Genomic DNA, 114144 nt, shown 5'->3' with positions numbered 1-114144 from the left:
CGGCATGGATGCCGGGTTAGCCGCCCCCGGCCAGGGATGGCCGATGGCGGCGGGCCCACGGAGCAGGACCGGAGCGAGGGCATGGCGAGCATTAGCGAGCCACCGAACGAAAGGGGCAAGAGCCCTTTGGTTACTTTGGGGCTTTTCGAAAGTGACTCGCTGTAAAAGCGAAACCAATAGCCGCCGTTACCCCAAAAATGGATATGTACTCCAAACAAAAAAACAACAGCATCAACCCCAACCATCACGGTTTATCCGACAAATCCTGAAATAACCCCCTACCCTGCTTGCGCGGCCACCTCCTGCTCTCTAACGTAGCGCCTTTACTGACGCTACCCCCCCGCAGGAGCTTTGCCATGGCCTCGCCAGCCCTCACACATTTTCTTCCCCGGTTCGGCGTTGCCGCAGCAGTGGCCGGTGTTTTGAGCCTGTCCGGTTGTCAGACCTGGAACGCCCAAGACACGCTCCCGCCCACCACCGGCGTGCAGCCGCTCAAAGGTCTGGCGCAAAACGTTTCGGTGCGTCGCAACGCCATGGGCGTGCCGTTGATCGAAAGCAGCAGCTTCCACGACGCGCTGTTCACCCTCGGTTATGTACACGCGAGCGACCGCATCACGCAGATGGTCACCCTGCGCCTGCTGGCCGAAGGCCGGTTGTCGGAGATGTCCGGTTCGGACCTGCTGGACGCCGACCGCTACATGCGCGCCGTCAACCTGAAGAAAAGCGCCGGCGAGTTGTACAAGGCCTCTTCGCCGCGCCTCAAACGCTTCTTCGAAGTCTATGCGCGCGGGGTCAACGCCTACCTGTTCCGCTACCGCGACAAGTTGCCGGCCGATCTCACCGCCACCGGCTACAAGCCCGAATACTGGAAACCGGAAGATTCGGCGCTGATTTTCTGCCTGCTGAACTTCAGCCAATCGGCGAACCTGCCCGAGGAAATCTCCTCGCTGGTGCTGGCCCAATCGGTCACCACCGACAAGCTACCGTGGCTGACACCGTCCGCCCCCGACGAAAAACTGCCGGTGGCCGAAGCCGAAAAACTTCAGGGCCTCAAGCTCAACGGGACGATTCCCGGCCTCGCCGAAATCAGCAAAGCCACCGGCCAACTGTCCGACCTGAATCTGCTGGGCGCCACATCATCGAACAACTGGGCGATCGCCCCGCAACGCAGCCGTAGCGGCAAAAGCCTGCTGGCCAGCGACAGCCATGGGCCGCTGGGCGTGCCGTCGCTGTTCAGTTACGTGCAGATTCGTGCGCCGAAATACCAGGCGTCCGGCGTGACGATCGCCGGTTTGCCGATGGTGCTGGGCGGTTTCAACGGCAAAGTGGCGTGGAGCATGACCTCGGTCATGGGCGACAACCAGGACCTGTTCCTGGAAAAAATCCAACGCCAGGGCAACGGCCTTTCCTACGAACTCGGCGGCAAATGGCAGCCGGTTATCGTTCGCAACGAAACCTATTTCGTCAAAGGCCAGCGGCCGATTCGCGAAGCGGTGTACGAAACGCACCACGGGCCGCTGCTCAACAGCGCCAAAGGCACGGCGCTGGGCAACGGTTTGGGCCTGGCGTTGCAGACACCGAACTTCACCGATGACAAATCCCTGGACGCGTTTTTCGACCTGTCTCGCGCGCAAACCGTGGAGAAAGCCTCGGACGCCAGCCGTGAAATCCGTGCGATCACGCTGAACCTGGTCTTTGCCGACGCCAGCAATATTGGCTGGCAAGTCACCGGTCGTTACCCGAACCGCCGCGAAGGCGAAGGCCTGCTGCCATCGCCCGGCTGGGAAGGTCGTTATGACTGGGACGGTTACGCCGACGCGATGCTGCACCCGTACGATCAAGACCCGGCGCAAGGCTGGCTCGGCACCGCCAACCAGCGGGTCATTCCCCATGGTTACGGCATGCAGTTATCCAATTCGTGGTCGGCACCGGAGCGTGGCGAACGCATGGCTGAACTGGCCGGCGTGGGCAAACACGACACGCGCAGTGTGATCGCCATGCAATACGATCAGACCACCACGTTCGCCGCCAAACTGAAAAAGATGTTTGCAGCGCCGGGCATGGCCAAGCCGCTCAAGCAGGCCATTGAAGCCCTGCCGGTCGCCGATCGCGGCAAGGCGCACGAAGCGTTTACCCGCCTGATGGCGTTCGACGGCAAACTCGCCGCGACCTCCGCCGATGCAGCGATTTACGAGCTGTTCCTGCAGGAAAGCGCCAAGCAAACCTTCCTCGACGAACTGGGCCCGGAAAGCAGTCCGGCGTGGAAAGCCTTTATCGCCAACGGCAAGTTGTCCTACGCGGCGCAGGCCGATCATCTGTTGGGGCGTGAAGACAGCCCGTTCTGGGATGACGCACGCACGCCGCAGAAAGAAGACAAACCGGCGATTCTCGCCCGCAGCCTCGCGGCGGCCATCACCGCAGGCGACAGTCAGTTGGGCGGCGATCACAAAGCCTGGCAGTGGGGCAAACTGCACCGCTATGAATGGAAAAACGCCAGTGGCCAGACCGTGCGCGGTCCGCTCGCGGCCGGCGGCGATCAAACCACCTTGAACACGGCGGCGTTCGCCTGGGGCCAGGACTTCAACACCACGCTGGCACCGGCCATGCGCTTCATCGTCGATTTCGGCCAGGCCGAACCGTTGATGGGCCAGAACGGCACCGGCCAGTCGGGTAACCCGGCCAGCCCGAATTACCTCGACAGCGTTGATCCGTGGTTGAAGGGGCAATACGTGAGTCTGCCGATGCAGCCGCAGAACTTCGACAAGGTCTACGGGACCAAGCGGTTGACGCTGACACCCGGCAAATAACGCAACTCCCCCTGTAGGAGCTGGCTTGCCAGCGATGGTCGTTAACGATTACGCGCACTGCCTGGTTAAACGCGGTGCATGTGAGTCCATCGCTGGCAAGCCAGCTCCTACATGGATGTTATTTACTGTGAAGTTTCGATAGAACTTCTGACCTCGCCCAAACCTCATAGCTAACAAGTCCCTCCATTTTGGTAACAACATGGATCTTGTTATCGCGCGTCCCGAAGGTTTGTACTGCCCCGCCGGGGATTTCTATATCGACCCGTGGCGGCCAGTCGAACGTTCGGTCATCACCCACGCCCACGGCGATCATGCCCGAGGCGGCAACCAGCATTATCTGGCAGCCGCGCCCAGCGAAGGCATCCTGCGCGCGCGACTGGGCCAGGACATCAATCTGCAAACCCTGGCCTATGGCGAGCGGTTGCTGCATCACGGCGTCACCCTGAGTTTCCACCCCGCCGGCCACGTACTCGGTTCGGCGCAGGTGCGCCTGGAATATGGTGGCGAAGTCTGGGTCGCCTCCGGGGATTACAAAATCGAACCCGACGGCACCTGTGCGCCGTTCGAACCGGTGCGCTGCCACACCTTCATCACCGAATCGACCTTCGGCCTGCCGATCTATCGCTGGCCGCCTCAGGCGCAGGTGTTTGCCGAGATCAATCAGTGGTGGCAAGCCAATGCCGCCGAAGACAAGACCAGCGTGCTGTTCTGCTATGCCTTCGGCAAGGCGCAGCGGATTCTCCACGGTATCGACGCCCGCCTCGGCCCCATTCTGGTGCACGGCGCTGTCGAGCCGCTCAACCGGGTGTATCGAGAAAGCGGCGTTTACCTGCCACCAACGATCCACGCTGGCGAGGTGAAAAAGAGCGACCCGATGATGCGCAAGGCGCTGGTCCTGGCCCCGCCCTCGGCGGGCGGCAGCAGCTGGATGCGGCGCTTCGGCGATTACAGCGATGGCTTCGCCAGTGGCTGGATGCGCTTGCGTGGCACGCGTCGGCGACGGGGAGTGGACCGGGGTTTTGTGCTGTCGGACCACGCCGACTGGCCAGGCCTGCTCTGGGCAATCGAACAGACCGGTGCCGAACGCGTTATGGTCACCCACGGTTCGGTCGCGGTCCTGGTGCGCCATTTGCGCGAACAAGGTCTCGACGCCCAGGAATTCACCACCGAGTACGGCGACGACGAGGAAGACATCACCGACACCGAACCGCAAAGCGCCGAGGTGCTGCCGTGAAGGCCTTTGCCCGGTTGTACGCCGAGCTCGACGCGACAACGTCCAGCAATGCCAAACTGGCGGCGATGCAACATTACTTCGCTCAGGCCGCCCCGGAAGACGCCGCGTGGGCGGTGTACTTTTTGTCCGGCGGGCGACCTCGGCAACTGGTGCCGGTGCGCATCCTGCGTGAACTCGCCGAGGCGTATTCCGGCCTGTCGCCTTGGTTGTTCGAAGAGAGTTATCAGGCGGTGGGCGATCTGGCGGAAACCATCTCGCTGGTGCTGCCCGAAGCGCCCCACAGTTCCACCGACGGATTGGCGGTGTGGATCGAAGACAAACTGCTGCCCTTGCGCGGCGAATCTCCCGACGTGCTCGCCCAGCGATTGCCCGAACTCTGGTCGCAACTGGACCGCCCCGGCCTGATGCTCTGCATCAAACTGATCACCGGCAGTTTTCGCGTCGGCGTCTCCAAGTTGCTGGTAACCCGCGCCCTGGCAGCGATGGCGCGGCTCGATAGCAAACGCGTGGCCCAGCGGCTGGTGGGTTACACCGACCTCTCCAGCCGTCCCAGCGCAGCCAGTTACCTGAAACTGATCGCCGCCGAGTCGGCCGATGAACACTCACAACGGGGCGGCCAGCCGTATCCGTTTTTTCTCGCCCACGCGTTGTCGCAACCGGTGGAGCAATTCGAAACCCTGCTCGGCCCGGCCAGCAACTGGCAGGTGGAATGGAAGTGGGACGGCATCCGCGCCCAAGTGGTCAAGCGCGATGGACGACTGTGGATCTGGTCGCGCGGCGAAGAATTGGTCACCGAGCGTTTTCCCGAATTCGACAGCCTGGTTCACGGTTTGCCCGACGGCACGGTGATCGACGGCGAGATCGTTGCGTGGAAAACCGCGCCACCGAGCACCGAAGATGCCTTCGACCCACTGGCGCCGAACCCACCGGCGGTGCAACCGTTCGCCCTGCTGCAACAGCGGATCGGCCGCAAGACCCTGGGCAAGAAAATCCTCGATGAAGTGCCGGTGGTCGTGCTGGCCTTCGACTTGCTGGAATGGCAAGGCGCAGACTGGCGCAACCAGCCTCAAGCCCGGCGGCGCACCCAACTGGAACAGGTCATCACCCAGTGCAACAACCCGGTGTTACTGCCCTCCCCGGTGTTGACCGGCAAAGACTGGCCCGACCTCGCCCGCCAACGCGAAGCCTCCCGCAGCCTCGGCGTCGAAGGCATGATGCTCAAGGCCCGGGATGCGTTGTATGGCGTCGGCCGGACCAAGGACATGGGCGTCTGGTGGAAGTGGAAAGTCGACCCGTTCAGCATCGACGCCGTGCTGATTTACGCGCAACGCGGCCACGGTCGCCGAGCCAGTCTGTACAGCGATTACACGTTCGCGGTGTGGGACAGTCCGCCCGGCGCCAGCGAGCGCACGCTGGTGCCATTCGCCAAGGCGTATTCAGGCCTCACCGACGAGGAAATGCGCCAGGTCGACAGCATAGTGCGCAAGACCACGGTGGAGACATTCGGTTCGGTGAGCAGTGTAAAACCGAGCCTGGTGTTTGAATTGGGGTTTGAGGGGATCGCCTTGTCCAAGCGCCACAAGAGCGGGATTGCGGTGCGGTTTCCGCGGATGCTGCGGTGGCGCAAAGACAAGAGTGTTGACGAGGCTGACAATCTCGCCACCCTGCAGAATCTTTTGGGTTAACCAATCCCCTGTAGGAGCCGGCTTGCTGGCGATGAACGATAACTCGGTCATTCTGAATCACCGCGTCGATCCGATCGCCAGCAAGCCGGCTCCTACGAAAAGCTTGATCACGTGCTCAATGACGGTGCAGCTATTTCCCGGCGCCCGTTTTCGTGCATAAATCCCGTCCAGCCATTTCTTGAATCACCTTTTAAAACGCTTGTTCGGGACTCTGGTTCGGAAATTGCTACTTTCAATAGGTCTTACGCTTTCCAGTAACAATAATTCTGCGCCACAAGCGCTCATATTGGTTCTTAGGGATTGAATAATGAAAAAAGCATTGCTGACCCTTTCTGCACTGGCGTTGTGCATGGCTGCCGGCTCCGCGCTGGCCAAGGAATACAAAGAACTGCGTTTTGGCGTTGACCCTTCCTATGCTCCGTTCGAGTCGAAAGCGGCCGACGGTAGCCTGGTGGGCTTTGATATCGATCTGGGCAATGCCATCTGTGCCGAGCTGAAGGTCAAGTGCAAATGGGTCGAAAGCGATTTCGACGGCATGATTCCGGGCCTGAAGGCCAACAAATTCGACGGTGTGATCTCTTCGATGACCGTCACCCCGGCCCGCGAAAAAGTCATCGACTTCTCCAGCGAGCTGTTCTCCGGCCCAACCGCCTATGTGTTCAAGAAAGGTTCCGGCCTGACCGAAGACGTCGCGTCCCTGAAAGGCAAGACCGTAGGCTACGAGCAAGGCACCATCCAGGAAGCCTATGCCAAGGCCGTGCTGGACAAGGCTGGCGTGAAAACCCAGGCCTATCAGAACCAGGATCAGGTGTATTCGGACTTGATGTCCGGTCGCCTCGATGCCGCGATCCAGGACATGTTGCAAGCCGAACTGGGCTTTTTGAAGTCGCCAAAGGGCGAAGGCTACGAAGTCAGCAAGCCGGTTGACAGCGAATTGCTGCCAGCCAAAACAGCTATCGGTATCTCTAAAGGTAACAAAGACCTCAAGGCACTTTTGGATAAAGGTATCAAAGCGTTACACGATGATGGCACCTACGCCACCATTCAGAAGAAACACTTTGGCGATCTGAATCTGTACAGCGGCAAATAATGCCCGGCGCCCATCTCGCGATGGGCGCTTTTTTCATCCGATCAGGTTGCTGATTTATGTTCGAAAACCTATTACAAAATCTGGGGCTCTCAGCCTTCAGCCTCAAGGGCTTCGGTCCGTTGCTGATGGAAGGCACCTGGATGACCATCAAATTATCGGCGTTGTCGCTGCTGGTGGCCGTGTTGCTCGGCCTGCTCGGCGCCAGTGCCAAACTGTCAAAAGTCAAACTCGTGCGCGTCCCGGCGCAGGTCTACACCACGCTGATTCGCGGCGTGCCGGACCTGGTGCTGATGCTGCTGATTTTCTACAGCCTGCAAACCTGGTTGACGTCGTTCACCGATTTCATGGAATGGGAATACATCGAGATCAACCCGTTCAGCGCCGGGGTCATCACCCTGGGCTTCATTTATGGCGCGTACTTCACCGAAACCTTTCGTGGCGCGATTCTCGCGGTGCCACGGGGCCAGGTCGAAGCGGCCACCGCCTATGGCCTCAAGCGTGGCCAGCGGTTCTGGATCGTGGTGTTCCCGCAGATGATGCGTTTCGCCCTGCCGGGTATCGGTAACAACTGGATGGTGATGCTCAAGGCCACTGCGCTGGTGTCGATCATCGGCCTCGCCGACCTGGTCAAGGCTGCCCAGGACGCCGGCAAAAGCAGTTATCAACTGTTCTACTTCCTGGTGCTGGCTGCGCTGATTTACCTGCTGATCACCAGCGCCTCCAACGTCATCCTGCGCTGGCTTGAACGCCGCTACGCCGCTGGCTCCCGGGAGGCCGTACGATGATCGAACTCCTGCAGGAATACTGGAAACCCTTCCTTTACACCGACGGCTACAACATCACCGGCCTGGCCATGACCCTGTGGCTGCTCAGTGCGTCGATCTTCATCGGTTTCCTGGTGTCGATCCCGCTGTCCATCGCCCGGGTGTCGCCGCACTTCTACATTCGCTGGCCGGTGCAGTTCTACACCTACCTGTTTCGCGGGACGCCGCTGTATATCCAGCTGCTGATTTGCTACACCGGCATCTACAGCCTGGCCGCTGTGCGAGAGCAGCCGATACTCGATGCGTTCTTTCGCGACGCGATGAACTGCACCATCCTCGCCTTCGCCCTGAACACCTGCGCCTACACCACGGAGATTTTCGCCGGGGCGATTCGCAGCATGGCCCACGGTGAAGTCGAAGCGGCCAAAGCCTACGGCCTGACCGGCTGGAAGCTGTATGCCTACGTGATCATGCCGTCAGCCCTGCGTCGCTCGCTGCCTTATTACAGCAACGAAGTGATCCTGATGCTGCACTCGACCACCGTGGCGTTCACCGCGACCATCCCGGACATCCTGAAAGTCGCGCGGGACGCCAACTCGGCGACCTTCCTGACCTTCCAGTCGTTCGGCATCGCCGCGCTGATCTACCTGACCGTCACCTTTGCGCTGGTCGGCCTGTTCCGCCTCGCCGAACGCCGATGGCTGGCCTTCCTCGGGCCGACCCACTAGGACTTTTCGCACATGCGCCACCAGATACATGACTTGCTGGCCCCGCTGCCGGGGACCGCACGACAGATTCACAGCTTCCACTTCGGCCCGACGTCGGCCCAGGGCAAAATCTACATCCAGGCGTCCCTGCACGCCGATGAAATGCCCGGCATGCTGGTCGCCTGGCACCTCAAACAACGCCTGGCCGAGCTGGAAGCCGCCGGCCACCTGCGCAGCGAAATCGTGCTGGTGCCGATTGCCAACCCGGTCGGTCTCGAACAAGTGCTGATGGATGTACCGCTGGGCCGCTACGAGCTCGAAAGCGGGCAGAACTTCAACCGCTGGTTCGTCGATTTGAGCGAAGAGGTTGGCAATGAGATCGAAGGCCAGCTCGGCGACGATCCGCAGCGCAACCTCGAACTGATCCGCAACAGCCTGCGCCAGGCTCTGGCGCGACAGACTGCCAGCACTCAACTGCAATCCCAGCGCCTGGTCCTGCAACGACTGGCCTGTGACGCGGACATGGTGCTGGACCTGCATTGCGACTTCGAAGCGGTCGCGCACCTCTACACCACGCCCGAGGCCTGGCCACAGGTCGAGCCGCTGGCCCGCTACATCGGTGCCGAAGCGAGTCTGCTGGCCACCGATTCCGGCGGTCAGTCGTTCGACGAATGTTTCACCCTGCTCTGGTGGCAGTTGAAAGAGCGCTTCGGCGAACACTTCGACATTCCGCTCGGCAGCTTCTCGGTCACCGTCGAATTGCGCGGCCAGGGCGACGTCAATCACCCGTTGGCCAGCCTCGACTGCCAGGCGTTGATCGATTACCTGATTCACTTCGGCGCGATTGCCGGCGAACCGGCGCCACTGCCGGAACTGCCGTATCCCGCCACGCCGCTGGCGGCCGTCGAACCGGTGGCCACGCCCGTGGGCGGTTTGCTGGTGTTCACCGCGCTGCCGGGGGAATACCTGGAGGCCGGGCAACTGATCGCCGAAATCGTCGACCCGATCAACGATCTCGTCACCCCCGTTCACTGCACCGTTGCCGGGCTGATGTACGCCCGCTCGCTACGGCGCATGGCCACTGCCGGCATGGTGATCGCCCACGTCGCGGGCACCGAAGCCTATCGCAGCGGCTACCTACTTTCGCCTTGAGGATGCATGCCCCATGTACAAACTGACCATCGAAGGCCTGCATAAAAGCTATGGCGATCATCATGTGCTCAAAGGCGTTTCACTCAAGGCCAACACCGGCGACGTCATCAGCCTGATCGGCGCCAGCGGCTCGGGCAAAAGTACCTTCCTGCGTTGCATCAACTTTCTCGAACAGCCCAACGACGGCGCCATGAGCCTGGACGGCCAGAACATCCGCATGATCAAGGATCGCCACGGCATGCACGTGGCCGACGCCGATGAACTGCAACGGATCCGCACCCGCCTGGCCATGGTGTTCCAGCACTTCAACCTGTGGAGCCACATGACCGTGCTGGAAAACATCACCATGGCTCCGCGCCGGGTGCTGGGTTGCAGCAAGCAGGAAGCCGAGGACCGCGCACGTCGTTACCTCGACAAGGTTGGCCTGGCCGCACGCGTGGCGGACCAGTACCCGGCGTTTCTTTCCGGGGGCCAGCAACAACGGGTCGCCATTGCCCGCGCATTGGCCATGGAGCCGGAAGTCATGCTGTTCGACGAACCGACCTCTGCGCTCGACCCGGAGCTGGTGGGTGAAGTGCTCCGAGTGATCCAGGGCCTCGCCGAAGAAGGCCGGACCATGATCATGGTGACCCACGAAATGAGCTTCGCCCGCAAAGTGTCGAGTCAGGTGCTGTTTCTGCACCAGGGCCTGGTCGAGGAAGAAGGCGCGCCGGAAGACGTGCTGGGCAATCCGAAGAGTGAGCGGCTGAAGCAGTTCCTCAGCGGCAATCTGAAGTAACACGCAGCCCTTGTAGGAGCGAAGCTTGCTCGCGAAAGCGGTGGGTCAGGAAAGAAAGATGTCGGCTAACCCACCGTCTTCGCGAGCAAGCTTCGCTCCTACCAATACAAGCCATTCATTCGCGTGGTTGATCACACAACCGGCGCGGGAGGCGGCTCATCCGGCAGGGTCGGCTCACCGGGTTCGGTGGGTTGTTCGTTGGGGGTATCGGGATCAGGCTGGCCGGGGATGCCCCCCGCCATGCTGATGGGCGGATGTGCCAGCAACGACCAGGCCAAAACGCCAACCTGATTGGGCTCAAGCCTTGCCAGTTCGGCACTTATACGCGGGTCGATCTTCATATAGCACTCCTGAGCGATGGCCCGATCCGCCTTGCGCAGATCGGAGCAGTACACCCCATAGAGTGTACGCTCGCCCAGGAATTCCCACGGTTTGTCAGACGGTTGACTCAGGTGCGTGGCAGCGTCACGCCGCGTTGGCCCTGATACTTGCCACCACGGTCCTTGTAGGACACTTCGCACTCTTCGTCGGACTCAAGGAACAGCATCTGCGCCACGCCTTCGTTGGCGTAGATCTTCGCCGGCAGGTTGGTGGTGTTCGAGAATTCCAGGGTCACGTGACCCTCCCACTCAGGCTCAAGCGGGGTGACGTTGACGATGATGCCGCAGCGGGCGTAGGTGCTTTTGCCCAGGCAAATGGTCAATACGTTGCGCGGAATACGGAAGTATTCGACGGTGCTGGCCAGAGCGAAGGAGTTCGGCGGGATGATGCAGACGTCGCTGTGGATATCGACGAAGCTGCCGGCATCGAAGTTTTTCGGGTCGACGATGGCCGAATTGATGTTGGTGAACACTTTGAAGTGATTGGTGCAGCGAACGTCGTAGCCGTAACTCGACACGCCGTAGGAGATCACTCGGCTGTCGTCGCTGCCGCGCACCTGGCGCTCGACGAACGGTTCGATCATGCCCTGCTCTTGCGCCATGCGGCGAATCCACTTGTCCGATTTGATGCTCATGGCGGGTGTCCTGAATAGCGAGGTGGAAAAAATCTGTCCGGCATCTTACCGGGGCGCGCCGCCGGTTCAAAGTCCGGGGCACAATTCTTGGCGATCCCCCTTAAATTCCGGACCTCGACGGCAATACAATGCACCGTCAGTCACGAAAACAGAGAAACCTTCGCCGGAAGCATTGGCACGTTCCGGAAAAAGGGTTAAGGTGGCGCCACTGTGCTGCTTGTGTCACTGAGAATCTCTACACGATATGTTGAATTTCGATCCAACCATCTACAAGAATTTTTCCTGCTCTTTGCACTCAGTCTCGGCCAGGGTTCTTCCTGAGTCGCAGTTATCTTTGTTCAAGGAGTTACACCATGTCTAATCGCCAAACTGGTACCGTTAAGTGGTTCAACGATGAAAAAGGCTTCGGCTTCATCACTCCACAATCCGGTGACGACCTGTTCGTTCACTTCAAAGCTATCCAATCCGACGGCTTCAAAAGCCTGAAAGAAGGCCAACAGGTTTCTTTCATCGCTACCCGCGGTCAGAAAGGCATGCAAGCTGAAGAAGTTCAAGTTATCTAACTTGTACTTGCTTTAGTAAAAAGCCCCGCCCTTAAAAGCGGGGCTTTTTTGTGGGCGGGTGTTTTGTAGTGATCCAAACGCTATGGATAGTACTGACGCCTTCGCGGGCAAGTCGGATCGCCGCACCGCTCGCTCCTACAGGTTTTGCGTCGGTATCGGAAATCGCGACCCGACGCAAAACCTGTAGGAGCGAGCGGTGCGGCGATCCGACTTGCCCGCGAATGGTTTTACCAGGCCACACCGAACCCTGCGGTGTAGCGGGTCTTGTCCAGATCGGCATCGTCTGTACCGCTGATGATGTCTCGCTCGGCCTTCAGGTTAAGCGACGCCCACTCGGTCACTTTGTAGCGCAAGCCCATTTCGGCATCGAGCGCATAATCCGCCACACCCGACAACGGCTTGCCCACTTCGCCATTGGTGAAGAACTCCACCTTCTTGCCGATCAGGTAGCGGTTGTAATCCCACTTCATCGCCAGGGAATAGAAGTTGTCCTTGCTGCCGTCGGAGAACTGGTAGTCCGTGTGGTTGAACAGCGAGCCGAGCGAGAATGCGCCTAGCTCGTCATCCCAGAACTGGTAACCCGGACCGGTACCGACGGTGCGCTGACGGGAGAGCTCTTCAACCTTGTCGCGCTTATAAACCGCACGGCCCTGCCAGAACCACTTCTCGGTCAGGAAGCGGTCGAGCGAGTACTCGCCCCGCCAGTTGTCGGTGGTGACCACGTCATCCTGGAATTCACGGTTGTACTCGCCTTCGGCGATATGCCGCCATCTGCCATGGCGCGCAGTGGTCTTGAAGTCGACATCGTAGTCGTCGGTGTCCTTTTCCGCCCGCTGGTAATCCAGCGCCGCATCGATATTGCCTTTCCAGACCAGATCTTCGACCACCGGCTTGGGCTTGAGAATCTGCTGGATGCTCGCCAGCTCGACGGTCTTCGGTGCCTCGCCGTTCTCCAGCGTCACCTTGCCGTCGTCTGCCGCGTGCAGCGACTTGGCCTTCTCACCGCTGTAGGCATCCTGCTTGACCAGCAACTCCTGATCGCTCTCCAGGGTTTTGACTTGCTTCCAGTCGATCGGAACCGAACCGGCGTATTCGGTCTGGATCACCAGCTTGCCGCCGTCGAACAGAGTGATCTTGCCACTCAGCTTGTCACCGTTCTTTAACCACACGGTGTCGGCGAGCAAGGGCGTGGAAGCACTCAGGACAGCGAGGCACAACAGGGTTCTGGACACCATAAGCAAAGACAGGCTCAAGTTTGCGAAAAAAGTCGGCATTATCCATAGGAATAAGGCCCTAACAAGGACTGACCCGCCCATCTCTATTGAGTTCATTTCTCAATTACTGATCGAGGATTTACCCTACAGACGGTCAGCCACTGTAGGTGCGAGCCTGCTCGCGATAAACTCAAGATCGACGCGTTTTCCCAGACAGCTCGCATTATCGTTAACGACCATCGCGAGCTGGCTGGCTCCTACAGGGACCCCGGATGTGACCGACGCCGATGCAGAAACCGAAAGCCCTGCGCAAATCCGACGCACGGCGCTGTACCTCACTCTGGCGCAGGTGCCTGAGGGCAAAGTCGTGAGTTATGGTCAACTTGCCGAACTCGCAGGACTGGGTCGCGCCGCGCGCTGGGTCGGTCGCACGCTCAGCCAGTTGCCCGGCGACACCAAACTGCCCTGGCACCGGGTGCTCGGTGCCGGCGGTCGGATCAGCCTGCCCGTGGGCAGTCCTTCAGGGGACGAGCAACGCGCACGATTGCGCTCCGAAGGCGTCAGTGTCCTGAACAATCGTGTTGATATTCAGCGCCATGGCTGGCGCCCGGTAGAGCACAGCGGTTAGAGTGCGCGCTTTGTTTCCGTAATCTTGAGGCAGACTTCAGCCCATGCCCCGTAAAACCTGGCGCGCCGCGCTCGCCGCCTATGCCAGCCCATCGACACTTGTGCTGTTGTTGCTTGGTTTCGCCGCCGGCCTGCCCTACATGCTGGTGTTTTCGACACTGTCAGTCTGGTTGCGTGAAGCCGGTGTGGCTCGCGAAACCATTGGCTATGCAAGCCTGATCGGTCTGGCCTACGCCTTTAAATGGGTCTGGTCACCGTTGCTGGACCAATGGCGCCTGCCATTACTCGGCAAGCTCGGTCGCCGTCGATCGTGGCTGGTACTTTCCCAGGCACTGGTAATCCTCGGCTTGATCGGGATGGGTTTCTGCGACCCGCAAAAACACCTGTCCTGGCTGATCGCCATTGCTGTAGTCGTGGCCTTCGCCTCGGCGACGCAAGACATCGCGGTCGATGCCTATCGCCTGGAAATCGCCGAAGACAGCCGCCAGGCTGCCCTGGCCGCCAGCTACATGTCCGGCTATCGGATCGCGGCACTGCTGGCCACCGCCGGCGCCCTGTTCTTCGCCGAAGGTTTTGGCTCCACCGGTTTCAACTACAAGCATTCGGCATGGGCCGGCACTTACCTGCTGTTCGGCGCCCTGATGGTTCCGGCGTTGCTGACCTCTTTCTTCATGCGCGAACCGCCGGTGCCGTTGCGCACGCAACTGCAGGCCGGGCGCTACAGCTTCGTGCATCAACTGGCCTCGGTGTTCGTACTGATCGTGCTGCTGGTTTCCGTGCCGGCCATGTTCACCCAGCTCTACAACACCGACTTCGCCAGCGTGCTGTTTGACGGCGTCAGCCTGCTCGACCTGCTGCTCCAGGACCGCGCATTCCTGCGGGCGATCCTCTACACCTCGCTCACCGCGATGTGCCTGTCGGCCATAGGCCGTCGTGGCCTGGCACCGGTGCTGACACCGGTCAACGACTTCATTCTGCGTTACCGCTGGCAAGCGCTGCTGCTGCTCGGACTGATCGCCACGTATCGGATGTCGGATACGGTGATGGGCGTGATGGCCAACGTGTTCTATATCGACCAGGGCTTCACCAAGGATCAGATTGCCAGCGTCAGCAAAATCTTCGGCCTGATCATGACGCTGGTCGGCGCCGGCATGGGCGGCCTGCTGATCGTGCGTTTCGGCATCCTGCCGATCCTGTTCATCGGCGGCGTGGCTTCAGCGGGCACCAATTTGCTGTTCCTGATGCTCGCCGACATGGGCGCCAACCTGAACATGCTGATCCTGACCATTTCCCTGGACAACTTCAGCTCGGGTCTGGCGACCTCCGCGTTCGTCGCCTACCTGTCGAGCCTGACCAACCTCAAGTTCTCCGCCACCCAATACGCCCTGCTCAGCTCGATCATGCTCCTGCTGCCGCGCCTGATCGGTGGCTATTCCGGGGTCATGGTGGAAAAATTCGGCTACCATGATTTCTTCCTGATCACCGCGCTGCTGGGCGTTCCGACGCTGCTGTTGATCGCCTTGCACTGGTTCCAGGAGAGCCGCCGCGAAGGCCCGACCCCAAAGCCTGAGCCGGTTCCAGCCCAGGTCGCGGAAGAATCGTAGTAAGCATCGCAAAGGGCGTGGAGATTCCCGCCCTCCTGCCACACCACCGACCGCGCGCCTGTACGCCAGCAGATCTCGCCCGTACAATGCTCCGTCATTTCTCGTCATCAGCAACCGACAACGGCCAACCATGCGCACCAGTCAATTTTTGCTCGCCACACAGAAAGAAACGCCTTCCGACGCGGTCGTCATCAGCCATCAGCTGATGCTGCGCGCCGGCATGATCCGCAAACTCGCCTCGGGCCTGTACACCTGGCTGCCGATGGGCTTGCGAGTAATGCGCAAGGTCGAAGCCATCGTTCGTGAAGAAATGAACGCCGCAGGCTCTCTTGAAGTGTTGATGCCGAGTACTCAACCGTCTGAGTTGTGGCAGGAATCCGGTCGTTGGGAAGAATACGGCCCTGAATTGCTGCGCTTCAAGGATCGCCACGGTCGCGACTTCTGCGCCGGCCCGACCCACGAAGAAGTGATCACCGATCTGATGCGCAACGAGTTGAGCAGCTACAAGCAGCTGCCGATCAACCTGTATCAGATCCAGACCAAATTCCGTGACGAAATCCGCCCACGCTTCGGTTTGATGCGCGGCCGCGAATTCATCATGAAGGACGCCTACTCGTTCCACGCTGACCAGCCTTCGCTGCAGGTCACCTACGACCGCATGCACCAGGCGTACTGCAACGTGTTCACCCGCCTGGGCCTGAAGTTCCGCCCTGTCGAAGCCGATAACGGCTCCATCGGCGGCGCCGGCTCCCACGAATTCCACGTACTGGCCGAATCCGGCGAAGACGATATCGTCTTCAGCAACGGTTCCGACTACGCCGCGAACATCGAAAAAGCCGAAGCGGTACCGCGTGAAACCTCTCGCGCCGCAGCGACTGAAGAGATGCGCCTGGTCGACACGCCAGATACCAAGACCATCGCCGCGCTGGTGGAAAAATTCAATCTGCCGATTGAAAAGACCATCAAGACCCTCGTGGTTCACGCTGAAGAGAAAGGCAAGCTGATAGCCCTGATCATCCGTGGCGACCACGAGCTGAACGAAATCAAGGCCGCCAACCAGCCTGGCGTTGCCAGCCCGCTGGTCATGGCGTCCGAAAGCGAACTGCGCGACGCCATTGGCGCCGGCGCCGGTTCCCTCGGCCCGTTGAACCTGCCGCTGCCGATCATCATCGACCGTTCCGTCGAGCTGATGAGCGACTTCGGTATCGGTGCGAACATCGACGACAAGCACTACTTCGGCGTGAACTGGGAGCGTGACCTGCCGGTTCCGACCGTTGCCGACCTGCGCAACGTCGTGGCCGGTGATCCGAGCCCGGACGGCAAAGGCACCCTGGAAATCAAGCGCGGCATCGAAGTCGGGCACATCTTCCAGCTGGGCAACAAGTACAGCAAAGCGATGAAGTGCGAAGTGCTGGGCGAGAACGGCAAGCCGGTCACCCTGGAAATGGGTTGCTACGGCATCGGCGTTTCCCGCGTGGTAGCTGCGGCCATCGAGCAGAACAACGACGCCAACGGGATCATCTGGAGCGACACACTGGCGCCATTCCAGATCGCGCTGGTGCCGCTGCGCTACGAAACCGAACAGGTTCGCGAAGCGACCGACAAGCTCTACGCAGAGTTGACTGCGGCCGGCTTCGAAGTGCTGCTGGACGATCGCGACAAGAAAACCAGCCCGGGCATCAAGTTCGCGGACATGGAGCTGATCGGCATTCCTCACCGGATCGTGGTCAGTGACCGCGGCCTCGCCGAAGGCAATCTGGAATACAAGAGCCGCACCGAGCCCGAGGCGCAAGCGCTGCCGGTCGCTGACGTGCTGTCCTTCCTCCAGGCCCGTATCCGCCGCTGACACCAGATAGAGAAGTCATGTTCAAGCGAAACACCTTAGGCCTCGGTGGTGCCGCCCTGTGCGGCACCCTGCTGGTCAGCGGCTGCGCCAATCACATGTCGCAACGCAGCGAGCACGAGGCTCGTGTCGAGCGCAAATTGCTCGATCACAGCCTGCAGATCGATGTCGGTGAGCCCAAGGTGCTTGAGCTGCCGCAACGTCGGGTGAAGATCCACGAACAGAAGACCTTCGAAGTCACCGAGTTCGAAGTCACCCGTCATTACGATCGCTACACGCCTTACCAACCCTGGCGGGAGGTCTACGAGATCCCGCTGGGCGCGGTGGCCGTGGTGGCCGGTGTCGGCGCGAACGTGGTCAACGTGTTCGCCCTCGGCAACCTGCCGGATAGCGTGACCAAGGACTGGTTCAGCTACGGTTTCGCCGGGCTCAACCCGTTCATGAACGCGCCGTCCCACGGTCGTGCGCAGCAGAACCTCGCCGGCATCGACGAAGTCCAGCTCGACAAGCGCACCGAATACTCGAGCCTGCCCTGGAGCGAGCGCCCGGTGGAGGTCAAGGCCGGCAAGGAAACCTTCGAGCTGACCACCGACAAAAACGGCGTCCTGCGCCTGAACCTGCTGGACAGCCCGTTCGCTGAACATGACATCAATCACCTGAGTCGCCTGCTGATCAAGGTCGAAGATAGTCAGGACGATGTACACACGGATTCGACCCTGGCGGTCAGCAGCTCGTTGCGCGGAAAATTGCTCGAAGCCCACGGGCTGATTTACGACGATCTTGAAGACGACGAAGTGAGCCAGTGGGTACACCGGGTCAAGCGCCTGTCGGAGCTGGGTCTGGAAGAAGAAGCCAGTGAGCTTGAACAGAGTTTGATTGAGCTGACGCGTAACGATCCTGAGTTGCAGACCGAATTCCTCAAGTCGCTGACCAAGGATGCAGGGCGGCTGGTCGCGGATCCGGGACCGAACTAAAAGCAAAAGCTTCGCGGGCAAGTCGGATCGCCGCACCGCTCGCTCCTACAGGTATTGCGTGCACCCCTGTAGGAGCGAGGCTTGCCCGCGAAGAGGCCCTGATAGTCACCGCAAAAACTACCGCTCAAACAACTCCATCTGCTCAAACCCTCCGCGCAAATCCTCCAGCCTCACCCCGATCCCCAACAACCGCACCGGTTTCCCGCCGCGATTGAACGCCTGGGTCAGCAGCAACTGATAACTCCCCAGATCCCGCCCTGCCCCGGCCTGCTCCAGCGTGGTCTGGGTAAAGTCATGGAATTTCACTTTGACGAACGGCTTGCCCGGCCGATAGCTGTTGTCGATTCGCGCCATGCGGCCCGCCAGGGTTTCTAGCAACTCGGGTAATTTATCCAGACAGCTCACCAGATCCGGCAGATCCACATCATAGGTGTTTTCGACACTGATCGATTGCCGCCGACTGTCGTTGTGCACCAACCGATCATCGATCCCACGGGCCAGACTCCAAAGCCGCTCGCCAAAACTGCCGAACTCGCGCACCAGCGCCAACTTGTCCCATTCGCGCAAATGCGAACAATCGACAATGCCGAGCCTGCCCAGTTTGTCGGCAGTCACTTTGCCTACGCCATGGAGCTTGCTGACGGGCAAACCGCTGACGAAATCCTCGACCTGATCCGGCGTAATGACAAACAAGCCATTGGGCTTCTTCCAGTCGCTGGCAATCTTGGCCAGGAACTTGTTCGGCGCCACGCCGGCGGAAACCGTGATGTGCAACTGATTGGACACCCGACGACGGATGTCCTGGGCAATTCGCGTGGCGCTGCCGCCGAAGTGCGCACTGTCCGACACATCGAGGTAAGCCTCATCGAGGGAAAGCGGCTCGATCAGGTCGGTGTAATCGCGAAAGATCGTGTGAATTTCCTTCGAGGCTTCTCGATAGGCGTCCATGCGCGGCTTGACGATGGTCAGGTCAGGGCACAACTTCAAGGCGTGTCCCGACGACATCGCCGAACGCACGCCATACGCCCGTGCTTCATAGTTACAGGTGGCGATCACCCCGCGTCGATCCGCCGAACCACCCACCGCCAGGGGTTTTCCGGCGAGGCGCGGGTCGTCGCGCATCTCGATGGCAGCGTAGAAGCAGTCACAATCGACGTGGATGATTTTTCGCTGGCTCATATAAAAGCGGTGTTCATGGCGTAGAATTGGAGTCAAGGCTTGCCGGATCTGCAGTATCTCACCGACACCTGTATATAGCACCAGTAGTCTGAATGTTCTTACCCAATGGTAGGAAAAGTTACAGATGAATTTATTTTCTCAATCGAAAGCGCCCCTGCGATAGAGCTGCAAGCCTTGCCAGGCCTGACTCACAGCCGATCACACCGCCCTCTTTCAGAGCTAAGCGATTGAACCAGAACAGGTTTTATCTGGATTGAAGGTTGACAGCCCGGCGTTCCTCTGTAGAATGCCGACACACAGACGCGGGATGGAGCAGTCTGGTAGCTCGTCGGGCTCATAACCCGAAGGTCGTCGGTTCAAATCCGGCTCCCGCAACCAAACATCAAAAAAGGCTACTCGAAAGAGTGGCCTTTTTTGTGCGCGCGTGTTTTGCCATGCGATTCGATTTCAATTCATGCACGCTTTCCTGTAGGAGCCGGCTTGTCTGCGGGCGGCGCTCCGACGATGGTCGTTAACGATAACGCGTGCTGCCTGAATCAACGCGGCGCACTCGAGTCCATCGTCGGAACGCCGCCCGCAGACAAGCCGGCTCCTACAGGTAACGCGCCATCGGTGTCTCCCAACATTCCGTGAGAAATTTGTTTTTTGACAGCACGGAGAAATCGTTCTGATTCCGAAACTTAACGCGCCCCTGCGACCGTTCGCCGCTTATTTACGCTTATTTGACCCGGCGCCGGATTAACGGTTGACACACCGGCGTATCTCTATAGAATGCCGCCACACAGACGCGGGATGGAGCAGTCTGGTAGCTCGTCGGGCTCATAACCCGAAGGTCGTCGGTTCAAATCCGGCTCCCGCAACCAAACATCAAAAAAGGCTACTCGAAAGAGTGGCCTTTTTTGTATCTGTTGAAAAAGTCCTTTCGCAACAATGACCTGTCACTGTGTAGGGAAGCGTTCGGGATCACCTGAGTTCTGAGTTCAGACTATGCTGAATCGCAGACAGAACCCCCTACGACGGATGCCATGCCATCGCCGCTGATCGGTGAGAGGCGTTAATATTTGTGATTATTTTTTTCTACAGGGATTGGTAACTTGGCTGGATACCCCCATCCTGTCGCGCACAATCCAAGAGGTGATTGATGCGCGCCAACTCGTCTGATTCACAAGACACCGTCACAGCGACACAACCGATCAAGGCCGAGCGTCTGCGCTTGCTTGATCTGGTCAGCAAGTACCGTCAGCCCATTGGCCTGGCGGTCACCCTGCTGTTGTTCGCTATCGCGCTGATTGCCTGTCGCCACCTGTTGAGCGAACTCGATCTGTACGCTCTGCACGACTCCATTCTCGACGTACCGAAACCGGCACTGCTCGGCGCATTGGCCGCAACCGTGGTCGGCTTCATCATCTTGCTTGGCTACGAATGGTCGGCCAGCCGCTATGCCGGCGTGACCCTGGCGCCGCGGCTTCTTGCCCTTGGCGGGTTCACGGCATTTGCCATCGGTAATGCCATTGGCCTGTCGATGCTCTCGGGAGGCTCGGTTCGCTACCGTTTATATGCGCGTCATGGCCTGGGGGCTTCCGATGTCGCGCACATGACGCTGTTCGCCAGCCTCTCGCTCGGCTGCGCCCTGCCCCCGCTGGCCGCCCTCGCCACGCTCAGCAACCTGCCTGCCGCCTCTGCCGCCCTGGGCCTCTCTCAGATGCTGCTGGGTGCGATTGCCGCCGCTGTATTGCTGCTGTTTACCGTATTGGCCGTCGGCATCTATCGCCGGCGCCTGCCAGATCAGCCTTATGCAGACAACCTGTTGGTCAAGGTCGGCCGTCGCACCTTGCGCCTTCCTGGCCGTCGCCTGACGTTCCTGCAACTGGTCATTACCGCCCTCGACGTAGCAGCCGCCGCGACCGTGCTGTATCTGTTGCTGCCGGAAGCTCCGCCCTTCGGTGCATTCCTGCTGGTGTACCTGCTGGCGTTGGCCGCTGGCGTGCTCAGCCATGTTCCCGGTGGCGTCGGCGTGTTCGAGGCGATTCTGCTGGCCGCCTTCGCCGACAAGCTCGGGGCCGCGCCGCTGGCCGCTGCGCTGCTGCTCTATCGCCTGATCTACGTGGTGCTGCCGCTGCTGGTCGCGTGCTTGCTGCTGTTGGTCAATGAAGGCCAGCGTTTGTTTCAGACGCGTCAGTCTTTGCGTGCAGCCTCCGGCCTGGCCGCGCCGATTCTGGCGGTGCTGGTGTTTCTGTCCGGCGTGGTGCTGCTGTTTTCCGGCGTGACCCCGGAAATCGATACGCGCCTGGAACACATCGGTTTCCTGATTCCTCATCGACTGGTCGATGCCTCGCACTTCGGCGCCAGCCTGGTCGGCGTGCTTTGCCTGCTGCTGGCCCAAGGCCTGCGTCGACGCCTGTCGGCCGCGTGGATGCTGACCACCATTCTGTTGCTGGTCGGCGCCGTGCTTTCGCTGCTCAAAGGTTTCGACTGGGAAGAAGCCTGCCTGATGACCCTGACCGCGAGCCTGCTGGGGGTTTTCCGGCGCTCGTTCTATCGCCCGAGCCGCCTGACCGAACTGCCGTTTTCGCCGCTGTATCTGGTGTCGAGCCTTTGTGTACTCGGTGCGTCGATCTGGCTGCTGCTGTTCGCTTATCAGGACGTTCCCTACAGCCATCAACTCTGGTGGCAGTTCACCCTCGACGCCGACGCCCCGCGTGGCTTGCGCTCGCTGCTCGGCGCCGCCGTGCTGCTGGTTGTGGTGTCCCTGACCTGGCTGCTGCGCACCGCACGCCCGGTGATCCACCTGCCCACGCCGGACGAACTGGACCGCGCGGTAAAAATCCTGATGGCTTCCGCCCAACCGGACGGTGGCCTCGCCCTGACCGGTGACAAGGCGCTGCTGTTTCACCCTAACGACGAAGCGTTCCTGATGTACGCCCGCCGTGGACGCAGCCTGGTGGCCTTGTATGACCCGATCGGCCCGACCCAGCAACGGGCGGAAATGATCTGGCAGTTCCGCGACCTCTGTGACATCCACCACGCCCGCCCCGTGTTCTATCAAGTACGCGCCGAGAACCTGCCGTACTACATGGACATCGGCCTGACTGCGATCAAGCTCGGCGAAGAAGCCCGGGTCGATCTGCAGCGCTTTGATCTCGAAGCCAAGGGCAAAGAGATGAAAGACCTGCGCTACACCTGGAACCGTGGCACCCGTGATGGCCTGTCGCTGGAGATCCATGAGCCAGGGCATGCGCCGATGGATGAGCTCAAGGTCATTTCCGATGCCTGGCTGACCGGCAAGAACGTGCGCGAGAAAGGCTTCTCGCTCGGTCGTTTCGGTGATGACTACCTCAAGCATTTCCGCATCGCTGTCATCCGTTTCGAAGGGCGCCCGGTGGCGTTCGCCAATTTGCTCGAGACTTTCGGCCATGACCTGGCCAGCCTCGACCTGATGCGCGCACACCCGGACGCCCCCAAACTGACCATGGAATTCATGATGGTCGGTCTGATTCAACATTATAAAAATCATGGATACGCGCGTTTCAGCCTGGGCATGGTGCCGCTGTCGGGGTTGCAACCCCGTCGTGGCGCACCACTGACCCAGCGTCTGGGCTCGATGGTTTTCCGCCGTGGTGAGCAGCTGTACAACTTCCAAGGCTTGCGCCGCTTCAAAGACAAGTTCCAGCCTGACTGGGAACCCCGTTATATGGCTGTGCCCGCCGGACTCGATCCGCTGGTTGCCCTGGCCGATACTGCTGCCCTGATTGCGGGCGGCTTGACTGGATTGGTGAAACGCTGATGATTCAACGCTCCTTGCGGTACGTACTGGGCACACTGGTAGTGCTGGCCCTGATTCTCGGTGGCGGTTACTGGTACCTCAAACGCCCGGCACCAGAACCGACGCTTGAACGGCTGACACCGGCCGACGGCGCCGCGATGACCCGCGTCATCCCCGGCAACACGCCGCGCGCCCAGGTGCTGGTGGCGGTCAATGACGACCAGAAGCTCAGCGACAAACAATTGATGACCCTGAGCCGCAGCGGCTCGGCGCAGATCGTTCAGGTGATCCTGCCCAAGGACTGCCTGTTGCAAAGCCGCGCCCTGCAATCCGGCCTGAGAGAACTCAAAGGCCCGGCGACGCTGGTCAGCGGCATCGGCCCTGGCGCCGTACTGGCATGGCGCTGGTTGTCCGAGCAAAAGGACGACAAGTCCCAGGCCGTTTCGGTGGACCTGGCCCTGGAAAAACCTGGCTGCACCCACCTGCTGCCGAAAAGCGCCGCTCACGGTCACTGGCTGGTGGCGTGGAACGACAACCCGGACGACACCAGCGCCGGCTTCGTGCGCGACCAACCCAACGCCGAAACCAGCATCAGCGACTACGACATCAACCTGCCGCAAGTGCTGAACAACGAACTGCGCAAGCTCCTCGTCGGTGGCGACAAAGCCGCTGGCGGCCTGCAGATTCCAGTGGTTGAAGTCCCGGCCGGCCAGGCCAAGGACACCGTCACCCTGTTCCTCTCCGGCGACGGCGGCTGGCGCGACCTCGACCGCGACGTAGCGGGCGAAATGGCCAAGATCGGCTACCCGGTCGTCGGCATCGACACCCTGCGCTACTACTGGCAGCACAAGAGCCCGGAGCAAAGCGCCCTGGACCTCGCCGAACTGATGCAGCACTACCGGCAGAAATGGGGCACCAAGCGCTTCATCCTGACGGGCTACTCGTTCGGCGCTGACGTCCTGCCGGCGATCTACAACCGCCTGGAAGCCTCGGAACAGCAACGCGTCGACGCAATCATCCTGCTGGCCTTCGCCCGCACCGGCAGCTTCGAAATCGAAGTCGAAGGCTGGCTCGGCAACGCCGGCAAAGAAGCCGCCACCGGCCCGGAAATGGCCAAGCTGCCGCCGGAGAAAGTGGTGTGCATCTTCGGTGAAGAAGAAATCGACGAAAGCGGCTGCACCGACAAAACCGCCGTAGGCGAAGCCATCAAACTGCCCGGCGGCCACCACTTCGACGAGAACTACCCGAAACTGGCCCAACGCTTGGTGGATGTGATCGAGAAGCGCCAGGCGAAGGAGACGGCGGCTCAGGAATGACCTGAACCCGCCCACAAAAAAGCCCCCGCTGCCTTACGGTAGCGGGGGCTTTTTCATTCCAGCGGCACACCACACTCCCCCTGTGGGAGCGAGCCTGCTCGCGATAGCGGTGTGTCAGTCGACATAAATGTTGAATGCAAGACCGCTTTCGCGAGCAAGCCCGCTCCCACATAGGGTCTTCACCGCCTTCATGCTGTGCACTCCCTCGCTGCCTGAATGGCAGCGAGGGCAATTGTTCAGATCCGACGCTCTGCCGCGTCGTAGACCTCTTCATCACGTCGGGCACCGACCGCGACGATCAGTACCTGAATCGCTCTCCCGTTGACTCGGTAAACAATCCGCGTGTCACCGGTTCGAATTCTTCTACAACCTGCAAGGCTGGCTCTAAGGGGTTTACCGCTTTTATCCGGCTCGCCGTTGATAATTCGCTCTTCGATCACATCAAGAATGCGATTCGCCGCAACAGCTCCCAGTAGATCCAGATCCTTCTGAACCTCCGGGTGATAGATAACGCCCCAAACCATCCCCAGCTCCTTTAGTCTTTCCTGGCGTACCTTGCCCGCATAGCGTCATGGCTGACTGCTTGGGCCTCATCGAAACCGGTCAGGCGTTCCCGAGCGGCTACTTCAATCCGAAGGTCATCCAGTTCGTCGAGCATTTCCTGATACGCATCGATATTGATAATCACCGCCGCCGGTTGATTGTCTTTGAAAATAACCAGGCGCTCGGTGGCGCGGCTGGAAATTTCCTTGAGCCTCGCGCTGAAGCCCCTGACCATCGCAGTCACCGATATCGCCTGGTCAGCACGTTCTAGTAATGCCGTCATATTTACCTCTCTACTATCACGCAACATTTCGCGCACAATTACACGCAGAGTATTGCGTTGAATATCACATTGCGCAAGCACGCCCATTTCTTCGGCTTTGTAGAATCACTCGCGGCGTTTAGTTTTTGTTTGTTTCAGACGGCGCAATATCGGATGACGCCCGCAGACCTTGTAGGCAAACTCCGAATCGTGTTTTTTGGGCACTTTGATGCCTTGTTGCGCTTTTCTTTGACGGGATAGTCTCCGGACGTCGCTGACCATTCAGCGATCGGGCTTGGAAACCCGTCGAGCGTAGGCAACAACGTGCCCAACATGACCGCAGACATTTACGGCTGCAATTCTGTGTCATGGCGGTTGTGCGTGGGACGTCTTCGGACGTGCCGGTTTCCTAGGCTCCCGGTTTTCCAACCTGCGCACAGCTGCCACCCATTCGCTTGGAAACGAACGTGGCGGCTCCTCAGTTTAGGAGATGCACCATGAGCAAAACAGATTCACCTGCCCCCTCAGAACTAAAAACCATCGGCCTCACCCCCGTCCTCTACTGCTCAAACCAACCCCTATTCCATGTCACGCGAGACGTTCCCCTCAGCGATGCGTTAGCCATGGCCTCCGATTTCCTGTACCTGGCCAAGGAGCTGACCAAAGATGCTGCCTACGCCCGCGACACCGACCGACACGCCTGGGCCGCGCATTATTTGACGGCGATGAGCAAGGCAGTGGTTGATGATGCAGTGAAGGTGCTGGAGCGGCCGGTTTGGACAAAGACCGAATCAAAAAAATAATTACCTGAGCGCAACTAAAAACGACGGGCCACACTCACAAAAAAGCCAGCAACACGGTCCCTGTAGGAGCAAGCTTGCTCGCGATAGCGATCTGTCAGGCAACATTAATGGTGCATGTCAGTCCGCCATCGCGAGCAGGCTCGCTCCCACAGGGGATCGTTGTTAGCCAGCGTCAGGCGTCGGACAATAAAAAGCCCCCGCTGCCTTCACGGCAACGGGGGCTTTTTGATGTCGCGGGCTTACATCTCGACCTGCGTCCCCAACTCAATCACCCGGTTCAGCGGCAGATTAAAGAACCGCAAATTGCCATTCGCATTCTTCAACATGAACGCAAACAACGCCTCGCGCCAGCGCGCCATCCCCTCAAGTTTGGAGGCGATGACCGTCTCGCGACTGAGGAAGTAGGTCGTGCGCATCGGGCTGAAGTCGAGGTCATCGAGGTGACACAACTTCAGCGCTTGCGGCACGTCCGGCTCGTCGATAAAGCCAAAGTGCAGGATCACCCGGAAGAACCCTTCGCCGTGTGATTCCACCTCGAAACGCCGTGTCGTCGGTACTCGCGGGATGTCTTCGTACACCACCGTCAGCAGCACCACTTGCTCGTGCAGCACCTGGTTATGCAACAAATTGTGCAACAACGCGTGGGGTACGGCGTCTGGCCGCGCGGTGAGGAACACGGCGGTGCCCTGGACGCGATGCGGCGGTTGCACGGCAATACTGCTGATGAAAATCGGCAGCGGCAGCCCGCCTTCGTCCATGCGCTCCACCAACAGTTGTTTGCCGCGCTTCCAGGTCGTCATCAGCACGAACAGCGCAATACCGGCGATCACCGGGAAGGCCCCGCCCTGTACGATTTTCGGCACGTTGGCGGCGAAGTACACGCCATCGACCAGCAAAAATCCCAACAGGACCGGCACCGCAAGGACCGGTGGCCATTTCCATAGCAGCAGTATCACTGCCGACACCAGAATGCTGGTCATCAGCATGGTCCCGGTCACCGCAACGCCGTAAGCCGAGGCCAGGGCGCCGGAAGATTCGAAACCCAGCACCAGCAGCACCACGCCGACCATCAGCGCCCAGTTCACCGCACCGATGTAGATCTGGCCTTGCTCGGCGCTGGAGGTGTGCTGGATGTGCATGCGCGGAATGTAGCCGAGCTGGATAGCCTGGCGGGTCAGGGAGAACGCGCCGGAAATCACCGCTTGCGAAGCAATCACCGTGGCCAGGGTCGACAGGCCGACCAGGGGAATCAACGCCCAGCTTGGCGCCAACAGATAGAACGGGTTGCGCGCCGCTTCCGGGTCACCGAGCAGCAAGGCGCCCTGGCCGAAGTAGTTCAGCACCAACGCCGGCAGCACGAGGATGAACCAGGCGCGGGCAATCGGCTTGCGTCCGAAGTGGCCCATGTCGGCGTACAGCGCTTCGGCGCCGGTCAACGCCAGCACCACTGCGCCAAGGATCGCCACGCCCATGCCCGGGTGAACGATGAAGAAGCGCACGCCCCAGACCGGGTTCATCGCTTGCAACACTTCCGGATGCTGCATGATGCCGTAGACGCCCAGCGCGCCCAGCACCAGGAACCAGGTGACCATGATCGGCCCGAACAGGATGCCGATTCGCGCGGTGCCGTGGCTCTGGATCAAAAACAGCGCCACCAGCACGATCAACGACAGCGGCACCACCCAATGGTCGATGCCTTCGAAGGCCAGCCCGAGACCTTCAATCGCCGAAAGCACGGAGATCGCCGGAGTGATCATGCTGTCGCCATAGAACAGCGCCGCGCCGATCAGCCCGCAGACCACCAGCAACGTGCGCAACTTCTTGTGCCCCGCCGCTGCCCGCCGCGCCAGCGCGGTCAACGCCATGATCCCGCCTTCGCCCTGGTTGTCGGCGCGCAGGACAAACATCATGTACTTGATCGAGACGACCCAGATCAGCGACCAGAAGATCAGCGCCAGGATGCCCAACACGCCGTCATGGTTGACCGGTACGCCGTAACCACCGGAAAACACTTCTTTGAGGGTATACAGCGGGCTCGTGCCGATATCGCCGTAAACCACCCCGACCGCCGCGACCAGCATACCGATCGGCTTCGCCGCCGAATGCTCGGCACCCGCCGCCTGACTACTTGCCTGACCCATCCAACACTCCTACTACCCAGACCGGACTTCTTGGAAGAAGCACTATGCTTTGTCACGCAGCATGCGCTGTTTTACATGACGTTACAGACGTTTTGTTGACTGTAAAAAATCGGTAACGCGTAACGGCGCGAAGCATAGCGCAGCACTCGTCGTATTTCCCTTCATAAAGCTGGTCAAGTGAACGTCTCATCGCTAGAATTGCGCACTTTTTGATCAGAGGCGCAACAAGCGCCCGTCTGTCGCCTTGCCGTCTTCGGCTGGAGGCGTCACAAATACCGAGGTTAGACATGTCCACCACTCCTGCGCCGGCCAATCCAAAGGTTGGCTTCGTATCCCTGGGTTGCCCCAAAGCACTGGTCGACTCCGAGCGCATCCTTACCCAGCTGCGCATGGAAGGTTATGACGTTGTGTCCACTTATCAGGACGCCGATGTCGTGGTGGTCAACACCTGCGGTTTCATCGACTCGGCCAAGGCTGAATCTTTGGAAGTGATCGGCGAAGCCATCAAGGAAAACGGCAAGGTCATCGTGACCGGCTGCATGGGCGTCGAAGAAGGCAACATCCGCAACGTGCACCCGAGCGTGCTGGCCGTGACCGGTCCGCAGCAGTACGAGCAAGTAGTCAACGCCGTGCACGATGTCGTGCCGCCGCGTCAGGATCACAACCCGCTGATCGACCTGGTGCCGCCGCAAGGCATCAAGCTGACCCCGCGCCACTATGCGTACCTGAAGATTTCCGAAGGCTGCAACCACAGCTGCAGCTTCTGCATCATCCCGTCGATGCGCGGCAAACTGGTCAGCCGTCCGGTCGGTGACGTGCTCGACGAGGCCCAGCGCCTGGTCAAGGCCGGCGTCAAAGAGCTGTTGGTGATCTCGCAAGACACCAGCGCCTACGGCGTCGACGTGAAGTACCGCACCGGTTTCTGGAACGGCGCGCCGGTGAAAACCCGCATGACCGAACTCTGCGAAGCCCTGAGCACCCTCGGCGTCTGGGTTCGCTTGCACTACGTTTACCCGTACCCGCACGTCGACGAGCTGATCCCGCTGATGGCCGCCGGCAAGATCCTGCCGTACCTGGACATCCCGTTCCAGCACGCCAGCCCGAAAGTCCTGAAGTCGATGAAACGCCCGGCGTTCGAAGACAAGACCCTGGCGCGCATCAAGAACTGGCGCGAGATCTGCCCGGACCTGATCATTCGTTCGACCTTCATCGTCGGCTTCCCCGGCGAAACCGAAGAAGACTTCCAGTACCTGCTGAACTGGCTGACCGAAGCCCAGCTCGACCGCGTCGGCTGCTTCCAGTACTCGCCGGTCGAAGGCGCACCGGCCAACGACCTGGACCTGGACATCGTCCCGGACGACGTCAAGCAAGACCGTTGGGACCGCTTCATGGCGCACCAGCAAGCCATCAGCTCGGCACGTCTGCAAATGCGCGTCGGCCGTGAAATCGAAGTGCTGGTCGATGAAGTCGACGAGCAAGGCGCGGTCGGCCGTTGCTTCTTCGATGCCCCGGAAATCGACGGCAACGTGTTCATCGACAACGGCAGCAACCTGAAACCGGGCGACAAAGTCTGGTGCAAGGTTACCGACGCCGACGAATACGACTTGTGGGCTGAACAGATCTAAACGCAAAAAATACGCAAAGCCCCGCTCTCTTGACGAGATGCGGGGCTTTTTTACGTCTATCGTTTTGTGGGAGAAAGGACTCGCGCCATCCACTGCAAAAGGGGCATTCGGCCATGCGCCAACATTCGGTCATCCACACGCCGAAACAGAGCGACTACCAGGAACTGACTCAGGTCTGGGAAGACTCGGTGCGCGCCACCCATGACTTTCTGCCGGACAGCTACATCGAACTGCTGAAGAATCTGGTGCTGACGCGCTACCTCGACGCGGTGATGCTGATCTGCACCAAAGACTCGCGCCAGCGCATCACCGGGTTCGCCGGCGTGGCAGCGGGCAAAGTTGAAATGCTCTTCATCGACCCGGCCCACCGTGGCCAGGGCCTGGGCAAGCAGTTGCTGCGTTATGCCATGGAACACCTGAACGCCGATGAGCTGGACGTCAATGAACAGAACCCGCAGGCGCTGGGGTTCTACTTCAAACAGGGCTTCGAGGTGATCGGCCGCACCGAGCATGACGGCATGGGGCAGCCTTATCCGTTGTTGCATATGCGGCTGCGCCAAACCCGGCAACAGTCGAGCAACGGCTGACCTGTGTAGGAGCCGGCTTGCTGCGGGCGGCGCTCCGACGATGGCATCACCACGGTACGAATGACACACCGCATCGCCTGCATCGCCAGCAAGCCGGCTCCTACAAAAAGCCCAACGGTGAAATGGAGCCGGGATTAACCGGCGCCCAGCAGGTACAATGCCCACCCCTTTTTTGTTACGGCCCTGTCATGACTGACCCGATACGTCTCTCCAAACGCCTCATCGAACTCGTCGGCTGTTCCCGTCGGGAGGCTGAGCTGTTCATCGAGGGCGGCTGGGTCACCGTGGACGGCGAAGTCATCGACGAGCCGCAGTTCAAGGTCGACACCCAGAAAGTCGAGCTCGACCCGCAGGCCCAGGCCACCGCACCAGAGCCGGTGACCATCCTGTTCAACGTGCCGGCAGGCATGGACGCGGATACGGCCATGGCCACCATCAGCGCCGAAACCCTGAGCGAAGAACATCGCTTCAGCAAACGTCCGCTCAAGGGCCATTTCCAGCGCCTGACCGCCAGCACCGACCTGCAGGCCAACGCCAGCGGTCTGCTGGTGTTCACCCAGGACTGGAAGATCCTGCGAAAACTCACCGCCGACTCCGCGAAAATCGAGCAAGAGTATGTGGTCGAGGTTGAAGGCGAGATGGTGGCTCACGGCCTCAACCGCCTGAACCATGGCCTCACCTACAAGGGCAAGGAACTGCCGCCGGTCAAGGCCAGCTGGCAGAACGAAAACCGCCTGCGTTTTGCGATGAAGAACCCACAACCGGGCGTGATTGCCCTGTTCTGCCAGGCCGTCGGCCTGAAGGTCGTCGCTATCCGCCGCATCCGCATCGGCGGCGTGTCCATCGGCAAAGTGCCGCTGGGCCAATGGCGCTACCTGTCCGGCAAAGAGAAGTTCTAAGACTTTTCACGCCGCCACACATTCTGGCGCCGCGGTTTATGCGGCGCCCACTGCCGACTATCAGGATTGCACACCATGATTCATAACGACGTACTGCGCAGCGTGCGCTACATGCTCGACATCAGCGACAAGAAAGTCATCGAGATCATCAAGCTCGGCGGCATGGACGTGTCCCTGGAAGCCCTGCTGACCTACCTCGACAAGAAAGAAGAGGACGAGGAAGGCTTCGTACGCTGCCCGGACGAAGTCATGGCGCATTTCCTCGACGGCCTGGTGATCTTCAAGCGCGGCAAGGACGAAAGCCGTCCGCCGCAGCCAATCGAAGTGCCGGTGACCAACAACATCATCCTGAAAAAACTGCGCGTGGCCTTCGAGCTGAAAGAAGACGACATGCACGCGATCCTCAAGGCCGCCGAGTTCCCGGTGTCCAAGCCTGAACTGAGCGCGCTGTTCCGCAAGTTCGGCCACACTAACTATCGTCCGTGCGGCGACCAGTTGCTGCGCAATTTCCTCAAGGGCCTGACCCTGCGCGTTCGCCCGCAGTAAGCGACGACGGCCTATGGGCCACCCCCCTCACCTGTAGGAGCCGGCTTGCTGGCGATAGCGATCTTAAGGACGCCATCGCCAGCAAGCCGGCTCCTACAGGTCGGGGTAGCAGGTCTGGCTGTATGAATCCCCATTCCGCGCAAAAATAGTGGCTCCGCTTCCGGCGGCTGACGACTAGGGTGTATGCACCCTCAGCTCTCAGGATTCGCCATGCACCCGTACTTTTCCCTGCAAGGCCGCACCGCTCTGGTGACCGGCGGCACCCGTGGTATCGGCAAAATGATCGCCAAGGCCTATGTCGAGGCCGGCGCCACCGTGTACGTCTGCGCGCGCGATGCCGAAGCGTGTCAGCAAACGGCTGACGAGTTGAGCGCCTTCGGTACGTGCCATGCGGTGGCCGCCAACCTGGCCACTGAAGAAGGTGTGCTGCAACTGGTCACGGGGTTGGCCGAGCAGATCACCCATCTGGATATCCTGGTGAACAACGCCGGCACAACTTGGGGCGCGCCGCTGGAAAGCTATCCGGTCAAGGGCTGGGAAAAGGTCATGCAGCTCAACGTGACGTCGGTGTTCAACTGCATCCAGCAGTTCTTGCCGCTGCTGCGCAAGGCCGGGTCAGAAGCCAATCCGGCGCGGATCATCAACATCGGCTCGGTGGCGGGGATTTCTTCCTTCGGCGAACAGGCTTATGCCTACGGACCGAGTAAGGCGGCCCTGCATCAATTGTCGCGGATTCTGGCGCGGGAACTGGTGAGCCAGCACATCAACGTCAATGTGATCGCGCCGGGGCGCTTTCCAAGCAAGATGACCCAGCACATCGAGAACGATGAGCAGGCGCTGGCGGAGGATACGGCGTTGATTCCGATGAAGCGCTGGGGCCGGGAGGAAGAGATGGCGGCGTTGGCGATCAGCCTGGCGAGTACGGCGGGGGCTTACATGACCGGGAATATCATTCCTCTTGATGGTGGGTTCAGTCTCTAGATCGGCGGTGCGGCCTTCGCGGGCAAGTCGGACTGCCGCACCACTCGCTCCTACAGGTTCTTTGGCGTACACAAACTCTGTGTTCGCTCGAGAACCCTGTAGGAGCGAGTGGTGCGGCAGTCCGACTTGCCCGCGAATAGGCCCGCTCAGCCACCACCAGTCTTGAGGCCCGTCGGGGTATCATGCCCGCCTCAATCCTGCTTCGACCCTAAACCAATGACCTACAGCGTTTCCCCCATCGGCTTCGTGCGCTCCTGTTTCAAGGAGAAGTTCGCCATCCCGCGCCAGCCGCAACTGGCACCCGCCGCTCGCGGCGTGCTGGAACTGGTGGCGCCGTTCGATCAGGGCGACGCCGTGCAGGGTCTGGAGCAGGTCAGCCACGTCTGGCTGCTGTTCCTGTTCCATCAGGCCCTGGAAGAAAAACCACGCCTGAAAGTCCGCCCGCCTCGCCTCGGCGGCAACAAATCCATGGGCGTGTTCGCCACCCGCGCGACGCACCGGCCCAACGGCATCGGCCAATCCGTGGTGAAGCTGGACAAGGTCGAAGCCAATCGCCTGTGGATATCCGGCATCGACTTGCTGGATGGCACACCGATTCTCGACATCAAACCCTACGTGCCTTATGCCGACATCATCGACACGGCGTCCAATAGCATCGCCAGCGCTGCACCGCAGCTGATTCCCGTGCAGTGGACGGACTCGGCGTTGCAACAGGCGCATGGGCACGCTCAGCGTCTTGAAGAGCCTTTGGTGGAGCTGGTTGAGCAGTGCCTGGCGCAGGATCCGCGGCCGGCTTATCAGACGCCCGCGCCGGAGCGGGAATATGGGGCGCAATTCTGGGATGTGGATGTGCGGTGGCATTATCCGACGCCGGATTCGATCTGCGTCCTTGAGGTCATTCCCGCACAGGTTTAAACGCCAGAAACGAAAAAGCCCGCATGACCTTCTCGGGTCATGCGGGCTTTTCCATGCGCTACGCGATTAATGTAGGAGCCGGCTTGCTGGCGATGGACTGGAACTCAGCGCGTTTATCCTGGGAGAAACGCGTCATCGTTAACGACCATCGCCAGCAAGCCGGCTCCTACAGGTGACCTTCGGTCACTTCTCGACGAACGCACGCTCGATCAGGTAATCACCCGGCTCGCGCATCCGCGGCGAAACTTTCAGGCCGAAGCTGTTCAGCACTTCGCTGGTTTCGTCGAGCATGCTCGGGCTGCCGCACAGCATGGCGCGGTCGTCCTGCGGGTTGATCGGTGGCAGGCCGATGTCGCTGAACAGCTTGCCGCTGCGCATCAGGTCGGTCAGGCGACCTTCGTTCTCGAACGGCTCGCGGGTCACGGTCGGGTAGTAGATCAACTTGTCACGCAGGGCCTCGCCGAAGAACTCGTTCTGCGGCAGGTGCTCGGTGATGAACTCGCGGTAAGCGACTTCGTTGACGTAACGTACGCCGTGGCACAGGATCACTTTTTCGAAACGCTCGTAGGTTTCCGGGTCCTGGATGACGCTCATGAATGGCGCCAGACCGGTGCCGGTGCTGAGCAGGTACAAATGTTTGCCAGGCTTCAAGTCGTCCAGTACCAGCGTGCCGGTAGGCTTCTTGCTGATGATGATCTCGTCGCCTTCCTTCAGGTGCTGCAACTGGGAAGTCAGCGGGCCATCAGGCACCTTGATGCTGAAGAACTCGAGATGCTCTTCCCAGTTCGGGCTGGCAATCGAGTAAGCGCGCATGAGCGGCCGGCCGTTGGGCTGTTGCAGGCCGATCATCACGAACTGACCGTTCTCGAAGCGCAGGCCCGGATCGCGGGTGCACTTGAAGCTGAACAGAGTGTCGTTCCAGTGGTGAACACTGAGGACACGCTCGTGGTTCATGTTGCTCATGTACGTGGGACTCCTGGAGATTTTGCCTGCGCCTGTGGTCTGCGCAATTGCATCGCATTCTAATGGCAGCGACAATATCTGTTAAATGGATTATTAAGATAAGGGTTATCGGTTATATCGATATGCGATTTACTCTCCGTCAACTTCAAGTCTTCGTCGCCGTCGCCCAGCAGGAAAGCGTATCCCGTGCTGCGGGCCTGCTCAACCTGTCGCAATCGGCGGCAAGCACCTCGATCACCGAACTGGAGCGCCAGTCCAGCTGCCAGCTGTTCGACCGCGCCGGTAAACGGCTGAGCCTCAACGCCCTCGGCAAGCAACTGTTGCCGCAAGCGGTGGCGTTGCTCGACCAGGCCAAGGAAATCGAAGACCTGCTCAACGGCAAATCCGGTTTCGGCTCGCTGGCGGTCGGCGCGACCCTCACAATCGGCAACTACCTGGCCACGCTGCTGATCGGCAGCTTCATGCAGCGCCACCCGGAAAGCCAGGTGAAGCTGCACGTGCAAAACACAGCCAACATCGTGCAACAAGTTGCCCATTATGAAATTGATCTGGGTCTAATCGAAGGCGACTGCAGCCATCCGGACATCGAAGTGCAGAGTTGGGTCGAGGATGAGCTGGTGGTGTTCTGCGCGCCACAGCATCCGCTGGCACTGCGCGGCACGGCGACCATGGAAGAACTGAGCCACGAGGCGTGGATTCTGCGTGAGCAAGGCTCGGGCACGCGCCTGACCTTTGACCAGGCCATGCGTCATCATCGCAGCGCGCTAAATATCCGCCTGGAGCTGGAACACACCGAAGCGATCAAGCGCGCGGTGGAATCAGGATTGGGGATTGGCTGCATTTCACGGCTGGCACTGCGCGACGCGTTTCGCCGTGGCAGCCTGGTGCCGGTGGAGACGCCGGATCTCGATCTGGCGCGGCAGTTCTATTTCATCTGGCACAAACAGAAATTTCAGACACCGGCGATGCGCGAATTCCTCGACCTGTGCCGCGCTTTCACCGCCGGGGTTCAGCGCAGCGACGAGATCGTGCTGCCCACCATCGCTTAAAGCAGGATCACCGCCCACACCAGCGCGATCATGGTCAACGCCACCAGCTGCGCGGCGCTGCCCATGTCCTTGGCGTTCTTGGACAGTGGGTGCAGTTCCAGGGAAATGCGGTCGATGGCCGCTTCCACCGCTGAATTGAGCAACTCGACGATCAACGCCAACAAGCAGACGGCTATCAACAGCGCCTGCTCGACGCGGCTGACGTTCAAAAAGAACGAAATCGGAATCAGGATGACATTGAGCAACACCAGTTGCCGAAAAGCCGCTTCGCCGGTGAAGGCTGCGCGCAGGCCGTCCAGCGAGTAACCGGAAGCGTTAAGGATGCGTTTCAGGCCGGTCTGGCCTTTGAAAGGGGACATAAAAGTGGCAACTGACCAAAAAGGAGTGGGAAAGCTAGATCAACCAAAGTCAAAAAAGCGTGAAGACGCCAACCTTCAGTGGCTTGAAATTGACTCAAGTTGTTGCAGGAGCAACGCCGCCTGGGTTCGGGTCCGTACATTCAGCTTACGGAAAATCGCCGTGACGTGGGCTTTGATCGTCGCTTCGGACACGCTCAGTTCGTAGGCAATTTGCTTGTTCAGCAACCCTTCGCAGACCATGGTCAGCACCCGGAACTGCTGCGGTGTCAGGCTGGCGAGGCCTTCACTGGCGGCCTTGGCTTCATCGGAAACGCTGACCGCTTCGAACGCCTGAGGCGGCCAGAACACATCGCCATCCAGTACCGAACGTACGGCTTTCTGGATCACGCTCAGGTCACTCGATTTAGGAATGAAACCGCTGGCACCGAACTCACGGGACTTGACCATGATCGAGGCTTCTTCCTGGGCCGACACCATCACCACCGGAATTTGCGGGTACTGACCACGCAGCAGCACCAGCCCGGAAAAACCGTAGGCGCCCGGCATGTTCAGGTCCAGCAACACCAGGTCCCAGTCGGATTTTTCGTCGAGGCGGGTTTCCAGCTCGGCGATGCTCGCCACTTCCACCAGACGGACTTCCGGGCCAAGGCCCAGGGTCAACGCTTGATGCAAGGCGCTACGAAAAAGAGGGTGGTCATCGGCAATCAGGATTTCGTATGTGGCCATTTTTCAAATGATCCTGTTCTTCTAACAGCTCAAGGCGCAGCCACGGAGCTGCACCAACAGGGCACGTTCAACGCCAATGACGTGGCAATCACGTAAACAATACGGCGTATGAAACTACAGCCGCGCCCCAATCGGCGCCAAGCATGCCCAGCGAAACCGGGGTGGTCAAGGTGCCTGGCCGCTACAGTTCTTTGCAGTATGGGCGACAATCAGGCCGTGACGACGGCCGCTTTCGGTACGAAAGGCATCAGCTCGGCATGTGCCGGTGTTGCGACGTTCATTTCCAGCTGATGCTTGGCATCGAGGTAATGTTGGCTGAACACGTCGAAATAAGCGTCCAGTGCCGACGCGGCGTCGACATCGCCCGCCAGATCGAGGCACAGCGCCGCCACTTCCGCCGTGCACAAATGCTCGCTGCGGGTCGACCGGCGCAGACGATAGCGCGACAGTTTCTCGGGCAGCAGGCTCAGGATCGGCAATGATTCAAAGTACGGGCTTTTGCGGAAAATCTTCCGGGCTTCGGTCCAGGTCGCGTCCAGCAGAATGAACAGCGGTCGCTTGCTGCTATCCACCTCGACGGTGTTGGTCACGCGCTCAGGCTCGACGTACTCGCCCGGAAACACCAGATACGGCTGCCATTGCGGGTCGGCGAGCAACGCCAGCAGCTGCGGGTCGGTTTCCGTGCGCGACCAGATGAACGCATGGTTGTCGCGCACTACGTCAGCGATCAGCCACCCCGTGTTACTCGGCTTGAACACTTCCTTGTTGGTCATGATCAGGCACACGCCCGAGCGGGTCTCGACCTGCGGGCGCCAGGCACACAGGCAATGGCTCTCGATCACGCGGCAGGCACGGCAACGCGTCGCCCTCCAGCCTCGGGCCTGAATCGGCTTGATGCCCTCCTCTTCGCGCTGGTCGCGCAAGCGGGCTACGGCGTTGGGGGCGTGGTTCATCGTGGGCAACACCGGCAGACAGGAAAACTCGACACGAACGGCACTCAGGGCGATAAAGGCCGGCAGTTTACCAGAGCGGCCGGCACAAGCCTGTACCGTCCAGACGGGCTCCCCTATAATTCGCCGCCAATGAACGCACAGCCCTGTGGCTGGTCGAACCACCAGTCACTGAACCAGGAGAGTTTCATGCTGCGCCTTATCGTTCCCACCGCTGCCATCCTGCTGGCGTCGTCCTTCAGCGCTCAGGCTGCGTCCTTGAGTGAGCAGAATCTCAACAGAGAGCTGCGAAACGTCGCCGCACAAAGCAGCGTCGGCACGCCACGGGCGATCAACGAAGACATTCTCGATCAGGGCTACACCGCCGAAGGCAATGTTCTGATCAACCACTTGAGCGTGCAAAGCAGCCACGCCAACAAGATGCGGGCTGATCCGAAAGCGGTGTACTTCCAGCTTGGCGCCTCCGTCTGCAGAAACGAGGGGTTCCGCAAGCTGATGAAGAAGGGCGCGATCATGCGTTACGACTTTACCGAGGTGAAAACCAATCGCGCGGTCGGCTCCGCCAGCTTCGAGGAATCGGATTGCCCGAAAGCCACGCCGCCGGCAAAGAAAAAGTAATCAATGGGACTTGGCGCGCCGCTGTTCATCCTCGGCGCGCAGTTCGGCCAACAACGCCTGTAAATAGCGCGAGCGCCGCTCGGCTCCCTCCAAACGCCGGCAACACTCCTCTTCGAGACTCAAATGATTGGTCTCGGCCGATGACTTCAATAATCGATACAGTTGCGTATCGATCTCCAGAATGACTCTGGCCATAGCATCCCGCCTCCTTGCACTTCGCCCACGCTTTGAGCGAAAAAAATCCTTGAACCGCTTGTACCGTGCGCCCTGCCTTTGACGCAAAGCTGTCGTGTCACGTCTGTAATTTAGTAAATCAGAGTGCCGGACACTTGGCGCAGGTTCAGACGAGCGGTGAAATCACCTTGCAAATCGTCAATAAGCGGTTGCCAGGAAAGACTTTGCAGCGCAATGATCAAGTCAGCGAAAACCATCTAGAGGGTCTAGATTCATAGTGTTCCCGTTCACTTTTCAGGGCAGAAAAGGGGCTGCCTGGTTTGCGTTTCCGATGCGAATGTTTCTTTCATCCAAAGGAACAACAGAGCCTGTACGGAAGGAGAAGTTGATGCCTTACCAACCGAATGACCTCCTCAGCCGTCATTTCGAAGAAAGCGGCCACGACCTCATCAGCAAGGTCGAAGAGCAACTCAACCTGGTTTCACCCAACAGCCCGAACATCCCGATCTACCGCGACATGATCCTGACCGTGCTGCGCATGGCCCAGGACGATCACAACCGCTGGAATGCCAAGATAACCCTGCAAGCCCTGCGCGAACTCGAACACGCCTTCCGTGTGCTCGAACAATTCCGGGGCCGGCGCAAAGTCACGGTATTCGGCTCGGCCCGCACACCGATAGAACACCCGCTGTATGGCCTGGCCAGAGAACTCGGCGCCGCACTGGCGCGCTCCGACCTGATGGTGATCACCGGCGCAGGCGGCGGCATCATGGCGGCCGCCCACGAAGGAGCCGGCCTTGAACACAGCCTGGGATTCAACATCACCCTGCCCTTCGAGCAGCATGCGAATCCCACCGTGAACGGCACCACCAACTTGCTGCCGTTCCACTTTTTCTTTACCCGCAAGCTGTTCTTCGTCAAGGAAGCCGATGCGCTGGTTTTGTGCCCTGGCGGTTTCGGCACCCTTGATGAAGCGCTGGAAGTGCTGACACTGATTCAAACCGGTAAAAGCCCGCTGGTACCGGTGGTGCTGCTGGACGCGCCAGGTGGCACGTTCTGGCAAGGCGCACTGGATTTCATCCGCAATCAACTGGAGGAGAACCGCTACATCCTGCCGACCGACATGAAGCTGGTGAGCCTGGTCTACAACGCCGAGGAGGCGGTGGAACAGATCAATCAGTTCTACAGCAACTTCCACTCCAGCCGCTGGCTCAAGCATCAATTCGTGATCCGCATGAACCACAAGCTCAGCGACGCGGCGCTCGAACACATGCAACAAGCGTTCGCCGACCTGTGCCTGAGCGATCACTTCCATCAGCATGCCTACAGCGGCGAGGAGCACGACGAACCGCAGTTCAGCCACCTCGCTCGCCTGGCCTTCACCTTTAACGCCCGTGATCATGGACGACTGCGCGAACTGGTGGACTACATCAACCTGCCGGAAAACTGGGCGCAGTCCAAACCCCAGGCGCAACAACGCACGCGGGAACCGTCAAAGGTTACGTGAGGAAAAGCACGGCAGCGTACTCGCCCCACCCGTAGGAGCCGGCTTGCTGGCGATGGACTCAAGTGCGACGCGTTGATTCAGACAGCACACGTCATCGTTAACGACCATCGTCGGAACGCCGCCCGCAGACAAGCCGGCTCCTACAGGTTATTGAGTTGCCTGAGTTTCTCGGAACTTTATGAAGAGGCAAAAAAAAACGGCCCGCTATCGAAATAGCGGGCCGTTTTTGTTTAATCATCCATTCCTCGACCGCTGAACAAGCGGTTGATCATTTCCATGGAATACCCCCGATAAGCGAGGAACCGCCCTTGCTTGGCGCGTTCCCGGGCGTCTATCGGTAAATGCCCGGCAAACTTGCGCCGCCAGGTATCTTCCAGTTGCTCCTGCCAGTTGATACCGCTCTCACGCAGTGCGAGTTCGATGTCATTGCGTTGCAGGCCACGCTGGCTCAACTCTTCGCGAATACGCAAAGGGCCGTAGCCGGAACGGGAACGGTAGGAAACGAAGCTTTCGAGGTAACGGGATTCGGACAACAGGCCCTCTTCCGTCAAGCGGTCGAGTGCTGTGTCGATCATTTCAGGGAGAGCGCCGCGCTGACGCAGTTTACGCGTCAGCTCGACTCGACCGTGCTCGCGTCGCGCGAGCAGGTCCATTGCGGTTCGTCGCACCGCGACGAGTGTATCGAGTACGGCGGTCATCGGATCAATCAGATATCAGCGTCAGCCAGGTCATCTTCAGTCTCTTTGACCGCAGAGGCTTTGGATTCCGCTACCGATGACGGAGACAGCAACTTGTCACGCAATTGCTTCTCAAGTTTCGCCGCGATTTCCGGGTTGTCCGCCAGGAACTTGGCCGAGTTGGCCTTGCCCTGACCGATCTTGGTGCCTTCGTAGGCATACCAGGCACCGGACTTCTCGACGAAACCGTGCAGAACACCCAGGTCGATCATCTCACCGTTCAGGTAGATGCCCTTGCCGTAAAGAATCTGGAACTCGGCCTGACGGAACGGCGAAGCGACCTTGTTCTTCACAACCTTGACGCGGGTTTCGCTACCGACGACTTCATCACCTTCTTTCACCGCGCCAGTACGACGGATGTCCAGACGAACCGAAGCGTAGAACTTCAGCGCGTTACCACCGGTGGTGGTTTCCGGGCTGCCGAACATCACGCCGATTTTCATACGGATCTGGTTGATGAAGATCACCAGGCAGTTGGCGTTCTTGATGTTACCGGTGATTTTACGCAGCGCCTGGGACATCAGACGGGCTTGCAGGCCCACGTGCATGTCACCCATTTCGCCTTCGATTTCAGCCTTTGGAACCAGGGCGGCTACGGAGTCGACGATGATCACGTCAACCGCGTTGGAACGCACCAGCATGTCGGTGATTTCCAGGGCCTGCTCACCGGTGTCCGGCTGGGAAACCAGCAGGTCGTCGACGTTGACGCCGAGCTTGCCGGCGTATTCTGGATCAAGGGCGTGTTCGGCGTCGACGAATGCGCAGGTCGCGCCGGCTTTTTGAGCCTGGGCGATTACCGACAGTGTCAGCGTGGTTTTACCGGAGGATTCAGGACCGTAGATTTCAACGATACGGCCTTTTGGCAGACCGCCAATGCCGAGCGCGATGTCCAGACCCAGAGAGCCAGTGGAAATAGCCGGGATCGCCTGACGGTCCTGATCGCCCATACGCATTACGGCACCCTTGCCGAATTGACGTTCGATCTGACCCAGGGCCGCAGCCAAGGCTTTCTTCTTGTTGTCGTCCATTAAAGTCCTCACGTAATCAATAAGGCCTGACGGCCAACACCTGTATAAGTAGCCAGTATTATTCCACAGCGATTCAGGATCGCCTACCCCTGATTTGAGATTTCTCCCGAGGCATGGCGCAGCAGCCCCTCTAGCGCGGCCTTCACCGTTTGTCGGCGGACCTCATCGCGGTTGCCGGGGAAGTGCTGCACCTCGCTGAACACCCGCTCCCCCACCCCCCAGGCCAGCCAGACCGTACCGACCGGCTTGTTCGGCGAACCGCCATCCGGACCCGCCACACCGCTGACCGCCACGGCAAAATACGCCCGGCTTTTTTCCTGGGCGCCACGGACCATGGCCTCGACCACTTCGCGACTGACCGCCCCCACCGTCGCAAACAACCCGACAGGGACATTCAATTGCTCGGTCTTCTGCCGGTTGGAGTACGTCACATAACCGGCCTCGAACCACGCCGAACTCCCCGGAATCCGGGTGATCGCCTCGCAAATGCCGCCGCCGGTACAGGATTCGGCTGCGGTGACATGAGCATTGAGAACCTGCAGGCGTCTGCCCAGTTCGGCGGCCAGTTGGGTGATTTCTTTCACGGTCATCTCCTGAGCGGGCGGAATGGGACTACCGTACACGAGCGGATCACGCTTGCAAGTTACAGGATCGATCAAAATGTTAGCGACCGAGCGCCCTGATATAGGCCTGACAGGCCTGCAACGCAATCAGTGCACGGTCGCCGGCGTCGGTGATGGCGATAATTCGTTGAGCATGCGCCGGGTCAAGTCGGGCTCGAACGGCGCCATGATCCACGCTGCCGGTGCTGGCGGCGGTTGGCACTGCACAGGCTGAGGCAGCGTCATGGGCATCGAGGAGGACTGACAGCCGCACATCAGCAGTGGCAAGACGATCGCGCAAGCGACCTTGATCACGTTGGGCATCGCTAAGCGCTCGATAATGGGTGTGTTCGCTGACCGATAGCCGCTGTTCCAGCGCCAGCCGTTTATCCTGCTCGGCCTGCTGTCGAGTGGCGGCCACCACGGTCAGTTGATTCAACGTCTCGGCCTGCACCCTGGCCTGTTCCGCCAGTTGCCGCCCATAACGCCCATCCTGAAATCGCCAGGCCAGCGTCGCCGAGCCACCAGCCAACACAGCCAGCAACACAACAACGCCAACCACCCGCCACGACCCCGGGATCAAACCGAAGGCTGGCATAACACCGCCCTCGCCCGCGCCCAGAGTTGCAAACGATCCTGCAACCCGTTCAACCCCCCGTTGATCCGGCGGGTGATGCTGTTGAACTGGTCACGATCAGCCAGCTCGTTGAGGCCGTTTTGCCCCCAGAACCAGGCGGCGGATTCGGCGGCCCATTGCGGTTGCTCCAACAGTTCCGGCAACTGCAGCAGACGCTCGTCGCCGAACAATCCGAGGCTGCACTGTTGGTAGTTATGGTGGCCGGTAATCTGGATCAGGCCACGGCCTCGGTACCTTTGGCCATCACCGTCGGGCATGGGTGTATTACCCAAACGAACGGCCAGCGTGCCGGTGTCGTACTTGCTCAAATACTGATCACCGCCGAGTTCGCGCACGTAGTGCAACTGCCCGGATTCGTGACCGACTTGCGCAAGGAAAGCGGCGCTGCGTTTGGGCGTGTTGATGTCATGGCCATCCATGGCGCTATTGAGAGCAGAAATGAAAACGCCCGCTTGGCTGCGGGCGTTGGGAAGTATTTGCTGTAATTGCAGGACAGTAAGCGGCATGAGTGATGTTCCGTTCGCCATTGATCCGCCAGACCGGCGCCAGTGCATTTGATTGCGTTATTACGTGGCATCCGGACACTTCGCCTCGATCATGCAGCGATAGCTTTGATATTTGTCACCGCTGGCAATGACCTTTTCGATCGACCAGTACCCGCGCAGAAAATCCGGCCAGGACTGGTCGAGCAACAAGACACCCTCGGCGGACAGCGCCGGATTACCCGGGCAACTGATTTTCACCTTGAGCTTTTCACGCAGCAATTTGCGTACTTCTCCCTCACCGACGTCCCTGGCCTCCGTTTCATTCTGGCAGAGCCGACCGATGACCTTGAACGGCGGGCTACCGGTTTCAATCACCCGCACCACCCCCGCTGCCGCGTCCCACCAACTCGTCTTGCAGCCCTGGTTTTTCGCCCGGACGGTGTCATCGAGCGTGGCGGAAATGAAGGCGCGATCGCCGGGTCGATTGTTGGTCGTCACCGACAGTTTCACCTGGGGCAACACCTTGCCCGACAGTGACTTGGTCTGACTTGGGAGCGCCAGCACATACAGCTCATTCATCGGTTTGGCGATGGCCTTGTATATGCCGGCGAGGCGAGTCAAAAACGCCATGTCACTTTCGTTGGACTGATCGATGTGGTCGATTTTTTTCAGTGCCAGTTGGGGTGCCACCCGTGGCGAAAAACCATGCCGCTCAGCGATCTCGCGAAACAGCGCACCCAGGGTGGTCGGCCCATGACTGGCCGATCGACGCTGCAGGAAGCCGGTCTTGTCATCGGCACTGAACGGCGCTGCGGTTGCCACCAGCGTCAAGCGCAGCGGGAACAACGTCGGCGTCAGGCGAGACACCGTGAACTGGCCCTTATCCACCAGACTGGACTCCGCGTAACCGACCTTCAGGCCAATCTTGCCGCCCAGGATCGGCAGCCCCTCAAGCCCTTCCAGATCGAGCGTCAATGTCAATTGATCGGACTCGGTACCGGCGGCATCAATGTGCTCCCAACTGATCAGGCGCTTGTTGATCAAGTCCTTATTAGCCCCATAAATCTCTACCGCTGGCGTAAAACCCAATGCCATGGAACCTCCTTAATCCCACGCGGAAACCGGCGTGGTCACAACGGGTTGTGAGTCAATTTCCGGCAGGACTACCCAGATACCCGCAGGTAATACCGCCCCCTGTTCTGCCAGCGTGGGGTTGAGCCGCCACAGCGCCTCTTCGACGGCATCGTCACAGCGACTCAGTTCGCGGTACAGCAACAGGTTCACCGAATCACCGGCCACACTTCGAACTCTACGCATGGATGAACTCCGACAGGTCTATTGCCCAACCGACGACCATCGCCGTGCCGTCATCGATGATCACGCTTTGGGTTTCCGTCACCGTGTTGATTCGCCAAAGCCCCCAGTTGCGTCCGATGCCATCCACCAACGGCACCGGCCTGCGCTGCTCCTGCAACGTGCGCAGTTCATCGAGCCGCTCCATGGCCACCGCGTACATCGACGTCCCTGTAATCTTCATCGTTTGGGCTTTCTGCCCGGTCTGACTGGATTTCGGCTTGCCGGTCACAATGTCCAGTTCCACCCAGCCACCGTCCGATGTGTGCACGATGTTGTGGTAGGCGAAGTTGCGGGACAGGCCGAAAATGAAACTGCCCAGGATCATTTGCTGGCGCATTACCTGCCTCCATCGGTCAGGGCCGCACCACGTCGGGTGGCGAGGGCGTTGGTGGACATCAGTGGAACAAACTCGCCGTGGAACTGCGTTTGCAGCTGCTGCGCCACGATCGTCCGGATGTGCTCGGAGCTCTCCCCACCGGTGCAGGTGACCTGAATCGACGGTGAGTAATTGATCTGCTGGTTTTGTGCTGGTGCGCTGGTCAGTTCTTTGTTGACCTGTTCTGGCGAGGCCAGGCGATCGGTTGTCGGGGCGGCGAGTTTTTCGCCCAGTACGGCACCCGACTCACTGCCCAGCCAGCCTCCAATCAGGCCACCCAGAACGCCGCCAATGGCGGTGCCGATCACAGGAACAACACTGCCTAACGTGGCGCCCACCGCAGAACCGGCGGACGCACCCGCCCAACCGCCACCTGCTGCACCAAGACCGGCACCGAGCATGCGGCGATTGCCGGTCATTACGCCGCCGACGACGTCCATCGCCGCACCGACGGCTTTCAATGGTCCGGGTGCACGGCGGGTCAGCGAACGCATCGAGGCCCCCATCGCCATCAGACGTGAAGCGCCGCGCGAGCCTCGTGGGCTGACACGCACGGTCGGGCCCGTCCTGATGTCCGGCTTGTTCGCCTGTTCCTTATCTCTGAAATCTTCGGAAAACACCTGACCGAACTGTTTTGGAAGCCGGGCAGATGCCGCTCCCAAAAGCCGCTTGGCCATCTGATTTTTCATCTCGTCGAGTACGGGTGTGAACAGGGCTACCAAATACGGAAAGACTGCCGTGGCAGTGTCCTTCAGACCACTGAGCCGAGGGCTGAGGGAGGCAGGTGTGCTTTCTGCCGCCACGGGCGGTGTATTGCCGGTGGCCACGGGTAAATGATTGTCGCGAACGCTGTCGATGTTCGACTGTTGCTCGCCGGGTATTTTCCCAGGGCGATTGATGATCTGCGGCTGATCAATTACCTCGTGACTGTCGAGCCTCAAAGGTATCCGCCAGTCAGCCTGCTTCTCTGCCTCCATCATGGCCGGCGTTCTGTACGCCGACGCAGAGATTGCGGCAGCCATCAGCGGGACACTGGCGACGCTCTGGTTTGACTCCATCACCGTCTCGCGCCGACGCTCGGGTGAACGATCAGCCTCACCAGCGCTCTTCACGCCGACCGACTTGAGCAGCGATGGCCGCTCAATGGCGCCACCCGCGTCACCCACATTGTTTTGCCCGCTGGCCAACGCCGTCTTCGCGCTGGAACCTGTTGCCGGCATCAACGAACGCGGCGAGGAAAACGTCAGGTTCAACGATTCCAGTGCCGTGGTCAGCAGACTGATTTTGAGACTCAGTGTGGCCAGCACCTGGCTGAAACCGGGCGCCAGATCCTCTGCGCCCTCCCCCGTCACCAGCGATGACACGGCACTGCTCAGGCCCACCTCGCGAAATTTCAGCCAGTCTTCATTGATGGCTGTGTTCTTGAGCGAATATTTATCGTCCGCCATCCCCCTCTACTCCTGTTTGACGCCAAGGCGAGTGATCGCAATGTCGTAGCGGCGCAAGGCCTTGCCGACGTCCCATTCCAGAATGTCCGCTTCACTTATCGGATAAATGAGCGGCACCACATCGAGGATTACTTCGATGTCGCGCTCCGAAAGAAGGCCGCCGGTTTGTTTAAAAAATCGTCGATTCGCACCTGCAATTGCGTCCAGTCAGGCACGGTCAAACTGGCCAGATCGGGCAGCATCAGGCCGGTGCAATGGGCCGTGATGAATTCGGCGCGTTCCTTGGCGGTCTTGAGTTTTTTCATCGCCTTGGTCGCACGCAGCACCGGCATTTCCAGGGTCAGCGTGGTCAGGGCTCGACCCGCCACGGTGAGCGGTTGCAGCAAGCTCACTTCGTCGGGATCGGCCGACGGTTGTTCACCCTCGTCCGCTTGTTCAAGGAAATGCGACGTCGGCAAGGTCGACATCTCATGCACGTACTGCGCGATGCTCACGTAGTCCGGGCGTTTGAGTTGATCGAGTTCCTTGACCGACAAACCGGTGGCCAGCAGCGCCAGCTCGAAGAACTGATCGTCCTCATCATCGCCGGCACGGGCCAGGGCTTCTTTCTGTGCGGCGTAATACAACGGTTTGAGTTGAATCTGTTCGATCTCCGACTGATTGTCGGCGGTGATCGGCGACAACAAGGCGTGAACAGGTGGAGTCCAGGACATGAAATGAATTCCTTGATGAATCATGGGAGGCGTTGCGCATTGCACCTTGTGGGAGCGGGCTTGCTCGCGAAGGTGGAGTGTCAGTCGACATTTACTTTGACTATCAATCCGCATTCGCGAGCAAGCCCGCTCCCACATTAGTTCGGTGATCGCAGTGCGACTTAAGGGATCAGCACCGCGCGACGGGCGCCGCCGAGAATGTCGACGCCGTTGAGCACGAACTTCTGCGTGCGCACGTCGATGTCGATCACCGGGATGCCGTTTTCCAGGCGGTTGTAGGTGCGGCAGGACAGCTCAAGCGTGGTGAGGGGTTTTTCGCCCATCTTCAGCTTGGCCTCGGTCAGCGATTTGAGCTTGCCGCCGACGGTGTGGTAGGTGAACCAGGTGTTGCCATCCTGATCCTGACCGGCTTCACGGACGTTCAACAAAATGTCGTCGCCCAGCTTCACGCCGAGGGAGAGCATCACTTCGGCGCCGACGCCTTGCAAAATGAGGGTCGCGCCCAGCACTTTGCCGCTCTTGATCATTTCTTCGGCGATGAAGCGCCCGCCCGCCATCGCTTCCATATCGAATTCGATCTTCGGCGGGGTGAACTCTTCCACGGTGGCCGACAACGGCAGGCCTTGCAGGGTGGCCGCGATGGCCTGTCTTACGCGGTTGGTAAACATTAGAGAACGTCCTCCAGGAACTGCTCGATGATTTCATCGCGGGCATTGAGTTGATAAACCATGTGTTCGTTCGGCGCGTAGCGGCCGTAGTCGATGACCACGTACCAGGTGCCGTTCTTGTACTTCTCGACGCTGTTCAATTCCGGGTGCAGGTACACGCTGCCGCCGGGGATGGTTTCGTCGGCGACCAGGGTTTGCAGCCAGTCGTTGATGCGCTTGACCTCCTGGTCCATGAACGACTTGGTGAGGTTCTTGGCCATGGCTTTCTGGCCGGCCTTGACCAGCTTGCGGCTGATCGCATCTTCCAGGCCGACGTAGCTGATGAACTTGCCGGTGATGGAACGGTTACCCAGCAGCGAGAAGCCGCCGAGGATGGTGCGGGCGTAGTAGCTGATGCCGTAGCGGTTGAGCAGATCGCCCTCGGTGGAGGTGTCGAGGATGTTGTATTCCACGACGCGCGAAACGTCCTCGGCGAAGGTCACCTGATTGCCCGGGCTCTCCCATTGCTTGACCTTGGCCAGGGCCGCGATGGCCAGGCTCGACGGCGACAGGAACACGTTTTTCTTCGCTGCCTTGGAGTACACCGACGGCATGTTGTGCACCAGCAGGCAGCGGTCGAAACCCAGTTCCGCGCCGCCCAGTTCCTGGCTGTACGTCACCTGATCGGCGACCGCGGCATCCTTGCCGTCGAGCACCACACGGGCCTTGATGCGCTTACCGAAAGACGCGAACTCACCGGCCACGGCTTTGGTGCTGGTGAAGCCCGGCGCGCCGATGATGGTCAGGTCTTCCGGCACGCTGCCCAGTGCCGCGAGGCCGAGCTTGCGGCCGGTCAGCGGATCGACGCCGCCGATGACGTTGTTCAGCGTGTCCGCCGGGGTCGCGCCCTCTTCGACGATGACCACGTAGACCGGCACCTTGACCACTTTCAGGATCTGGAAGACCGCGTGATACAGCGTGCCTGCCTCGGTGCCGGTCGGATCGAGCAGCGCCTGGGTGGTGAAGCTGTTGATGCGGAATGGCGCATTGCGTGGAATCAACGGGTCAGCCTTCGGCGCGGTGCCGATCAGACCGATGACGTTGTCACCCAGGCCACCCATGGCCTCGGGGGATTCGGTGGCATTGACGGTGATGCCGTTGTGCTCGAAGTTCAAAACCTCAGCCATGGTTATTCAGCCTTCTTGGCAGCAGCTTTTTTCGCTGCGGTGGATGTAGAGGCCGAATCGGCAGCCTCGGCTTTTTTCAGCTCCAGACGACCAGCGCTGCGTAGCGCACTGGCCTCCACATCGAGCAGTTGCAGTTCCTGGCCGATGCTCGACCAGTGGCCACCCCCGGTAGGGAATGGGAGGAGCACGGTGTACGTTTGGCGTTCTGCCATTTCTGTTTCTCCATAAACGAAAAAGCCCCTTGGGTAAGGGGCTGTCGGGTGTTGTGTGTGTGTTTGTGTTGCGGATAAGAAAACGCCCCGGCGGTGCGGGGCGTTTATTGGGTGTGTTCGGCGATCCAGGACGGGGCGACCGGACGATGCTGGGTATCAGGGAAGTCCGGTGATTGAGGCCAGTCGCGCAGGGCTTGCATGTACACAAGCAACTCACCGAACTGCTCTGCGGTCAGCGTGGTGGGCCCTCCGATTTCACGCTGATCGCGATGACGCTCACGTAACCACATCAGCGAAACCAGTTCGGCATCGCGCCACTTTCGCTCATCGCCCGCTTTCGTGGTCGTGGGCGCTGTTGCGCTCTGGATGTACGCCTGAACCTCTTCATCAGACATAGGCACCAACCCGGCAGAGATAAAGTGCGCGGGAGCGTCATCTTCGTAAGCATTGACGTTACCGGTCTGTGGATTGTGGAAATACTTCATGGGCGCAGCTCCGACCAGACAGCATTGACAGGGCTTGAGAGGGTCACGGAATAAGTGGTTCCGACCGGGACAACGAAGGCGGCGTGAAAGCCCGTGGTAACAATGGTTACACCGCCGCAAATGGCTGTGATTGAGCCGGTCTGGATCGACACTTGAACCTGAATCGGTCGACCGGTGGTGTTGGTGTAGAGGGTGCCACTCACGCGACTGGCGGTGACGTTCTGCCAGGTCTGGCCATCACCTACGCCGCGTGGTCTGGCTTCCAGAGCCCCCACTTGTGCCGCCAGGCCCGCCACGTCGATGGTTCCCTGATTGACCGGGGCGTTCCAGGCCTTGATGCACCACATCACCGCCAGGTTGCGTGGGCGGGTTTCGTCCGTGCCGGTATTGCCCGTTCGCATTTCAAGGGCTGCACCATTTACCCATGCCGCCGCCGCACCGCCACCAGAAGGGGGAACGCTGGCGTAAGTGCCGCCCTCCCACATGGCGTGATTGTGTTTTTGGACAGATTGGGCTTGAGCGCTGCCCATCGCACGACCGACATCGACACCGCGCCCGTGGTCCCAACCACGCAAGAACTCGCCGCGAGTCTCAGGTAGTCGAGTCGATCCGACGGGATCGCCTGCCACGTTATATTTTTTGTCCAGATATGCAGCCAGCTCGGGATAAACGGAATCCACAAAAAGACTGTTATCCGCCTCAAGGTAGCCGGGAGGAACGGTGCCCAATGGGAACGGCACAAGCGCGCCCACTGGAACGGCTGCTTTCAGCTTTTGCACTTCCTTGACCAGTTCACCGACGTCAACCTGTCCCTGGTTAACCGGCGCGTTCCAGGCCTTGATGCACCACATCACCGCCAGGTTGCGCGGACGGGTTTCACTTCCTCCGTATTTAGAAACCGCACCGGCCAGCATCGGGGTGCCGACTGAAGTATTCGTGACAGCTACGAGTGCCGCGCTTCCTGCCCCGGTAATCCCAAAGCCGGCCCTTGCCGCGTGTTCGTGCTCTTCCAATTGACCAAGTTGACCACTACCCAAGACACGACCAACGTCCACCCCGCGCCCATGGTCCCAACCACGCAGGAATTCGCCGCGCGATTCGGGAAGACGGAAATTGCCCGCACCTTCGTTGCCCTGATTGAACGACGTCCCGAGGAACGCGGCCAAGTCCGGATAGGTCGCAATGCTGCGCACACTGCCGTCAAGTTCAAGAAACCCGGGCGGAACCTTGTTCACCGGCAACCCGACCATACTCCCGACCGGCAGTGTCGATGCCTGCGCGATCAGCGCTTCGATTTCGGGCTTGGTGTAGGTGTCCTTGATCCCAAAACCTGCCAGTGTTTCCGGATTAGTACCCGCAGTAGCGCGGCCGTACTTATCGACCGTCAGACTCTTGTAAGTCCCCGCCTGAATCCCCGTCCGCCCCGCAAGCATTTCAAAGCTCAGCGCCGTAGTGCCCAGCGTGATCGGCCCATTCGTGATCAGGTGCCAAAGCGAATCACCATTCGCCGTGCCCTCCTCGACCATCACGGTCAGGCTTGGCGTCACCTTGGCGCTGGCATTGGCATCCGCCGCCCGCACCCAGGCACCGTTAGCCGCCACATAAAGGCCGTTATCCTTCGCCAGCGTTTGCGCCGTCACCAGCACTCGCTGCCCGGACAGCACCGCGACACCATCGATTTGCTGCGCACCACTGAGCACGATGTTTTCCGTGGTGGCCACGCGAACGGATTGCTTGCCATCCAGCTTCGCCAGTTCGTCGGCGAGATAACCCATCACCCACGCCCGCGTCGCTTTGACCACGGTGTCGTCGATCAACAGCGTGACGATCGACGCATTGCTGGTCTCGAAAATCGAGCGAATGTAGAACTCTTTGCCCGATCCCGAGGTCGCCAGCACCGGCTTGAACGACTCCGGGTATTTAACGATGGCGTACAGGATGCCGGTGTCGGTCCAGAGCCCGGCTTCGCGCACATACCAACCGCCCTCTTCTGGCGGGATGGTCACTTCGGCGAGCAGCCAGCTCGGATTTTTCTCGTCCTGGAACAGCGCATTCAGTGGCCCGCGCCACACTTCTCGTTTAAGCGCCGTGGCGGTTGCCGCCGGGTTGTAAACCGCGCCGCCGCCGTCGCCGACCGAAATCTGCGACAGTTTGATCGGCACGCCCGCCGCCTTGCAGGCAGTTTCGTAGGCGATCCCCGCATTGGTAAGCAGGGTGTAATAGTCGGCCATTTAGGACCCCTGAGGATAAATAGTGGATGTTTCAACGGCGTAGAGCCCGGCGGCCATGAAGGCCTGCCCCGAGACTTCGAGCCCTTCGATGACAATCGGATAAACCGTGGTGAGTTCGCCGCACACCGTCGCCGCGCCAATGACGTGACTACCGAATGCGCTCAAGCCGACGGACACCGACAGAACGTCGCGCTCGCTTTTGGCGTCTGCCAGACGCCGGTCGAGACGAGCGTCGATTTCTTCGCTGTAGGGTTGCTCGGTAAACGCCCTGACGGAAAAGCTGTAAGGCGCGCCCGGCGGCGTTTGCTCGTACCAGGCACGCACCTCGGGCATTAACCGCAATCCCTTCGCGGCGTTTTCCAGGGCCTGACGTGTCCCGGCCTGTCGCGCGGTGGGCCAGGCCAGCTCAACGGTCAAACGCTTTTCCGCCTCGGCGGCCTCGGCGCTCCATTCACTGACACCACGATCCGCGGCGAGATAAGGCAGAAATGCCTGAGGCGTCGAGGTCGGGTTCATCAGCTCGGGGAACGGCGGCGCAATGCGGTCAAGCAATGCACCGAAGCCGATATCGAGGGCTTTTTCCAACGGTGAGCTGTTGGCTGGCAACAGGCTCGGGCGGGGCGTCTGGTCACTCATAGCGTGAGCACCTCGACCTCGACCCCGGTGCAGTAAGGCGCTTCAAACGCCGTCGTCACAATCGGCTCGACCGGTTCGAGAATGTCCAGTTGAACCGCGCCGGCGTTATGCAGCGTGTAGTCGATCCAGCTCGGATCGATCCGCCCTTCCAGTCGATGACAGCTCTGGGCATACGCTTGCAGTTGCTGTTGCGCGGCCACCTTGGTCAGCCCCGAATCAGGGCCGGCGTTGATTCGGGCGACGACGCGGATTTTGTAATTTTTGATATGGGCGCTTTGCACCGTGACCCGATCCGTTTCCGGTCGGACGTCAGGCCGGGCGAAGTGTCGGCGCACGCCGTCGAGCAGTTCATCGGACGCGGTGCCATCGCCATCCCGTGCCAGCACCGTGACCATCACTTCACCGGGCGCGGTGCGGCGTCCATTGCCGTCCTTGACCTGCGCCGCATGGCCGTCCGGATCGAAGGTGTACGTGACCGTCACCTCGCCCGGTGCATGAGTGTCCACCTTCACCACAGGACGCTCGCCGAGGGTGAAGACCTCGCGGCGATATTGCATGCGTGAACCGGCGGCCGGTGCGTGCGGCGCCAGGTAATAACGCAACCGGGCGTCGTCGTCGCTTTCGAACACAGGCGCAATCGGCGGGAATGCCGCCGGGTCGCCGGGGTCCAGCAACTGACGCTCAAGCCCCATGTCCGCGAGGCGGGCATCGAGGTTGCTGCCAGTCGCCCACCAGGCCAGCATCTGCTTGATACGGGCGTTGTATTTGCGTTCGTGGATTTGCAGGCGCACACAAAAGGCCTCAAGGGCCAAGGTCAGCAACTCGCTTTCGTTTTCGAGGCTGACCTTGATCTTTGCCGCCGACTCGGGAGCGCGGGCGCCGACGTACTCGACGACAAACGTCTTGAACTCGGCGAGCAAATCCTCGAACGCTTCGACGGTGACGATCGAAGGTTCGGCCAACTGGTTCTGGCCGGGTATCAACATGCTCATGTCACCACCTCGAAGGTCTGTTTGCGGTTTTGCCAGGTGCCGGCGAATCGCAGGACCAGCCCGGCACCTTGCCGGCTGGCCACAATGACCTGCGGCTGGAAATCATCGATGCCGTTCTGCGGGTTGTAGAACGCCTGCGCCGCGTGGCTCTGGGCAAGCATCAGCAAGTCGTCGCCGAGGTTGCGGCCCAGCAGTTCCGGGATCAGCGAGCCATACAAAGGACGCTTCTGCCGGGTGCCCAACGGCGTGGTCAGCGCTCGGGTTGCGCGCTGTACAAACTGCGGCCAGTCATCGACCGCCGCCCCGGTGTTTCTTTCGATTCCGATCATGGGAAACTCTTTATGCGGTACTGATGACGCGTCCCTGGTGATCCACCACCGGGCCGCTCAGGTGCACACCGGAAGCGTCGAGTCGCAAGCCGACCGCGCCCAGTTGCAGTTCGATGGCCTCAGGCGTGATCGCAAGTCTCGCCGGGCCGAGATTCAACTCGAGCGCTTCGCGAGAGCCATTGAACGCCGCCGGGCCGTTCTTCCAGTGCAAGGCATGGAGGGCGTCGTCGTAACCGCTTTCCGTACCGTCCAGATAAAGGCGACGCGTCAGCGAAGCCTGGGTCGAGGCGGGTGGAAACCGATTGCCGTTAAGCCCGAACAACGCCACGGATTGAGCGCCGCCCTCGCCGCCGCCATGGTTCAGCAACAGGCATTGCTCGCCGACCGAGGGGATCCGCGACTCGCTTTGCGCCCCGGCGCTGGGGTTGAAAAAACGGATGGCCGGCGTCAGCAATCCTGAGTGGCTGACGCGGCAGGTATTGCTGGCCGCATCGACTTCCTGGCACACGCCGATACGACACAGGCTGTCGCTGCGCCGGTGCATGTCTTCAAGTTCGGCCTCCATCTCGGCCAGCCGCTCAATGATCGGGCCGAGCTGCTGACGTAAAAGCGCATCGAACATGGCTCAGTCCTCAAGTGCGGTGTATTGGTCCGGGTCGTCGATGTTCGAGACTTCCCAGGTTTTGGCGAATTTCGGGATGCCCAGCGGGTCCTCCAGCAGCAATACGCCGAGGTAAATCGTCTGGGTAAAGGAGAGGGTCCAGGCGAGGTACTCCTGCGAACCGCTGATGAGCGTCGACGGCAAGGCATCGATATTCATGGGCAGGTCACATTGACTACCCGGCAGGCCCCAGCGGTTATCCGTGGCCAATCCCTTGAGTACGCTCGCCAGATCGCCTGCGGCCAATCCCGGATTACTCAGCGTCGGCGGCACAATGATTTGCAGCGAGACCGTCAAGACATGGGCGATGCGCCCATCAAGGGCGCGGTCGCCGGGTGCATTGCGTTCGATGGCGATCAGGACCCACGCCTGATCGAACGTGCCGTCGAAGTCCTGGCGGCCTCCGACCTTCAAACCCGGGCCAACCGCACGCAGCGCGTCGGCAATGGCAAAAAACAGACGCGACGGCTTATCGATGTCGAGGGACATAAGTGGCTTCCATTCAAATTTCGAGGCGTCCGGCTGCGTGGGTTCATGCAGCGGACCGGGGATGCCAGAACGGCAAAGGGACCTGGCTTTATTGATCCGGGCGGGAATCACGCGGCGGCACTTCACACACGCCGATCCGCTTGGCCGCCCAGCGCTCATAAAGGCCAATGGCGACATCGGCGCCGGCCATCGCCGTGAGGCAGCCGAACGCGCCGGCCGCCCAGATCGACAGGCCGGCGGCGTACAGCAGCATGATGGCCGACACCCCGCAAATCATGCAGGCCCCGGAACGCAGGGCCAGACGCCGCAGCAATGACCAGCCGCGAGCGCCCTCCTTGTCGGCACGCCACATTTCGCCGGTTACCCCGCCCACCAGGGCGAGCACGATGACCAGCCAGATCGGCATGTCCAGCAACGCTTGTTGCTCGTTTGTCATGTCTCGCCTCCTGGGGTGAATTGCGTAACGAAAAGGCCCCGCGAATACGAGGCCATAAATAAGGGGCGCGTGTCTTTCCACGCTACCTGTCGAAGACCATCGTCCTGATTTTGCTTCGGATAGCAGGCCTGCCCATCGACAAGCCTGCCCTTCAACCACGTTACCGGGCGCAGAACTCAGGCAATGCCGGTGAGTTGCCCCCATCGCATACCCGCTATCAAACGTTTTCGTTACGGCGCATAGCCTGCAGCAACGCATAACCCTTCCACGTCAGTTGATAAAGTGGCGTGCCCTTCGGGCCAACGCCTTCGTTGGAGAAATAACCTCCGTCCATCAACAATTTGAATTGGAACATCTCCTCTGCCTGCGCTGGACGATTGAAGGTTTTCTTGACCAGATCCTCCATCTCCACACCAGCAACGGGTGCGATCGCTTCGCACGCATTCATGAACGATTGGGCTACACCTGTAAAACGTTGCATATGTTTCTCCTGAACGATTAACCCAACAGCTCTATGCCAATTGGGAAGTTGCGGCATGCGCCGCTTCTTTGTCGCTCAATGGCGATCGCTCAAGGCTCGCGGCCTTCACGTGATTCAATGTTCCGCATCGGGAGCATTTGATCTGGAGCTCGGTGTACTCACCCACTCGGGCGAGAAGTCTTTTGCACTGCCCACATCTGCAATCTTTCAACATCACGACGCCTCCTGGCTTGTGCCGAATCCTTTCTGTGGATGAGGTTGATCGACCTCGTACGAGGTAGGCATTCCAAAAAGCCCGGCGCTTGCCGGGCTTTTCAGTAATGCGATCCTTCGCGTTGACCTTTCGGCGCTACTGGCGCGGTACGGGTCCATTCAGATTGTTTTTCCGACCGCGGTCCCTGCCCGCCGGATAACTGCTTTCGGTGCTTTACGCTGCACACCCGGGTCAGTTGCCAACCCTCTGAACCGTTGAGGCCGGTTCATCGCTGCCTTTGTCGTGGAACTAAAGAACTTCGTTTCGAGCTGCTTTGTTGAGCGGCTTGAGACAAAGAATATGCATGGATGCATATACAGTCAATGCGCAAATGCATTTATTTATGCATTTGAAATGCACTGACGCATTAAAGCCCCGCAGACAAAGGCGTTAACGGGTTTTCAGCAGGCGAAAAAAAACCCGCACGATGGCGGGTTTTATCTGACAGCGATGAGGTTAGCGGGCGTACATGCCCCACCAGAAGACGTGGCCGAGGATGACAATCTGCTCTTCCTGGATCTCCTGGAAGGTGTAGTCCTCGTCCGGATGTTCATCGCGATTGAAGCTGCGCAGGCGAATCCCCGTGGGCAGGCGATAAAGCTGTTTAACCCGCAGCTGACCGTTGTGGTTGATTGCATAAAGGTCGCCATCAACGATATCGCCGATCCCGCACTTGCCGGCATTGACCCCCACGGTGGCGCCGTCACGCAGTACCGGCAGCATGCTGTTACCACGCACCGTCACGCATTTGGCCTGGTCGAACTGCACACCGTTATGGCGCAAGCTGCGCTTGCCGAAGCGCAAGCTAGAGCGCTCGCTTTCTTCGATGACGAATCTTCCTGATCCAGCAGCCAATTCAACCTCGCGAAGAAAGGGGACCGACACCTCGTCGTCATCGACAGGCGTATCGTCGTCCCACAGGCTTATGTCCTTGAGTTCGGAATGCAATTCATCGCGACCGGAATTGGCGGCAGGCGCGACATCCGCACGGCCACGCAACTGATCGGTGCTCACGGCGAAGTACTCGGCGATCTTCGAAATGTGCTTATCCGAAGGATCGACAATCTTCCCGCCGAGGATCCGCGAGAGAGTGGATTGAGGCACGCCGGTGCGACGGTGAAGCTCCGTAGGGGAGATCCCGTGCTGATCGAGCAGCGCTCTTAAGACGGAAGAAACATTGCGTTTTTGCATAACGTGCATAGTGCTTGATCTTTTTTACGGAGGCAAATGCAGAATTGCATAATTCGTGCATAGACAGCAGAAATGTATCCCGCCGCACAGCAACGTATAGAACGAACGTCTGGCCACACTGATGGCCCGGTATAAACCTTTGAAGGCTGTCGACATCATACCGATGACCGAAGAAAAATACGGTTATGCACTAGATATCTGCACCGATCTATTGGGTGCAGATCGATTGGCTGGAATCCTCTTACCCGAGGATATTCAACTTTGAGGAAGCAGCTGATCTCGACTCGGGCACCTTCAACTGCCAACCATTATCTGGCCACATTCGCGGGCTTCTTGGTGTGGTGCGAAAACAAAGGATACTGCCGCAAAGGGCTGCTGCGTACTGCATCCGATTCACGATGATAGGGCGCGAACAGAACCCGCTGACCAAGATAGAGTTCGAACTACTGCTAAGCAAAGGCTGCCTCCATCCACAGACCCCTGCAGCGATCACGCTCGCAGTTTACACAGGCATTCGCCCAAGCAAGTTGTGCGCAATGGCGGTCCAAGATGTGGACATGACCATATGACAGATCAACATCACCAGGGCAATCACAGCAGACGGCACCTTCAAAGCCCCCAAGACTAGAAAGTCTCAGTCCGCACTTCTGATGCCCCGGCAATTGAGGCTTGCAAAACTTTGATGGGGCTGGTGGCAGACCATGCGGCGCGCGCGATAGAAGTGTACAAGAACCGCCACGAAAGCCGTGTCGAATAAGTAACGCCCTTACTGTTTCCGACAACACAAGCCCGAAAGAAAATCATCAACCATTGACTCCTCCCACCTCATCGAAGAGAAAGTGGACAGCCATTCAAAAACGCTCGGGATACGCCCTCGGTGGCCGCATCAAACTCGGGCACGCCTATGCCTGCTGGTGCCTGGCTACCCGTGGCAATCTCGCGCTTATAGGTAAACAAATGGGGCACAAAGACTTCACCAAGCTCGTCAAAGTATATGCAAAGTGGATGGTGACGAGCCGCCCACAGAGTTTGAACAGATGTGGCAGCAACTAAACCGACAATAGTTAACGGATACTAAAATCGCCTACCGCCCGAGTTTAGCCAGCTTTTCGCGGCGAGCTTCACTGGCTGCACGCACACCAGATCGAACTTCCTCGGCACTATCATCAATTAAATTATTCAGTGCAAAGGAGTGAATATCATAAATCTGGAAAGGCAATATGAGCATTCTGTAACAACCCATGAAGAAAAAACCGGACGCAAGAAAAATAGCTATATCTCTATCTAGGTACAGCTTTGTTTTTATTGCGAGCATGGTTATCAAGCAGAACACAAGGCACATCAAAAACGCAAATAATGTATTAATCTGAGACATCAGAATATATTTAGTCTTCAGAACATATAGCAAAGTTTGCTCGTAAGTAAGCTTACCCACAAACTGGCTTCGACCCGAGAAAAGCATCGCCGTGATGACAAAGCCAAATATAAGCCCGGAAAATGCAATTATTGCGTTAAGCAAGCCTTCATCTACAAAATCCGAACCAAAAATACTCAAACACGCGCCAACCAAAAAGACACTTAGGTTAAACGCCAGATATACCGAATTACTTTGTGACGCGCGCGCCACATCAGCCAACTCTCTATTAACTATCTGGGCGTTCCTTAACTCTTCTGGAAGTAGGGATGAAAATTTCATTATCTGCCAGCGCTCCGAATTCGTCCAAAATCCTTTTGCCGTTTTTTCCGGGCGTACACAACTGCTCGAGGTAGGCAACCATTTTGTGCCCTAGTTCCGCCCTGTCGGGATTTTTACCACCGACATCTGCTACCTCAATTGTCCTTTTGATTTTAAATTTGGACAGACCACGGATAGATGATCCATCTGCTAGATGAATGATAACACTCTCAATTTCATCCTGCTGCTGCGCTTCGTCGTAAGCTTCAATCACCTTGTCTACAGGCAGTTTATCCTTCGATTTCCACTCTACAGTCATCATACCGGAGCTGGGCATATAACCTTTTACACCAGAAAGCATGCCGAGAAGTTCACTTTGAGCATTAGGAACAGATTCACTGAGGCCCAACGAAAAACCGACCGCTCCGTTACCACGTTCAATTTCACTTCTTAGGCCAGCCGAGACTGCATCGGTGAAAAAGAAATTAAATCGCCTACCTAATTGATGAACTCTTACAAGCCTATTTAAGTATCGCTGGATGAAATTAACCCCCCCTGCACCTCGGGTACTTTCAATAATCGCCGCTTTGCCGTAAACAAGAACATGGGAGATTTGAATCAGCTCACGAGCATCCTCTTCTCCATCAGCGCGTTCATCAATTACAGCATTCTCCTGATGCGGGTCGGGAGTAAGAGTTTGTGGAATCGTTCCAGGCTCATATGACCAGACCTCAAACAAGATTGTCTGCTCATCTAAATCTTGGTAATTATTGAAGAAATAACACTGCTGAGGAATCCGAGTTCCATCTGCGAGAGCAACCATTTGCTCCCAAATTCGAGAGCCAACAGTCGGGCACAGGTCACGCACAGTCCTCATCAAGTCAACGAGGGTCACTTCTTCCCCTGGCTTATGAGGTGAAAACTGAACAGGCTTGAGCTGTAGGGTGCGGCTGATAGGCTTACGTGCCATTGATGATCCTTCGGAATTTCCTAATGCGCCCAGATACCGCCCTCACCCGGCTGAAAACCGGAGCAGCTGGAGCCATCCTGGGCAACGAATTGACAGCAGTTTCTCGCTTCTACCATGTTAACCTCGGCATCACGCACGAAACGGGTACCAACATAGCCATATGATGGCAGCTTTCCAAGTTTAATTCCGTCAGACAGATAGACGTCCTCCCCCAATTTGCCCCACAAATTTTAAAGAAACCCGCTAAGCCATTGATGAATAAGCCAATTTCAGATCTGTCCTCTCACACGCCAATGATGCAGCAGTACTGGCGCCTGAAGAACCAGCACCCCGACCAGTTGATGTTCTATCGCATGGGTGACTTCTACGAGATCTTCTATGAAGACGCGAAGAAGGCCGCCAAGTTGCTGGACATCACCCTGACCGCCCGTGGGCAGTCGGCAGGCCAGGCGATTCCGATGTGTGGGATTCCTTACCACGCCGCGGAAGGTTACCTGGCGAAACTGGTAAAGCTCGGCGAATCGGTGGTGATCTGTGAACAGGTCGGCGACCCGGCGACCAGCAAAGGCCCAGTGGATCGGCAGGTAGTGCGGATCATCACACCGGGCACGGTCAGTGATGAAGCGCTGCTGGACGAGCGTCGGGACAACCTGATCGCGGCGGTGCTGGGTGACGAGCGTCTGTTCGGTCTGGCGGTGCTGGATATCACCAGCGGCAACTTCTCCGTGCTGGAGATCAAGGGCTGGGAAAACCTGCTGGCGGAACTGGAGCGGGTCAATCCGGTGGAGCTGATGATCCCGGATGACTGGCCGAAGGATTTGCCGGCGGAGAAACGCCGCGGGGTTCGTCGTCGTGCGCCGTGGGATTTCGAGCGCGACTCGGCGCTGAAAAGTCTGTGTCAGCAATTCTCGACCCAGGACCTGAAGGGGTTTGGCTGCGAGAACCTGACCCTGGCCATCGGCGCCGCCGGTTGCCTGCTCAGCTACGCCAAGGAAACCCAGCGCACCGCCCTGCCCCATTTGCGCAGCCTGCGCCATGAGCGCCTGGACGACACCGTGGTGCTGGATGGCGCAAGCCGTCGCAACCTGGAACTGGACACCAACCTGGCCGGTGGCCGCGACAACACGCTGCAATCGGTGGTCGATCGCTGCCAGACCGCCATGGGCAGCCGCTTGCTGACCCGCTGGCTGAACCGTCCTCTGCGGGACCTGAACGTTTTGCTGGCGCGCCAGACCTCGATCACGTGCCTGCTCGACGGTTACCGTTTCGAAAAGCTGCAACCGCAGCTCAAGGAAATCGGTGACATCGAGCGGATTCTCGCGCGCATCGGTTTGCGTAATGCACGTCCTCGCGACCTGGCGCGTCTGCGCGATGCCCTCGGTGCATTGCCTGAGCTGCAAGTGGCGATGGCCGAGCTGGAAGCACCGCACATTATTCAACTGGCGAAAACCACCAGCACCTACCCGGAACTGGCGGCCCTGCTGGAAAAAGCCATCATCGACAACCCGCCTGCGGTGATCCGTGACGGCGGCGTGTTGAAAACCGGTTACGACAGCGAACTCGATGACCTGCAATCGCTCAGCGAAAACGCCGGACAATTCCTGATCGATCTGGAAGCACGCGAGAAGGCCCGCACCGGTCTGTCGCACCTGAAAGTCGGGTACAACCGCATTCACGGCTACTTTATCGAGCTGCCGAGCAAGCAGGCTGAATCGGCGCCGGCCGACTATATCCGTCGCCAGACGCTCAAAGGCGCCGAGCGCTTTATCACGCCGGAACTGAAGGCGTTCGAGGACAAGGCGCTGTCGGCCAAGAGCCGCGCCCTCGCCCGCGAGAAGATGCTCTACGAAGCGCTGCTCGAAGACTTGATCAGCCAATTGCCGCCGCTGCAAGACACCGCTGCAGCCCTGGCCGAGCTGGACGTGCTGAGCAACCTCGCCGAACGCGCGCTGAACCTCGACCTGAACTGCCCGCGCTTCGTCGACGAGCCGTGCATGCGCATCAGCCAGGGTCGTCACCCGGTGGTCGAGCAAGTACTGACCACGCCGTTCGTGGCCAACGACCTGAGCCTCGACGACAACACGCGCATGCTGGTGATCACCGGTCCGAACATGGGCGGTAAGTCCACCTACATGCGCCAGACCGCGTTGATCGTACTGCTGGCGCACATCGGCAGCTTCGTGCCGGCGGCCAGTTGCGAATTGTCGCTGGTGGACCGGATCTTTACCCGGATCGGTTCCAGCGATGATCTGGCCGGTGGACGTTCGACCTTCATGGTCGAAATGAGCGAAACCGCCAACATTTTGCACAACGCCACCGAGCGCAGCCTGGTGCTGATGGACGAAGTCGGTCGCGGCACCAGCACCTTCGACGGCCTGTCCCTGGCATGGGCTGCCGCTGAACGCCTGGCGCAGCTGCGGGCTTACACGCTGTTCGCCACGCACTATTTTGAACTGACGGTGCTACCGGAAGCGCAACCGCTGGTGGCCAACGTGCACCTCAATGCCACTGAGCACAACGAGCGCATTGTGTTCCTGCACCACGTGCTGCCCGGACCTGCCAGCCAGAGTTATGGCCTGGCCGTTGCACAACTGGCCGGCGTGCCGAGCGAAGTGATCGTGCGCGCTCGCGAGCACCTGGGTCGCCTGGAAGCCACCGCGCTGCCGCATGAAGTGCCCAAGGCTGCCACAGGCAAATCGGCCGCGCCACAGCAAAGCGACATGTTCGCCAGCCTGCCGCATCCGGTACTCGAAGAACTGGCCAAACTGGATCTGGACGACCTGACACCGCGTCGTGCACTAGAAATGCTCTATACACTAAAGACACGGATCTAACGCACTTGCCTGCAAGCTGTTAGAATCTCGCGCGGTTTGGGATGCTGCAGGCTAATAGCCTGGCCTGCAGACTATCGCTCCCAAACCTGGCGACCCCAACGTGAAGGGGCTCCGCTGCCGCCGCCTGAGGAGAAAATTAGAAATGACCTTCGTCGTCACCGACAACTGCATCAAGTGCAAGTACACCGACTGCGTAGAAGTCTGTCCGGTGGACTGCTTTTACGAAGGCCCGAATTTCCTGGTGATTCACCCGGATGAGTGCATCGACTGCGCACTGTGCGAACCAGAATGCCCTGCCGTGGCCATCTTCTCCGAAGATGAAGTCCCGGAAGAGATGCAGGAATTCATTCAGCTGAACGTTGAGTTGGCCGAAATCTGGCCGAACATCACCGAGAAGAAAGAATCGCTGCCCGATGCCGAAGAGTGGGATGGCGTCAAAGGCAAGATCAAAGACCTCGAACGCTGATAGACCCTGCGTTCCCGAAAAGGCCCCTTGCGGGCCTTTTTGCTTTTCTGCAGGCAAAAAAGTTGATAACGCAAAAACCTGTAGGAGCCAGCCTGCTGGCGATGGATTCAAGTACGCCGCGTCTATTCAGACAGCACGCGTTGTCCGGTCGTTTTTCGCGGGCAAGCCTCGCTCCTACAGGGAATCGCGTTTGCTTTTGCTTTTCACCACTCATCAGGCCGAGCGTTAGCTCGCCTTCAGCTTTTGATCTTGAGGTACACGCCCCCTCGAGAGGCCGAGCGCAGGTTCTGCGCAGTGGGCAACCCGGCATGGATGCCGGGTTAGCCGCCCCCGGCCATGGATGGCCGATGGCGGCGGGCCCACGGAGCAGGACCGGAGCGAGGGCATGCCGAGCCTAGGCGAGGCACCGAACGAAAGGGGCAAGAGCCCTTGGTTACTTGGGGCTCATCCAAGTGACTCGCCGTAAGGGCGAAACCAACAGCCGCCGTTACCGCAGGAATGGATATGTACACCACCAGCAAGAGATTGGTCGGCCCAGAGGCCGCCATCGCCGGCAAGCCGGCTCCTACAGGGGAGACCACGCTCAACTCGAAAATAAAGTGGCACCCAAACCCAAAAAAAAAGACAAAAAAAGGGGCGGTTTGACCCGCCCACATTTTTTCCCTATTCCCTGTGTTCCTTTTCATCGTCCTGATGAATCGCATCCTGCAATGTCCTTTCCCCTCATCCTTGAAGGGCGTGTCTGTCCGTCGACACAACCTGAATACTAGAGAATTCCCGAGCAAGAGCAATCACCCTCCCCGGCAAAAATCCGCTGTCACATGCTTCTGATTTTTATAAATACCTATAAAAATCAAAGCATTAAAAAAATCATCGGCGAACAGTAGTCGTCTTCCAGGGTGTAAAAATAGCGAACACTTACGCAAGAGTAAGCCAAGACTTACACCGCAAGACTACAAACATATCGTCATTGCAGGCGCGTCAGCCAGACAACAAAAAGCCCCGAACCAGTCGGGGCTTTTTGCATGCCGCTCAAGCGATTTGCTTATTGGAACAGCGACTCACTCGACAGGCCATTTTTCTCCAGAATCTCCCGAAGACGCTTCAGGCCTTCAACCTGAATCTGTCTGACGCGTTCCCGGGTCAGGCCAATTTCCAGGCCTACATCTTCCAGTGTGCTGCTCTCATGACCGCGCAGACCGAAGCGGCGTATCACCACCTCGCGCTGCTTGTCGGTCAGTTCCGAGAGCCATTGATCGATGCTCTGGGACAGGTCGTCATCCTGCAGCAGTTCGCATGGATCGGTCGGACGGTCGTCGGTAAGGGTGTCCAGCAGGGTTTTATCCGAATCCGGACCCAGTGAGACATCGACCGAAGAAACCCGCTCGTTCAGGCCCAGCATGCGCTTGACCTCGCCCACCGGTTTTTCCAGCAGGTTGGCGATTTCTTCGGGTGAGGGTTCATGATCGAGTTTTTGCGTCAGCTCCCGTGCGGCCCTCAGGTACACGTTAAGCTCTTTGACCACATGGATCGGCAACCGGATGGTCCGGGTCTGATTCATGATCGCGCGCTCGATGGTCTGACGAATCCACCAGGTTGCGTAGGTCGAAAAGCGGAAGCCACGTTCGGGGTCGAACTTTTCTACCGCCCGAATCAGTCCGAGGTTGCCCTCTTCGATCAGGTCCAGCAGCGACAAGCCACGATTGACATAGCGTCGGGCGATTTTCACCACCAGCCGCAGGTTGCTTTCAATCATGCGTTTGCGCCCGGCCGGATCGCCACTTTGCGACAAGCGTGCAAAGTGAACTTCTTCTTCGGGGGACAGCAGAGGGGAAAAGCCGATTTCATTGAGGTACAGCTGCGTGGCATCGAGCGCACGCGTGTAATCGATGTACTTGTGTTGCTTTAACGAGGCGGAGTGTCTGGATTTGGCACGAACGGAAGGTGGAGCAGCCCCTTCATCATTCGACATCGAATCCGTACCGATGCCGGTCTCCATCAGGAGAACCTCATCGTCGATGTCAAACTCCGGCACTTCTTTACTGAGAGCCATTGTTATAGTCCTTTGGTGAGTTCGACCTCAGGCTCAAGCGGCGCCTTTATCCTTGGCAACGCTGGAGCCTGTTCCCTCTACGTGACGGAACAGGCTGGTAACAAATCAACGACGTGGCAGGAACTGCAGCGGATCTACAGGTTTACCTTGTCGGCGAATCTCAAAATGCAGTTTCACCCGGTCTGTACCCGTTGACCCCATTTCGGCAATTGTCTGTCCGACCTTGACCTGCTGCCCCTCCCGAACCAACAGCCTGCGGTTGTGACCGTAGGCACTGACGTAGGTGTCGCTGTGTTTGATGATGACCAATTCGCCGTAGCCCCTTAAGCCACTCCCGGCGTATACCACCGTCCCATCAGACGCAGCTAAAACAGGCTGTCCCAAATCCCCGGCGATATCAATTCCTTTATTCAAACTACCGTTTGAAGAGAATTTTCCAATGAGAATGCCATTAGAAGGCCACCCCCAGCCGGTCGGGGCCGGGCCTGCGGGAGGCATCGGAGCGGGTGCCGGCTTGTTGGCGACGGACGGTGCAACCACCGTTGTCGTCGTAGTTGCGCCATTTGGCTGGCGCCGGATTACTGTGGTTTTACTCGACGATGAAGGCGCCGAATCGGCCGGACTGGCCACCGCCGTCGGCGTTGAACCGGTGCGACCGTCAAAGCGAATCGTCTGACCCGGATGTATCGTGTAAGGCGCAGGAATGTTGTTGCGTGCGGCGAGGGCTTTGTAGTCCCAGCCGTAGCGAAAGGCGATGGAAAACAAGGTGTCTTTAGGTCGAACCACATACTGGCCCGTGGTCACTGCCGGACGCTGGGCCACGGCATTGTTGCGATCGACGACGCGTACGTCGCTCGACTTGTTGCTGGAACAACCGACCAGCAAGGTACTCAAGACTAGGCCAGTCACCAGGCGCTGAAAGCTCGTTATACCCATTCGCTGCGCAATGACTGTGAGACTCACCCGCCGCTCCCTTTGTGGTGGCTGAAATATTGAATTGCCGCGCTCCCGGCATGAAGTGTCACCAGTATAACGGGCTGTGCAGGCTTTACCTTTAATGAAGCGAAGCACACGTTTGCTACCTGACGATGAAACCCGTTTAACCGATCGACGCCGCTGTAAGACAGAGGCAATCGAAGAGAATTCACCGCGCCCGGACAAATGCTCAGGCCAGGGGGCCGTTGAGCAATGGAACGAAACGCACCGCCCCCAGAACACGCCTGGAAAACCCGTGTTCTTCGCGGATGATCAGCATCAACTGTTGCACTTCACCCGAGCCGACCGGTATGACCAGTCGCCCCCCAGGTGCCAACTGATCAAGCAAGGCCTGAGGCACATCGGTCGCCACCGCCGTCACGATAATGCCGTTGTACGGCGCCAGCGCAGGCCAGCCTTCCCAACCATCGCCCCAGCGGAAAACCACATTGCGCAAGTTCAGATCAACCAGGCGTTCCTTGGCCCGATCCTGCAGAACCTTGATGCGTTCGACGGAAAAAACCCGCTCGACCAGTTGCGACAGGATTGCGGTCTGATAACCCGAACCCGTGCCGATTTCCATTACCTTGTCCAAAGGCCCCGCTTCCAGCAGCAGCTCGCTCATGCGGGCCACCATGTAAGGCTGGGAGATCGTCTGGTTGTTACCGATCGGCAACGCCGTGTCTTCGTAGGCACGGTGCGCCAGCGCTTCGTCGACAAACAGGTGTCGTGGCGTAAGGCGGATCACTTCCAGCACCTTGGTGTTGGAAATGCCTTCCTCGTACAACCGCTGAATCAGGCGCTCGCGGGTACGTTGCGAGGTCATCCCGATACCGCGATGCATCGGGTCTTGTTCACGAGCCATCAGCGCAGTCCCTCCAGCCAGCCGTCGAGACTTGCGAAAGCATCATTGAAGGTGCGATCCAGTTGCAGCGGCGTGATGGATACATAGCCTTGCATCACCGCATGGAAGTCGGTGCCCGGGCCGCCGTCTTCGGCGTCCCCTGCGGCGGCGATCCAGTAGCCGGACTTGCCGCGCGGGTCGACCACTTTCATCGGTGCCGCGGCGCGGGCGCGATGGCCAAGGCGCGTCAGCTGGATTCCGCGGATGTGGTCCAGCGGCAAATTGGGAATGTTCACGTTCAGCACCGTGCGCGGTGGCAGGTCAAGGTCAGCGTGGGCTTCCACCAGTTTGCGCGCAAAGTAAGCGGCTGTGGGAAGGTTCTCGACCTGCCGTGAGACCAACGAAAAGGCAAACGATGGCCGCTTCAGGAAACGCCCCTCGAGGGCCGCTGCCACGGTACCGGAATACAACACATCGTCCCCCAGGTTGGCGCCCAGGTTAATGCCGGAAACCACCATGTCCGCTTCGCGCTCCAGCAAGCCGTTGAGGCCCAGGTGCACGCAATCGGTCGGTGTGCCATTAAGGCTGATAAAGCCGTTGGCCAGGGTTTGCGGGTGCAACGGACGGTCGAGCGTCAGCGAACTGCTGGCGCCGCTTTTGTCTTGGTCCGGGGCGATAACCACGCATTCGGTGTAATCCGCCAGCGCAGCATAAAGCGCGGCGAGACCGGGTGCGGTTACCCCATCGTCGTTAGAAATCAGAATACGCATGGGCTGTCCGTCTGCCCCACCGGCACCAGATCAACAAGCTCGCGCACCAATACAGTGGCAAAGCATCCGGCCGGCAGGACGAATTCCAGTTGCAGAATGTCAGGCTCGGGATAATGCCACGTCAACCCACCAATGGGCAGCCGCAGGATGCGACGTTCGTGGCTCATTCCGGCGTTAATCAACCAATCGCGAAGGTCTGCTTCGCGGGCGGCGATTGCCTGCTCCAGTTCATGGACAGCGCCCGTCGCTGGCGAGTCACCTTCGCCCCACTGCGGGCCGGTCGGGTGCAGGTCTAGAATCGCCAGTCGCGGGTCGCTGCACTCGGCCTCACCGGCCGGAAAAAAACTGCGGCTGTCGGTAAACGCCAACAGATCGCCAACCTGCGCTTGCTGCCAGGTGCCATCAGCAACGCGCGCCGCCAACACTTGGTTAAACAGAAAACTGCGGGCGGTAGAAAGCAGACGCGAACGCACGTTGCGCTGCTCCGGCAAGGCCTTGCGCGCGGCCCAGCTACGGGCATCGACCACGTTGCCACCGTCAAAGCCGAAACGCTGGGCGCCGAAATAATTCGGAATACCTTGTTTGGCGATCAGTTGCAGACGCGCTTCGATCGCCGCTTTGTCGCCAGCGAATTGCGTGAGGCGCAAAGTAAAACCGTTGGCCGAGTGGGCACCGCGTTGCAGCTTGCGTTTATGCCGACCGGTCTTGAGGATTTTCAGCGTATCGTTTTCCGCCGCCGACAGATCAGGGTCGGCCTTGCCCGGCAGTTGCACGCTGAACCACTGACGCGTCAGCGCCTGACGGTCCTTGAGACCGGCGTAACTGACGGTGCGCAATGGCACGCCCGCCGCCTTGGCGATTCGACGTGCGGCCTCTTCGGTATTCAGGCCGCGTTTTTCCACCCAGATCCACAGGTGCTCGCCGTCGCCGCTGAGCGGAATATTGAGGACTTCATCGACCTGAAAATCTTCCGCCGTAGCTTTCAGTACAGCGGTGCCGAGGGCTTCACCATAGGCACGCGGGCCAAGCAATTGCAGTTCGTTCATGCGCGCAGCAACAAGGCAACGGAGTGCACGGCAATACCTTCTTCGCGACCGACAAAGCCGAGCTTTTCGGTGGTGGTAGCTTTCACGTTCACTTGATCCAACTCAACTTGAAGATCCGCGGCAATCAGCGCACGCATCGATTCGATATGCGGGGCCATTTTCGGCGCCTGGGCGACGATGGTGTTATCGACGTTGCCGACCTTCCAGCCCTTGGCGTGGACCAGTGCGACGACATGACGCAACAGCACACGGCTGTCGGCACCCTTGAATGTCGGGTCGGTGTCCGGGAAATGCTTGCCGATATCACCCAGCGCAGCAGCGCCGAGCAAGGCATCGCTCAAGGCGTGCAGCAGGACGTCACCGTCGGAATGAGCGAGCAGCCCGAAGCCGTGTGCAATGCGCACGCCGCCCAGAGTAATGAAATCGCCTTCAGCGAAACGGTGCACATCATAGCCGTGGCCAATACGCATAAAAAAAACGCCCCGATTTTTGTCAGGGCGTGATTCTACCTGCTTTGTCAGTCATTAGGCGCTTAGAGCACGTCCATGATGCTGCAAGTGTTCATCGATGAAGCTGGCGATGAAGAAATAGCTGTGGTCGTAGCCCGGTTGCAAGCGCAACGTCAGCGGATGACCGGCCAGTTTGGCCGCCTGTTGCAGGGCTTCAGGCTTGAGCTGGGTGGCGAGAAAATCATCTCGATCACCTTGGTCGACCAATAGCGGCAGCTTCTCGTCAGCCTCGGCAATCAGCGCACAGGCATCCCACTCGCGCCACTTCGAACGGTCTTCGCCCAGGTAACGGGAAAAGGCTTTCTGACCCCATGGGCAATCCATCGGATTGTTGATCGGCGAGAACGCCGACACCGACTGATAACGCCCCGGATTGCGCAACGCACAGACCAGCGCACCGTGACCGCCCATGGAGTGGCCGCTGATACCGCGCTTGTCCGAAGCCGGGAAATGGGCTTCGACCAATGCCGGCAATTCCTGCACGACATAGTCATGCATCCGATAATGCCGCGACCAGGGTTCCTGCGTGGCATTCAGATAAAACCCGGCGCCGAGGCCGAAGTCCCAGGCGCCGTCCGGATCACCCGGCACATCGGGACCGCGCGGGCTGGTGTCCGGGGCAACGATGATCAACCCAAGCTCGGCGGCCATGCGCATGGCGCCGGCCTTTTGCATGAAATTTTCGTCGGTGCAGGTCAGGCCGGACAACCAGTACAGCACCGGCAGTTTGCCGCCCTGCTCCGCTTGCGGCGGCAGGTACACGGCAAACACCATGTCGCAACCGAGCACGTCGGAACGGTGCCGGTAGCGTTTGTGCCAGCCGCCGAAGCTTTTCTGGCAGGAGATATTTTCCAGGCTCATGACCGACCTCAGAAATGAATGACGGAACGGATGCTTTTTCCTTCATGCATCAGGTCGAAAGCCTTGTTGATATCTTCCAGGCCCATGGTGTGGGTGATGAACGTATCCAGCGGGATCTCGCCGGTCTCGGCCATTTCGACATAGCTCGGCAACTCGGTACGACCGCGCACACCGCCGAACGCCGAACCGCGCCAGACGCGACCGGTGACCAACTGGAATGGGCGGGTAGCGATTTCCTGACCGGCACCGGCGACGCCGATGATCACCGACTCGCCCCAGCCTTTGTGGCAGCACTCAAGTGCGGCGCGCATCAATTGGACATTGCCGATGCACTCGAAGGAAAAGTCGACGCCGCCATCGGTCATGTCGACGATGACTTCCTGGATCGGACGGTCGAAGTCTTTCGGGTTCACGCAGTCGGTTGCACCCAACTGTTTGGCGATCTCGAATTTGGCCGGGTTGATGTCGATGGCGATGATGCGCGCAGCCTTGGCTTTTACCGCGCCAATGACCGCCGACAGACCAATACCGCCAAGACCGAAAATTGCCACGGTATCACCCGGTTTCACCTTGGCTGTATTGAGTACCGCGCCAATGCCGGTAGTGACGCCGCAGCCCAGCAGACAGACTTTTTCCAGTGGCGCTTCTTTAGGAATCTTGGCGACGGAGATTTCCGGCAGCACGGTGTATTCGGAGAACGTCGAGGTGCCCATGTAGTGGAAAATCGGCTGGCCCTTGTAGGAAAAACGCGTGGTGCCATCTGGCATCAGGCCTTTGCCCTGGGTCGCACGAATCGCCTGGCACAGGTTGGTCTTGCCCGACAGGCAGAATTTGCACTGGCGGCATTCCGGGGTGTACAGCGGGATCACATGATCGCCGACAGCGACCGAGGTCACGCCCTCGCCAATCGCTTCAACAACTGCGCCACCTTCGTGGCCGAGGATCGACGGGAAGATACCTTCCGGATCAGCGCCCGACAGGGTGTAGGCATCGGTATGACAGACACCGGAGGCAACCACACGCAACAGAACTTCACCGGCCTTGGGCAGGGCGACATCGACTTCAACGATCTCGAGGGGTTTCTTGGCCTCGAAGGCAACGGCGGCGCGCGACTTGATCATGTTGGTTCTCCAGTGAATAAAACGAGACAGTGAGTGTAATACAGCGCCTTACGGTGAATAATCCGGACAAAAGCAAAACATTATTGCCACATAGGGATAATCGTTAATGTCCGAGAACCGCTGGGAAGGTATCGACGAGTTCGTCGCCGTGGCCGAGTGCAGCCAGTTTACGGCGGCGGCGGAGCGTCTTGGGGTGTCTTCCTCCCACATCAGTCGCCAAATAGTACGCCTCGAAGAGCGCCTTCAGACGCGCTTGCTGTACCGCAGCACCCGGCGAGTCACGCTGACCGAAGCCGGGCAAACGTTTTTGCAGCATTGCCAACGCTTGCAGGACGGTCGTGAAGAAGCGCTCAGAGCCGTCGGCGACCTGACCAGCGAGCCCAAAGGCATGTTGCGCATGACCTGCGCGGTGGCCTACGGCGAGCGCTTTATCGTGCCGCTGGTGACGCGATTCATGGGGCTCTATCCGCAACTGCGGATTGATATCGAACTGAGCAACCGGCAACTCGATCTGGTGCATGAAGGCCTGGACCTGGCGATCCGCCTCGGCCGCCTTCAGGACTCACGACTGGTCGCCACGCGACTGGCACCGCGACGCATGTATTTGTGCGCGTCTCCGTCCTACCTGGAACGGTATGGTCGCCCACATAGCTTGTCGGAATTGAGCCGCCACAACTGCCTCATCGGTAGTTCGGACCTGTGGCAACTGGAACAGAACGGGCGGGAATTTTCCCAGCGGGTGCAGGGAAACTGGCGTTGCAACAGTGGGCAAGCGGTGCTGGATGCGGCGTTGCAGGGCGTCGGGCTCTGTCAGCTGCCGGATTACTACGTGCTGGAGCATCTGAAAACCGGGGATTTGATTTCGCTGCTGGAGGCTCATCAGCCGCCGAACACTGCCGTTTGGGCGCTTTATCCACAGCAGCGGCATCTGTCGCCGAAGGTGCGCAAGTTGGTGGATTATTTGAAGGAAGGGTTGGCTGAGCGGCCGGAGTATCGAAGCTAGACGGTTGCTGGTGTGCCAGGAAGAAATCGAGTGCCTGGACTACCGCTATCGCCGGCAAGCCGGTCTCACTCCTACAGTGGACGGGGACGAACACACATCTTGTGTACACCGTTGAACCCTGTAGGAGTGAGCCTGCTCGCGATCGGGGATAACACTGACCCCAAGTCAATCAGCGGCGGTTAGCCCAGCGCTGTCTCAACCATTCAAGATCTTCGGGACGTGTGACCTTGAGATTGTCGGAACGCCCTTCGATAAGGCGTGGCGATGAACCAGCCCACTCCATCGCCGACGCTTCATCAGTGATAACAGCATCCGCCACCAGACTGTCCGCCAACGCCCGATGCAACGCGCCAAGTCGAAACATCTGCGGCGTATACGCCTGCCAGATCACGCTGCGGTCCACGGTTTCAACGACACGACCGTGCTTGTCGACCCGCTTCAGGGTATCGCGTGCCGGAACCGCCAGCAGCCCGCCGACCGGATCGTCAGCCAGTTCAACCAGCAACTTGTCCAGATCATCGCGGCTCAGATTCGGTCGCGCAGCATCGTGGACCAACACCCAATCCTCATCGTCCGCACCCAACGCATGCAAGTGCAGCAAGGCATTGAGCACCGACCCGGAACGCTCGGCGCCACCGTCAACGCGTTGAATACGCGTATCGCCGGCGCATGCCAGATTGGGCCAATAAGGATCATCAACAGCCAGACTGACCACCAGTCCCTTGAGGGAAGGATGATCAAGGAAACAGCCAAGGCTGTGTTCAAGAATAGTGCGCCCGCCCAGGTGCAAATATTGCTTGGGACGGTCTGCGGCCATACGGGCACCGACGCCCGCGGCAGGGATAACAGCCCAGAAGGCCGGTAACGAGGAATTCATTGAGCCAACTGGTAAAGGGTTTCACCGTCCTTGACCATGCCCAACTCATGGCGAGCCCGCTCTTCAACGGTCTCCATGCCCTTTTTCAACTCACTGACTTCAGCGTCCATGACCCGATTGCGCTCCAGCAGGCCTTCGTTCTCAGCATGTTGATCCGCGATCTGCTGAGTCAGCTCGGCCACTTGCGCCAGACTGCCATTACCCACCCACAGGCGGTATTGCAGGCCAGCCAGCAACAAGAGCAAGACGAGGAACAACCAATTGGGACTGCGCATCGAATATCAGGTATCCAGTGAAAAAAGACAGCCATGCCAAAACTTTGAAGCTTCTGATAGCACGAAGCCTGGAAAGTCCAGGCTTGTGCTCTTAAGGCATCAGATTAGTGGCAAAAACGTCGCTGTCGCGATTTTTCCGACACAATCCGGTGTCTTTTTTACCTTATAGCAATCAGCCGCGGAACTCGCTGCGACCGTTGTACTTGGCTTTGCCATTCAACTGCTCTTCGATGCGCAGCAGTTGGTTGTACTTGGAAACGCGATCGGAACGGCACAGGGAGCCGGTCTTGATCTGGCCAGCCGAAGTGCCCACAGCCAGGTCGGCAATGGTCGAATCTTCGGTTTCGCCGGAGCGGTGCGAGATCACGGCGGTGTAACCGGCGGCCTTGGCCATCTGGATGGCTTCCAGGGTTTCGGTCAGGGTGCCGATCTGGTTGAACTTGATCAGGATCGAGTTGGCGATCTTTTTATCGATGCCTTCTTTCAGGATCTTGGTGTTGGTTACGAACAGGTCGTCGCCTACCAGCTGAGTCTTCTCGCCGATCTTGTCGGTGAGGATTTTCCAGCCAGCCCAGTCAGACTCGTCCAGGCCATCTTCGATGGAGATGATCGGGTAACGCTCGGTCAGGCCTTTCAGGTAATCGGCGAAACCTTCAGCGGTGAACACCTGGCCTTCGCCGGACAGGTTGTACTTGCCGTCTTCGTAGAACTCGCTGGCCGCGCAGTCCAGTGCCAGGGTCACGTCGGTGCCCAGCTTGTAACCGGCGTTGGCCACGGCTTCGGAGATCACTTTCAAAGCGTCTTCGTTGGAAGCCAGGTTCGGTGCAAAACCACCTTCGTCACCGACGGCAGTGCTCAGGCCACGGGCCTTCAACACAGCTTTGAGGTGATGGAAAATCTCGGTGCCCATGCGCAGACCTTCCGAGAAAGACTTGGCGCCAACCGGCTGAACCATGAATTCCTGGATGTCGACGTTGTTATCGGCGTGCTCGCCACCGTTGATGATGTTCATCATCGGAACCGGCATCGAGTAAACACCCGGGGTGCCGTTCAGGTTGGCGATGTGTGCGTACAGCGGCAGGTCCTGGTCCTGAGCTGCTGCCTTGGCCGCGGCCAGGGAAACGGCGAGGATCGCGTTGGCGCCCAGGGAGCCTTTGTTTTCAGTACCGTCCAGCTTGATCATCGCGTGATCCAGCGCTTTCTGGTCGCTTGGATCTGTACCTTTCAACAGGTCGCGGATCGGACCGTTGATGTTGGCGACGGCTTTCAGAACGCCTTTGCCCAGGTAACGGCTCTTGTCGCCATCACGCAGCTCGAGCGCTTCACGCGAGCCAGTGGAAGCACCGGACGGCGCGCAAGCACTGCCGATGATGCCGTTATCGAGAAGCACGTCCGCTTCCACGGTGGGGTTGCCACGGGAGTCGAGAACTTCACGACCTTTGATGTCGACGATTTTTGCCATTGTTGTAAACACTCCAAAGTTGACGAAAACGACGCAGCTGAAGGAAATCTTTTATCGCCGGCAAGTGATGTGCAACGGGCAGACTTGCGGACGATAAGGCTCAGGCCCGAGGGCCTGAGCAACAAATCGTGCGGTACTTTACCGGAGAAATGAGGATTACGCGGTTTCTACCGTCGGAAAACTCTTCACCAGTTCGTCCAAAGCTTTGAGCTGGGCCAGGAATGGCTCCAGTTTGTCCAGACGCAAGGCGCAAGGGCCGTCGCATTTGGCGTTGTCCGGGTCCGGGTGGGCTTCGAGGAACAGACCGGCCAGTGACTGGCTGATCCCGGCTTTCGCCAGATCGAGGACCTGGGCGCGACGACCGCCGGCGGAATCGGCACGACCGCCAGGCATTTGCAGCGCGTGGGTCACGTCGAAGAACACCGGGTACTCGAACTGCTTCATGATGCCGAAGCCGAGCATGTCGACCACCAGGTTGTTGTAGCCGAAGCTCGAACCACGCTCGCAGAGGATCAACTGATCGTTACCCGCTTCCACGCACTTGTTCAGGATGTGTTTCATTTCCTGAGGTGCGAGGAACTGGGCTTTCTTGATGTTGATCACCGCACCGGTCTTGGCCATCGCGACCACGAGGTCGGTCTGGCGCGACAGGAAGGCCGGAAGCTGGATGATGTCGCAGACTTCAGCGACGACCGCAGCCTGTTCAGGCTCGTGGACGTCGGTGATGATCGGCACGCCGAAGGCTTGCTTGATGTCCTGGAAAATCCGCATGCCCTCTTCCAGGCCGGGGCCACGGTAAGAGGTCACGGAGGAACGGTTGGCCTTGTCGAAGCTGGCCTTGAACACGTAAGGGATACCGAGTTTCTCGGTAACCTTCACGTATTCTTCGCAGACCTGCATCGCCATGTCGCGGCTTTCCAGCACGTTCATGCCACCGAAAAGCACCATTGGCTTGTCGTTGGCAATCTCGATATCGCCTACGCGGATGATCTTCTGCGCCATAAGGTTCAAGCCTTCTTCTGGTGTTGAGCCAAAGCTGCTTTGACGAAGCCGCTGAACAACGGGTGACCGTCGCGTGGCGTCGAGGTGAACTCAGGGTGGAACTGGCAAGCAACGAACCATGGATGATCCGGGGCTTCGACCACTTCAACCAGCGCGCCATCACCGGAGCGACCGGAGATTTTCAGGCCGGCTTCCATGATTTTCGGCAGCAGGTTGTTGTTCACTTCGTAGCGGTGACGGTGACGCTCGACGATCACATCCTTGCCGTAGCAGCCGTGAACCAGGGAACCCGGCTCCAACAGGCAATCCTGCGCGCCGAGACGCATGGTGCCGCCCAGATCGGAGGTTTCGGTACGGGTTTCGACGGCGCCGGTGGCGTCTTCCCACTCGGTGATCAGACCCACGACCGGGTGACCGCTTGCACGATCGAACTCGGTGGAGTTGGCGTCTTTCCAGCCCATGACGTTACGAGCGAACTCGATAACCGCCACTTGCATGCCCAGGCAGATGCCGAGGTACGGAACCTTGTTTTCGCGAGCGTACTGGACGGCGGTGATCTTTCCTTCCACGCCACGCAGACCGAAGCCGCCTGGAACCAGAATCGCGTCGACGCCTTCCAGCAGCGCGGTGCCCTGGTTTTCGATGTCTTCGGAATCGATGTAGCGCAGGTTGACCTTGGTGCGGTTGCTGATGCCGGCGTGACTCATCGCTTCGATCAGCGACTTGTAGGCGTCCAGCAATTCCATGTACTTGCCGACCATGGCGATGGTGACTTCGTGCTCAGGATTGAGCTTGGCGTCAACCACGGCTTCCCACTCGGACAGATCGGCGCCGCCGCATTGCAGACCGAAACGCTCGACCACAAAATCATCCAGGCCTTGCGAATGCAGGATGCCCGGGATCTTGTAGATGGTGTCGGCGTCTTCCAGCGCGATCACCGCACGTTCTTCAACGTTGGTGAATTGCGCGATCTTGCGACGCGAGGAGATGTCGATCGGGTGATCGGAGCGGCACACCAGCACGTCAGGTTGCAGGCCGATGGAGCGCAGTTCCTTGACCGAGTGCTGGGTTGGCTTGGTTTTGGTTTCGCCGGCAGTGGCGATGTACGGCACCAGTGTCAGGTGCATCAGCATCGCGCGCTTGGCGCCGACTTCGAAACGCAGCTGGCGGATGGCTTCGAGGAACGGTTGGGATTCGATGTCACCCACGGTGCCACCGATCTCGACCATGGCCACGTCGGCATCGCCGGCGCCCTTGATGATCCGGCGCTTGATTTCGTCGGTGATGTGCGGGATCACCTGGATGGTCGCGCCCAGGTAATCACCACGGCGCTCTTTGCGCAGGACGTGTTCGTAGACACGGCCGGTGGTGAAGTTGTTGTTCTGGGTCATGGTCGTGCGGATGAACCGCTCGTAGTGACCCAGGTCCAGGTCGGTCTCGGCGCCGTCGTGGGTGACGAACACTTCACCGTGCTGGAACGGGCTCATGGTGCCCGGATCGACGTTGATGTACGGATCCAGCTTCAGCATGGTGACCTTAAGTCCCCGCGCCTCCAGGATGGCCGCCAATGAAGCCGATGCAATGCCTTTCCCCAATGAAGAAACAACACCGCCCGTGACGAATATGTAGCGCGTCATGAAAAACCCTAGAAGTCTGCGTTAAAGCGGTCCGAGCCGCCGGGGAAAGCGAAGGAAGGCCGAAGCCCCCGATCACCTGCATTAATCACAGTGCACCTTTCAAAAAAACCGCCGCGTTGGGACAGACCGGAAGATGAAACACCGGTACGTTGCTCGCTACACATTTTTTGGAATCGCCCAGCAAAGACTGCTTGGTAATCGGCAACTCCTGCAATTCAGGCGAATCCACAGAAGTTGTATCAAGAAGGGAGCGTAGTCTACCGGAAAGCCCCTTTCAGCTCAAACCTTGATCTTCGTTCGGTGGCTGCCAATGCAAATTCCAGCCGTCCTGCTCACTGCCATTCAAACCTCGCAGGCTCGCCACCGCCAGCAATTGCTCGCCCTGATAGAGCAGCGGCAATCGGCCACGGACGAAGCCCGGGACCCCACGTTCGTTGAGCAAACGCTTCAGATCACGATGGCCGCGCTCGGGCAGACTCATGACCTCGCCCCCTTCACGATAGCGGATATGCAGCGGGCCATCGGGGGTTTGACCGGTGAGCGAGAGCACGCCGTTATCCGGCAACGCCAGCGATAGCGAGGGATCAGGCCAATCAGGCGCGGGCGGCGGCGTTCGCAGCCAGCAGCCCGAAAGCCACCAGATCCGCCCGTTCGCCCGATGCAATTCCCCATCGGCCAAGCGCCAGACCGGAGAGGCATCCGCGGCAGCATCACGAAAATCTTCCCAACCCGACCAATGGTCGCTATCCGGTAAACGGGTCAGTGCCGAGAGCCAGTGACTCACTGCATTTCGCTGGCGAGCGGCGGACAGGCTGACAAGCGTAGAAAGCTCAAGTGACGGCACACCCAGCCAATCGAATTCACTGATGGAGCTGGCCTGGGCCAGATCGATTTTCGCCAACTCATCGAGCAGTTCCTGCGCTTCGCTCAGATGCGCGGCGCTGCGAGCCATCGTCGCCATCGCTTGAGGCCAGCGCTCGGTCAGCACCGGGAACACCTGATTGCGCAAGTAATTACGCGAGAAACGTCGATCCTGATTGGAAGGATCCTCGATCCAGCTCAATGAGTACTGGTTCGCGTACCCCTCCAACTCTGCTCGCGTGACATCGAGCAAGGGTCGCACCAGATGCCCTTTGCCCAACACACGCTGGCGCGGCATCCCTGACAGCCCTCTCACCCCTGCCCCACGCAGCAATCGGAACAACAGGGTTTCCGCCTGATCATCACGATGCTGGGCGGTCAACAGCACTTCATTGGCTTGAGTAGCCTCGATGAACGCGCCATAGCGCGCGTCACGGGCTGCACGCTCAAGGCTGGCGCCGGGCTGAACCTGGACGTGAACGACCTGTAGCGGTATTCCCAGCGCATCACAGACTGACTGGCAATGCTCCGGCCACGCATCGGCCACAGACTGGAGGCCGTGATGAATGTGGATAGCTTTCAGCTCAGGGAGGTGTTCGGTTTTGGCGAGATGGGCGAGAAGGTGCAGAAGGACCGTGGAGTCGAGTCCACCGGAGAAGGCGATGTGCCATTTCGCAGCATTGCGCCACGGGTTCAGATTCATCAATAGCCGGGAAGGCAAATCAATCGTGGGCCGATCCATATCTTTCCCTTTGCACAAATCAAATGTGGGAGCGAGCCTGCTCGCGATTGCGGTCAAACAGCCAACCGATTAGTTGAATGTTAAACCGCAATCGCGAGCAGGCTCGCTCCCACAGGGGTATTGCGCGCCCGGCTTAGAGACCGTAGCTCATCAGTCGCTCGTAACGGCGCTTGAGCAGCGCTTCGTTGTCGAACTTCTTCAGCATCGCCAGTTGCGAGGTCAGCTCGGCACGGATCGATGCAGCAGCCGCCACCGGGTCGCGATGAGCGCCGCCCAGAGGTTCGCCGATCACTTTATCAACGATGCCCAGGCCTTTCAGGCGCTCGGCGGTGATGCCCATGGCTTCTGCAGCATCCGGCGCTTTTTCGGCGGTTTTCCACAGAATCGACGCACAACCTTCCGGCGAGATCACCGCGTAGGTCGAGTACTGCAGCATGTTCAACTGATCGCACACGCCAATTGCCAGAGCACCACCGGAACCACCTTCACCGATGACGGTGGCGATGATCGGGGTTTTCAGGCGAGCCATGACACGCAGGTTCCAGGCAATCGCTTCGCTCTGGTTGCGCTCTTCAGCGTCGATGCCCGGGTAAGCACCCGGCGTGTCGATGAAGGTCAGGATCGGCATTTTGAAGCGCTCGGCCATTTCCATCAGGCGGCACGCCTTGCGGTAGCCTTCCGGACGCGGCATGCCGAAGTTGCGGCGAACCTTCTCGCGCACTTCGCGGCCTTTCTGGTGACCGATGATCATCACCGGCTGGTCGTCCAGACGGGCCACGCCGCCAACGATGGCAGCGTCGTCGGAGAAGTGACGGTCGCCGTGCAGCTCGTCGAACTCGGTGAAGATGTGTTCGATGTAGTCCAGGGTGTATGGACGTTTCGGGTGACGCGCCAGACGCGCGATCTGCCAGCTGGTCAGCTTGCCGAAGATGTCTTCGGTCAGCGTGCTGCTTTTGTCCTGCAGGCGGGAGATCTCATCGCCGATATTCAGCGAATTGTCGTTACCGACCAAGCGCAACTCTTCGATCTTGGCTTGCAGGTCGGCGATCGGCTGTTCGAAATCTAGAAAATTCGGGTTCATAGGCGTCCGTCTTGGGTCGACGTCCAAGAGAGCTTGGGCCGGCCGGTTGTCTATTCGCGCCCTACCTTAAGGGAGAGGCGCGTTCAGGTCGAGATTAAAAATTCAGGTCGAGATCAGGGCGTTCAGTTGCTACCTGACCGTCAACGGTATTGGAGGAAGACGTTGTCTCGCCCGAACTGGTCACGCAAGGCTTGAATCAACGCATCCGCCGGGTCGATTCGCCAGGTCTCGCCGAACTGCAGCAAGGCCTTCGCATCGGGGCTCGTGTACTCCATGGTGATCGGGCACGCACCTCGGTGACGCTTGAACAGCTCACCCAGCCAGCGTAGCTGATCGCCTTTCAAATCCTTGGTCTGCAGCTTCAAGCGCAGACTTTCGGCCAGGTTGGTGCGCGCATCTTCCATGCTCATCACCCGCTTGACCCGCAGGCGCAAACCGCCGGAGAAATCGTCGTTGCTGACTTCGCCCTCGACAACAACCATCGCATCAGTCTGCAACAGCGACTGCGCCGAATGGAACGCATCGGCAAACAACGAAGCTTCGATCCGCCCAGAGCGATCGTCAAGGGTGATGAACCCCATCTTGTCGCCCTTTTTGTTCTTCATCACACGCAGGGCGATGATCATGCCCGCGACGGTCTGTGTATCGCGAGCCGGCTTCAGGTCGATGATGCGCTGACGGGCAAAGCGGCGAATTTCACCTTCGTATTCGTCGATCGGGTGACCGGTCAGGTACAGGCCCAGGGTGTCTTTCTCCCCTTTCAGGCGTTCCTTCAGGGTCAACTCTTTCGCCTTGCGGTGATTGGCGTAGACGTCGGCGTCTGCCTCGACGAACAGCCCGCCAAACAGATCGGCGTGACCACTGTCGTGGGTGCGAGCGGTTTGTTCGGCGGCCTTGATCGCCCCTTCCATCGCATTCAGCAGCACTGCGCGGTTCTGGTCGATGCTCGCTTGATAGGCTTTCGGTTCGTCATGGAAATACGGGCCCAGACGATCCAGCGCACCGCTGCGGATCAAACCGTCGAGGGTGCGCTTGTTGATGCGCTTGAGGTCGACACGGGCACAGAAATCGAACAGATCCTTGAACGGACCGTCCTGACGCGCCTCGGTAATCGCCTCTACCGGGCCTTCGCCCACACCCTTGATCGCGCCGAGGCCGTAAATGATGCGGCCTTCGTCGTTCACCGTGAACTTGAACTCCGAAGTATTCACATCCGGCGCGTCGAGACGCAGCTTCATGGTGCGAATTTCTTCGATCAAGGTCACGACCTTGTCGGTGTTGTGCATATCCGCCGACAGTACCGCGGCCATGAACGGCGCCGGGTAGTGCGTTTTCAGCCACGCGGTCTGGTACGACACCAGCCCGTAGGCGGCGGAGTGGGATTTGTTGAAGCCGTAACCGGCGAATTTCTCTACCAGGTCGAAAATGTTACCGGCCAGGTCGGCTTCGATATTGTTGGTCTTGCAACCTTCAATGAAACCGCCGCGCTGCTTGGCCATTTCTTCGGGCTTTTTCTTACCCATGGCCCGCCGCAGCATGTCCGCACCGCCGAGGGTGTAACCGGCCATGACCTGGGCGATCTGCATCACCTGTTCCTGATACAGGATGATGCCGTAAGTCGGTGCCAGTACCGGTTTCAGGCCTTCGTACTGGTAATCCGAGTGCGGGTACGCGAGTTCGGCGCGGCCGTGCTTACGGTTGATAAAGTCGTCAACCATGCCGGATTGCAAAGGGCCCGGACGGAACAGGGCCACCAGTGCGATCAAGTCTTCCAGGCAGTCGGGCTTGAGCTTTTTGATCAGCTCCTTCATGCCCCGCGACTCAAGCTGGAACACCGCGGTGGTTTCCGCTTTTTGCAGCAGCGTGTAGGTCGGTTTGTCGTCCAGCGGGATGAACGCGATGTCCAGCGGTGGTTCGTTGACCTTGGCGCGGTCGCGGTTGATGGTTTTCAGCGCCCAGTCGATGACCGTCAGGGTCCGCAGACCGAGGAAGTCGAACTTCACCAGGCCGGCGGCTTCAACGTCGTCCTTGTCGAACTGGGTTACCAGGCCGTCACCGGCCTCGTCGCAATAGATCGGCGAGAAATCGGTCAGCTTGGTCGGCGCGATAACCACGCCACCGGCGTGTTTACCGACGTTACGCACGACGCCTTCGAGCTTGCGCGCCATTTCCCAGATTTCCGCGGCTTCTTCATCGACCTTGATGAAGTCGCGAAGGATTTCTTCCTGCTCGTAGGCTTTTTCCAGGGTCATGCCGACTTCGAACGGAATCATCTTCGACAGACGATCCGCCAGGCCGTAGGACTTGCCCTGCACCCGCGCCACGTCGCGGACCACAGCCTTGGCGGCCATGGAACCGAAAGTGATGATCTGGCTTACCGCGTTGCGCCCGTATTTCTCGGCCACGTAATCGATCACGCGGTCACGACCGTCCATGCAGAAGTCAACGTCGAAGTCGGGCATGGAGACCCGTTCCGGGTTGAGGAACCGCTCGAACAGCAGGTCATATTCCAGCGGGTCGAGGTCGGTGATTTTCTGCACATAGGCCACCAGCGACCCGGCACCCGATCCACGACCAGGACCCACCGGCACGCCGTTGCTCTTGGCCCACTGGATAAAGTCCATCACGATCAGGAAGTAACCGGGGAAGCCCATCTGGATGATGATATCCAGCTCGAAATTCAACCGGTCGACATAGACCTGGCGCTTGGCTTCATAGTCTTCGGTGGTGTCCTTGGGCAGCAGAACGGTCAGCCGTTCTTCCAGGCCATCGAAGGACACCTTGCGGAAATATTCGTCGATGGTCATGCCATCGGGAATCGGGAAGTTGGGCAGGAAGTGCGTGCCCAGCTTCACTTCGATGTTGCAGCGCTTGGCGATCTCGACGGTGTTTTCCAGCGCCTCGGGAATGTCGCTGAACAGCTCGGCCATTTCCTCGGCGCTTTTGAGGTATTGCTGATCGCTGTAGTTCTTCGAACGCCGCGGATCGTCGAGGGCACGGCCCTCACCGATGCAGACGCGGGTTTCGTGAGCGGCGAAGTCTTCCTGCTTGATGAAGCGCACGTCGTTGGTCGCCACCAGTGGCGCGCCGATTTTCTCGGCCAGGGCCACGGCACCGTGCAGTTGTTCTTCATCGTTAGGGCGGTTGGTGCGCTGGATTTCCAGGTAGAAACGGTCCGGGAACACCGCCATCCATTCGCGTGCCAGTTTTTCCGCTTCCGCCGGATTGCCGCTGAGCATGGCCAGGCCGATTTCGCCTTCCTTCGCCGCCGACAGCATGATCAAGCCTTCGCTGGCCTCGGCCACCCACTCACGCTCGATGATGATCGAGCCATTGCGCTGGCCGTCGATGAAACCGCGGGAAATCAGTTCGGTCAGGTTGCGATAGCCGACAGCGTTCATTGCCAGCAGGCTGATCCGGCTCAGGGCGTTGTCCGGGTCCTTGTTCGACAGCCACAAGTCGGCGCCGCAGATCGGCTTGATGCCTGCGCCCATCGAGGCTTTATAGAATTTGACCAGGGAACACATGTTGTTCTGATCGGTGACCGCTACGGCAGGCATGTTCATGCCGACCAAGGTCTTGACCAGCGGCTTGATCCGCACCAGACCGTCGACCAGGGAGTATTCAGTGTGCAGGCGTAGGTGAACGAATGAAGCCGGCATAGTGATCCTGCGTTATGTCATGAAAACAACAAGGCCCGGATTGTACCGGGCCTTGGCGAAAACATCAGCCTCGCGACTAACTCTCGATGAGGCTTTCGCGCGCCTCATACGCCAACCGCACCGGTGCGAACGAGCGGCGGTGAATCGGCGTCGGCCCCAAGCGTGCCAGCGCTTCCAGATGAACGGGCGTCGGGTAGCCTTTGTGACCGCCGATGCCGTAACCCGGGTAAATCAGTTCAAATGCCGCCATTTCACGGTCGCGGCTGACCTTGGCCAGAATCGAGGCCGCGGCGATGGCAGGGACCTTGCTGTCGCCCTTGACCACGGCTTCAGCGCGCATGGCTAGTTTCGGGCAACGGTTACCGTCGATCATCGCCAGTTTTGGCTGAATGTGCAGGCCTTCGATCGCACGCTGCATGGCCAGCATGGTGGCATGGAGGATGTTCAGCTCGTCGATTTCTTCGACTTCCGCGCGAGCGATGCACCAGCTCAGGGCTTTTTCGCAGATTTCGTCGAAGAGTTTTTCGCGGCGGGCTTCGGTGAGCTTCTTCGAATCGTTGAGGCCAAGGATCGGACGATTCGGATCGAGGATCACCGCTGCCGTGACCACAGCGCCGCAGAGCGGGCCGCGACCGACTTCATCCACACCGGCAACCAGCTCTTCGACTTCGGCGACCAGGGTGAAATCGAGGCCCATCTGTTGTGCTTTTGTCATTGTGTTTTGCCGATCAGATTCAATACCGCGTCCGCTGCCTGATTGGAGGCATCAAGGCGCAAGGTCCGGTGGATTTCGTCGAAGCCGCGGGTCTGCTCTTCGCCACCTTCGATCAGGGGAGACAGCGTCTGGGCCAAGGCTTCAACCGTTGCATCGTCCTGTAACAATTCAGGCACCAGGAGGCGCTGGGCGAGCAGGTTCGGCAACGAGACGTAAGGGCTTTTCACCATGCGCTTGAGGATCCAGAACGTCAGCGGTGCCAGGCGATAAGCCACCACCATCGGGCGCTTGTACAGCAAGGCTTCGAGGGTCGCCGTTCCGGAGGCAATCAACACTGCGTCGCAGGCGGCCAGCGCCAGATGGGACTTGCCGTCGAGCAGGGTCAGCGGCAGATCGCGACCGGCCAGCAGTTCTTCAAGCTGCACGCGGCGCTGAGGGCTGGCACAAGGAATAATGAACCGCACGCCAGGGCGCATGGCGCGCAAACGCTCGGCGGCATCGAGGAACAAAGCGCCCAGACGCCCGACTTCGCCACCGCGACTGCCCGGCATCAGCGCGACCAATGGGCCATCAGGCAAACCGAGCTCGGCGCGTGCAGCGCGACGATCAGCCTCAAGGGGTATCGCATCGGCCAAGGTGTGACCGACAAACCGCACCGGCACGCCCTTCTCTTCATAGAATTTCGCTTCGAACGGGAACAGTGTCAGCATCAGGTCGCAACCTTCGCGAATCTTCAGCACCCGCTTCTGCCGCCATGCCCACACCGACGGGCTGACGTAATGCACGGTCTTGATCCCGGCCTGACGCAGCTTCAGTTCGATGTTGAGGTTGAAATCCGGCGCATCGATACCGATGAACACGTCCGGTTTCTCGGCGATCAGGTCTGCGATCAGCTTCTTGCGGCGTTTCAACAACTCGCGCAGCCGACCGAGCACTTCCACCAGCCCCATGACCGAGAGACGTTCCATCGGAAAATACGAGGTCAGGCCTTCAGCCTGCATCAGCGGGCCACCGACACCGATGAACTCGACCGCCGGATGCTGAGCCTTGAGCGCACGCATGAGACCGGCGCCCAGAATGTCACCGGAAGCCTCACCCGCCACCAGCGCAATACGCAGATTAGCCATGATTAACGTGTGATGCCGCGGGTCGAAGACTGGATGGAGTCACGGAACACCGCAACTTCCGGAAACTGCTCCGAAGGCTCGGCCAGCTCCGCGAGTGCCTGCTCAACCGTGAGGCCCTGGCGATAAACCACCTTGTAGGCACGGCGCAGGGCGTGGATCGCGTCTTCGCTGAAACCACGACGGCGCATGCCTTCGAAGTTCATGCTGCGAGCTTCGGCCGGGTTGCCGAACACCGTGACGTACGCTGGAACGTCCTTGCCGATGGCGGTGCCCATACCGGAAAAGCTGTGGGCGCCGATGTGGCAATACTGGTGAACCAGGGTAAAACCGGACAGGATCGCCCAGTCTTCAACATGCACATGGCCCGCCAACGCGGTGTTGTTGACCAGGATGCAATGGTTGCCGATGACGCTGTCGTGGCCGATGTGAGCGTAGGCCATGATCAGGTTGTGATCGCCCAGGGTCGTTTCGGAACGGTCCTGAATGGTCCCGCGGTGAATGGTCACGCCTTCACGGATGACGTTGTGGTCACCGATGACCAGACGGGTTTCTTCACCCTTGTATTTCAGATCGGGCGTGTCTTCGCCTACCGAAGAAAACTGGTAGATGCGGTTGTGCTTACCGATTCGGGTCGGGCCTTTGAGAATCACATGCGGCCCGATCACTGTCCCCTCGCCGATTTCCACACCAGCGCCGACGATCGACCAAGGGCCGACCTCGACGTCGTCGGCCAGGATGGCCGTCGGATCGATGATTGCGCGAGGGTCAATCAAACTCATACTTTTTGTTCCGCACAGATGATCTCGGCCGAGCAGACCGGCTTGCCATCTACCGATGCCTGGCATTCGAACTTCCAGATCTTGCGCTTGCAGCTGATGAACGTGGCTTCAAGGATCAACTGGTCGCCAGGCTTGACCGGCTGACGGAAACGCAGTTTGTCGGAGCCTACGAAGTAGTACAGGGTGCCATCAGCCGGCTTCACGTCCAGCATCTTGAAACCAAGGATCCCGGCAGCCTGAGCCATCGCTTCGATGATCAGTACGCCCGGCATGATTGGATGCGCAGGGAAGTGACCATTGAAGAACGGTTCGTTGATGCTGACATTCTTGTAGGCGCGAATGCGCTTGCCTTCCACATCCAGATCCACGACCCGGTCCACCAGCAGGAACGGGTAACGGTGAGGCAGGTATTCGCGAATCTCGTTGATGTCCATCATTTCGGGGGGAAGCCTATGTAAAAATTGGGAACGCGCGACTGACGCGCGCTCCTCTAGCAAATCAAGGAGGCAGTCTAGCGGCTGTGCACACTTGATATGGAAATGGTATCAGCCATCTGATGAAGCAATACCGTCAGGGGTCACTTCCCCTACTCGCTTTTCCAGCTGTCGCAGCCGCCGCGCGATGTCATCGAGCTGACGGATACGTGCCGCGCTTTTGCGCCATTCGGCAGCCGGTTGCATGGCCGTACCGGAAGAATAGGAGCCCGGCTCGGTAATCGAGTGGGTCACCATGGTCATCCCGGTAATGAAAACCTTGTCGCAAATTTCGATATGTCCCACCAGCCCTACGCCACCGGCGAGCATGCAATGCTTGCCGATTTTGGTGCTGCCGGAAATCCCCACGCACGCCGCCATGGCAGTGTGATCACCAACCTGAACGTTGTGGGCGATCTGAATCTGATTGTCGAGCTTGACGCCATTACCAAGAATGGTATCGGCCAGTGCACCGCGGTCGATGGCAGTATTCACGCCGATCTCCACATCGTCACCGACCAGAACGCCACCGATCTGGGCGATTTTCTGCCAGATGCCTTTCTCGTTGGCAAAGCCGAAGCCTTCGCCACCCAACACTGCACCGGACTGAATCACCACCCGCTTGCCGATGCGCACGTCGTGATACAGCGTGACGCGCGGTGCGAGCCAGCCACCTTCGCCGATAACGCTACGAGCGCCGATGAAGCAATGCGCGCCGATGGTCGTGCCTGCATCAACTCGCGCCCCGCTCTCGATGACCACAAAGGCACCGATGCTCGCCGCTGGATCAACCACCGCGTCCGCCGCAATCACTGCGGTCGGATGAATGCCGGCAGCCGCCTTGGGCTTGGGATCGAACAGGTGGGAAACACGAGCGTAGGCGGCGTACGGATCAGGTACGACCAATGCATTCCCGGCAAAACCTTCAGCGTCAGCGGCTTTCAGCAACAGTGCTGCAGCCCGGCTGTCAGCCAGGTATTTGCGGTATTGAGGATTTGCCAGAAAGCTCAACTGAGCTGGGCCAGCCTCTTGCAAAGTGGCTAGCCCAGTAATTTCCTTCTCTGGGTCGCCACGTAGAGTGGCGCCGAGGAACTCGGCCAACTGGCCGAGTTTTATGGTCGCTGTCATGGATTACTTCAGCTGATTCATGCGCTCGATAACCTGGCGAGTGATGTCGTACTGAGGTTTGACATCAATCACTGCGCCACGCTCGAAGACCAGGTCAAAAGCACCTTTCTTGATGACTTCTTCCACAGCGCTGTCCAGTTTCGGCTTGAGCTGCTTCAGCATTTCACGATCGGCAACGGCTTTGGCTTCGTTCAATTCCTTGGACTGGAACTGGAAGTCACGGGCCTTTTGCTTGAATTCAAGTTCCAGACGCTCACGCTCGCCTTGCTGCATCTTGTCGCCGCCAGCCATCAGACGGTCCTGAATACCCTTGGCACTGCTTTCCAGCGTCTTGAGCTTGGTCAGTTGCGGGCCGAACTTCTTCTCGGCATCCACGGCGTACTTCTTGGCCGCATCGGATTCCAGCAAAGCCATTTGATAGTTCAGAACGGCAATTTTCATGTCGGCAAAAGCCGGGCCTGCTACCAGTACGGTCGCCAGGAGAACCAATTGAGTCAACTTACGCACGATGCACTCCTACAAAATCCATTGTCGTTATCTTGGGTCAGACGCTTAGAACGTCTGGCCGAGGGAGAATTGGAACACTTGAGTTTCAGCCTCATCCGGTTTCTTGATCGGCATGGCCAACGCGAAACTCAGAGGACCCAGTGCGGTAACCCATGTCACGCCTACACCGACAGAGCTGGCCATGTTGCTCAGGCTGATGTCGTTGCACTGTGTATTGGACTTCGAACCATCGGCATTGGTGGTCGACTTGCACTGCGAGTCGAACACGTTACCCACGTCCCAGAATACCGAGGTACGCAGGGAACGCTGATCCTTGACGAACGGCAGAGGGAAAAGAACCTCCACACCGCCCTGGATCAGGACGTTACCACCGAACGGCAGCGGATCCTGGTCCGGATCGAGCGCAGTGCCAGGGTTCTTGCCGGTACTTGGAGTACTGCGAGGACCCAGGGTGCTGTCCTTGAAGCCACGAACCGAGTTGAAACCACCAGCATAGTAGTTTTCATAGAACGGCAAGCCATCGGTCGAACCGTAGCCGTCGCCATAACCCAGTTCGGTATGCAGGCGCATGGTGTAGTTTTCGGTCAACGGCTGGAACAACTGGCCACGGTAGTCGAGCTTGAAGAACGACAGGTCGCTGCCAGGGGTCGTGGTTTCCAGCACAAGGCTTTGCGAATGACCACGGGTCGCCAGCACGCCTTTGTTCAGGGTCGACTCGGACCAACCGGCCGAAGCCTTGAAGTTCAGGTAGCTGTCGCCTTCCTTGTTAACGAAGTCGAAGATTTCGTCAACGGTGTACAGGCCAGTCTTGATCTTGTCCTGTTGCGCAGTCAGGCCGAAGGTCAGACGCGAAGTCTCGCTGATCGGATAACCGACGCTCGCGCCGGCACCGTAGCTGTCTACCGCATAGCTGGCAACGTCGACGTCGAGGTCTTTGTAGTCAGTGGTGCGATAGAACGCGTTGTAGCCCAGGCTCACACCGTCAGCAGTCCAGTACGGGTCAACATAACCGAAGTTATAGCGGCTCTGGTATTCACTGCGGGTCAAGCCAACGCTGACCTTGTTACCGGTACCGAGGAAGTTGTTCTGGGTGATCGAACCACCGAGGATCAGACCCGCACTCTGTGCAAAGCCGACGCTGGCGGTAATCGAACCGGACGCTTGCTCTTCAACGCTGTAGTTCACGTCAACCTGGTCATCGACACCCGGTACAGCCGGGGTTTCAACGTTGACTTCCTTGAAGAAGCCCAGACGCTCAAGACGGGTCTTGGATTGGTCGATCAGGTAAGTCGAAGCCCAGCCGCCTTCCATCTGACGCATTTCACGGCGCAGCACTTCGTCTTCGGACTTGGTGTTGCCACGGAAGTTGATGCGGTTAACGTAAGCACGCTTGCCCGGATCGACCGCGAAAGTGATATCGACGGTGTGGTCTTCATCATGCGGCTGAGGTACGCCGTTGACGTTGGCGAAGGTGTAACCCTCGTTACCCAGGCGACGGGTGATCAGTTCGGACGTAGTGGTCATCAGCTTGCGCGAGAACACCTGGCCTTTCTGCACCAGCAGCAGGGACTTGACCTGGTCTTCAGGAACTTTCAGGTCGCCGCTCAGCTTGACGTCACGAACGGTGTACTTCTCGCCTTCGTTGACGTTGACGGTGATGTAGACGTGCTTCTTGTCCGGGGTGATGGACACCTGGGTCGAAGCGATATCCATGTTGATATAGCCACGGTCCAGGTAGTAGGAACGCAGACGCTCCAGGTCACCGGACAGTTTTTCACGAGCGTACTTGTCGTCGTTCTTGAAGAACGACAACCAGTTCGTGGTCTTGAGTTCGAACAGGTCGATCAGGTCTTCATCAGGGAAGACCGTGTTACCCACCACGTTGATGTGCTGGATAGCTGCAACGGTGCCTTCGTTGATATTGACCTTGAGGCCGACGCGGTTACGCGGCTGCGGCACCACTTCGGTGTCAACGGTAGCCGAGTAGCGGCCCTGAGCGACGTACTGGCGCTGCAGCTCGTTACGAACACCTTCGAGGGTGGCGCGCTGGAAGATCTCGCCTTCGGCCAGACCGGACTGTTTGAGGCCCTTCATCAGGTCTTCAGTGGAGATCGCCTTGTTACCCTCGATCTCGATACTGGCGACGGACGGACGCTCGACTACAGTAATGACCAGGACGTTGCCATCGCGGCCCAGCTGGATATCTTGAAAGAACCCGGTTTTGAACAGCGCACGAGTGGATTCCACCAGGCGACGATCATCCGCCTGTTCACCGACGTTCAACGGCAAGGCACCAAAGACGCTACCCGCGGAGACCCGCTGGAGGCCATTGACGCGAATATCAGAGATAGTGAAGGACTCGGCGTGAACTTCGGCGATCATCAATACGGTGAGAACCGCAGTTAGCAGCAGACGTTTCATGAAGTCCTTTCTTATTCCAACTGGCAATAAACAAACTGCCGCAAAATGCGGCAGATTCGCAATTCAGCGAAGTGTTACAGACGACCCAAATCATTGACCAGAGCGAGCAACATCACCCCGACCACCAAACTGATGCCGATCTGTATCCCCCAACCCTGCACCCGATCCGACAAGGGGCGACCACGCGCCCACTCAATCAGATAAAACAACAAATGCCCCCCATCCAGTACCGGAATGGGCAACAAATTCAGAACACCCAGGCTAATACTCAGATAAGCAAGGAAATTCAGGAAATCAGCGACGCCCGACTGGGCAGAAGCGCCCGCCACTTTAGCAATGGTTATCGGTCCACTCAAGTTTTTTACCGAGAGCTCACCGAACAACATTTTCTTGAGCGAATCGAGGGTCAGTATGCTCATGGTCCAGGTGCGTCGAGCCCCCTCGCCAATCGCGGCCAAAGGACCGTAACTGACCTCGCGAATCATCTCCGGCGGCCAATCGATCGCCTTCACCCCGGCGCCGAGATAACCACTGGGCGACTTTTTCTCGCCGCGAGAAGCCAGCGTCACAGGGACGTCGATTTGAGCACCATCGCGCTCGACGCGCAGCATGATTTTGGTATCAGGATGAATACGGACGATATCGACCACTTGTTGCCAGTCATCGAGCGCCTTGCCATCCAGGGCCAACAATCGGTCACCGGTTTTCAGGCCGGCAGCCTGCGCCGGGCCTTTCGGATCGAGCTCTGCCAGAACCGGCGGCAGCGCCGGACGCCATGGGCGAATACCCAGCGAGCGAATCGGATCCGGCTCGTCAGCGCCCTTGAGCCATTTATCCAGCACCAGCTCACGCGGCGAATCCGCTGTGGAACCCTGCTCACGAACCAGCAACTGAAGGGAACCGCTTTCGCCAAGACGGCGAACCAGTTGCAGATTTACGGCACCCCAGCCCGAAGTCGGCTCACCATCAATGGCAACAATTTCCTGACCTGCACTCAAACCCGCCCTAGCCGCGATACTGCCGGACTCAACGGCACCAATGACTGGCCGCACCTGCTCGCTGCCAAGCATGGCGAGCACCCAGAAAAAAATCATCGCCAGCAAGAAGTTGGCAATCGGCCCCGCCGACACGATAGCAATGCGCTGACGGACGGATTTGCGATTGAAGGATTGATCGAGCTGATCGGCTGGCACTTCACCTTCACGCTCGTCGAGCATTTTCACGTAGCCACCCAGCGGGATGGCGGCAATCACGAATTCAGTGCCTTTCTTGTCGTGCCAGCGCAGCAACGGCATACCGAAGCCCACGGAGAAACGCAGCACTTTGACTCCACAGCGACGTGCGACCCAGAAATGGCCGAATTCGTGGAAAGTGACCAGCACGCCCAGGGCTACCAGGGTGCCGACAATCATATAGAGCGCGCTCATCTACTTTCTCCGCAACTTATCCGGTGCTGCATGGGCCAACGTATTGCAGCACTTACCGCCCGTGACGACTCAACCACTGCCCGGCCAGTACTCGCGCTTTCGCGTCAGCCGTGAACACCGCCTCGAGATCATCCACCGCAACCACGGGCTCGAGATTTAACACTTCTTCGATGATACTCGCGATTTCCAGATAGCGAACCCGTCCGTCGAGAAAGGCCGCGACAGCCACTTCATTCGCCGCATTGAGCATGGCTGGCGCGCTATTGCCAGCCTCTGCGGACTGACGCGCCAGGCGCAGACATGGGAAACGCTCTTCATCGGGAGCCTGGAAATCCAGGCGCGCAATGGCAAACAGATCCAGCGGTGCGACACCTGAGTCGATACGTTCGGGCCAGGCGAGCGCATTGGCGATAGGCGTGCGCATGTCGGGATTACCCAACTGAGCCAGGACCGAACCATCGATGTAATCGACAAGCGAATGAATCACGCTCTGCGGGTGAATCACCACTTCGACCTGCGACGGCTTGGCATCAAACAGCCAGCAGGCTTCGATCAGCTCGAGGCCTTTGTTCATCATGCTGGCCGAATCTACCGAAATCTTGCGCCCCATGGACCAGTTCGGATGGGCACACGCCTGATCAGGGGTTACATGCACCAGCTCAGCCATAGGCGTCTGGCGGAAAGGACCGCCCGAAGCTGTCAGCAAGATCCGACGGACACCGACCGCACCCAGCCCACGAGCGAAATCCTGCGGCATGCACTGGAAAATCGCGTTGTGCTCGCTGTCGATCGGCAGCAGCACCGAACCGCTTTTACGCACAGCCTGCATGAACAACGCACCGGACATCACCAGTGCTTCTTTGTTGGCCAGGAGTATTTTCTTGCCAGCCTCGACCGCCGCCAGCGTCGGGCGCAGGCCCGCCGCGCCAACAATGGCGGCCATGACGGCATCGACTTCAGGATCGGCGGCGACCTGACACAGCCCCTCCTCCCCCACCAGAACGCGGGTCGACAACCCGGCAGCACGCAAGTCGTCCTGCAAGCCTCGGGCAGCGCCCTGCTCCGGCACAACGGCGAACCGTGGCGTATGGCGGACGCACAACGCGAACAACTCACTCAGGCGAGTGAAACCGCTCAAGGCGAACACCTGATAACGCTCGGGATGACGGGCAATGACGTCGAGCGTGCTCAGACCGATCGAGCCGGTAGCCCCCAGAACGGTAATCTGTTGAGGGCGGCTCACGGTGCCGCCATCCACAACAACACCGCGAACACCGGGATCGCTGCCGTCAGGCTGTCGATGCGATCGAGTACACCACCGTGGCCGGGCAGCAGATTGCTACTGTCCTTGACCCCGGACTGGCGCTTGAACATGCTTTCGGTGAGGTCACCCACTACCGAGATGAACACGATAATTGCGGCACCGATCAACCCTTTGAAAAGCTCGGCAACCGTCCAGTCGCGAACCAGGCCGACAATAACGGTGATGACCAGGCTCAGCGCCAGACCGCCATACACGCCTTCCCAGCTCTTGCCGGGACTTACCTGCGGTGCCAGCTTGCGCTTGCCGAAGGCCCGACCGGAAAAGTAAGCACCGATGTCGGCACCCCAGACCAGCACCATGACGGCCATGATCAACCAGTTGCCCAATGGGTATTGTTTGATCTGCACCAGACCTTGCCAGGCCGGCAGGAGAATCAACAGACCGATCACCAATTTGGTCGCCGCACTGGACCAACGCTCGCTCGAACGCGGATACGTCAACACCAGGTACGTCGCCACGCCCCACCACAGCACCGAAGCGCCCAGCACCCAAGGTGCCAGCCCCGGCAGGATATGCATGACAAACAGCATCAACGCGACGACTGCTGCATAGGCAACGCGGATCGGCTGCTCAGTGAAGCCCGCCAGACGCGCCCATTCCCAGGCACCGAGGGTCACGACCAGCCCGATGAACAGCGCGAAACCGGAGCCTTCGAGCAGGAAAAACCCGCACAGGGCGATCGGCAGCAGGATCAGCGCGGTGATGATTCGTTGTTTGAGCATTAAACCCGGGCCCCAGCCTCGACCTGCTCGCTCGTTTTACCGAAGCGGCGCTGGCGAGAAGCGAAATCGGCCAGCGCGGTGCGCATGGCGTCGTGTTTGAAGTCCGGCCAGAACAGGTCGGAGAAGTACAACTCGGCGTAGGCCAGTTGCCACAGCAGGAAGTTGCTGATGCGGTGCTCGCCACCGGTACGGATGCACAAGTCCGGCAACGGCAGATCGCCAGTGGCCAGGCAGGTTTGCAACAGTTCCGGGGTGATGTCTTCCGGACGCAGATGCCCGGCCTGAACTTCCCGCGCCAGACGCTGTGCGGCTTGCGCGATGTCCCACTGACCGCCGTAGTTGGCGGCGATCTGCAGAACAAAGCGATTGGTGCCCGCAGTCATCGCTTCCGCTTCACGCATCGCAGCCTGAAGCTCAGGATGGAAACGCGAACGGTCACCAATGATGCGCAGACTGATGTTGTTGTCGTTGAGGCGCTTGGCCTCACGACGCAACGCCTTGAAGAACAGATCCATCAAGGCACTGACTTCATCGGCCGGACGCTGCCAGTTCTCGCTGGAGAAGGCGAACAGGGTCAATACCTCGACCTTGGCCTCGGCACACACCTCGATCACTGCACGAACTGCGTCTACGCCCGCTTTATGCCCGGCGACACCTGGCATAAAGCGTTTTTTCGCCCAGCGATTATTGCCATCCATGATGATCGCGACATGACGCGGCACCGCGGACGGCACTGACTGCTTGGTCTTTTCCATGAAAACGCGACCCTTATACGGCCATCAGGTCTTTTTCTTTCTGCGCCAAATTCGCGTCGATTTCAGCCACGTACTTTTTGGTCAGATCATCAATTTCACCAGTGGCGCGACGTTCTTCGTCTTCACTGATTTCCTTTTCCTTGACCAGATCCTTGAGCTGGCTGTTCGCATCACGACGGATGTTGCGCACGGCAACACGAGCGTCTTCAGCGACATCGCGAGCCTGCTTGGTGAAGCCCTTGCGGGTCTCTTCGGTCAGGGCCGGCATGGAGATCAGCAGCAACTCACCCAGGTTGGTCGGGTTGAGGTTCAGACCAGCACTGCCGATGGCCTTGTCGACGGCGCCCAGCATGTTGCGCTCGAAAGCGACCACTTGCAGGGTACGGGCGTCTTTGACGGTGATGTTGGCGACTTGCTTGATCGGGGTGTCGGAACCGTAGTACGGCACCATCACGCCTTCGAGAATGCTTGGGTGCGCCTGGCCAGTACGAATACGGCCGAAGTTGTGCATCAGCGACTCGACGGATTTCTGCATACGCTCTTTAGCGTCTTTCTTGATTTCGTTGATCATTGTTGGCCTTCCTCGATCAGGGTCCCTTCAGCGCCGCCATGCACGATGTTCAGCAGGGCGCCGGGTTTGTTCATGTTAAATACGCGCAACGGCATCTTGTGGTCGCGGCACAGGCAAATGGCGGTCAGATCCATAACACCCAGCTTGCGATCCAGCACTTCATCGTAGGTCAGATGATCGAACTTCTCGGCATGCGGGTCTTTGAATGGATCAGCGGTGTAGACGCCATCGACCTTGGTCGCTTTCAGCACGACATCGGCATCGATTTCGATTGCTCGCAGGCAGGCCGCCGAATCCGTGGTGAAGAACGGATTGCCGGTACCGGCCGCGAAGATCACGACTTCCTTGGCATTCAGGTGGCGCATGGCTTTGCGACGATCGTAGTGATCAGTCACGCCAACCATGGAAATCGCCGACATCACGATGGCCGAGATATTGGCACGTTCCAGCGCGTCGCGCATGGCCAAGGCATTCATCACGGTGGCCAGCATGCCCATGTGGTCGCCGGTGACCCGATCCATGCCGGCCGCGCTCAGCGCTGCACCACGGAACAGGTTGCCGCCGCCGATCACCAGGCCGACCTGGACGCCGATACCGACCAGCTGGCCGACTTCCAGCGCCATGCGGTCCAGAACTTTCGGATCGATCCCGAACTCTTCCGAGCCCATCAGGGCCTCGCCGCTAAGCTTGAGTAGAATGCGTTTATAGCGAGCCTGATAACCACTGCCCTGCTGAGCCATTGCGAATCTCTCCTGCGGCGTATTTTAAAAATTCTTTGCGAGCTGTTTACAGCTGGCGTTCACTCTAGCTTGGCGCTGCTTCAGCGCCATCGGAACATGGCTTTGTAAGCCAGTTCCAAAAGGAAACCAATTAAAAATTGGTGCCCCATCTGAAAAGAGGCTGCGCGCGTAAGCGGGCAGCCTCTTCAGGGCGACAGTTAAAAAACCGTCTTATTGCTTGGCGGCAGCCAGCTGGGCAGCAACTTCTTCAGCGAAGTTGTCGACCGGCTTCTCGATGCCTTCGCCTACTTTGAAGTAGGTGAAAGAAACGATTTCTGCACCGGCTTTCTTGGCCAGTTCGCCAACCTTGATTTCAGGGTTCTTGACGAACGCCTGCTCAACCAGGCTTGCTTCAGCCAGGAACTTGCTGATACGGCCTTTGACCATGTTCTCAACAATGTTTTCTGGCTTGCCTTTGATTTTTTCTTCGTTCAGCTGCAGGAACACGGCTTTTTCGCGCTCGATAGCTTCAGCAGAAACTTCCGATGGCAGCAGGAACTCAGGGTTGCTGGCCGCTACGTGCATAGCGATGTCTTTGGCCAGCTCAACGTCGCCGCCCTTCAGAACAACCGCAACACCGATTTTGTTGCCGTGCAGGTAACCACCAACAACATCACCTTCAACGCGAACCAGACGACGGATGTTGACGTTTTCGCCAACCTTGCCGACCAGTACCAGGCGAGCAGCTTCTTGAGCTTCGATCAACGGAGCGACGTCAGTCAGCTTGTCGGCGAACGCTTTTTCAACGCTGGCAGCAACAAATGCCTTGAAGTCGTCCTGCAGAGCCAGGAAGTCGGTCTGCGAGTTCACTTCCAGCAGAACGGCGGATTTACCGTCTTCTTTCAGAGCGATAGCGCCTTCAGCAGCCACGTTGCCTGCTTTCTTGGCAGCCTTGATGGCGCCCGAAGCACGCATGTCATCAATGGCTTTTTCGATGTCGCCGCCAGCCTTGGTCAAGGCCTTTTTGCAGTCCATCATGCCTTCGCCAGTACGCTCGCGCAGTTCTTTGACCAACGCTGCAGTAATCTCTGCCATTTCAAAATTCCTCTTGGATAGGTTTTCAACCATTCCACCCGATCGAACGGGCGTTCAATTCTTCCCGAACCACCCTTGTTAGCAGCTGCAAGTTACAAATGATGTAAATGCGCCACCGGACAAATGGTTTTCGAGGTGGCAAAAAGGGGGCCAAGCCCCCTTTTTGCTTACTGAGTCAACGCCAAGGCGTCAGTTACTCAGCTGCAGCTGCCGGAGCTTCTTCAACGAACTGCTCGGTGCCGCCAGCAACGTGGTTGCGACCGCGGATTACAGCGTCAGCCATCGAACCCATGTACAGCTGGATAGCGCGGATTGCGTCATCGTTGCCTGGGATGATGTAGTCAACGCCTTCCGGGCTGCTGTTGGTATCGACTACGCCGATAACCGGGATGCCCAGCTTGTTGGCTTCGGTGATCGCGATGCGCTCGTGATCAACGTCGATAACGAACAGAGCGTCTGGCAGACCGCCCATGTCCTTGATACCACCCAGGGAACGATCCAGCTTTTCCAGGTCACGGGAGCGCATCAGCGCTTCTTTCTTGGTCAGCTTGGCGAAAGTACCGTCTTCGGCTTGTACTTCAAGGTCACGCAGACGCTTGATGGAAGCACGGATGGTTTTGAAGTTGGTCAGCATGCCGCCCAACCAGCGGTGATCGACGTACGGCGAACCGCAACGTGCTGCTTCTTCAGCAACGATCTTGCCAGCGGAACGCTTGGTGCCGACGAACAGAATCTTGTTTTTGCCCTGGGCCAGGCGCTCTACGAAAGTCAGAGCTTCGTTGAACATTGGCAGGGTTTTTTCAAGGTTGATGATGTGGATCTTGTTACGCGCGCCGAAAATGTATTTACCCATTTTCGGGTTCCAGTAACGGGTCTGGTGACCGAAGTGCACACCGGCCTTCAGCATATCGCGCATGTTGACTTGGGACATGATAGTTCCTTAATAAGTCGGGTTTGGCCTCCACGTATCCCAATGACCAACCAGCAGCATCAGCTGAAGGCACCCAGGTCATCGTGTCGACACGTGTGTGGATTTAAGCCTTTCGGGGTATCCCCGGAAAGCGGCGCATTTTATATCACAAGGCTCGCAAAAACGGAACCCGGATTCTCAATTCCTGACGCGCGCCTTTATCCGCGCCCTTGGAATCGCCCAAGAATGCGCCTATCTATAGAGAGAAGCGATGTACAGAGGCTCAGATTTGCGCTGTTCGTCTGTTAGAATCGCGTTTTTCAGGGCGGTAAAGATTGATCGCACACTGCCCATTCCGTTTTGACAAGCGCCATCGAGCGTAGAGAGAGCCTGTATGACCGTCACCCTCAAAACCCCGGAGGACATCGCAAAAATGCGTGTCGCCGGCAAACTGGCCGCCGATGTGCTGGAAATGATTGCTGAACATGTCAAGCCGGGCGTCACCACTGAAGAGCTGGACCGCATCTGCCACGACTACATCGTCAACGTGCAGCAGGCCATCCCTGCCCCGCTCAACTACAAAGGCTATCCGAAGTCGATCTGCACCTCGATCAACCACGTGGTCTGCCACGGCATCCCGAACGAGAAGCCATTGAAGGACGGCGACACGCTGAACATCGACGTCACCGTGATCAAGGACGGCTACCACGGCGACACCAGCCGCATGTTCCACGTCGGCACCGTGCCGGTCTGGGCCGAGCGCCTGTCGCAAGTGACCCAGGAATGCATGTACAAGGCCATCGAAATCGTCAAACCCGGCTGCCGCCTGGGCGACATCGGTGAAGTGATCCAGAAGCACGCCGAAAAGAACGGCTTCTCGGTGGTTCGCGAGTTCTGCGGCCACGGCATTGGCAAGGTGTTCCACGAAGAGCCGCAAATCCTGCACTACGGCCGCGCCGGCACCGGCATGGAACTGAAAGCGGGCATGACCTTCACCATCGAGCCGATGATCAACCAGGGCAAGGCCGACACCAAGGTATTGGGCGATGGCTGGACCGCGATCACCAAGGATCGCAAGCTCTCGGCCCAGTGGGAACACACCCTGGCAGTGACCGAAACCGGTTACGAGATCTTCACCCTGCGCAGCGACGACACCATCCCGCGCGTTTCGGCCTGATCCGGTCCGCACAGCTCTCAGCCTTATAGATAGGAAAGCCAATCGATGCCGCAGGTGGATCCCGAACTCTTCGACCGTGGCCAGTTCCAGGCTGAACTGGCCCTGAAGGCCAGCCCGATCGCGGCCTTCAAGAAGGCAATCCGCCAGGCGCGCGAGGTGCTCGACGAGCGCTTTCGCAGCGGCCGGGAGATTCGCCGGCTGATCGAGGATCGTGCGTGGTTCGTCGACAACATCCTGCAAAAGGCCTGGGAGCAGTTCAACTGGAGTGAAGATGCCGACATCGCGCTGGTCGCGGTCGGCGGCTACGGTCGCGGGGAATTGCACCCTTATTCCGATATCGATTTGCTGATCCTGCTGGACAGCGCCGACCACGAAGTTTTCCGCGATTCCATCGAGCGTTTTCTGACGTTGTTGTGGGACATCGGCCTGGAAGTCGGTCAGAGCGTTCGCTCGGTTGAAGAATGCGCCGTTGAAGCCCGCGCCGACCTGACGGTCGTCACCAACCTGATGGAAAGCCGCACCATCTGCGGCCCCGAGCATTTGCGCCAGCGCATGCTCGACGTCACCAGCACTGCGCACATGTGGCCGAGCAAGGAGTTCTTCCTGGCCAAACGCGCCGAGCAAAAGGCCCGTCATCACAAGTACAACGACACCGAATACAACCTGGAACCCAACGTCAAAGGCTCGCCCGGCGGACTACGGGATATTCAGACGATTCTGTGGGTCGCCCGCCGCGAATACGGCACCCTGAACCTGCGGGCATTGGCCGGCGAAGGGTTTCTGGTCGAGAGCGAAAACGCCCTGCTGGCTTCATCCCAGGAATTCCTGTGGAAAGTCCGCTACGCGCTGCACATGCTCGCCGGCCGCTCGGAAGACCGCTTGCTGTTCGACCACCAGCGTTCGATTGCCGGCCTGCTGGGGTTCAAGGGCGATGACGCCAAGCAAGCCATCGAAAACTTCATGCAGCAGTATTACCGGGTGGTCATGAGCATCGCCCAGCTCAGCGACCTGATCATCCAGCACTTCGAGGAAGTCATCCTCGCGCCCGAAGACGAAGCGCCGCCGCAGCCGATCAACTCGCGGTTCCAGTTGCACGACGGCTACATCGAGGCGCGCAACGACAACGTGTTCCGCCGCACGCCGTTCGCCATGCTCGAAATCTTCGTGCTGATGGCCCAGCAGCCGGAAATCAAAGGCGTGCGCGCCGACACCATTCGTCTGCTGCGGGAAAACCGGCACCTGATCGACGACGATTTCCGCAACGACATTCGCAATACCAGCCTGTTCATCGAACTGTTCAAGTGCAAGATCGGCATTCACCGCAACCTGCGGCGGATGAACCGTTACGGCATCCTCGGGCGCTATTTGCCGGAGTTCGGCTTCATTGTCGGGCAGATGCAGCACGACCTGTTTCACATCTATACGGTCGACGCGCACACCCTGAACCTGATCAAACACCTGCGTAAGTTGCAGTACACGCAAGTGTCGGAAAAATTCCCGCTCGCCAGCAAGCTCATGGGCAAGCTGCCCAAGCCCGAGCTGATCTACCTCGCCGGCCTGTACCACGACATCGGCAAGGGCCGGCATGGCGATCACTCGGAAATCGGCGCAGTGGACGCCGAAGCTTTTTGCCAGCGCCATCAATTGCCGATCTGGGACAGCCGCCTGATCGTCTGGCTGGTGCAGAACCACCTGGTGATGTCGACCACCGCCCAGCGCAAGGACTTGTCCGACCCGCAGGTGATCCATGATTTCGCGCAGATCGTCGGTGACGAAACCCGCCTGGATTACCTGTACGTGCTGACCGTCGCCGACATCAACGCCACCAACCCGACGCTGTGGAACTCCTGGCGCGCCAGCCTGCTGCGCCAGCTCTACACCGAGACCAAGCGTGCGTTGCGTCGCGGCCTTGAAAACCCGGTGGATCGCGAAATGCAGATCCGCCAGACCCAGAGCGCCGCCCTGGACATTCTGGTACGCGGCGGCAACGACCCCGACGACGTCGAGCAGTTGTGGTCGCAACTGGGCGATGACTATTTCCTGCGCCACACCGCCGGCGATGTGGCCTGGCACACCGATGCGATCCTCCAGCAGCCGGCCGACGGCGGCCCGCTGGTGCTGATCAAGGAAACCACCCAGCGCGAGTTCGAGGGCGGTACGCAGATCTTCATCTACGCGCCGGACCAGCACGACTTCTTCGCCGTGACCGTGGCCGCGATGGACCAGCTCAACCTGAACATTCACGACGCCCGGGTCATCACCTCCAGCAGCCAGTTCACCCTCGACACCTACATCGTGCTCGACACCGACGGCGACTCGATCGGCGATAACCCGGCGCGGGTCAAACAGATTCGCGAGGGCCTGACCGAAGCCCTGCGCAACCCGGACGATTACCCGACGATCATCCAGCGTCGCGTACCGCGCCAGCTCAAGCATTTTGCGTTCGCGCCTCAGGTGACGATCCACAATGACGCCCAGCGCCCGGTGACGGTGCTGGAGCTCAGCGCCCCGGATCGCCCAGGGTTGTTGGCGCGAATTGGCACGATTTTTCTGGAATTCGACCTGTCATTGCAGAACGCCAAGATCGCCACGCTAGGCGAGCGTGTGGAAGACGTGTTCTTCATTACCGACGCCAACAACCAACCGTTGTCTGACCCACTGTTGTGCAGTCGTTTGCAGGATGCGATCGTCGAACAGCTCAGTGTCAGCCAGGAACCCGATATCAAACTGTCGCGCATAAGCATTTGAATTGGCCGGCTCTTTGTAGGAGCTGGCTTGCCAGCGATGGACTTGAAGGCCCCGCGCTTACCCGATAAGCACGCGTCATCGTTAACGACCATCGCCGGCAAGCCAGCTCCTACAAAGGGCAGGCAGGCCTCCACATTGAACGAGATCTACCGATGAACAACGCTCTGTCCCAGTTGCAGCCTTACCCGTTCGAGAAGCTCCGCGCCCTGCTCGGCAGCGTCACGCCAAACCCGGACAAGCGCCCTATCGCGCTGTCCATCGGCGAGCCGAAGCACCGCTCGCCAAGCTTTGTCGCCGAAGCCCTGGCAAGCAATCTGGACCAGATGGCCGTGTATCCGACCACCCTCGGCATTGCGGCCCTGCGTGAAGCCATCGCCGCGTGGTGCGAACGCCGCTTCAACGTGCCGAACGGCTGGCTCGACCCGGCGCGCAACGTACTGCCGGTGAACGGCACCCGCGAAGCGCTGTTCGCGTTCACCCAGACCGTGGTCAACCGTGGCGACGACGCCCTGGTGGTCAGCCCGAACCCGTTCTATCAGATCTATGAAGGTGCCGCGTTCCTCGCCGGCGCCAAGCCGCATTACCTGCCGTGCCTGGACGAGAATGGCTTCAATCCGGATTTCGATGCCGTTTCCCCGGACATCTGGAAGCGTTGCCAGATCCTGTTCCTGTGCTCGCCGGGCAACCCGACCGGCGCGTTGATCCCGGTCGAAACCCTGAAAAAGCTGATCGCCCTGGCCGACGAGCACGACTTCGTGATCGCTGCGGACGAGTGCTACAGCGAACTGTATTTCAACGAACAAACCCCGCCCGCCGGCCTGCTCAGCGCCTGCGCGGAACTGGGCCGCAAGGACTTCAAGCGCTGCGTGGTGTTCCACAGCCTGTCCAAGCGCTCCAACCTGCCGGGCCTGCGTTCGGGTTTCGTGGCCGGTGATGCCGACATTCTCAAAGGCTTCCTGCTGTACCGCACCTACCACGGCTGCGCGATGCCGGTTCAGACTCAACTGGCCAGCGTTGCCGCCTGGAATGACGAAGTGCATGTGCGCGCCAACCGAGCGTTGTATCGCGAGAAGTATGACGCGGTACTGGAAATCCTCGGCCCGGTGATGGACGTGCAGCGCCCGGATGGCGGTTTTTACCTGTGGCCGAATGTTGAAGGTGATGACGAGGCGTTCTGCCGCGATCTGTTCGTCGAAGAACATGTGACCGTGGTGCCTGGCTCTTATCTGTCCCGTGACGTTGACGGTGCAAATCCGGGTGCCGGTCGGGTGCGCATGGCGCTGGTTGCGCCACTGGCCGAGTGTGTGGAAGCCGCTGAACGCATCCGCGCCTTTATCCAGCGCCGCAAATAAACACAAACCTGTAGGTGCCGGCTTGCCGGCACGAGCGACGCTATTTCACCTGCCCCAGATTGGCTTCGCTCAAGTCCAGCTCCCCCAGCACCTCGCGCAACACGTCATCACCAATCTGGTGGTGACGGCTGAGCTTATACAACTCCAGGCGTTGCGCCCGCAGCGCCTTCAAGCGCAGACGCCGTTCCAGCAGGTCCATCTGAAACGCCAGCGCCTGGGCTTCCGCCGAATCGTTGAACACCTCCAATTGATGCCGATACTCGGACATGATCCGTGCCTTGAGTTCGACAGCGAGCGCTGCCTGGGCGGCGTCCTGCGGATTGGCCTCTTCGGTTTCGAGCGCATGAATGGCGGCTTCGGCGGTTTTGCGCCAGGCATCGCGCACTTCACTGCGACGTTTGTCGTCAGGACTCTTCTCGATGCCGCGCAGCAGCAATGGCAATGCAATACACGCCGCAATCAGCGACAGCAGAATGACCCCGGCCGCGATGAAAATCAGCAGATCGCGCTCAGGAAACGCCTCATTCCCCATCAGTATCGGCACTGACAACACACCCGCCAGCGTCACCGCACCGCGCACCCCACCGACGGTCAACAACCAGCAGGAGCGCGCCGTCGGCACTTGCGTCATTTCGCCCTTGCCGCGCCAACGACGCAGCAGCCCCGACAATCGCCAGATGCTCTGCACCCAGACAAACCGCAACACCACCAGCACCAGGAAAATCGCCACCACGTCGAGGCAGCGATACAGCAGCGTTGGCCACAACGAAGTTTCGTGGCTGGCCACGGCTTTGATGATGTCCGGCAACTGCAAACCCAGCAGCAGGAAGATCAGCCCGTTAAACGCGAACTCCAGCAGTGACCAGACGCTGCGGTTGAGCAGTCGGGTGCTGGTCTGGCGCGGCAGCAGATCGAGCCAGCTCTGCATCATCCCGGCCGCCACGGCAGACAGAATCCCCGAGCCCCCCAGGCGTTCGGCCAGCACGTATGCCGCAAACGGCAGCAACAACATGAAGACCACGTGAGTCGCCGGATCATCCCAACCGCGAGCGATCATCCACGAGCGCAAACGCCCGACCAGCCAGCTCAACGCAACACCGACCGCCAGGCCACCAACCGCCACCAACACGAACGTCAGACTGGCGTTGGCCAGCGAGAACACCCCGGTCACCGCCGCGACCAGGGCGAACTTGAAGGTCACCAGGCCCGACGCGTCATTCATCAGCGCCTCGCCCTGCAACATGTGCATCAGTGGTGTCGGCAGTCGGTTTTGAGAAATCGCCGAGACGGCCACCGCGTCCGTTGGTGACAACACCGCCGCCAAGGCAAAGGCCACCGGCAGCGGAATGCTCGGCAGCAACCAATGGATGAAGTAACCCGCACCGACGACGGTAAACAGCACCAGGCCGACCGCCAAGGTCAGGATCGGCCCCCGCAGTCGCCAAAGTTCGCGCTTGGGCATGCGCCAGCCGTCGGAGAACAACAGCGGCGGCAGAAACAAAAACAGAAACAATTCCGGGTCCAGGGCGACGTGCAAACCGAGCGTCGGCCAGGCCAGCAAGGCGCCGGCACCGATTTGCACCAGCGGCAATGGCAACGGGATCACGCGTCCGACCAGGCGCGAAACACTGACCAGCATCAACAGGATCAGGACGGTGTAAGCGGTTTGCATAAAGCGCGGTTCCCGGACAATCGACAGCATTGAAGTGCCATATTAGCCGCTTAGACTGCGGGTTGACCGTTGTACCAATGTCGCAGGCTGTCGCCAGTCTCGAAAACCCCCCAAACCCTGTAGGAGCCGAGCTTGCTCGCGAAAGCGGCCTGACATTCAACATTGATAGTGGCTGACCTGCCGCTTTCGCGAGCAAGCTCGGCTCCTACAGGGTTTTGCGTTTTAAGCGGACGGTCATGGCATAATCCGTCACCTTTTTTTTCCAGCACCTGTAAAGGGGGCAATTCCTTGACCGATTCAAGCAAAACGTTGCACCTTTTCGGCATCAAAGCCTGCGACACCATGAAAAAGGCGCGCACCTGGCTCGATGAACACGCTGTCAGCTATGACTTTCATGATTACAAAGCGGTCGGAATCGATCGTGAACACCTGAGCCAATGGTGCGACGAGCACGGCTGGCAAGTGGTGTTGAACCGTGCAGGCACGACCTTTCGCAAGCTCGACGACGAACGCAAAGCCGATCTCGACCAGCCGAAAACCATCGAACTGATGCTCGCACAACCCTCGATGATCAAGCGCCCGGTGCTCGATCTCGGTGACCGAACCCTGATTGGCTTCAAGCCAGATATCTACGCGGCAGCGCTCAAGTAAGCCAGCCCGTTCAATTTTGTTAGAGGTATTTACATGTCCACTTCCGTATTCAGCCTGGCCTTTGGTGTCGGCACTCAAAATCGTCAGGGCGCATGGCTCGAAGTGTTTTACGCTCAGCCGCTGCTCAACCCGTCGGCCGATCTGGTCGCGGCCATCGCGCCGGTTCTGGGTTACACCGAAGGCAATCAGGCCATCGCGTTCAGCACCGCCCAGGCTTCGCAACTGGCTGAAGCACTGAAAGGTGTCGACGCAGCCCAGGCTGCCCTGCTGACCCGTCTGGCCGAAAGCCACAAGCCGCTGGTCGCCACCATTCTGGCCGAAGATGCGCCGCTGACTTCCACGCCTGAGGCTTACCTCAAGCTGCACCTGCTGTCCCATCGCCTGGTCAAGCCGCACGGCCTGAACCTGGCCGGCGTGTTCCCGCTGCTACCGAACGTCGCATGGACCAGCCAGGGCGCGATCGACCTCGCCGAACTGGCCGAACATCAACTGGAAGCCCGTCTGCGCGGCGAGCTGCTGGAAGTTTTCTCGGTAGACAAATTCCCGAAAATGACCGACTACGTCGTGCCGGCCGGCGTGCGTATCGCTGATGCCGCCCGTATCCGTCTGGGCGCTTACGTCGGCGAAGGCACCACCGTGATGCACGAAGGTTTCGTCAACTTCAACGCTGGCACCGAAGGCCCGGGCATGATCGAAGGCCGCGTTTCCGCCGGCGTGTTCGTCGGCAAGGGTTCGGACCTGGGCGGCGGTTGCTCGACCATGGGCACCCTGTCGGGCGGCGGCAACATCGTGATCAAGGTTGGCGAAGGCTGCCTGATCGGCGCCAACGCCGGTATCGGTATCCCGTTGGGCGACCGCAACACCGTTGAATCGGGCCTGTACGTGACCGCTGGCACCAAAGTGGCGCTGCTGGACGAAAACAACAAACTGGTCAAAGTCGTGAAGGCTCGTGAACTGGCCGGTCAGCCGGACCTGCTGTTCCGCCGCAATTCGGAAACCGGTGCCGTGGAATGCAAAACCCACAAATCGGCGATCGAACTGAACGAAGCGCTGCACGCTCACAACTAAGCAGAGCGTCACGACCACCTGTTCTTGTAGGAGCGAGGCTTGCCCGCGAAGCTTTTGGGGATCTCACCGGCCCCTTCGCGAGCAAGCTTCGCTCCTACAGGTCCGGCGTAGCCCAGACCATCAGGTCAGGCGTACGTCCGCCCATGTTTAGCAGGGCCCGATACCATGATGATTCTCTCCCCCTGGCGCGCCGATTTTCCGGCCATCGCCGCCCTGCAACGGCAAGACCAGACCTATCTGGACAACGCCGCCACCACGCAAAAACCTCAAGCCCTTCTGGATGCCCTGGCGCATTACTACGCCAATGGCGCAGCCAACGTGCATCGGGCGCAACACTTGCCCGGCGCACATGCCACCCAGGCGTTCGAGGACAGCCGCAATAAAGTCGCGCAATGGCTGAATGCCGGTGATTGCGGGCAGATCATCTTCACCCACGGCGCGACCTCTGCGCTGAACCTCCTCGCCTATGGCCTGGAACATCTTTTCTATCCGGGCGATGAAATTGTCATCAGCGCCCTGGAGCATCACGCCAACCTGCTGCCATGGCAGCAACTGGCCCACCGTCGCGATCTGAAACTGGTGATCCTGCCGCTGGACGCCGACGGCTTGATCGACCTCGACACCGCCGCCGCGTTGATCGGCCCGCGAACCCGCTTGCTGGCGGTCAGTCAGCTGTCCAATGTGCTCGGCGCCTGGCAGCCATTGCCCGCGCTGCTGGCGCTGGCCAAGGCACACAACGCGTTGACCGTGGTCGATGGCGCCCAAGGCGTGGTCCATGGCCGACACGATGTGCAGGCGCTGGGTTGCGACTTTTATGTCTTTTCCAGCCACAAGCTCTATGGCCCGGATGGCCTGGGGGTGTTGTTCGGCCGCCATGAGGCGCTCAAGCAACTGCGCCATTGGCAGTTCGGCGGCGAAATGGTGCTGGATGCGGATTACCAGAACGCGCGCTTTCGTCCTGCTCCGCTGGGTTTCGAGGCAGGAACGCCGCCGATCTCCAGCGTGATTGGTCTCGGTGCGACGCTCGATTACCTCGCTGGCCTCGATCAGGACGCGGTTTCGGCCCATGAAGCCGCGCTGCATGACTATTTGTTGAAAGGTCTTGAGGCGCGCGACGGCATTCGCTTGCTGGGCAAACCGCAACTGGCCCTGGCGAGTTTTGTCGTCGAGGGTGTGCATAACTCTGATCTGGCGCACTTGCTGACAGAACAGGGGATCGCGGTGCGCGCCGGTCATCATTGCGCGATGCCGCTGCTGAAAAGCTTTGAACTGGCCGGGGCGATTCGGGTGTCGTTGGCGCTTTACAACGACTCCGAGGACCTGCAACGGTTCTTTGATGCGCTGGATCAAGCGCTGGAGTTGTTGCGATGAACCTCCCTGCTGATGCGGAAATGGCGCTCGAAACTTTTCAGGCCGCCGCAGGCTGGGAGCAACGCGCGCGACTGCTGATGCAATGGGGCGACCGGCTGCCGGCATTGAGCGATGTGGATAAAGTCGACGCCAACCGCGTGCATGGCTGTGAAAGCCAGGTGTGGTTGGTGGGATCGTTGCAGGACGGTCACTGGCAGTTTGCCGCGAGCAGCGATGCGCGGTTGATTCGCGGGTTGGTGGCGTTGTTGCTGGCGCGGGTTAACGGGTTGTCGGCGGTCGAGTTGCAGCAGGTGGATTTGCCGGACTGGTTCAGTCAGTTGGGACTGTCGCGACAGCTCTCCCCTTCGCGCAGCAATGGTCTCAATGCCGTGCTTCAGCGAATGAATGAGTTGGCCGCGCCCCTGTAGGAGCGAGGCTTGCCCGCGAAGGCGCCGTACCTGACACACCGCTTTCGCGGGCAAGCCTCGCTCCTACAGGTATTGCAAACCATTTCCTGTCAGGCAGGTTTAACCCGATCCGCCGGGCGCCGCACACCCGCCACAATCTTATCCACAGCCTTGGTCGCCGCGACCATGCCGAACGTCGCCGTCACCATCATCACCGCACCAAACCCGCCCGCGCAGTCCAGCTTCACGCCATCCCCGACAAAACTCTTCTGCAGGCAAATGCTGCCGTCCGGTTTCGGATAACGCAGCTGCTCGGTGGAGAACACGCACGGAACGCTGTAATGGCGGGTCACGGTACGGGAGAAGTTGTAATCGCGGCGCAGGGTCGAGCGCACTTTCGAGGCCAACGGGTCGTTGAACGTACGGTTCAGGTCGCAGACCTGGATCAACGTCGGGTCGATCTGCCCGCCCGCCCCGCCCGTGGTGATGATCTGGATCTTGCGGCGCTTGCACCAGGCAATCAGTGCAGCCTTGGCGTTGACGCTGTCGATGCAGTCGATCACACAGTCGATGTTCGGCGTGATGTATTCGGCCATGGTGTCGCGGGTGACGAAATCCGCCACCGCGTGCACCGTGCAATCCGGGTTGATCCCGCGCAGGCGCTCAGCCATCACCTCGACCTTTGGCTTGCCGACGGTGCTGTCCAGCGCATGCAACTGACGGTTGGCATTGCTGACGCAGACGTCGTCGAGGTCGAACAGCGAAATCTCGCCCACGCCACACCGCGCCACCGCTTCCGCAGCCCAGGAGCCGACGCCACCGACGCCGACGATCGCCACGTGCGCCGCGCGCAAGCGCTCTAGCCCTTCGATGCCATACAAACGGGCGATGCCTGCAAACCGCGGATCTTCTGTGCTCATGACCATTACCCCAAAAACCGGCGCGCATTATAGGGCCACACGCCAAAAGATCTAAGCTACAAGCGACAAGTGTAAGAACTTATGTGAAAGCCGATTGCCCAATGTCGTGCAATTCCCTGTCCGATGTACGTTCAGTGAACTGCCGGTGTAGGATGCGCGCCCCTTGGCGATCGCCAACCGTTCCTTCGTTCCACAGCCTTTGGAACCCGAAATAGCTATGTCATCGCGTAAATTTGGACTCAACCTGGTCGTGGTGCTCGCCATCGCAGCCTTGTTTACCGGCTTCTGGGCGCTGATCAATCGCCCGGTCACCGCCCCCAACTGGCCTGAACAGATCTCCGGTTTCTCGTACTCGCCGTTCCAGCAAGGCCAGTATCCGCAGAAAGAGCAGTATCCGACCGACGATCAAATGCGTCGCGATCTGGAGATCATGAGCAAGCTGACGGACAACATCCGTACCTACTCGGTCGATGGCACCCTGGGAGACATTCCCAAACTGGCAGAGGAATTCGGCCTGCGGGTCACCCTGGGGATCTGGATCAGCCCGGACCTGGAACGCAACGAGCGGGAAATCACCCGGGCCATCGAAATCGCCAACTCCTCACGCAGCGTGGTTCGTGTGGTCGTAGGCAACGAGGCCATCTTCCGTAAGGAAATTACCGCTGCCGAACTGAGCGTGCTCCTTGATCGCGTTCGCGCAGCCGTGAAGGTGCCGGTCACCACGTCCGAGCAATGGCACGTCTGGGAAGAACACCCGGAACTGGCCAAGCACGTCGACCTGATTGCCGCGCACGTGCTGCCTTACTGGGAATACATCCCGGTGGACAAGGCCGGCCAGTTCGTCCTCGACCGCGCTCGCGACCTGAAAAAGATGTTCCCGAAAAAACCACTGCTGCTCTCGGAGGTTGGCTGGCCGAGCAACGGCCGCATGCGTGGCGGCACCGATGCGAGCCCGGCAGATCAGGCGATCTACCTGCGTACGCTGGTGAACAAGCTTAACCGCCAGGGTTTCAACTACTTCGTGATCGAAGCATTCGACCAGCCGTGGAAGGCCAGTGACGAAGGTTCGGTGGGCGCGTATTGGGGCGTGTTCAACGCTGCGCGTCAGCAGAAATTCAACTTCGAAGGCCCGGTCGTCGCGATCCCGCAATGGCGCGTGCTGGCCATCGGCTCGGCGGTGTTGGCCCTGCTGTCCCTGACCTTGCTGATGATTGACGGCTCGGCCCTGCGTCAACGTGGCCGCACCTTCCTGACTTTTATCGCCTTCTTGTGCGGTTCGGTGCTGGTGTGGATCGGCTACGACTACAGCCAGCAATACAGCACCTGGTTCAGCCTGACCGTAGGATTTCTCCTCGCACTCGGCGCACTCGGGGTCTTTATCGTCCTGCTGACCGAGGCGCATGAACTGGCCGAAGCGGTCTGGACCCACAAACGCCGGCGTGAATTCCTGCCGGTGGTGGGCGATTCGGACTACAGGCCGAAAGTCTCGATTCACGTGCCGTGCTACAACGAGCCGCCGGAGATGGTCAAACAGACCCTCAACGCCCTGGCCAACCTCGACTATCCGGACTTCGAAGTCCTGATCATCGACAACAACACCAAGGACCCGGCCGTCTGGGAGCCGGTGCGCGATTACTGCGCAACCCTCGGCCCGCGCTTCAAGTTCTTCCACGTCGCACCGCTCGCCGGCTTCAAGGGCGGCGCGCTGAACTACCTGATTCCGCACACCGCCAAGGATGCCGAAGTGATTGCGGTGATCGACTCTGACTACTGCGTCGACCCGAACTGGCTCAAGCACATGGTGCCGCACTTCGCCGATCCGAAAATCGCTGTGGTGCAGTCGCCGCAGGATTATCGCGACCAGAACGAAAGCACCTTCAAGAAGCTCTGCTACGCGGAATACAAAGGCTTCTTCCACATCGGCATGGTCACCCGTAACGACCGCGACGCGATCATCCAGCACGGCACCATGACCATGACCCGGCGCTCGGTGCTCGAGGAACTCGGCTGGGCCGACTGGTGCATCTGCGAAGACGCCGAGTTGGGTCTGCGCGTGTTCGAGAAAGGCTTGTCGGCGGCGTACTACCACACCAGCTACGGCAAAGGCCTGATGCCCGATACCTTTATCGACTTCAAGAAACAGCGTTTCCGCTGGGCCTACGGTGCGATTCAGATCATCAAGCGTCACACCGCCAGTCTGCTGCGCGGCAAGGACACCGAGCTGACCCGTGGCCAGCGCTACCACTTCCTCGCGGGCTGGTTGCCGTGGGTGGCGGATGGCATGAACATCTTCTTCACCGTGGGCGCACTGTTGTGGTCGGCGGCGATGATCATCGTGCCGCAGCGGGTCGATCCGCCGTTGCTGATTTTCGCGATCCCGCCATTGGCGCTGTTCGTGTTCAAGGTCGGCAAGATCATCTTCCTCTACCGTCGCGCCGTTGGCGTGAACCTCAAGGATGCGTTCTGCGCGGCGCTGGCCGGGCTGGCGTTGTCGCACACCATCGCCAAAGCGGTGCTGTACGGCTTCTTCACCAGCAGCATTCCGTTCTTCCGCACGCCGAAAAACGCCGATAACCACGGCTTCTGGGTGGCGATTTCGGAAGCGCGTGAAGAGATGTTCATCATGCTGCTGTTGTGGGGCGCGGCGCTGGGGATCTTCCTGGTGAACGGGCTGCCGAGCAACGACATGCGCTTCTGGGTGATCATGTTGCTGGTGCAGTCGCTGCCGTACCTGGCGGCGCTGATCATGGCGTTCCTGTCCTCGCTGCCGAAACCGGCCGTCGAGGCCGAAACGGCACCGGCAGTCTAAATCTTTGCAGATGCACTAAACGGCGGCCAATGGCCGCCGTTTTGCTTTAAGATAACCGCCATTTTCCAGGCCTTGCCCCCCATTTCCCGTAGGAGCGAGGCTTGCCCGCGAACGAAGCGACTCGGTGTAACAGATACACCTCATTATCGTTCTTCGCGGGCAAGCCTCGCTCCTACAGATAAAGCACCGGAGTTTTCCATGACGGCCCACGCCGACCTTTCGCCGACCCTTCAACTCGCCATCGACCTGATCCGCCGTCCGTCCGTGACGCCGGTCGACGCCGATTGCCAGAAGCAGATGATGCAGCGCCTGGGCGATGCCGGTTTTATGCTTGAGCCAATGCGCATCGAAGATGTGGATAACTTCTGGGCCACCCACGGCAAGCACGACGGCCCGGTACTGTGCTTCGCCGGCCACACCGACGTGGTCCCGACCGGCCCGGTGACCGCCTGGCAGATCGACCCGTTCAACGCGCTGATCGACGAACACGGCATGCTCTGCGGTCGTGGCGCGGCCGACATGAAAGGCAGCCTGGCGTCCATGACCGTGGCCGCCGAGCGCTTCGTCGCCGATTACCCGGATCACAAGGGCAAAGTCGCGTTCCTGATCACCAGCGATGAAGAAGGCCCGGCGCACCACGGCACCAAGGCAGTCGTTGAGCGCCTCGCCGCCCGCAAGGAGCGTCTGGACTGGTGCATCGTCGGCGAACCGTCGAGCACCACCCTGGTGGGTGACGTGGTCAAGAATGGCCGTCGCGGTTCCCTCGGCGCCAAACTGACGGTGCACGGTGTGCAAGGTCACGTCGCGTATCCGCACCTCGCCAAGAACCCGATCCACCTTGCCGCCCCGGCGCTGGCCGAACTGGCCGCCGAGCATTGGGACCACGGCAACGATTTCTTCCCGCCGACCAGTTTCCAGATTTCCAATGTGAATTCCGGCACTGGCGCGACCAACGTGATCCCCGGTGATCTGATAGCGGTGTTCAATTTCCGCTTCTCCACCGAGTCCACTGTTGA

The 114144-nt window shown here is 59.3% G+C and carries 110 protein-coding genes and 2 tRNA genes (1 of these 112 cut by a window edge); 40 read left to right on the top strand and 72 right to left on the bottom strand.

Annotated elements, in window-relative coordinates:
- Positions 1-356: 356 nt before the first annotated feature.
- The 8 genes from IB245_RS20980 (at position 357) to IB245_RS20945 (ending at position 10217) form a co-directional block, all read left to right on the top strand.
- Positions 357-2807: a penicillin acylase family protein gene (locus IB245_RS20980; RefSeq protein WP_192228532.1), complete on the top strand. Its 2451-nt coding sequence runs from the start codon at positions 357-359 to the stop codon at positions 2805-2807.
- Between the two features lie 199 nt (positions 2808-3006).
- The gene (locus IB245_RS20975) at positions 3007-4041 is read left to right on the top strand and encodes a ligase-associated DNA damage response exonuclease (protein ID WP_192228531.1); all 1035 of its coding nucleotides are present in this window, start codon (positions 3007-3009) and stop codon (positions 4039-4041) included.
- Positions 4038-5726, top strand: coding sequence for an ATP-dependent DNA ligase (locus IB245_RS20970; protein WP_192228530.1), 1689 nt, complete (start codon positions 4038-4040; stop codon positions 5724-5726). Before IB245_RS20975 ends, IB245_RS20970 begins: the two co-directional genes overlap by 4 nt.
- Before the next feature lie 307 nt (positions 5727-6033).
- Entirely contained in the window at positions 6034-6816 is a 783-nt protein-coding gene (locus IB245_RS20965) for a transporter substrate-binding domain-containing protein (protein ID WP_008030070.1), read from the top strand.
- 56 nt (positions 6817-6872) lie between these two features.
- Positions 6873-7601: an ABC transporter permease gene (locus IB245_RS20960; protein ID WP_008030068.1), complete on the top strand. Its 729-nt coding sequence runs from the start codon at positions 6873-6875 to the stop codon at positions 7599-7601.
- Complete coding sequence (locus tag IB245_RS20955) at positions 7598-8308, top strand: ABC transporter permease (RefSeq protein WP_008030066.1); 711 nt, start codon at positions 7598-7600, stop codon at positions 8306-8308. The genes IB245_RS20960 and IB245_RS20955 overlap by 4 nt, the downstream gene beginning before the upstream one ends.
- Before the next feature lie 12 nt (positions 8309-8320).
- The gene (locus IB245_RS20950) at positions 8321-9439 is read left to right on the top strand and encodes a succinylglutamate desuccinylase/aspartoacylase family protein (protein ID WP_192228529.1); all 1119 of its coding nucleotides are present in this window, start codon (positions 8321-8323) and stop codon (positions 9437-9439) included.
- A gap of 13 nt (positions 9440-9452) precedes the next feature.
- On the top strand, positions 9453-10217 hold the full coding sequence (locus IB245_RS20945) for an ABC transporter ATP-binding protein (protein ID WP_008030062.1): 765 nt from the start codon (positions 9453-9455) through the stop codon (positions 10215-10217).
- A 131-nt stretch (positions 10218-10348) separates the two neighbouring features.
- On the opposite strand, the gene IB245_RS20940 is transcribed toward IB245_RS20945, so the two are convergent.
- Positions 10349-10558 carry a hypothetical protein gene (locus tag IB245_RS20940; protein WP_084321795.1) on the bottom strand — a complete coding sequence of 70 codons (210 nt, stop codon included), beginning with the start codon at positions 10556-10558 and terminating at the stop codon, positions 10349-10351.
- A gap of 107 nt (positions 10559-10665) precedes the next feature.
- On the bottom strand, positions 10666-11232 hold the full coding sequence (dcd, locus tag IB245_RS20935) for a dCTP deaminase (RefSeq protein ID WP_008030058.1): 567 nt from the start codon (positions 11230-11232) through the stop codon (positions 10666-10668).
- A gap of 353 nt (positions 11233-11585) precedes the next feature.
- Between dcd and IB245_RS20930 the strand changes: the two genes are divergently transcribed.
- Positions 11586-11795 (top strand): cold-shock protein, encoded by a 210-nt coding sequence (locus IB245_RS20930; RefSeq protein WP_002554837.1) that lies wholly within the window; start codon positions 11586-11588, stop codon positions 11793-11795.
- 227 nt (positions 11796-12022) lie between these two features.
- On the opposite strand, the gene IB245_RS20925 is transcribed toward IB245_RS20930, so the two are convergent.
- On the bottom strand, positions 12023-13030 hold the full coding sequence (locus IB245_RS20925; protein WP_008039264.1) for a DUF481 domain-containing protein: 1008 nt from the start codon (positions 13028-13030) through the stop codon (positions 12023-12025).
- Between the two features lie 253 nt (positions 13031-13283).
- On the opposite strand from IB245_RS20925, the gene IB245_RS20920 reads away from it, so the two are divergent.
- From IB245_RS20920 to IB245_RS20905, 4 genes are all read left to right on the top strand, one after another.
- Entirely contained in the window at positions 13284-13637 is a 354-nt protein-coding gene (locus tag IB245_RS20920; protein ID WP_008030054.1) for an MGMT family protein, read from the top strand.
- Between the two features lie 43 nt (positions 13638-13680).
- Entirely contained in the window at positions 13681-15240 is a 1560-nt protein-coding gene (locus IB245_RS20915; protein WP_192228528.1) for an AmpG family muropeptide MFS transporter, read from the top strand.
- A 130-nt stretch (positions 15241-15370) separates the two neighbouring features.
- Positions 15371-17086, top strand: a complete 1716-nt coding sequence (locus tag IB245_RS20910; RefSeq protein WP_192228527.1) for a proline--tRNA ligase — start codon at positions 15371-15373, stop codon at positions 17084-17086.
- 17 nt (positions 17087-17103) lie between these two features.
- Entirely contained in the window at positions 17104-18057 is a 954-nt protein-coding gene (locus IB245_RS20905) for a hypothetical protein (RefSeq protein ID WP_192228526.1), read from the top strand.
- Between the two features lie 117 nt (positions 18058-18174).
- Here the strand turns inward: IB245_RS20905 and dinB are convergent, their stop codons facing one another.
- Positions 18175-19236 carry a DNA polymerase IV gene (gene dinB / locus IB245_RS20900; protein WP_008030047.1) on the bottom strand — a complete coding sequence of 354 codons (1062 nt, stop codon included), beginning with the start codon at positions 19234-19236 and terminating at the stop codon, positions 18175-18177.
- 301 nt (positions 19237-19537) lie between these two features.
- Here dinB and IB245_RS20895 point away from each other — a divergent pair.
- The 4 genes from IB245_RS20895 to IB245_RS20880 all read left to right on the top strand — a co-directional run bounded on the left by IB245_RS20895 (position 19538) and on the right by IB245_RS20880 (position 24315).
- A tRNA-Met gene (locus tag IB245_RS20895) sits at positions 19538-19614 on the top strand.
- Between the two features lie 408 nt (positions 19615-20022).
- Positions 20023-20099 (top strand) — tRNA-Met (locus IB245_RS20890).
- A 278-nt stretch (positions 20100-20377) separates the two neighbouring features.
- Positions 20378-23020 carry a bifunctional lysylphosphatidylglycerol flippase/synthetase MprF gene (gene mprF, locus IB245_RS20885; RefSeq protein WP_192228525.1) on the top strand — a complete coding sequence of 881 codons (2643 nt, stop codon included), beginning with the start codon at positions 20378-20380 and terminating at the stop codon, positions 23018-23020.
- Complete coding sequence (locus IB245_RS20880; RefSeq protein WP_008030041.1) at positions 23020-24315, top strand: virulence factor family protein; 1296 nt, start codon at positions 23020-23022, stop codon at positions 24313-24315. Before mprF ends, IB245_RS20880 begins: the two co-directional genes overlap by 1 nt.
- A 236-nt stretch (positions 24316-24551) precedes the next feature.
- Here the strand turns inward: IB245_RS20880 and IB245_RS20875 are convergent, their stop codons facing one another.
- Positions 24552-24839 (bottom strand): type II toxin-antitoxin system RelE family toxin, encoded by a 288-nt coding sequence (locus IB245_RS20875; RefSeq protein WP_192228524.1) that lies wholly within the window; start codon positions 24837-24839, stop codon positions 24552-24554.
- Between the two features lie 11 nt (positions 24840-24850).
- On the bottom strand, positions 24851-25141 hold the full coding sequence (locus IB245_RS20870; RefSeq protein ID WP_192228523.1) for a type II toxin-antitoxin system Phd/YefM family antitoxin: 291 nt from the start codon (positions 25139-25141) through the stop codon (positions 24851-24853).
- A gap of 476 nt (positions 25142-25617) precedes the next feature.
- Between IB245_RS20870 and IB245_RS20865 the strand changes: the two genes are divergently transcribed.
- Positions 25618-25923, top strand: coding sequence for a DUF3077 domain-containing protein (locus tag IB245_RS20865; protein ID WP_192228522.1), 306 nt, complete (start codon positions 25618-25620; stop codon positions 25921-25923).
- 239 nt (positions 25924-26162) lie between these two features.
- Here the strand turns inward: IB245_RS20865 and IB245_RS20860 are convergent, their stop codons facing one another.
- Positions 26163-28064, bottom strand: a complete 1902-nt coding sequence (locus IB245_RS20860; protein ID WP_008030040.1) for a potassium transporter Kup — start codon at positions 28062-28064, stop codon at positions 26163-26165.
- A gap of 287 nt (positions 28065-28351) precedes the next feature.
- Between IB245_RS20860 and rimO the strand changes: the two genes are divergently transcribed.
- The 6 genes from rimO to tsaA all read left to right on the top strand — a co-directional run bounded on the left by rimO (position 28352) and on the right by tsaA (position 33617).
- The gene (gene rimO, locus IB245_RS20855) at positions 28352-29689 is read left to right on the top strand and encodes a 30S ribosomal protein S12 methylthiotransferase RimO (protein WP_008030039.1); all 1338 of its coding nucleotides are present in this window, start codon (positions 28352-28354) and stop codon (positions 29687-29689) included.
- Between the two features lie 113 nt (positions 29690-29802).
- Positions 29803-30276: a GNAT family N-acetyltransferase gene (locus IB245_RS20850; RefSeq protein WP_008039278.1), complete on the top strand. Its 474-nt coding sequence runs from the start codon at positions 29803-29805 to the stop codon at positions 30274-30276.
- 188 nt (positions 30277-30464) lie between these two features.
- Positions 30465-31175 carry an rRNA pseudouridine synthase gene (locus IB245_RS20845; protein ID WP_192228521.1) on the top strand — a complete coding sequence of 237 codons (711 nt, stop codon included), beginning with the start codon at positions 30465-30467 and terminating at the stop codon, positions 31173-31175.
- 75 nt (positions 31176-31250) lie between these two features.
- Positions 31251-31721, top strand: coding sequence for a DUF1456 family protein (locus IB245_RS20840; protein ID WP_008030033.1), 471 nt, complete (start codon positions 31251-31253; stop codon positions 31719-31721).
- A gap of 210 nt (positions 31722-31931) precedes the next feature.
- Positions 31932-32702, top strand: a complete 771-nt coding sequence (locus tag IB245_RS20835) for an SDR family oxidoreductase (RefSeq protein WP_192228520.1) — start codon at positions 31932-31934, stop codon at positions 32700-32702.
- A 216-nt stretch (positions 32703-32918) separates the two neighbouring features.
- On the top strand, positions 32919-33617 hold the full coding sequence (gene tsaA / locus IB245_RS20830) for a tRNA (N6-threonylcarbamoyladenosine(37)-N6)-methyltransferase TrmO (protein WP_008039281.1): 699 nt from the start codon (positions 32919-32921) through the stop codon (positions 33615-33617).
- A 183-nt stretch (positions 33618-33800) separates the two neighbouring features.
- On the opposite strand, the gene fpr is transcribed toward tsaA, so the two are convergent.
- Positions 33801-34580, bottom strand: coding sequence for a ferredoxin-NADP reductase (gene fpr / locus IB245_RS20825; protein WP_003443014.1), 780 nt, complete (start codon positions 34578-34580; stop codon positions 33801-33803).
- A 122-nt stretch (positions 34581-34702) separates the two neighbouring features.
- Between fpr and IB245_RS20820 the strand changes: the two genes are divergently transcribed.
- Positions 34703-35629, top strand: coding sequence for a LysR family transcriptional regulator (locus IB245_RS20820; RefSeq protein WP_008030029.1), 927 nt, complete (start codon positions 34703-34705; stop codon positions 35627-35629).
- On the opposite strand, the gene IB245_RS20815 is transcribed toward IB245_RS20820, so the two are convergent.
- The 3 genes from IB245_RS20815 to IB245_RS20805 form a co-directional block, all read right to left on the bottom strand.
- Entirely contained in the window at positions 35626-35988 is a 363-nt protein-coding gene (locus tag IB245_RS20815; protein WP_008030027.1) for a diacylglycerol kinase, read from the bottom strand. The two genes, IB245_RS20820 and IB245_RS20815, sit on opposite strands and share 4 nt — an antisense overlap.
- Before the next feature lie 75 nt (positions 35989-36063).
- A complete protein-coding gene (erdR, locus tag IB245_RS20810; protein WP_192228519.1) occupies positions 36064-36714 on the bottom strand; it encodes a response regulator transcription factor ErdR in 651 nt (216 codons plus the stop codon).
- Positions 36715-36923: 209 nt separating this feature from the next.
- Complete coding sequence (locus tag IB245_RS20805; RefSeq protein ID WP_008039290.1) at positions 36924-37667, bottom strand: tRNA-uridine aminocarboxypropyltransferase; 744 nt, start codon at positions 37665-37667, stop codon at positions 36924-36926.
- A gap of 186 nt (positions 37668-37853) precedes the next feature.
- On the opposite strand from IB245_RS20805, the gene IB245_RS20800 reads away from it, so the two are divergent.
- Complete coding sequence (locus tag IB245_RS20800; protein ID WP_008030019.1) at positions 37854-38282, top strand: PA3611 family quorum-sensing-regulated virulence factor; 429 nt, start codon at positions 37854-37856, stop codon at positions 38280-38282.
- Here IB245_RS20800 and IB245_RS20795 read toward each other — a convergent pair whose 3' ends face one another.
- Together IB245_RS20795 and IB245_RS29210 are read right to left on the bottom strand one after the other, a co-directional pair.
- A complete protein-coding gene (locus IB245_RS20795) occupies positions 38283-38477 on the bottom strand; it encodes a hypothetical protein (protein ID WP_192228518.1) in 195 nt (64 codons plus the stop codon).
- Positions 38478-38587: 110 nt separating this feature from the next.
- The gene (locus IB245_RS29210) at positions 38588-38713 is read right to left on the bottom strand and encodes a hypothetical protein (RefSeq protein WP_259331695.1); all 126 of its coding nucleotides are present in this window, start codon (positions 38711-38713) and stop codon (positions 38588-38590) included.
- 131 nt (positions 38714-38844) lie between these two features.
- Between IB245_RS29210 and IB245_RS20790 the strand changes: the two genes are divergently transcribed.
- Positions 38845-39963: a TIGR00730 family Rossman fold protein gene (locus tag IB245_RS20790; RefSeq protein WP_008039292.1), complete on the top strand. Its 1119-nt coding sequence runs from the start codon at positions 38845-38847 to the stop codon at positions 39961-39963.
- A 230-nt stretch (positions 39964-40193) separates the two neighbouring features.
- On the opposite strand, the gene recX is transcribed toward IB245_RS20790, so the two are convergent.
- The 26 genes from recX to IB245_RS20660 all read right to left on the bottom strand — a co-directional run bounded on the left by recX (position 40194) and on the right by IB245_RS20660 (position 60220).
- Positions 40194-40661 (bottom strand): recombination regulator RecX, encoded by a 468-nt coding sequence (gene recX / locus IB245_RS20785; RefSeq protein ID WP_192228517.1) that lies wholly within the window; start codon positions 40659-40661, stop codon positions 40194-40196.
- An 8-nt stretch (positions 40662-40669) separates the two neighbouring features.
- Positions 40670-41728 (bottom strand): recombinase RecA, encoded by a 1059-nt coding sequence (gene recA / locus IB245_RS20780; protein ID WP_008030012.1) that lies wholly within the window; start codon positions 41726-41728, stop codon positions 40670-40672.
- A gap of 83 nt (positions 41729-41811) precedes the next feature.
- Positions 41812-42312 (bottom strand): CinA family protein, encoded by a 501-nt coding sequence (locus IB245_RS20775; protein WP_192228516.1) that lies wholly within the window; start codon positions 42310-42312, stop codon positions 41812-41814.
- Between the two features lie 79 nt (positions 42313-42391).
- The gene (locus IB245_RS20770) at positions 42392-42928 is read right to left on the bottom strand and encodes a lysis system i-spanin subunit Rz (protein WP_192228515.1); all 537 of its coding nucleotides are present in this window, start codon (positions 42926-42928) and stop codon (positions 42392-42394) included.
- The gene (locus tag IB245_RS20765) at positions 42910-43473 is read right to left on the bottom strand and encodes a glycoside hydrolase family 19 protein (protein WP_192228514.1); all 564 of its coding nucleotides are present in this window, start codon (positions 43471-43473) and stop codon (positions 42910-42912) included. The genes IB245_RS20770 and IB245_RS20765 overlap by 19 nt, the downstream gene beginning before the upstream one ends.
- Before the next feature lie 60 nt (positions 43474-43533).
- Complete coding sequence (locus tag IB245_RS20760) at positions 43534-44547, bottom strand: phage late control D family protein (protein ID WP_192228513.1); 1014 nt, start codon at positions 44545-44547, stop codon at positions 43534-43536.
- Positions 44548-44556: 9 nt separating this feature from the next.
- Positions 44557-44769 (bottom strand): tail protein X, encoded by a 213-nt coding sequence (locus tag IB245_RS20755; RefSeq protein WP_008039297.1) that lies wholly within the window; start codon positions 44767-44769, stop codon positions 44557-44559.
- The gene (locus tag IB245_RS20750) at positions 44762-45145 is read right to left on the bottom strand and encodes a phage tail protein (protein ID WP_192228512.1); all 384 of its coding nucleotides are present in this window, start codon (positions 45143-45145) and stop codon (positions 44762-44764) included. The genes IB245_RS20755 and IB245_RS20750 overlap by 8 nt, the downstream gene beginning before the upstream one ends.
- Positions 45145-46632 carry a hypothetical protein gene (locus tag IB245_RS20745; protein ID WP_192228511.1) on the bottom strand — a complete coding sequence of 496 codons (1488 nt, stop codon included), beginning with the start codon at positions 46630-46632 and terminating at the stop codon, positions 45145-45147. Before IB245_RS20745 ends, IB245_RS20750 begins: the two co-directional genes overlap by 1 nt.
- Positions 46633-46760: 128 nt before the next feature.
- Positions 46761-47345, bottom strand: coding sequence for a phage tail assembly protein (locus IB245_RS20740; RefSeq protein ID WP_192228510.1), 585 nt, complete (start codon positions 47343-47345; stop codon positions 46761-46763).
- A gap of 161 nt (positions 47346-47506) precedes the next feature.
- Positions 47507-48013: a phage major tail tube protein gene (locus IB245_RS20735; RefSeq protein WP_192228509.1), complete on the bottom strand. Its 507-nt coding sequence runs from the start codon at positions 48011-48013 to the stop codon at positions 47507-47509.
- Complete coding sequence (locus IB245_RS20730) at positions 48013-49179, bottom strand: phage tail protein (protein ID WP_192228508.1); 1167 nt, start codon at positions 49177-49179, stop codon at positions 48013-48015. Before IB245_RS20730 ends, IB245_RS20735 begins: the two co-directional genes overlap by 1 nt.
- Before the next feature lie 2 nt (positions 49180-49181).
- Positions 49182-49391 carry a hypothetical protein gene (locus tag IB245_RS20725; RefSeq protein WP_008039310.1) on the bottom strand — a complete coding sequence of 70 codons (210 nt, stop codon included), beginning with the start codon at positions 49389-49391 and terminating at the stop codon, positions 49182-49184.
- A gap of 104 nt (positions 49392-49495) precedes the next feature.
- Positions 49496-49876 carry a phage tail assembly chaperone gene (locus IB245_RS20720; RefSeq protein ID WP_192228507.1) on the bottom strand — a complete coding sequence of 127 codons (381 nt, stop codon included), beginning with the start codon at positions 49874-49876 and terminating at the stop codon, positions 49496-49498.
- Complete coding sequence (locus tag IB245_RS20715; RefSeq protein WP_192228506.1) at positions 49873-52107, bottom strand: phage tail protein; 2235 nt, start codon at positions 52105-52107, stop codon at positions 49873-49875. The genes IB245_RS20720 and IB245_RS20715 overlap by 4 nt, the downstream gene beginning before the upstream one ends.
- Complete coding sequence (locus IB245_RS20710) at positions 52108-52743, bottom strand: phage tail protein I (RefSeq protein WP_192228505.1); 636 nt, start codon at positions 52741-52743, stop codon at positions 52108-52110. It lies immediately after the preceding gene.
- Positions 52740-53735 carry a baseplate J/gp47 family protein gene (locus IB245_RS20705; RefSeq protein WP_192228504.1) on the bottom strand — a complete coding sequence of 332 codons (996 nt, stop codon included), beginning with the start codon at positions 53733-53735 and terminating at the stop codon, positions 52740-52742. Before IB245_RS20705 ends, IB245_RS20710 begins: the two co-directional genes overlap by 4 nt.
- Positions 53732-54064, bottom strand: coding sequence for a hypothetical protein (locus IB245_RS20700; protein WP_008029983.1), 333 nt, complete (start codon positions 54062-54064; stop codon positions 53732-53734). The genes IB245_RS20705 and IB245_RS20700 overlap by 4 nt, the downstream gene beginning before the upstream one ends.
- 10 nt (positions 54065-54074) lie before the next feature.
- Positions 54075-54686, bottom strand: coding sequence for a phage baseplate assembly protein V (locus IB245_RS20695; RefSeq protein ID WP_192228503.1), 612 nt, complete (start codon positions 54684-54686; stop codon positions 54075-54077).
- Between the two features lie 3 nt (positions 54687-54689).
- On the bottom strand, positions 54690-55214 hold the full coding sequence (locus IB245_RS20690; RefSeq protein WP_192228502.1) for a hypothetical protein: 525 nt from the start codon (positions 55212-55214) through the stop codon (positions 54690-54692).
- Between the two features lie 88 nt (positions 55215-55302).
- Positions 55303-55650 carry a phage holin family protein gene (locus IB245_RS20685; protein ID WP_008039324.1) on the bottom strand — a complete coding sequence of 116 codons (348 nt, stop codon included), beginning with the start codon at positions 55648-55650 and terminating at the stop codon, positions 55303-55305.
- Positions 55651-55867: 217 nt separating this feature from the next.
- Entirely contained in the window at positions 55868-56131 is a 264-nt protein-coding gene (locus tag IB245_RS20680; protein WP_008039325.1) for a hypothetical protein, read from the bottom strand.
- A gap of 31 nt (positions 56132-56162) precedes the next feature.
- Positions 56163-56345, bottom strand: a complete 183-nt coding sequence (locus IB245_RS20675) for a Com family DNA-binding transcriptional regulator (protein WP_008039326.1) — start codon at positions 56343-56345, stop codon at positions 56163-56165.
- 495 nt (positions 56346-56840) lie between these two features.
- The gene (locus IB245_RS20670) at positions 56841-57575 is read right to left on the bottom strand and encodes an XRE family transcriptional regulator (protein ID WP_008039327.1); all 735 of its coding nucleotides are present in this window, start codon (positions 57573-57575) and stop codon (positions 56841-56843) included.
- A 1084-nt stretch (positions 57576-58659) separates the two neighbouring features.
- Entirely contained in the window at positions 58660-59271 is a 612-nt protein-coding gene (locus tag IB245_RS20665) for a hypothetical protein (RefSeq protein WP_192228501.1), read from the bottom strand.
- Positions 59219-60220 (bottom strand): hypothetical protein, encoded by a 1002-nt coding sequence (locus IB245_RS20660; protein ID WP_192228500.1) that lies wholly within the window; start codon positions 60218-60220, stop codon positions 59219-59221. Before IB245_RS20660 ends, IB245_RS20665 begins: the two co-directional genes overlap by 53 nt.
- Before the next feature lie 266 nt (positions 60221-60486).
- On the opposite strand from IB245_RS20660, the gene mutS reads away from it, so the two are divergent.
- From mutS to IB245_RS20645, 3 genes are all read left to right on the top strand, one after another.
- Complete coding sequence (gene mutS, locus IB245_RS20655) at positions 60487-63054, top strand: DNA mismatch repair protein MutS (RefSeq protein WP_192228537.1); 2568 nt, start codon at positions 60487-60489, stop codon at positions 63052-63054.
- A gap of 142 nt (positions 63055-63196) precedes the next feature.
- Complete coding sequence (gene fdxA, locus IB245_RS20650) at positions 63197-63520, top strand: ferredoxin FdxA (RefSeq protein WP_007908827.1); 324 nt, start codon at positions 63197-63199, stop codon at positions 63518-63520.
- Between the two features lie 504 nt (positions 63521-64024).
- Positions 64025-64165, top strand: coding sequence for a hypothetical protein (locus IB245_RS20645; RefSeq protein WP_192228499.1), 141 nt, complete (start codon positions 64025-64027; stop codon positions 64163-64165).
- 400 nt (positions 64166-64565) lie between these two features.
- Here IB245_RS20645 and rpoS read toward each other — a convergent pair whose 3' ends face one another.
- From rpoS to IB245_RS20605, 8 genes are all read right to left on the bottom strand, one after another.
- Positions 64566-65573, bottom strand: a complete 1008-nt coding sequence (rpoS, locus tag IB245_RS20640; protein WP_008029016.1) for an RNA polymerase sigma factor RpoS — start codon at positions 65571-65573, stop codon at positions 64566-64568.
- Between the two features lie 105 nt (positions 65574-65678).
- Positions 65679-66536, bottom strand: a complete 858-nt coding sequence (locus IB245_RS20635; protein WP_008039422.1) for a peptidoglycan DD-metalloendopeptidase family protein — start codon at positions 66534-66536, stop codon at positions 65679-65681.
- A gap of 202 nt (positions 66537-66738) precedes the next feature.
- The gene (locus IB245_RS20630; RefSeq protein ID WP_177318174.1) at positions 66739-67374 is read right to left on the bottom strand and encodes a protein-L-isoaspartate(D-aspartate) O-methyltransferase; all 636 of its coding nucleotides are present in this window, start codon (positions 67372-67374) and stop codon (positions 66739-66741) included.
- 38 nt (positions 67375-67412) lie between these two features.
- Positions 67413-68162 carry a 5'/3'-nucleotidase SurE gene (surE, locus tag IB245_RS20625; protein ID WP_008029009.1) on the bottom strand — a complete coding sequence of 250 codons (750 nt, stop codon included), beginning with the start codon at positions 68160-68162 and terminating at the stop codon, positions 67413-67415.
- Positions 68150-69208: a tRNA pseudouridine(13) synthase TruD gene (truD, locus tag IB245_RS20620; protein WP_008029007.1), complete on the bottom strand. Its 1059-nt coding sequence runs from the start codon at positions 69206-69208 to the stop codon at positions 68150-68152. The genes surE and truD overlap by 13 nt, the downstream gene beginning before the upstream one ends.
- Positions 69205-69678 (bottom strand): 2-C-methyl-D-erythritol 2,4-cyclodiphosphate synthase, encoded by a 474-nt coding sequence (gene ispF, locus IB245_RS20615; RefSeq protein WP_008029005.1) that lies wholly within the window; start codon positions 69676-69678, stop codon positions 69205-69207. Before ispF ends, truD begins: the two co-directional genes overlap by 4 nt.
- 54 nt (positions 69679-69732) lie before the next feature.
- The gene (gene fghA, locus IB245_RS20610; protein WP_008029003.1) at positions 69733-70578 is read right to left on the bottom strand and encodes an S-formylglutathione hydrolase; all 846 of its coding nucleotides are present in this window, start codon (positions 70576-70578) and stop codon (positions 69733-69735) included.
- A gap of 8 nt (positions 70579-70586) precedes the next feature.
- Positions 70587-71699, bottom strand: coding sequence for an S-(hydroxymethyl)glutathione dehydrogenase/class III alcohol dehydrogenase (locus IB245_RS20605; RefSeq protein WP_008029001.1), 1113 nt, complete (start codon positions 71697-71699; stop codon positions 70587-70589).
- A 106-nt stretch (positions 71700-71805) separates the two neighbouring features.
- Here IB245_RS20605 and IB245_RS20600 point away from each other — a divergent pair, with 106 nt between their 5' ends.
- Positions 71806-72702, top strand: a complete 897-nt coding sequence (locus tag IB245_RS20600) for a LysR substrate-binding domain-containing protein (protein ID WP_008028998.1) — start codon at positions 71806-71808, stop codon at positions 72700-72702.
- 169 nt (positions 72703-72871) lie between these two features.
- Here IB245_RS20600 and ispD read toward each other — a convergent pair whose 3' ends face one another.
- The 23 genes from ispD to rpsB all read right to left on the bottom strand — a co-directional run bounded on the left by ispD (position 72872) and on the right by rpsB (position 98995).
- Entirely contained in the window at positions 72872-73579 is a 708-nt protein-coding gene (ispD, locus tag IB245_RS20595) for a 2-C-methyl-D-erythritol 4-phosphate cytidylyltransferase (protein ID WP_192228498.1), read from the bottom strand.
- Positions 73576-73854, bottom strand: coding sequence for a cell division protein FtsB (ftsB, locus tag IB245_RS20590; RefSeq protein WP_008028992.1), 279 nt, complete (start codon positions 73852-73854; stop codon positions 73576-73578). Before ftsB ends, ispD begins: the two co-directional genes overlap by 4 nt.
- 172 nt (positions 73855-74026) lie before the next feature.
- Entirely contained in the window at positions 74027-75316 is a 1290-nt protein-coding gene (gene eno, locus IB245_RS20585; RefSeq protein ID WP_008039408.1) for a phosphopyruvate hydratase, read from the bottom strand.
- Positions 75317-75472: 156 nt separating this feature from the next.
- Entirely contained in the window at positions 75473-76318 is an 846-nt protein-coding gene (kdsA, locus tag IB245_RS20580; protein ID WP_008028990.1) for a 3-deoxy-8-phosphooctulonate synthase, read from the bottom strand.
- Between the two features lie 5 nt (positions 76319-76323).
- Positions 76324-77955: a CTP synthase gene (locus IB245_RS20575; RefSeq protein ID WP_008028989.1), complete on the bottom strand. Its 1632-nt coding sequence runs from the start codon at positions 77953-77955 to the stop codon at positions 76324-76326.
- A 274-nt stretch (positions 77956-78229) separates the two neighbouring features.
- Positions 78230-79558: a tRNA lysidine(34) synthetase TilS gene (tilS, locus tag IB245_RS20570; protein WP_192228536.1), complete on the bottom strand. Its 1329-nt coding sequence runs from the start codon at positions 79556-79558 to the stop codon at positions 78230-78232.
- 133 nt (positions 79559-79691) lie between these two features.
- Entirely contained in the window at positions 79692-80639 is a 948-nt protein-coding gene (locus tag IB245_RS20565) for an acetyl-CoA carboxylase carboxyltransferase subunit alpha (RefSeq protein WP_008028987.1), read from the bottom strand.
- 140 nt (positions 80640-80779) lie between these two features.
- Positions 80780-84301: a DNA polymerase III subunit alpha gene (dnaE, locus tag IB245_RS20560; protein WP_008028986.1), complete on the bottom strand. Its 3522-nt coding sequence runs from the start codon at positions 84299-84301 to the stop codon at positions 80780-80782.
- 76 nt (positions 84302-84377) lie between these two features.
- The gene (gene rnhB / locus IB245_RS20555; protein WP_008028985.1) at positions 84378-85016 is read right to left on the bottom strand and encodes a ribonuclease HII; all 639 of its coding nucleotides are present in this window, start codon (positions 85014-85016) and stop codon (positions 84378-84380) included.
- Positions 85013-86143, bottom strand: coding sequence for a lipid-A-disaccharide synthase (lpxB, locus tag IB245_RS20550; protein ID WP_192228497.1), 1131 nt, complete (start codon positions 86141-86143; stop codon positions 85013-85015). The genes rnhB and lpxB overlap by 4 nt, the downstream gene beginning before the upstream one ends.
- A 2-nt stretch (positions 86144-86145) precedes the next feature.
- Complete coding sequence (gene lpxA / locus IB245_RS20545; protein WP_008039405.1) at positions 86146-86922, bottom strand: acyl-ACP--UDP-N-acetylglucosamine O-acyltransferase; 777 nt, start codon at positions 86920-86922, stop codon at positions 86146-86148.
- Positions 86919-87359 carry a 3-hydroxyacyl-ACP dehydratase FabZ gene (gene fabZ / locus IB245_RS20540; protein ID WP_008028982.1) on the bottom strand — a complete coding sequence of 147 codons (441 nt, stop codon included), beginning with the start codon at positions 87357-87359 and terminating at the stop codon, positions 86919-86921. Before fabZ ends, lpxA begins: the two co-directional genes overlap by 4 nt.
- A 108-nt stretch (positions 87360-87467) precedes the next feature.
- Positions 87468-88523 carry a UDP-3-O-(3-hydroxymyristoyl)glucosamine N-acyltransferase gene (lpxD, locus tag IB245_RS20535; RefSeq protein ID WP_008039404.1) on the bottom strand — a complete coding sequence of 352 codons (1056 nt, stop codon included), beginning with the start codon at positions 88521-88523 and terminating at the stop codon, positions 87468-87470.
- Between the two features lie 3 nt (positions 88524-88526).
- Positions 88527-89030, bottom strand: a complete 504-nt coding sequence (locus IB245_RS20530; protein ID WP_008028980.1) for an OmpH family outer membrane protein — start codon at positions 89028-89030, stop codon at positions 88527-88529.
- A 45-nt stretch (positions 89031-89075) separates the two neighbouring features.
- A complete protein-coding gene (gene bamA, locus IB245_RS20525; protein WP_008039402.1) occupies positions 89076-91451 on the bottom strand; it encodes an outer membrane protein assembly factor BamA in 2376 nt (791 codons plus the stop codon).
- 74 nt (positions 91452-91525) lie between these two features.
- Positions 91526-92878, bottom strand: coding sequence for a sigma E protease regulator RseP (gene rseP / locus IB245_RS20520; RefSeq protein WP_192228496.1), 1353 nt, complete (start codon positions 92876-92878; stop codon positions 91526-91528).
- 52 nt (positions 92879-92930) lie between these two features.
- On the bottom strand, positions 92931-94121 hold the full coding sequence (gene ispC / locus IB245_RS20515; RefSeq protein WP_192228495.1) for a 1-deoxy-D-xylulose-5-phosphate reductoisomerase: 1191 nt from the start codon (positions 94119-94121) through the stop codon (positions 92931-92933).
- Entirely contained in the window at positions 94118-94924 is an 807-nt protein-coding gene (locus IB245_RS20510) for a phosphatidate cytidylyltransferase (RefSeq protein WP_008039396.1), read from the bottom strand. The genes ispC and IB245_RS20510 overlap by 4 nt, the downstream gene beginning before the upstream one ends.
- Positions 94924-95679: a polyprenyl diphosphate synthase gene (uppS, locus tag IB245_RS20505; protein ID WP_008039394.1), complete on the bottom strand. Its 756-nt coding sequence runs from the start codon at positions 95677-95679 to the stop codon at positions 94924-94926. The genes IB245_RS20510 and uppS overlap by 1 nt, the downstream gene beginning before the upstream one ends.
- 13 nt (positions 95680-95692) lie before the next feature.
- Positions 95693-96250: a ribosome recycling factor gene (frr, locus tag IB245_RS20500; protein WP_008028968.1), complete on the bottom strand. Its 558-nt coding sequence runs from the start codon at positions 96248-96250 to the stop codon at positions 95693-95695.
- Entirely contained in the window at positions 96247-96990 is a 744-nt protein-coding gene (pyrH, locus tag IB245_RS20495) for a UMP kinase (protein ID WP_003172271.1), read from the bottom strand. The genes frr and pyrH overlap by 4 nt, the downstream gene beginning before the upstream one ends.
- A 210-nt stretch (positions 96991-97200) precedes the next feature.
- Positions 97201-98064 carry a translation elongation factor Ts gene (gene tsf / locus IB245_RS20490; protein WP_008028965.1) on the bottom strand — a complete coding sequence of 288 codons (864 nt, stop codon included), beginning with the start codon at positions 98062-98064 and terminating at the stop codon, positions 97201-97203.
- Between the two features lie 193 nt (positions 98065-98257).
- Positions 98258-98995, bottom strand: a complete 738-nt coding sequence (rpsB, locus tag IB245_RS20485) for a 30S ribosomal protein S2 (protein WP_008028964.1) — start codon at positions 98993-98995, stop codon at positions 98258-98260.
- Between the two features lie 373 nt (positions 98996-99368).
- Here rpsB and map point away from each other — a divergent pair, with 373 nt between their 5' ends.
- From map to dapC, 3 genes are all read left to right on the top strand, one after another.
- A complete protein-coding gene (gene map / locus IB245_RS20480; RefSeq protein ID WP_008028962.1) occupies positions 99369-100151 on the top strand; it encodes a type I methionyl aminopeptidase in 783 nt (260 codons plus the stop codon).
- A gap of 45 nt (positions 100152-100196) precedes the next feature.
- Positions 100197-102899, top strand: a complete 2703-nt coding sequence (locus IB245_RS20475) for a [protein-PII] uridylyltransferase (protein WP_008039391.1) — start codon at positions 100197-100199, stop codon at positions 102897-102899.
- A 152-nt stretch (positions 102900-103051) separates the two neighbouring features.
- Positions 103052-104251: a succinyldiaminopimelate transaminase gene (dapC, locus tag IB245_RS20470; RefSeq protein ID WP_192228494.1), complete on the top strand. Its 1200-nt coding sequence runs from the start codon at positions 103052-103054 to the stop codon at positions 104249-104251.
- Positions 104252-104291: 40 nt separating this feature from the next.
- Here the strand turns inward: dapC and IB245_RS20465 are convergent, their stop codons facing one another.
- The gene (locus IB245_RS20465) at positions 104292-105923 is read right to left on the bottom strand and encodes a Na+/H+ antiporter (RefSeq protein WP_008039389.1); all 1632 of its coding nucleotides are present in this window, start codon (positions 105921-105923) and stop codon (positions 104292-104294) included.
- Positions 105924-106211: 288 nt separating this feature from the next.
- Here IB245_RS20465 and IB245_RS20460 point away from each other — a divergent pair, with 288 nt between their 5' ends.
- The 4 genes from IB245_RS20460 (at position 106212) to IB245_RS20445 (ending at position 109420) form a co-directional block, all read left to right on the top strand.
- On the top strand, positions 106212-106574 hold the full coding sequence (locus IB245_RS20460; RefSeq protein ID WP_192228493.1) for an ArsC family reductase: 363 nt from the start codon (positions 106212-106214) through the stop codon (positions 106572-106574).
- A 33-nt stretch (positions 106575-106607) separates the two neighbouring features.
- The gene (gene dapD, locus IB245_RS20455) at positions 106608-107642 is read left to right on the top strand and encodes a 2,3,4,5-tetrahydropyridine-2,6-dicarboxylate N-succinyltransferase (protein WP_008039387.1); all 1035 of its coding nucleotides are present in this window, start codon (positions 106608-106610) and stop codon (positions 107640-107642) included.
- Positions 107643-107807: 165 nt separating this feature from the next.
- Complete coding sequence (locus tag IB245_RS20450) at positions 107808-109013, top strand: cysteine desulfurase (RefSeq protein ID WP_192228492.1); 1206 nt, start codon at positions 107808-107810, stop codon at positions 109011-109013.
- Complete coding sequence (locus tag IB245_RS20445; protein WP_192228491.1) at positions 109010-109420, top strand: SufE family protein; 411 nt, start codon at positions 109010-109012, stop codon at positions 109418-109420. The genes IB245_RS20450 and IB245_RS20445 overlap by 4 nt, the downstream gene beginning before the upstream one ends.
- 89 nt (positions 109421-109509) lie before the next feature.
- Here IB245_RS20445 and tcdA read toward each other — a convergent pair whose 3' ends face one another.
- On the bottom strand, positions 109510-110319 hold the full coding sequence (gene tcdA / locus IB245_RS20440) for a tRNA cyclic N6-threonylcarbamoyladenosine(37) synthase TcdA (RefSeq protein WP_192228490.1): 810 nt from the start codon (positions 110317-110319) through the stop codon (positions 109510-109512).
- Between the two features lie 217 nt (positions 110320-110536).
- Here tcdA and IB245_RS20435 point away from each other — a divergent pair, with 217 nt between their 5' ends.
- Positions 110537-113128 carry a glycosyltransferase gene (locus IB245_RS20435; protein ID WP_032829235.1) on the top strand — a complete coding sequence of 864 codons (2592 nt, stop codon included), beginning with the start codon at positions 110537-110539 and terminating at the stop codon, positions 113126-113128.
- A 198-nt stretch (positions 113129-113326) separates the two neighbouring features.
- On the top strand, positions 113327-114144 hold the 5' portion of the coding sequence (gene dapE / locus IB245_RS20430; RefSeq protein WP_192228489.1) for a succinyl-diaminopimelate desuccinylase. Its footprint extends 334 nt past the window's final position; 818 of the gene's 1152 nt are visible here — the first part of the coding sequence; its start codon is at positions 113327-113329; its stop codon lies beyond the right edge, outside the window.

The sequence above is a fragment of the Pseudomonas sp. PDM02 genome, from assembly GCF_014852285.1.
GTDB classification, from domain to species: Bacteria; Pseudomonadota; Gammaproteobacteria; order Pseudomonadales; family Pseudomonadaceae; genus Aquipseudomonas; species Aquipseudomonas migulae.
This window is presented reverse-complemented; position numbering and strand designations above follow the sequence as displayed.

Excerpts from the sequence above, each read along its gene's own strand:
- IB245_RS20980 (WP_192228532.1), top strand. The coding sequence starts at position 357 with ATGGCCTCGCCAGCCCTCACACATTTTCTTCCCCGGTTCGGCGTTGCC.
- IB245_RS20975 (WP_192228531.1), top strand. The coding sequence starts at position 3,007 with ATGGATCTTGTTATCGCGCGTCCCGAAGGTTTGTACTGCCCCGCCGGG.
- IB245_RS20965 (WP_008030070.1), top strand. The coding sequence starts at position 6,034 with ATGAAAAAAGCATTGCTGACCCTTTCTGCACTGGCGTTGTGCATGGCT.
- IB245_RS20960 (WP_008030068.1), top strand. The coding sequence starts at position 6,873 with ATGTTCGAAAACCTATTACAAAATCTGGGGCTCTCAGCCTTCAGCCTC.
- IB245_RS20955 (WP_008030066.1), top strand. The coding sequence starts at position 7,598 with ATGATCGAACTCCTGCAGGAATACTGGAAACCCTTCCTTTACACCGAC.
- IB245_RS20950 (WP_192228529.1), top strand. The coding sequence starts at position 8,321 with ATGCGCCACCAGATACATGACTTGCTGGCCCCGCTGCCGGGGACCGCA.
- IB245_RS20945 (WP_008030062.1), top strand. The coding sequence starts at position 9,453 with ATGTACAAACTGACCATCGAAGGCCTGCATAAAAGCTATGGCGATCAT.
- IB245_RS20940 (WP_084321795.1), bottom strand. The coding sequence starts at position 10,558 with ATGAAGATCGACCCGCGTATAAGTGCCGAACTGGCAAGGCTTGAGCCC.
- dcd (WP_008030058.1), bottom strand. The coding sequence starts at position 11,232 with ATGAGCATCAAATCGGACAAGTGGATTCGCCGCATGGCGCAAGAGCAG.
- IB245_RS20930 (WP_002554837.1), top strand. The coding sequence starts at position 11,586 with ATGTCTAATCGCCAAACTGGTACCGTTAAGTGGTTCAACGATGAAAAA.
- IB245_RS20925 (WP_008039264.1), bottom strand. The coding sequence starts at position 13,030 with ATGGTGTCCAGAACCCTGTTGTGCCTCGCTGTCCTGAGTGCTTCCACG.
- IB245_RS20915 (WP_192228528.1), top strand. The coding sequence starts at position 13,681 with ATGCCCCGTAAAACCTGGCGCGCCGCGCTCGCCGCCTATGCCAGCCCA.
- IB245_RS20910 (WP_192228527.1), top strand. The coding sequence starts at position 15,371 with ATGCGCACCAGTCAATTTTTGCTCGCCACACAGAAAGAAACGCCTTCC.
- IB245_RS20905 (WP_192228526.1), top strand. The coding sequence starts at position 17,104 with ATGTTCAAGCGAAACACCTTAGGCCTCGGTGGTGCCGCCCTGTGCGGC.
- dinB (WP_008030047.1), bottom strand. The coding sequence starts at position 19,236 with ATGAGCCAGCGAAAAATCATCCACGTCGATTGTGACTGCTTCTACGCT.
- mprF (WP_192228525.1), top strand. The coding sequence starts at position 20,378 with ATGCGCGCCAACTCGTCTGATTCACAAGACACCGTCACAGCGACACAA.
- IB245_RS20880 (WP_008030041.1), top strand. The coding sequence starts at position 23,020 with ATGATTCAACGCTCCTTGCGGTACGTACTGGGCACACTGGTAGTGCTG.
- IB245_RS20875 (WP_192228524.1), bottom strand. The coding sequence starts at position 24,839 with ATGGTTTGGGGCGTTATCTATCACCCGGAGGTTCAGAAGGATCTGGAT.
- IB245_RS20870 (WP_192228523.1), bottom strand. The coding sequence starts at position 25,141 with ATGACGGCATTACTAGAACGTGCTGACCAGGCGATATCGGTGACTGCG.
- IB245_RS20865 (WP_192228522.1), top strand. The coding sequence starts at position 25,618 with ATGAGCAAAACAGATTCACCTGCCCCCTCAGAACTAAAAACCATCGGC.
- IB245_RS20860 (WP_008030040.1), bottom strand. The coding sequence starts at position 28,064 with ATGGGTCAGGCAAGTAGTCAGGCGGCGGGTGCCGAGCATTCGGCGGCG.
- rimO (WP_008030039.1), top strand. The coding sequence starts at position 28,352 with ATGTCCACCACTCCTGCGCCGGCCAATCCAAAGGTTGGCTTCGTATCC.
- IB245_RS20850 (WP_008039278.1), top strand. The coding sequence starts at position 29,803 with ATGCGCCAACATTCGGTCATCCACACGCCGAAACAGAGCGACTACCAG.
- IB245_RS20845 (WP_192228521.1), top strand. The coding sequence starts at position 30,465 with ATGACTGACCCGATACGTCTCTCCAAACGCCTCATCGAACTCGTCGGC.
- IB245_RS20840 (WP_008030033.1), top strand. The coding sequence starts at position 31,251 with ATGATTCATAACGACGTACTGCGCAGCGTGCGCTACATGCTCGACATC.
- IB245_RS20835 (WP_192228520.1), top strand. The coding sequence starts at position 31,932 with ATGCACCCGTACTTTTCCCTGCAAGGCCGCACCGCTCTGGTGACCGGC.
- tsaA (WP_008039281.1), top strand. The coding sequence starts at position 32,919 with ATGACCTACAGCGTTTCCCCCATCGGCTTCGTGCGCTCCTGTTTCAAG.
- fpr (WP_003443014.1), bottom strand. The coding sequence starts at position 34,580 with ATGAGCAACATGAACCACGAGCGTGTCCTCAGTGTTCACCACTGGAAC.
- IB245_RS20820 (WP_008030029.1), top strand. The coding sequence starts at position 34,703 with ATGCGATTTACTCTCCGTCAACTTCAAGTCTTCGTCGCCGTCGCCCAG.
- IB245_RS20815 (WP_008030027.1), bottom strand. The coding sequence starts at position 35,988 with ATGTCCCCTTTCAAAGGCCAGACCGGCCTGAAACGCATCCTTAACGCT.
- erdR (WP_192228519.1), bottom strand. The coding sequence starts at position 36,714 with ATGGCCACATACGAAATCCTGATTGCCGATGACCACCCTCTTTTTCGT.
- IB245_RS20805 (WP_008039290.1), bottom strand. The coding sequence starts at position 37,667 with ATGAACCACGCCCCCAACGCCGTAGCCCGCTTGCGCGACCAGCGCGAA.
- IB245_RS20800 (WP_008030019.1), top strand. The coding sequence starts at position 37,854 with ATGCTGCGCCTTATCGTTCCCACCGCTGCCATCCTGCTGGCGTCGTCC.
- IB245_RS20795 (WP_192228518.1), bottom strand. The coding sequence starts at position 38,477 with ATGGCCAGAGTCATTCTGGAGATCGATACGCAACTGTATCGATTATTG.
- IB245_RS29210 (WP_259331695.1), bottom strand. The coding sequence starts at position 38,713 with ATGGTTTTCGCTGACTTGATCATTGCGCTGCAAAGTCTTTCCTGGCAA.
- IB245_RS20790 (WP_008039292.1), top strand. The coding sequence starts at position 38,845 with ATGCCTTACCAACCGAATGACCTCCTCAGCCGTCATTTCGAAGAAAGC.
- recX (WP_192228517.1), bottom strand. The coding sequence starts at position 40,661 with ATGACCGCCGTACTCGATACACTCGTCGCGGTGCGACGAACCGCAATG.
- recA (WP_008030012.1), bottom strand. The coding sequence starts at position 41,728 with ATGGACGACAACAAGAAGAAAGCCTTGGCTGCGGCCCTGGGTCAGATC.
- IB245_RS20770 (WP_192228515.1), bottom strand. The coding sequence starts at position 42,928 with ATGCCAGCCTTCGGTTTGATCCCGGGGTCGTGGCGGGTGGTTGGCGTT.
- IB245_RS20765 (WP_192228514.1), bottom strand. The coding sequence starts at position 43,473 with ATGCCGCTTACTGTCCTGCAATTACAGCAAATACTTCCCAACGCCCGC.
- IB245_RS20760 (WP_192228513.1), bottom strand. The coding sequence starts at position 44,547 with ATGGCATTGGGTTTTACGCCAGCGGTAGAGATTTATGGGGCTAATAAG.
- IB245_RS20755 (WP_008039297.1), bottom strand. The coding sequence starts at position 44,769 with ATGCGTAGAGTTCGAAGTGTGGCCGGTGATTCGGTGAACCTGTTGCTG.
- IB245_RS20750 (WP_192228512.1), bottom strand. The coding sequence starts at position 45,145 with ATGCGCCAGCAAATGATCCTGGGCAGTTTCATTTTCGGCCTGTCCCGC.
- IB245_RS20745 (WP_192228511.1), bottom strand. The coding sequence starts at position 46,632 with ATGGCGGACGATAAATATTCGCTCAAGAACACAGCCATCAATGAAGAC.
- IB245_RS20740 (WP_192228510.1), bottom strand. The coding sequence starts at position 47,345 with ATGTCCTGGACTCCACCTGTTCACGCCTTGTTGTCGCCGATCACCGCC.
- IB245_RS20735 (WP_192228509.1), bottom strand. The coding sequence starts at position 48,013 with ATGTTTACCAACCGCGTAAGACAGGCCATCGCGGCCACCCTGCAAGGC.
- IB245_RS20730 (WP_192228508.1), bottom strand. The coding sequence starts at position 49,179 with ATGGCTGAGGTTTTGAACTTCGAGCACAACGGCATCACCGTCAATGCC.
- IB245_RS20725 (WP_008039310.1), bottom strand. The coding sequence starts at position 49,391 with ATGGCAGAACGCCAAACGTACACCGTGCTCCTCCCATTCCCTACCGGG.
- IB245_RS20720 (WP_192228507.1), bottom strand. The coding sequence starts at position 49,876 with ATGAAGTATTTCCACAATCCACAGACCGGTAACGTCAATGCTTACGAA.
- IB245_RS20715 (WP_192228506.1), bottom strand. The coding sequence starts at position 52,107 with ATGGCCGACTATTACACCCTGCTTACCAATGCGGGGATCGCCTACGAA.
- IB245_RS20710 (WP_192228505.1), bottom strand. The coding sequence starts at position 52,743 with ATGAGTGACCAGACGCCCCGCCCGAGCCTGTTGCCAGCCAACAGCTCA.
- IB245_RS20705 (WP_192228504.1), bottom strand. The coding sequence starts at position 53,735 with ATGAGCATGTTGATACCCGGCCAGAACCAGTTGGCCGAACCTTCGATC.
- IB245_RS20700 (WP_008029983.1), bottom strand. The coding sequence starts at position 54,064 with ATGATCGGAATCGAAAGAAACACCGGGGCGGCGGTCGATGACTGGCCG.
- IB245_RS20695 (WP_192228503.1), bottom strand. The coding sequence starts at position 54,686 with ATGTTCGATGCGCTTTTACGTCAGCAGCTCGGCCCGATCATTGAGCGG.
- IB245_RS20690 (WP_192228502.1), bottom strand. The coding sequence starts at position 55,214 with ATGTCCCTCGACATCGATAAGCCGTCGCGTCTGTTTTTTGCCATTGCC.
- IB245_RS20685 (WP_008039324.1), bottom strand. The coding sequence starts at position 55,650 with ATGACAAACGAGCAACAAGCGTTGCTGGACATGCCGATCTGGCTGGTC.
- IB245_RS20680 (WP_008039325.1), bottom strand. The coding sequence starts at position 56,131 with ATGCAACGTTTTACAGGTGTAGCCCAATCGTTCATGAATGCGTGCGAA.
- IB245_RS20675 (WP_008039326.1), bottom strand. The coding sequence starts at position 56,345 with ATGTTGAAAGATTGCAGATGTGGGCAGTGCAAAAGACTTCTCGCCCGA.
- IB245_RS20670 (WP_008039327.1), bottom strand. The coding sequence starts at position 57,575 with ATGCAAAAACGCAATGTTTCTTCCGTCTTAAGAGCGCTGCTCGATCAG.
- IB245_RS20665 (WP_192228501.1), bottom strand. The coding sequence starts at position 59,271 with ATGAAATTTTCATCCCTACTTCCAGAAGAGTTAAGGAACGCCCAGATA.
- IB245_RS20660 (WP_192228500.1), bottom strand. The coding sequence starts at position 60,220 with ATGGCACGTAAGCCTATCAGCCGCACCCTACAGCTCAAGCCTGTTCAG.
- fdxA (WP_007908827.1), top strand. The coding sequence starts at position 63,197 with ATGACCTTCGTCGTCACCGACAACTGCATCAAGTGCAAGTACACCGAC.
- IB245_RS20645 (WP_192228499.1), top strand. The coding sequence starts at position 64,025 with ATGTACACCACCAGCAAGAGATTGGTCGGCCCAGAGGCCGCCATCGCC.
- rpoS (WP_008029016.1), bottom strand. The coding sequence starts at position 65,573 with ATGGCTCTCAGTAAAGAAGTGCCGGAGTTTGACATCGACGATGAGGTT.
- IB245_RS20630 (WP_177318174.1), bottom strand. The coding sequence starts at position 67,374 with ATGACCTCGCAACGTACCCGCGAGCGCCTGATTCAGCGGTTGTACGAG.
- surE (WP_008029009.1), bottom strand. The coding sequence starts at position 68,162 with ATGCGTATTCTGATTTCTAACGACGATGGGGTAACCGCACCCGGTCTC.
- truD (WP_008029007.1), bottom strand. The coding sequence starts at position 69,208 with ATGAACGAACTGCAATTGCTTGGCCCGCGTGCCTATGGTGAAGCCCTC.
- ispF (WP_008029005.1), bottom strand. The coding sequence starts at position 69,678 with ATGCGTATTGGCCACGGCTATGATGTGCACCGTTTCGCTGAAGGCGAT.
- fghA (WP_008029003.1), bottom strand. The coding sequence starts at position 70,578 with ATGAGCCTGGAAAATATCTCCTGCCAGAAAAGCTTCGGCGGCTGGCAC.
- IB245_RS20605 (WP_008029001.1), bottom strand. The coding sequence starts at position 71,699 with ATGATCAAGTCGCGCGCCGCCGTTGCCTTCGAGGCCAAGAAACCCCTC.
- IB245_RS20600 (WP_008028998.1), top strand. The coding sequence starts at position 71,806 with ATGTCCGAGAACCGCTGGGAAGGTATCGACGAGTTCGTCGCCGTGGCC.
- ispD (WP_192228498.1), bottom strand. The coding sequence starts at position 73,579 with ATGAATTCCTCGTTACCGGCCTTCTGGGCTGTTATCCCTGCCGCGGGC.
- ftsB (WP_008028992.1), bottom strand. The coding sequence starts at position 73,854 with ATGCGCAGTCCCAATTGGTTGTTCCTCGTCTTGCTCTTGTTGCTGGCT.
- eno (WP_008039408.1), bottom strand. The coding sequence starts at position 75,316 with ATGGCAAAAATCGTCGACATCAAAGGTCGTGAAGTTCTCGACTCCCGT.
- kdsA (WP_008028990.1), bottom strand. The coding sequence starts at position 76,318 with ATGGCGCAGAAGATCATCCGCGTAGGCGATATCGAGATTGCCAACGAC.
- IB245_RS20575 (WP_008028989.1), bottom strand. The coding sequence starts at position 77,955 with ATGACGCGCTACATATTCGTCACGGGCGGTGTTGTTTCTTCATTGGGG.
- tilS (WP_192228536.1), bottom strand. The coding sequence starts at position 79,558 with ATGGATCGGCCCACGATTGATTTGCCTTCCCGGCTATTGATGAATCTG.
- IB245_RS20565 (WP_008028987.1), bottom strand. The coding sequence starts at position 80,639 with ATGAACCCGAATTTTCTAGATTTCGAACAGCCGATCGCCGACCTGCAA.
- dnaE (WP_008028986.1), bottom strand. The coding sequence starts at position 84,301 with ATGCCGGCTTCATTCGTTCACCTACGCCTGCACACTGAATACTCCCTG.
- rnhB (WP_008028985.1), bottom strand. The coding sequence starts at position 85,016 with ATGACAAAAGCACAACAGATGGGCCTCGATTTCACCCTGGTCGCCGAA.
- lpxB (WP_192228497.1), bottom strand. The coding sequence starts at position 86,143 with ATGGCTAATCTGCGTATTGCGCTGGTGGCGGGTGAGGCTTCCGGTGAC.
- lpxA (WP_008039405.1), bottom strand. The coding sequence starts at position 86,922 with ATGAGTTTGATTGACCCTCGCGCAATCATCGATCCGACGGCCATCCTG.
- fabZ (WP_008028982.1), bottom strand. The coding sequence starts at position 87,359 with ATGATGGACATCAACGAGATTCGCGAATACCTGCCTCACCGTTACCCG.
- lpxD (WP_008039404.1), bottom strand. The coding sequence starts at position 88,523 with ATGACAGCGACCATAAAACTCGGCCAGTTGGCCGAGTTCCTCGGCGCC.
- bamA (WP_008039402.1), bottom strand. The coding sequence starts at position 91,451 with ATGAAACGTCTGCTGCTAACTGCGGTTCTCACCGTATTGATGATCGCC.
- rseP (WP_192228496.1), bottom strand. The coding sequence starts at position 92,878 with ATGAGCGCGCTCTATATGATTGTCGGCACCCTGGTAGCCCTGGGCGTG.
- IB245_RS20510 (WP_008039396.1), bottom strand. The coding sequence starts at position 94,924 with ATGCTCAAACAACGAATCATCACCGCGCTGATCCTGCTGCCGATCGCC.
- uppS (WP_008039394.1), bottom strand. The coding sequence starts at position 95,679 with ATGGAAAAGACCAAGCAGTCAGTGCCGTCCGCGGTGCCGCGTCATGTC.
- frr (WP_008028968.1), bottom strand. The coding sequence starts at position 96,250 with ATGATCAACGAAATCAAGAAAGACGCTAAAGAGCGTATGCAGAAATCC.
- pyrH (WP_003172271.1), bottom strand. The coding sequence starts at position 96,990 with ATGGCTCAGCAGGGCAGTGGTTATCAGGCTCGCTATAAACGCATTCTA.
- tsf (WP_008028965.1), bottom strand. The coding sequence starts at position 98,064 with ATGGCAGAGATTACTGCAGCGTTGGTCAAAGAACTGCGCGAGCGTACT.
- rpsB (WP_008028964.1), bottom strand. The coding sequence starts at position 98,995 with ATGTCCCAAGTCAACATGCGCGATATGCTGAAGGCCGGTGTGCACTTC.
- map (WP_008028962.1), top strand. The coding sequence starts at position 99,369 with ATGACCGTCACCCTCAAAACCCCGGAGGACATCGCAAAAATGCGTGTC.
- IB245_RS20475 (WP_008039391.1), top strand. The coding sequence starts at position 100,197 with ATGCCGCAGGTGGATCCCGAACTCTTCGACCGTGGCCAGTTCCAGGCT.
- dapC (WP_192228494.1), top strand. The coding sequence starts at position 103,052 with ATGAACAACGCTCTGTCCCAGTTGCAGCCTTACCCGTTCGAGAAGCTC.
- IB245_RS20465 (WP_008039389.1), bottom strand. The coding sequence starts at position 105,923 with ATGCAAACCGCTTACACCGTCCTGATCCTGTTGATGCTGGTCAGTGTT.
- dapD (WP_008039387.1), top strand. The coding sequence starts at position 106,608 with ATGTCCACTTCCGTATTCAGCCTGGCCTTTGGTGTCGGCACTCAAAAT.
- IB245_RS20450 (WP_192228492.1), top strand. The coding sequence starts at position 107,808 with ATGATGATTCTCTCCCCCTGGCGCGCCGATTTTCCGGCCATCGCCGCC.
- IB245_RS20445 (WP_192228491.1), top strand. The coding sequence starts at position 109,010 with ATGAACCTCCCTGCTGATGCGGAAATGGCGCTCGAAACTTTTCAGGCC.
- tcdA (WP_192228490.1), bottom strand. The coding sequence starts at position 110,319 with ATGAGCACAGAAGATCCGCGGTTTGCAGGCATCGCCCGTTTGTATGGC.
- IB245_RS20435 (WP_032829235.1), top strand. The coding sequence starts at position 110,537 with ATGTCATCGCGTAAATTTGGACTCAACCTGGTCGTGGTGCTCGCCATC.